This is a genomic window from Chromohalobacter sp. 48-RD10 (assembly GCF_029889785.1).
In the GTDB taxonomy this organism is placed as follows: Bacteria; Pseudomonadota; Gammaproteobacteria; order Pseudomonadales; family Halomonadaceae; genus Chromohalobacter.
The window spans coordinates 1-113,612 of the sequence record NZ_JARANX010000008.1 but is presented as its reverse complement, the minus strand read 5'-3'; the positions used below and the strand labels follow the sequence as shown (position 1 = coordinate 113,612).

The window sequence follows — 113,612 nt, the reverse complement described above, 5'->3', positions numbered from 1 at the left end:
AGCAGTCCCTTGGACGCACCTGGCTCAGGCGACCGGACCTTCTTGAAGGTCGCGCTCTGGATCGCGAGCAGCAACAATTGCTTGACGAGTTCATCGCGGAACATGCCACGAGTCAGCACGTCGGTAGGACGGAGGAGCGATGGTTGCTCGATGAATGAGCGCCGCGCGTCACCCACAACGTCGATTCCTGCGTTTCGCGACGCCGGGATCACGATCGGCTCTCGACACAGGAAGAGTCGATCATCCAAATATCAAGGAGTTTAGTCATGAGCAGCAAGAACAAAGTGATCCAGGCGCTCGAAACCGAGCAGATGAGCAAGAACGTTCCGGAATTCTCGCCGGGCGATACCGTGACCGTTCAGGTCAAGGTCGTGGAAGGTAACCGCGAGCGTCTGCAGGCCTTCGAAGGCGTTGTGATCGGCAAGCGCAATCGTGGGCTCAACTCCGCCTTCACTGTGCGCAAGGTTTCCCATGGTGTTGGCGTCGAGCGTACCTTCCAGACATATAGCCCGTTGGTCGATTCCATTGCGGTCAAGCGTCGCGGTGACGTGCGTCAGGCCAAGCTGTACTACCTCCGTGAGCGTAGCGGCAAGTCCGCTCGCATCAAGGAAAAGCTGACTCGTTAAGCGGCTTGCGGCGTCGTCGAGACGTCATGAGCGCTCTCTTTGGAGTGCGCTCGACGAGAACCCCGCGGGCCCTTGGCTTGCGGGGTTTTTGCATATGGGGCGGGCACAGACGACGCGGGGAGGGCAGAATCAGTGGATGATTTCAAGTGGCGTGATGCTTTTCTCGATGGGCTCTGGCTGGAGCGCGGGCTGAGTCGGCATACGCTGGATGCCTATCGTCGCGATCTGGACGCCTGGCTGGCGCACCTCGCGTCGCGCAGCGAGCGTCTACTGGCTCCCGGGGAAGACGCCTTGGAGACATTTCTGACGGCGCGTCGCGATCACTACCATCCCCGCTCGGTAGCGCGTCTGTTATCTTGTCTGCGGCGCTTTTACCGTTGGGCGCTGGCCGAAGGGCATATCGCCCATGCCCCCCTGGCCGAAGCGCGTGCTCCCAAAGCCGTCGCCAAATTGCCCAACACTCTGGATGAAGCTGAGGTCGAGCGTCTGCTTGAGGCGCCTGACTCGGATACGCCGCTAGGACTGCGCGATCGCACCATGCTCGAAGTGTTATATGGCTGCGGCCTGCGTATCTCTGAACTGATCGGTTTGACGGTGGATGCGGTCAACTTGCGTCAAGGTGTGTTGCGCGTGCTCGGCAAGGGCGATAAGGAGCGCCTGGTCCCGTTGGGCGAGGAAGCGGCCGCGTGGCTCGAACGCTACCTGCGTCAAGGGCGTGGGGGCTTGATGAACGATCCGACCCGACCGCCCTTGTTTCCCGGGCGCCATGATGGGTTCATGACCCGCCAGACGTTCTGGCATCGTATCAAGAGACATGCTGTGGTGGCCGGTATCGACAAGCCTCTCTCGCCGCACACGCTGCGCCATGCATTCGCGACGCACTTGTTGAATCATGGGGCCAATCTGCGTGTCGTACAGATGTTGCTGGGTCATAGTGACCTGTCGACCACGCAAATCTATACCCAGGTGGCTCAAGCGCGTCTGGAAGCGCTGCACGCCCAACATCATCCTAGAGGTTGATCATGTCTAGAGCCGTATTGTCCGTCATGGGGGGCGCCTTGGCCCTTATGGCCGCGCCGCTAAGCCTTGCTGCGCCCCCCGAGGGGCTGGCCGCCAAGCTGACCCACAACGGGCAGCCGATGCCAGTGGCATCGATCGAGGAGTCGCCGTTATCGGGGCTCTATGAGGTGCGCCTCGAGAGCGGCGAGACCCTGTATACAGACGCCGATGGGGAATACATGGTGGTCGGTGACCTGTATCGAAACCGTGACGGGCAGATGGTCAACTTGACCGAGCGTGCCGCCAACGAACGCCGCCAGTCGCGTCTCGATAACGTCCCCGAGGATGAGCGCGTCATCTACAAGCCTGCCGGCGAGGTCAAGGCGCGCATTACCGTCTTTACCGATACCTCGTGTCCTTATTGCCAAAAGTTGCATAAGGAAGTCCCCCGTCTCAATCAGATGGGAATCGAGGTAGACTATCTGGCCTTTCCGCGTGCCGGCGTCGACGCCGAGGCGGCACGCGTGCTGAGCCAGGCCTGGTGCGCCGACAATGCCACCGAAGCGCTCACCGCCGCGATGCGCGGAGGAACTCCGGAGGCTACGGCGCAGTGCGAGGCGCCGGTGGCCGAGCAGTATGCACTGGGGCGTGAACTGGGAATTCAAGGAACGCCTGCCATCGTGTTGCCGAATGGCCGCATGGTGCCGGGGTACGTGCCGGCCGAGCGGCTGGCGTCGATGCTCGGCATCAAGGAATGACCGAGCGACGATAAATATGATGACCTCCGACGCTAGGCGCAGGAGGTACGCTGGACACATACACTGAGCAAGGGGAGCGTGACGTTGAAACCGGTGAGAGTGGGTATCTGTGGGTTAGGGACCGTGGGTGGCGGTACCTTCAATGTGTTGACGCGCAATGCGGACGATATCGCCCGTCGCGCCAGTCGGCCGATTATCGTCGAGCAGGTCGGTACGCGTCGCGATAACCCGCAATGCGAAACCGCCGGGGTCAAGGTCACCCGCGATGTCTTCGAGGTGGCACGCAACCCCGATGTCGATGTGCTGGTCGAGTTGATCGGCGGCTACGATGTGGCCCGTGAGCTGGTGATGACTGCCATCGAGAACGGCAAACACGTGGTCACCGCCAACAAGGCGCTGATCGCCGTGCACGGCAACGAAATCTTCCAGGCCGCGCACGAGAAGGGCGTGATCGTGGCCTTCGAGGCAGCCGTGGCCGGCGGCATCCCGGTGATCAAGTCGCTGCGTGAAGGCCTGGGTGCCAACCGCATTCAATGGCTCGCCGGTATCATCAACGGCACCGGCAACTACATTCTGACCCACATGCGTGATGAAGGCCGCGCCTTCGATGACGTGCTCGCCGAAGCGCAGGCACTGGGTTATGCCGAAGCCGATCCGACCTTCGATGTCGAGGGTATCGACGCCGCCCACAAGCTGACCATCTTGGCTTCGATTGCCTTTGGCGTACCGCTTCAGTTCGACAAGGCCTACACGGAAGGTATTTCGCGGGTCACCGCCGAGGATGTCGAGCAGGCCGACCAGTTGGGCTACATCATCAAGCACCTGGGGCTTTCCAAGCGCACCGAGAAGGGCCTCGAGCTTCGCGTGCACCCGACCTTGATTCCCAAGGAGCGCTTGCTGGCCAGCGTGCATGGCGTGAAGAATGCCATCGCGGTGATGGGCGATGCCGTTGGGCCGACGCTTTACTATGGCGCCGGCGCGGGGGCTGAACCCACGGCCTCGGCGGTGGTCGCCGACCTGCTGGATGTGGCTCGCGACATCACCACCGAGCACCATTACCGTGTGCCGTATCTCGCCTTCAGCGGTATTGACGAGGCCGACGGCTCGTTGCCGATCCTGCCGATGGAGGACATTGTCACCGCTTATTACCTGCGTCTGCTGGCGGTGGACCGTCCGGGCGTACTGGCGCGAGTGGCGACGATCCTCTCCGAGCAGGGCATTTCCATCGAGGCGATCATCCAGAAGGAAGCCACCGAAGGTGAGCTGGTGCCCATCATCCTGATGACGCATCGCACCCGCGAGCAGAACATGAACGAGGCGATCCGTCAGCTCGAATCGCTGGCCGATATTGCCGGTCCGGTGACCCGGATTCGTGTCGAAGCCCTCGACGAGCAGGAATAACATCGGCCGCGAGCTTCGGGCTGCGAGCGGCGAGCAATCAAGAGCTCGTGGCTCGTAGCTCGTAGCTCGAGACCCACGGAGTGGAATGATGCGTTATATCAGTACGCGCGGCCAGGCGCCGGCGCTGAGTTTCGAAGAAGTGGTGCTGACCGGGATGGCTAGCGATGGCGGTCTCTACGTGCCGGAGACGATTCCTGCACTCTCGACGGAGGATCTCGAGGCAATGGCGGGGCTTTCCTATGCCGAGATCGCGTTTCGCGTGATGAAGCCCTTCGTCGGTGGCGAGATCGACGACGAGACCTTCCGAGGCCTCGTCACCGATGCCTATGCCGCCTTTAGCCACGAGGCGGTGGTGCCGCTCAACCAGCTCGCCAGCAACCATTTCCTGCTCGAGCTTTTCCACGGTCCGACGCTGGCGTTCAAGGATGTCGCTCTGCAACTGCTGGGGCGCATCCTCGATCACTTCCTGGCCAAGCGTGGCGAGCGGGCGGTAATCATGGGCGCGACGTCCGGGGATACCGGATCGGCGGCGATCGAAGGCTGTCGGCATTGCGACAACCTCGATATCTTCATCCTGCATCCGCATAATCGTGTATCCGAGGTGCAGCGTCGACAGATGACCTCGGTGCTGGCTGACAACGTCTTCAACATCGCCATCGAGGGCGACTTCGACGATGCCCAGGCGATGGTCAAGGCAAGCTTCGCCGATCAAGCGTTTCTGAACGGCACGCGTCTGGTGGCGGTCAATTCCATCAATTGGGCGCGCATCATGGCGCAGGTGGTCTATTACGTGGCCTCTGCGGTGGCGTTGGGCGCGCCGCATCGCGAGGTGAGCTTCTGCGTGCCCTCGGCCAACTTCGGCAATGTCTTCGCCGGCTACGTGGCCTATCGCATGGGATTGCCGGTCAAGCAGTTCGTCGTCGCGACCAATGCCAACGACATCCTGCATCGCACTCTGGCCGACAACGACTTCTCCAAGCAGGCGCTCAAGGAAACTCTGGCACCGTCGATGGATATCGTGGTGTCGTCGAACTTCGAACGCTTGCTGTTCGAGGCTTACGATCGCGATGGCGACGCCGTGCGCGATCTGCTCGCGCGCTTCCAGCACGAGCCGGCGGTACTCGCCGAGGCACCGCTCGCCAAGCTGCGCGAGAAGTTCGCCAGCCACAGCGTGGATGACGACACCATTCTCGAGGTGATCCGCGAGGCGCATGGGCGTACCAAGGAACTACTCGACCCGCATACCGCGACGGGCTATCGCGCTGCCGAGCGTGTTCGCGCGGATGCCGCGACGCCGATGATCACCCTGGCGACCGCGCATCCGGCCAAGTTCGCCGATGCGGTGCTCCAGGCGGGTTTCGAGGGCGTGCCGCTGCCCGTACACATGGCCGGCTTGCTCGAGCGTGAAGAGCACTACACGGTGCTGCCGGCCGAGCTCGAGGCCGTGCAAGCCTTCGTCGCCGAACAGCGCCGCTGACGTTCCATGGCGTCGTGGTGATCCGCGACGTCCCGGTTTGCCATACCGCCGTCTCCCGAGGAGTCATTCGTGTCAGTAGCTGAGCATGATCCGCAACACCTACTGAACCGTCGTATCTTGTCGCGTCCGCGTGATGAGGGTGTCTACCGCCGCGCGCAGTCGGCCGGGCTCAGCGAACTGCAGGCGCGGATACTGGCCGGGCGTCTGCATGACTACACGGATGATATCGCATCGCTGATCGACCCCAGCCTGCGCTATCTGGCGCATCCCGAGCGTCTGCAGGACGCGCGCCGTGCCGCCGAGCGGATCGCCCTGGCGGTGGCCGAGGGCGAGCATATCGGCATCTTGACCGACTACGATGTCGACGGCATTACCTCGCACGTCGTCATCCTGCGGACTCTGAACGAGCTATTCGGTGTACCGATGCACAAGCTGCACAGCTTGATCGGCCACCGTATCTTCGATGGCTACGGCATCAGTTTGCCGCTGGTGGAGCGCACCCTGGCATTGTCGCCACGACCCGGTCTGGTGATCACCGCCGACTGCGGTAGCTCCGATGAGCCGCGTATCGCGCGCCTGCGTGAGGCGGGGCTCGATGTCGTGGTCACCGACCATCATGCCTTGCCGACGGCGGGGCCACCGGCGTCGGCGTATGCCACCGTCAATCCCACGCGCAGCGATTGCGATTACCCGGATCCCACCATCGCCGGTTGCATGGTGGCGTGGCTGACCATGTCACTGACGCGCTCGGTGCTCATCGAGCAGGGTGTGGCCTCGCCCTCGACCCCGAAATTATCGCCGTGGCTGTCCTACGTCGCCTTGGGCACCGTGGCGGATTGCGTCTCGATGGGGGCGAGCCCCGCCAACCGCGCCGTGGTCAGCCATGGACTGACGCTGATCAACCGCATGGGGGCTGCCTGCTGGCGGGTCATGGCCGAGCGTCTTGGGGACGACAGCATGCCCTTCGATGCCGAGACCCTGGCCTTTCAGATGGGGCCGCGCATCAACGCACGCTCGCGCCTCGACGACCCTTATGCGGCGCTGCATTTCATGCTCGCCGCCGACGATGCCTCGGCACGGCGTCATCTCGAGGTGCTGGATACCGACAATCAGTCGCGCAAGGCGATCGAGGCGGACATGGTCGAGAGCGCCCGAACATTGGCGCTCGACGCGCTGGCCGAAGGTGCATCGGCTATCGTGGTCTTCCTCGAGGATGGGCATGCCGGCGTACAGGGTATCGTCGCTTCGCGTCTGGTGCAGTCCTTCGGGCGCCCTACGCTGGTGCTCACACCGGCCGCCGCGCCAGGCATGCTGACTGGCTCGGGACGTTCCATAGAAGGGCTGCACCTGCGCGATGCATTGCAGCGTGTGCATGAACTGGCCCCCGAGGCGTTGCCGCGTTTCGGTGGGCATAGTGGCGCGGCGGGCATCGGCGTACCCCGCGAGCGTCTGGCGGAATTTCGTGACGCCTTCCTCACGGCGGTCGAGGAACAACTCGGTGACCGCGAACTTTTTCCGTATGTACTGACCGACGGTGCCTTGACGCCCGAGCAACTGTCGCTGGCGGCGGTGGATGAACTGGCGCGCTTGGCGCCTTACGGTCGCGAGTTCGACGCCCCGCTTTTCGACGGCGAGTTTCGCATCGAGCAGCTACGCCCGGTGGGGGCCGAGGGTAACCATCTGATGCTCGAGCTCTCGTGCGGCGCGGTGAGCCTCAAGGCGATCTGGTTTCGCGCCCTGACACCCGGCGAACTGCCGCCGTTCGGGCTCGGAGATCGTCTGCGCTGTGCCTACAAGTTATCGCGCAATCGCTGGCGGGGTCGTGAATCATTGCAGCTGATGGTCGAGCACGCAGAACCTGTTTAAGAGGGAAGAGGGAAGAGGGAAGAGGGAAGAGGGAAGAGGGAAGAGGGAAGAGGCGGAAGCGATTCTGTTTCCCTGAGGTTTCTTCCAGCCGCGTAGCGGCGCTCTTCTTTCTTCAAGACGCGTAGCGTCGTACTGACTTTTTTCTCTCAGTAGTTCGGCCAGACGCCGGGTGTGGCCAGCTCCAGTAGGTGGCCGTCCGGGTCGCGGAAGTAGAGGCTTTCACCGCCTTTCGGCCAGTGGGTGCGGCCTTCGATGGGAATTTCGTGCACGGCGAGCTGGGCTTCCCAGTCATGCAATGCGTCGCGGGCGATGGCCAGTGCCAGATGCACGCGCCCGGTGCCATCGTGGGGCGGTATGGTGCCCATGCCGTGCGGCAGGTTTACGGTTTCCTCGGTGCTGCCTTGCTGAAACAGCAGCAACACGCTGCCCGGCCCGGCCTCGTACGCGGTGAAACGATGATCGGCGGTGAAGGCCGACAGCGTCATCACGTTCTCGAAGAAGGCCCGGGCGCGGGCCATGTCGGTGACGTAGAGGGCGGTTTCGAGAACGCCTTGGATGCGTGGCATATCACTCCTCGTTTACCGCGACGCGATGCCTCCCAGCATAGCCATCACACGGCAATGATCTCAACGTGGCGATAGCCAGAACCACCAGACGATGCCGGCGATCAATGCCAGCCCAATCAGATTGATGAGCAGTGTCATGCGGCCTCCTCGGATGTTCTGGCACTGTGTGCCGTGGATTTGAAAAGCCGCAACCGGTTGGCGTTGCTGACCACTGTGACCGAGGACAATGACATGGCCACGGCGGCGACGATGGGCGAGAGCAGCATTCCCGTCAGCGGATAGAACACCCCGGCGGCGATGGGAATCCCCAGGCCGTTGTAGCCGAAGGCGCCCCACAGGTTCTGTTTGATGTTGCGCAGCGTGGCGCGGCTGATCTCGATAGCATCGGCCACGCCGTGGAGCGAATTGCGCATCAGCGTGATACCCGCCGATTCGATCGCCACGTCGGTGCCTTGGCCGATGGCGAAGCCCACGTTGGCTTGCGCCAGGGCCGGGGCGTCGTTGATGCCGTCGCCGGTCATGCCGACGAGATGGCCGTCGCGTTGCAGCCGCGCGACGATCTCGCGCTTGTCCTCGGGCAATAGCTCGGCCTCGACACGCGCGATTCCCAGCGCTTGTGCCACGGCCCGGGCGGTGTGTGCGTTATCGCCGGTCAGCATGACCACTTCGATGCCGTCCGCCTGCAAGCGCGCCACGGCGTTGCGGCTATCCTCGCGCAGCGGGTCGCTGATGCCGAAGACGCCCAGCACCTGCCCGTCGGCGGCCAGATAGAGCGGTGTCTGCGCCTTGCCTTCAAGCTCAGCTCCCCATGCCTGGGCCTGGCCCAGTTCGACATCGCCTTCGTGCATCAGAGCGGCGTTGCCGAGTCGCAGCGACTGGCCTGTGTCGGTGACGGCGGTGACGCCACGCCCGCTGAGCGCTTGAAACTCGCGCAACTCGGGAAGTGCGGTCTGCGTGGCGCCCTGTTGGTCGGCGTAGTCGCCGAGTGCCTCGGCGAGGGGATGCTCGGAGCCGCGTTCGAGGGCCGCCACCCAGCTCAATGCGGTGTGGGTATCCTCGGTGGCCCACTGGGCAGCAGTCACGCGCGGGCGACCCTCGGTCAGGGTGCCGGTCTTGTCGACGACCAGCGTGGTCAGCTTGCTGGCGGTCTGCAGTGCCTCGCCGTCGCGCACCAGGATGCCGTGCTCGGCGGCCTTGCCGACGCCGATCATGGTCGACATCGGTGTCGCCAGACCCAGGGCGCATGGGCAGGCGATGATCAGTACGGTGGTGGCGGTAACCAGCATGTGGACCAACTGCGGCGCGGGGCCGAAATTGAACCAGACCAGCGCCGTGAGGACGGCGATGATCAACACGCTGGGCACGAAGACGGCGGAAATTCGGTCGGCCAGGGCGCCGATGGGAGGACGTGAGTTCTGGGCGCTGGCCACTTGCTCGACGATGCGTCCCAGGCGACTGTCGGCGCCGATACGGGTGGCACTATAGACCAGTGTGCCACGGCCGTTGACCGTACCCGCACTGACCTCGTCGCCCGGATGCTTGGCGACGGGCTGGGGCTCGCCGGTCAGCATCGATTCGTCTATATGGCTGTCGCCTTCCTCGACGCGACCATCCACGGCTAGGCGCTCGCCGGGGCGCACGCGGATTCGCTCATCGACGGCGACTTCTTCGAGCGGTATGTCGCGCTCGTCGCCTTCACGAATCACCCGGGCGGTGGGCGCCTGCAGGTCGAGCAGGCGATTGAGCGCCCGTGAGGTACGCCCCCGGGCGCGCAGTTCCATGGCATTGCCGAGGCTGATCAGGCCGATGATCATCACCGAGGCTTCGAAATAGAGCCCGCGCGCGGCGACTGGGATCGCCTCGGGGATCAGTACCACCGTCATCGAATAGAGCCAGGCTGTGCCGGTACCGACGGCGATCAGGGTATCCATGTTGGCCTGATGATGACGGAAGGTCTTCCAGGCATTGACGAAGAAGCGTCGGCCCGCCGTGGCCATGATGCCCAGCGTGACCACGCCGATCAGCAGCCAGACCCAGCGTTCCGGTCCGCTCAACTGTGGCTGATGGAACAGCATGCTGCCCATCAGCAGCACTCCGGGGATGAGCCCCAATGCGGTGTCGCGGAGCCGTTGGCGATATTCGCGCGCCTCGTTTTGCTCACGGGTGCGTGCGGCCTGGCCGAGATCCTCGATGGGCTCGGCACCGTAGCCGACCGCTTCAACGGCATCCACCAGCTGTTGGGGGCGCGTGTCACCGAAGACCTCGGCGGTATGCGAGCCGAAGTTGACGCTGGCCGAGCGCACGCCGGGCGTGGCGTTCAAGGCCTGGGTAACGGTGTTGACGCAGCCGGCGCAGGTCATGCCGGACAACGATAGGCGAACGGGCGTCCCGTCGGGTGTTGCCTCGGTGTCTTGCCGGTCGCCGCTCGAGGCCGTCGATGATGCGCTGTCGTCAGCGGCACTGGTCGTCGTTTCCGGAGGGTAGCCGGCTTGCCCGAGCAACGCGCTCAGGCGCTCTGCGTCCAGAGATGATTTGACGTCGAGAGACTTTTCATCGGGCTCGCCAGTGACCTCGGCTTGACCGTCCTCGGCCTGAACCGCCTCGCGCATGCGTTTGACGCAGCCCTGGCAGCTCATGCCGGGCACTTGGAAATGGTGCGTGCTGCTTGTAGCAGCCGAGGTTTCGGGGGGATAACCGGCTTGCTCGAGCAACGCGCTCAGGCGCTCCGCGTCCAGAGATGATCTGACGTCGAGATGCTTTTCATCGGGCTCGCCGGTGACTTCAGCTTGATCATCCTCGGCTTGGATAGCCTCGCGCATGCGTTTGACGCACCCCTGGCAGCTCATGCCGGGCACGGTGAAGGAATGGGGAGCCGTTGTGCTCATCTTGCGTTCTCCGTTCGGGGCGCTCATGGCGCCTGGCGTGAGAAATCGTCATCACTTTCCATGGGGAGGCTCTCGATCAGCCGGCACAAGCTATGGCCGTCGGGCGTGCCATCCGGCATATCCCTCCAGGCGGCCAAAGCGTGTTCCATGCGCGTCGCCAGGGCCTGCAGCTCACGGATGCGCGATTGAATTTCCGGCAATCGTTCGGCCAGCAGGTCACGCACCATGGGGCATGGAGAGTCGCCATGGTCGGCATGCTCGAGAATCTCGCGCACCTCGCGAAGACTGAACCCCAGCGTGCGTGCGCGCTGGATGAAACGCAGGCGATTGAGGTCGTTGGCATCGTAGAGCTGATAGCCGTTGTCGGGGTCGCGTTGCGGATGCAGTAGCCCCTCGCGTGTGTAATGGCGCACTGTTTCGCCGGTGACGTCGGCGGCTCGGGCCAGATCGCTGACTTTCATGGCACCCTCCTGAATGATGAGACAAGTCTAAAACCTTTGGGTGACACAAAGGTCAAGGAAGATCCAGTCTATTTCCAATGTCTTCTTTTAATGCATTGAAATAAATACATAAATACTCCGCCTGCTGTTAAAGACACTAGAAAAGAGAATCTTGGTAAGACTAAAGAATGAGCGTTTCCAGGATTAAAACAAACGTTTGCTCTTGACTTGAAAACGCCCATCGGCCAAAACGAAAAGGCACGCCATTATTCGGACAAAGGCAAAAAATCTAGAAGATTTTCTCCTCCACGTCTCCGCAGAAGAGGACGTTTTCATGTATAACAATATCAACAAGCTCACTGTCGCTGTGACCCTGGCATCTGCCGTGATGGTGTCCGGTCAGGCTGCCGCATCGGGCTTTCAGGTTCGTGAACAGAGCGCCAAGGCATTGGGTAACGCCATGGCAGGTGCGGCGGCCGGTGCCGAGGATGTCAGTTACATGACCTTTAATCCGGCAGCCATCGGTAATGTCGAGGGCACTCAAATAGCGGGCGGTATTTCCTATCTCGATGCCAACTTCGAATTGACCGATGCCTCGGCGAGCCCAGCCGGATCACCGGTGAGCTATGATCGTGGCGGCTCGCGCGAAGGCGGCGAGGAAGCCTGGGTGCCCAGCTTTGCCTTCAAGACGCGCCTGAATGAACGGTTCGATTTGGGTCTTGCGATCTCTGCGCCGTATGGCCTCTCGACGAAGTATGACAAGGAGTGGATCGGCCGCTATCACGCTGTCGAAACTGAGCTCGAGACCATCGATATCCAGCCGACACTGAACTACCGTGCCACCGATCGTCTCAACTTGGCGGTGGGGCTGCGTGCCCAGTATGCTGACGCTACTCTGTCTAATGCCATCGATCTAGGTGGGCAGGGAGCTTTGGCAAGTGTGCCTGGTGCTGCACCGGGTGCTAATGACGGCATGGCCGAGGTGACCGGCGATGATTGGGGTTACGGCTATACCCTGGGGGCGTTATTCCAGGCGACCGAGCGGACTCGCCTGGGCATCAGCTACCGCTCAGAAGTCGAGCTGACGCTGGACGGTGACGTCGATTACAGCTCTAGCGATCCGGTTGGCCAGCAAGTGCTGGCGAATTCGTCATTACAAGATGCCGGAGGCAAGGCGGATATTACCACTCCGGCCAACCTCAACCTGGGCATCTATCATCAGTTGACCGATCGGCTTGCCTTGATGGCGAACGCTGAATGGACGGAATGGAGCAGCTTCAAGGAACTGACCGTCGAGTCTGGTGGCCGCGAACTGAGCACCACGACCGAAAACTGGGACGATACCTGGGCCTTCTCGGTCGGGGCCAACTATCGGCTCAACTCGCAGTGGATGTTGAGAACGGGGCTGGGGGTCGACGAATCGCCGGTTCCGGACAGCGAGCATCGCACGCCGCGTGTACCGGATGCCGACCGCCGTTGGGCGACACTCGGTGCGACCTGGATGCCGACGTCGGAGTTTGGTGTGACGGCAGGGTACATGCGCGTGTTCGGTGATGATGGCGATATCGATCAGAACGCAACGCCGACCAACGAGAATGCGACCCGCGGAGATCTTTCCGGTACCTATGAAGTCGACGCCAACGTCTTCGCACTGTCGATGGATTATCGTTTCTGAACCGAGGCTTCAACCCGTATTGATAGCGATGAACCCCGGCGAGTTGCCGGGGTTCATCGTTTCAGGGTGACCGGCCATGCTCAAGGCCGTGTCATTGGCGAAGACAGCTCCCTACCTTCCCTGACGATGTCTCATCCGACAGGCTTCAGAGGGCCCCAGTCCTTGCGGTTGGCCAGAAACTCGGGTCGAGGGCGGTTACCGCAGTACGGGTTGTGCAGCGTGTTCTCGACACTGTTATAGACGAAGAACAGGTTGCTGCGTGGCCAGCACGACATGTTGGTATTCGAGCCATGCAGAGTGTTGCACTCGAACATCACCAGCGAGCCGACAGGCCCCTTGGGCGCTTCGATATCGCCCTTGAGCATCAATTCGCGCAGGCTGGCATCGTCCGGCACGCCGATTTCCTGGCTTTTCAGCGACTCTTTATAGTTGTTCTCCGGCGTGCGGCCCACGCAGGGAACGAAGTAATTATGCGAGCCGGGCACCAGCATCAGCGGGCCGTTGAATTCTCCGTTTTCGGTGAGAATGATCGAACAGCTCACCGAGCGCATGCGGGGCATGCCATCTTCGCTGTGCCAGGTCTCGAAATCGGAATGCCAGTCGAAACCTTTGCCTTTGAAGCCGGGCTTGTAGTTGATCCGTGACTGATGAATATAGGCATCGCCACCGAGAATTTGCTGGACCATCGCCAATAGGCGCGGGTCGCGTGTCAGGCGGCTGAAACGCTCGGATACCTCGTGGATACCGAAGATCGAACGAATTTCCTGCTTGCTGGGCTCCAGGATGGTGCCTTCGGAGAGCTTGAGGTCATCGTCGTTCTCGTAGTCGGCCAATTCATCCAGAAACGCGGCCATCTCGTCTTCGCCGAAAAATCCCTCGAAGGATAGGAAGCCCTTGCGTTCGAACTCGTCGAGCTCGGCTTCGCTGAGTGGCCCCTTGCGTTGCTCGCCTTCGCTATGCACCACCGGGTCGATGCGCTCGAACATTCCCAGTTTGCGTTCCAGGCGCGTCGGGAAAAGGTCTTGAGTCTCTTTCATCGCAAACTCCTCCATTAGTCTGCTAGGAACGGTACTGCTGCCATCCCCTGTGTAAACGTAGTCGGAGAGGTTGGCAGCGACAAACATAGCCGTGTATGTCTTTGTAGCTCGCCAAGTTTGCTAGACGAACGCGCTGTGGCTACGCCACAGTTCAAAGTGTGTATTTAGCATATGTTAAGGCCGTGCCATTCATTGCCGCCGCTGCAAACGTAAGATGTCTGCAGCGGGAATTACGAGGGGGAGGTTGAAGTCAAGCAGCGGCGTCGACTAAGGCGGCCCTCATCAGTTCCTGGGTATAGCGTTCGCGCGGGTTGGCGAAGATCTCCTCGGTGGTGCCCTGCTCGACCACCTGGCCGTCCTTCATCACCAGCACGGTATCGGCCAGAGCACGCACGACCGAGAGGTCGTGACTGATGAACAGGTAGGTCAGGTCATGCTTTTGCTGCAGGTCGCGCAGCAGGTCGATCACCGTGACCTGTACCGAGCGGTCGAGCGCCGAGGTAGGTTCGTCGAGCAACAGGAATTCCGGCTTGAGTACCAGCGCCCGGGCGATGGCGATGCGCTGACGCTGGCCGCCGGAGAACTCGTGGGGATAGCGGTTGCGCATCGCCGGGTCTAGCGCAACTTCCTCGAGCGTCTCGATTATTCGCGTCTCGCGCTGGTGGCGATTGAGCTCGGGGTAGTGAACACGCAGGCCTTCGCTGATGACCTCGCCGACGGTCATGCGCGGCGACAGCGAGCCGAAGGGGTCCTGGAAGACCACCTGCATGCGTGAACGCAGCGGTCGCATGCTGCCGGTATCGAGCGTGGCGATATCGCTGCCATCGAAGCGAATCTCGCCGCGACTCTTGAGCAGGCGCAACAGCGCCCTGCCCAGCGTCGACTTGCCCGAGCCGGACTCACCGACGATGCTCACGGTCTGCCCGCGACGAATGCTCAGGTCGATGCCGCGTACCGCCTCGAAGTACTCGTTGTCATGCAACAGGTGCTTCTTGAGCGCAAAACGTACACGCACGTCCTTCGCTTCCAGAAGCACTGGCATTGTCGTGTCGACCGGCGCCTTGCGACCACGGGGGTCGGCCTCGATCAGCATGCGTGTGTAATCGTGTCGGGGATTGCCGAATACCTCGCTAATGGTGCCGGATTCGACGTGTTCACCGTGGCGCATTACACACACACGGTCGGCGAAGTGACGCACTATCCCCAAGTCGTGGGTGATGAACAAAATCGCCATGCCGTAGCGCGCCTGAAGATCCTTGAGCAGCGCCAGAATCTGCGCCTGGACGGTGACATCGAGCGCGGTGGTGGGCTCGTCGGCGATCAAAAGCTCCGGCTCGCAGGCCAGTGCCATGGCAATCAGTACCCGCTGGCGTTGGCCGCCGGAGAGCTCATAGGGATAGCTGTCGATGCGCCGAGAAGGGTCGGGTATCCCGACCTGCTCGAGAAGTTCGATGACCTTGGGGCGCGCTTGACGCCTATTGAGACTGAGGTGCTTTTCCAGCACCTCGGCGATCTGCGCTCCAATGCGCTGTAAGGGATTGAGCGAGGTCATCGGCTCCTGGAAGATCATCGAGATGGCATTGCCGCGGATGCGGCGCATGCGTTTGGGTGTGACGCTCAGCAGGTCCTCACCCTTGAAGCGGATGGCGCCAGACGTTTGGGCTAACTCAGGCAAGAGTCGCATCGCGGCGGTCGAGGACACCGACTTGCCGGAGCCTGATTCACCGACCAGCGCCAGCGTCTCGCCGGGTTGGATGGAAAAGCTCACATCCTGGACCGCCGAGACGGTCCCGGTGGGCAGTTGGAAGTCGACGCTCAGGTTGTCGATTTCAAGCAGGTTGTCAGTCACGGTCACCTCAGCGTGTTTTCGGATCCAGAGCGTCGCGCAACCCATCGCCCAGGAAGTTGAGACAGAACAGTGTTACGGCGAGGAACAGCGACGGCACCAGCAGCAGCCACGGCGCGCTCTGCATCATGTCGGTGCCTTCGGAAATCAAGACGCCCCAACTGGTCAGCGGCTCCTGCACTCCGAGACCGAGAAAAGACAGGAAACTCTCGAGCAGGATGACCTTGGGCACGGTCAACGTGACGTAGATGATCACTGGACCGATGGCGTTGGGGATCAGGTGGCGGGTGACGATCTTGCGATCGCGGACCCCTAATGCGTGAGCGGCTTCGATGAACTCGCGCTGCTTGAGCGCCAGTGTCTGGCCGCGCACGATGCGCGCCATGTCGAGCCACTCGACCGCACCGATGGCGGCGTAGATCAGGAAGATGTTACGCCCGAACACCACCATCAACAGGATTACCAGGAACATGAACGGCAGCGAGTACATGATGTCGACGAAGCGCATCATGGCGCTGTCCAGGCGCCCGCCGACATAGCCGGAGATGGCCCCGTAGAGCACTCCGATCACCAGGCTGACGAAGGTGGCCACCAAGGCCACCGATAGCGATACGCGGCCGCCATAGAGCGTGCGGGTCAAGAGGTCGCGGCCGTTGGCATCGGTACCCAGAAAGTGGCCGCTCTCGAGGCTCGGCGCGGCGCTGAAGGCGTTCCAGTCGACCTCGGCGAGGCCCCAGGGAAGCAGGTAGGGGCCGATCACGCATACCGTGCTGATGAGGATCAGCAAGATCAGGCTGACCATCGCCGCCTTGTTCTGCTTGAGCCGTCGCCAGGCATCTTGTCCGAGGCTTTCGCCCGCCACGGGGTCGGGCTCGGCCGACGGATTGGGGCTGCCGGGAGGTAGATTGTGCCCGCTGTAGGACGTGGTTTCCGTCGTCATGGTCGTTTCTCGCCGGTCAGTCGTCATAACGGATTTGCGGATCGAGCGCGGAATAGAGCAGGTCGACGAGCAGGTTCATCAGCACGATCAGTGCGCCGTAGAACACCACCGTGCCCATTACCAGGGTGTAATCGCGGTTGAGCGCGGCCTGAACGAAGTAACGTCCGATGCCCGGGATACCGAAAATCTGCTCGATCACCACCGAACCGGTGATGATTCCGGCGATCGCCGGACCCAGGTAGGAAGTCACGGGGAGCAGTGCAGTGCGAATGGCGTGGCGCCAGATCACCTGACGCTCGGAAAGTCCTTTGGCGCGCGCCGTGCGAATGTAGTGGCTGCCCAGCACCTCGATCATGCTAGCGCGCATCATGCGTGCGATGTAGGCGATCTGCTGAATCGACAAGGCGATCACCGGCAACACCAGATTGGGTAGGGCGCCGCCGTTCCAGCCACCGGCCGGGAGCCAGGCAAGCAGGACGCCGAATACCAGCGCCAGGATCGGCGCGATCACGAAGTTGGGCACTGCGATACCCGCCAACGCCGTGCCCATTACCGTGTAATCGATCATCGAGTTGCGTTGCAAGGCAGCGATGATGCCCAGCGGGAGGCCTATCAATAGCGCGAGAAGAATTGCCAGGCCGCCGATCTCGAGACTCACCGGGAAGCCTTGAGCGATCAGCTCGGTGACCGAGAAATCCTTGTACTTGAACGACGGCCCGAAATCGCCCTGCAAGAGATTGCCCATGTAGCGCAGGTATTGCTGAGGCAATGGCTCGTCAAGGTGATACGCCGCCTTGAGGTTGGCTTCGATTTCCGGGGGTAACTGGCGCTCGCCGTCGAACGGCCCACCCGGCGCCACGCGCATCAGGAAAAACGAGATCGTGATCACGATCAGTAGGGTAGGAATCGCCATGAGCAGGCGCTTCAGGGTATAGGTCAGCATGGGGGATTCCGTACGCCGCCCCCCTATGGGACGGCGGATTCGTCATGGGGAAGAGCGATTACTCGGAGAACTTCACCCAGCGTGAGGGGTGGTCATCTTCGGCATTGTCCTGCCAACCGGTGATCTCGGGATTTACCAGGTTGCGTGTCACGTAGTAGAGCAACGGAACCAAGGCGTAGTCATCGAGGACGACGTTTTCGGCCTGCTTGAGGAGCGCCTCGCGCTTGTCCAGGTCTTGAGTGCTGGCGGCCTGGTCGAGCAGCTTGTCGTATTTGGGGTTGGAGTAAGCGCCATAGTTGTTGCCCACGCCGCTGCGCAGCAGCGTCAGGAAGTTTTCGGCATCGTTGTAGTCGGCGATCCAGCCGGCGCGTGCAACGTCGAAGTCACCTTCCTGAATGGTCTGGTAGTGCACGGTGGCTTCGGCATTGGTCATTTCGACCTCGACACCCAGCGGCTTCCACATCGCCGCCAAGGCGATGGCGATCTTCTTGTGTTCGTCGGACGTGTTATAGCGCAATTTCAGATGCAGTGGGTGATTGGGGCCGTAACCGGCCTCCTTGATCAGTTGCTTGGCTTTGGCCAAGCGTTTGGCGTAGTCGCCCTCGACACCATCCATTTGCTGAACGTCGTAGTGGCTAGTCCCCGGAGGAACTAACGCATAGGCGTCCTTGAAACTGCCGGCCATGATCTGCTCGGAGAGTACCTTACGACGTGCGACCAGGTTCAATGCCTCGCGGACGCGTTTGTCGGCGGTCGGACGGCCTTCGCGGGTATTGAGTACGTAGTAGTAGGACCCCAGCATCGGACTCAGGTGAGTGGCTTCTGGCAGGTTTTTCTCGAGCCACTGGTAACGGCTCGAGGGATATTCACGCAGTACATCCAGTTCGCCGGCACGGAAACGTGAGATCCCGGCGTTGCGATCCTCGGTATTGAAGTAATTCACGCTGTCGAGGCTGACCTCGTCGGCATCGTAGTATTCGGGATTCTTGTCGACGGTGATACGCGACTGCGAGACCCACTCTTCGGGTTTGAATGCGCCGTTGGTGACGATATTGTCCATCTTGACCCACTGCTTGCCGTATTCGTCGATAGCATGCTTGGGCAGGGGGTAGGTGGTGTAATGGGTCAGCAATTGCGGGAAGTAAGGTATCGGCGCGTTGAGGGTCACCTTGAACGTTTTGCCGCCATCGAGTGACTCCACGCCCAGGGCGTCGAGCGATTTTGCGCCGGTATTGATGGCTTCGGCATTTTTGATCGGGTAGAGCAGGTAGGCGTATTTCGAGGCGCTGGCCGGGTCGAGAAGGTGCTGCCAGCCGAAGACGAAATCCTCTGCGGTAACCGGTTCGCCATCGGACCACTTGGCGTCGTCGCGGAGGTAAAAGGTGTAGGTCTTGCCGTCTTCGGAGATGTCCCAGTCGGCCGCCATGCCGGGGATAGCTTTGCCCTCGGAATTTTTCTTGAGTAGGCCTTCGTAGACATCCATCAACACCTGAGATTCCCAGACGCCGCCGGAGACCTGCGAGGTGTCGAAGGAAGCGAGTTCGCCCATGACGCCGATATTCAGTGTCTCGGCCTGGGCCTGCGTGGCCAGAGCCAAGTAAGAAAGCGCCATGGCGCCGAGTAGGGTATGCGATTGTCGAAGCATGTTGTGGGTCCCGCTTGTTGTTGTGTCGGATGCCGTGTAAGACACCACATCTGTCGAATCACTTTCTCCCCGTCTGGTGAAACGTGTCTATTGCAAATTTCGTATATGCTTTTGCATATATTCAATAGAGTGCTTGCTGATGCCGCAAAGCGCAGCATGGGATAGCCGCTCGCGGGTGCATTGGCTACAATGTTCTCTTTTCTTCACCGTGGACCGGCAAGCATGCCGCTGCGGTGCGAATCAGCGTGCCTGAAAAGGATTCCCATGCAAGAGATCAACCCGATCAATCACCTCATCAAGGACCTGTCCGAACGGACAGACGTCCTGAGGGGGTATCTTTGACTATGCCGCAAAGCAAGAACGGCTAGAGGAAGTCACCCGCGAACTGGAAAACCCGGATGTCTGGAGCGATCCAGACTACGCACAGAATCTGGGCAAGGAGCGTGCTACTCTGGTGGCGGTCGTCGAAACCTTCGATGCGCTGGACCGAGGCCTGACGGATCATCAAGAACTGCTCGATCTGGCGGTGATGGAGGAAGACGACGCCACCGTCGATGAAGTGCGAGGCGAACTCGAAAAGCTCGAGTCACAGCTCGCCAAGCTCGAGTTCCAGCGTATGTTTTCCGGCGAGATGGACACCAACAACGCCTATCTCGATATCCAGGCCGGGTCTGGCGGCACCGAGGCGCAGGACTGGGCCAACATATTGCTGCGCATGTACTTGCGCTGGTGCGAGCACCACGGCTTCAAGACCGATATCATCGAGTTGTCCAGCGGTGATGTGGCGGGCATCAAGTCGGCGACATTGCACATTCAAGGCGATTACGCCTTCGGTTGGCTACGCACCGAGACCGGCGTGCATCGCCTGGTGCGCAAGAGCCCGTTCGACTCGGGTGGGCGTCGTCATACCTCGTTCGCCTCGGTGTTTCTATCGCCGGAAATCGACGACAACTTCGAGATCGAGATCAATTCATCCGATCTGCGTGTCGATACTTATCGCTCCAGCGGTGCGGGCGGCCAGCACGTCAACACGACCGACTCGGCGGTGCGTATCACCCACGAACCCACGGGGATCGTGGTGGCGTGCCAGGGTCAGCGCAGCCAGCACGCCAACCGCGACTTCGCCATGAAGCAGCTCAGGGCGAAGTTGTGGGAGAGGGAAATGGACAAGCGCAACGCCGCCAAGCAGGAAGCCGAAGACAACAAATCGGATATCGGCTGGGGCAGTCAGATCCGCTCCTATGTGCTCGATGACCAGCGCATCAAGGACTTGCGTACCAGTGTGCAGTCCAGCAACTGCGAGAAAGTGCTCGACGGCGACCTGGATCAGTTCATCGAGGCGAGCCTGAAACAAGGGTTATAGCCTCGCGCTTCTAGCCACGGGCGGTGAGCGATGGTGCCCGTGGCCGCCGTTCGCATCCCGTAGCCAATTCTTCATAGGTAACGACATGGCCAACCAAGACTCCTCTCAACACGACGAGAATCACCTGATTGCGGAACGTCGTGCCAAGTTGGCGGCACGCCGTGCCCAAGCTGCAGAAGAGGGCGGTAGTGCCTTCCCTAATGATTTTCGTCGCGATAGCCTTGCCGCCGAATTACAGGCTGAATTGGGCGACAAGGAAAAGGCCGAGTTGGAAACGCTCGACCGTCAGGCTTCGGTTGCCGGGCGCATCATGCGCCAGCGCGGGCCGTTCATCGTCATTCAGGACGTTTCCGACCAGATTCAGCTGTATGTCGACAAGAAAGGTCTGCCCGCCGAGGTGCTGGAAGACGTCAAGAGCTGGGACATCGGCGATATCGTCGCGGCGCGCGGGCCGGTGCATAAATCAGGCAAGGGCGATCTGTACGTGAAGATGGGCGAGGCGCGCTTGCTGACCAAGAGCCTGCGGCCCCTGCCCGACAAGTTCCACGGCCTGACCGACACCGAGGCACGCTATCGCCAGCGCTACGTCGACTTGATCATGAATCCCGAGTCGCGGCGCGTCTTCGAGGTACGTTCTCGAGTGATCGCTGGCATTCGGCGCTTCCTGGTCGAACGCGGCTTCATGGAAGTCGAAACGCCGATGCTGCAGCAGATTCCCGGTGGCGCCACGGCGCGGCCGTTCGTCACGCATCACAATGCGCTGGACATCGACATGTACCTGCGTGTCGCGCCGGAACTGTACCTCAAACGGCTGGTGGTCGGTGGCTTCGAGCGTGTGTTCGAGATCAACCGCAATTTCCGTAACGAGGGATTGTCGACGCGCCACAATCCCGAGTTCACCATGCTCGAGTTCTATTGGGCCTATGCCGATTATCGAGACCTGCTCGACCTGACCGAAGCGATGATTCGTGAGGTTGCGCGCGACGTGCTGGGCACGACGACGATCGACTACCAGGGAGCACGCTACGACCTTGGCGAGTCCTTCCAGCGCCTCACTCTGCGTCAGTCGATTCTGGAATACGGCGACGGTCTCGGCGAAGGCGACATCGATACCTTCGAAGGTGCTCAGGCGACCTGCGAGCGTTTGAGGGTTCCGGTCAAGCCGAACTGGGGTCTGGGCAAGCTGCAGACCGAAATATTCGAGCACGTCGCCGAGGAAAAGCTCGAACAGCCGACGTTCATCACTGAATATCCGGCCGAGGTCAGTCCGCTGGCGCGGCGCAACGATACCAATCCTCACGTCACCGACCGCTTCGAGTTCTTCGTGGGTGGCCGCGAGCTCGCCAATGGCTTCTCCGAGCTCAACGATGCCGAGGATCAGGCCGAGCGCTTCGCCGAGCAGGCGGTCGAGAAAGACGCCGGCGATCTGGAAGCGATGTATTACGATGCCGATTACGTCCGCGCGCTGGAATACGGTCTGCCGCCGACGGCGGGCGAGGGCATCGGTATCGATCGCTTGATCATGCTGTTGACCGATAGCCCATCGATTCGGGATGTGTTGTTGTTCCCGGCGATGCGCCCGGAATAAGGCTGGGCTTCGCCCAGAGCTGTCAGTTAGAAGTTATAAGCTGGAAGAAAGGTCAACATCCATGGCTACGAGCTACGAGCTACGAGCTACGAGCTACGAGCTACGAGAATGGGTTGTGAGCTTTCGGCATGACTCGATACTGACTTTCGCGGCTCGCGGCTCGCGGCTCGCGGCTCGCGGCTCGCGGCGAAGCCGCGCAAGAGTTATTGGTAAGGGGCGCGGTGAGCGCCCATAATGGCTGCGGTTCGAATTCCGCCGACCCCGAGCGGTTCCCAAAAGAGGTGACACCGATGAAGCTGCTCAATCGCTCTGCGCTGAGCGTCAAGCCGACTCAGGCGTTCGTTGACTGGATCAACTCGCTGGAGCCCACCGTCGGTGAGGACGACCTGACCCTCGACGATGTCGAACGTGAAAGTACCGTTTACCTGATTCCGGAAATGGACTCGCCCGAGGTGCTGGCTGCCTACGTGCGCGAGCGCCACCTCGATCTGCTCGAGAACGAGTTGAGCGCTTGGGAAGAAGATGAGCGCCAGTGGCCGGAACCGCTCGACTGGGCGCTGTTCGAACGGTTCCTCATCGTCGAGCATAGTTATCTGGCGTTGGATCTCGATGATGAAGTGCCGCTCGAGATTTCCGAGATCGACGATGGACTGCTGCTGGAAACCGACGAGGATTGACGCCTTCGGTGAGTGGTGTAGAGAACCGGTACGCGGTGGCTTTTAAGCCTCCGGTGTGTCGCGAGACAAGGGCGTTGGTGGTGGTCAAAGGCGTGGCGACGTGCTGATGCGGCGTCTTTTCGTGACACGTCCTGGCGATGAAGGTTTGCCTGGCCCCGAACGCCGCTTGGCGATGCTGGTGATGGTGCTGGGGACGTTGATGTCGGTACTCGATAACGGCATCGTCAACATCGCGTTACCCACCCTGGCGCAAGAGTTGTCGGTGAGCGAGTCGCGTGCGGTGTGGATCGCCAACGTCTATCAACTGGTGTGCGCAGCCCTGTTGCTGGGGTTTGCCGCCTTGAGTCGGCTCATCGGGCGGCGACGCCTGTACTTGGGCGGTCTGGCGTTGTTCGTGCTGGCCTCGTTGTGCTGTGCGTTGTCGCGCAGTTTCGAGTGGCTGGTAGCATCGCGCATGTTGCAAGGCATCGGCGCTGCGGCGATGTTGAGCATCGGCCCGTCCATGTACCGCTTGATTTTCCCCTCGCGCCTGCTGGGCTCGGCAATCGGTATGGGGGCCCTGGTGGTGGCCTTTGGCATCGCCTTCGGTCCATCGCTGGGTGGCATTATCCTGCATTTCGCGAGTTGGCCGTGGCTGTTCGCCATCAATCTGCCATTGGGGCTGCTGGCCTTGATCCTGGGGATGCGCGCGCTACCCGGCGAGACCATCGAGTCGCGGGGATTCGATTGGCTGGGAGCTCTGTTGTCGGCTTCGATGCTCAGCGGTTTCGTGTTTTCACTCGATCATATCGGCCGCGGTGCGCACGGTACGAGTGCCTGGTTGCCGTTGCTGGGAAGCGTGTTGTGCCTGGTGCTGTTCGTATGGCGCCAACGTCGCGCGGATGCGCCTTTGGTACCGTTGCCCATGTTTCGTGCCACGCGTTTTAGCATCGCTGCGATGATCTCGTTGATGGCCTTCGTTGCCCAGGGAATCACCTTCGTGGGGCTGCCGTTCATGTTTCAGACGGTGATGGGCGCGGCGCCACTCGAAGCTGCCCTGCTATTCACCCCCTGGCCGCTGGCGTTGATGCTGGTGGGGCCACTCTCGGGGCGGCTCGCCGACCGCTTCAATCCGACGCTGATCTCGTCGCTCGGCCTGGCGATCTTCCTGCTCGGGATGCTGAGTCTGGTGACGTTGACGGCGGAGTCCGGCGCCGTGTCGATCGCTTGGCGCGCGGTGTTGTGCGGGGTCGGCTATGGTCTGTTCCAGGCGCCCAACAATCGCGAAATGATCGGCAGCGTCGCGCTGACATACAGCGCCAATGCCTCGGGTGTGCTGGCCTCGGTGCGGACCTTCGGCCAGGCCTTGGGGACCGCCTCAGTGGGATTGATGCTGGCGCTTTCCTGGGGATCGCTGTCGTATGCGCTGTGGTTAGGCTGCGCCAGTGTGGTGGTGGCGTTAGCACTCAGCGTGTGGCGGATTCCGCTGGCGCGCGCCGAGGCGTGAGCGATGCTTATTCCCCACCGCGGGAAACGTTACAATGACGCGTATCCGACAGAGGAGGCAGGTGTCATGAGTGTTCAGGCACGTATCGAAGAGAAGCTGCAGTCACTCGACCCCGAGCATGCGGCGGTCGAGAACGAAAGCTACATGCACAATGTGCCATCGGACTCCGAAACGCACTTCAAAGTGACGTTGGTCGCCGAGCGCTTCGCGGGCCTGATGCCGGTCAAGCGCCATCAGCAGGTCTACGCGCTGCTCGCTGACGAGCTTTCCGGCCCGGTGCACGCCTTGGCTTTGCACCTTTATACGCCTGAGGAATGGCACCAGCGTGCTGCGGCGCGCCCGGATTCTCCCAATTGTCGAGGCGGCGGCGCACGCTGACATGGTAGGCGACGCCCAGCGGTTGCAATATCTCGAGGCTATGGGGCTCGGCGCGTGGACTAGCCGTTATCGGTTGCCCAATGCGTTGCCTACGCCTGTATGCGAATGGGAGGCGCCGCCGGTTGAAGCGCCGACGAGTCATGGTGAGCGCTTGCAAGCGCTGCTCGACGATGCAGCGAAGGCGCCGTCGATGTCACCTTCGGGAGAAATGTCGCCGGGGGCGACGCTATCGCGAGATACCGATAAGCCGGCTGCTAGTGGGTCTGCACGGGCATTATTGCTAGGCGATGCGCCCACTGAGTCGTCGCCCTCGGTGCCGGAACCTGCCGCTGAGCCGGCAGCGCCGACCGCTGATGTCGGCGAGACCGAGACGCACGCGGCACTACGCTATGACCTGCAAGTCGCGGCCTTGGAGGGGCGCTGGTTGCTGCTGGTGCCTGAGGTGAATGCACCTGACCGTACGGCGTGTGAGCTGCTTGGCAACCTGCTGCGTGCGGCCGGCATCAGCGTGGATGCGGCGCTCGAGTTCCGCAGTTTTCAATGGCCGCTCGTCGATAACGCATCGGTTACGGCGCCTCTGGACGAGGCACGCGATGGTCTGCGTGCCTATCTCGCTGGTCAGGCGCGGCGAGGCTGGCGTCCCGAGCGGCTATTGGTGTTCGGCCAGGATACGACCCTGAACGCGGTACTGGCCCTCGAGGACGCGCGCAGCGAGACCTTGAGCTTGCCTTGCTGGACGCTGCCTTCGCTGGCAGCGCTTAAGTCATCCGCTGCCGCCAAGCGCGCGCTCTGGCCGCAGCTTGCGGCGTGGCGTGAGGCCTGGGCGGGACACGACGATGCGCCTTGAGCGTCTCGCTGCGGCACATCTGAATGCCGTCGAGGCGCTCGAGGAAGCGGGGCAGGCACATCCCTGGAGGCGGGCGATCCTCGCGCGGGCACTCGACGATGACACGCTGGACGTCTGGGGCGCATGGCAGGGCGCGACCCTGCTGGGGCATGCGGTGCTTGCCTGGTTGCCCTTCGAGGCCGAGCTGCAAGCGATCACCGTGGCGCCACACGCGCGCCGCCAGGGCGTAGCTGGCATGTTGCTCGCGCACCTCGTGACGCGCGCCCGACAAGGCGGTGCCGAGCGCTTACTGCTGGAAGTGCGCGAAAACAACGCGCCGGCCCTGGCGCTGTACCGTCAATACGGTTTTGGCGAGGATGGGCGTCGGCGCGGTTACTATCCACTCCTCGGTACCAGAGGGGGGGAGCGTGAAGCGGCGGTTCTGATGTCGAGGCCGCTTGAGGCGCGAGCGGCCGACTGACCGCGCTTCCCGGTCTGGAGTATCGAGTCTGAGTTACTGGTTTTGCGCGTTATCGCTGGCGTCGTCTTCGAGATCCTGGAACTTGCCTAGCAGTCCGTTAAGGCGACGTTCCCATTCGTCACGCTCCTGCTTGAGGCGCGTGTTCTCCTCGCGCAGCTCTTCTGCTTCCATTTTCAGCATCTCGATGGTCTCGACAGCATTCTGCACCTTCTGCTCGAGCTGGTTGAAGAGTTCGAGGCTCATGGACTTCTCCTACACGTTGGATGGGGCGATGCGAGTGGCACGGGCGAATCTTGCCGAGCCGTTGGTGGTTAGCGTACGCGCGCGCGGCGCGCGCGACAAGCGTCTCCGAGCCCCGACAGGGCGTCAGATATCGTGTCCGTGACGGCGATAAAGACGCCCGATGCCATCGCCCGCGCGTACCTCGCGATGTAGTTGCCAGTTAGCGGGTACCCGAGGCTCGCACTCGTGCTCTATTTCCAGATAGATCAACGCCTCCTCACTCAGCCAACCGTGTGCCTCCAGCGCTTGGCAGGCGTCGACGGCGTGGCCCTGGCGAAAGGGGGGGTCAAGGAACACGATATCGAAGGGTGTGATGGGGCCTGCGAGAAATTCCAGGGCGGCTTGGCGACGCACATGGCCGTTGGCGTCCAGCGTGGCGATATTGGTGCTCAGGCTGGCGGCGACATCGCGGTCGGTCTCCACGAAAAGGGCTTGAACGGCGCCGCGCGAGAGTGCCTCCAGTCCTAGTGCGCCGGTGCCGGCGTACAAGTCTAGAACGTGTGCGCCGGCGAGCTCGAAGGCCAGCCAGTTGAACAGTGTCTCCCGGATGCGATCCGGCGTGGGGCGTAAGCCGGGCCGCTCGAGCACGGGCAGCTGACGGCGACGGTAGTCGCCGCCGATGAGGCGCAAGCGCCCGCTCGCGCGTGACGGCGAGACGCGGTGCGTGCCACGGGCGGCACGCTTGGCTGAGGAAGAGCGGCGTCGATTCATGATCGGCGGATTGTACCGCCACCCGTTGCACAGTGATAGGATGTGGCGATTCAGACACTTCAGGATGCCGAGCGTCATTGCCGCCGTGTCGCGGGAAGCGTGGCGCGCGTCGTCCGCGTAGACGTAGATCACGCCCATGTTCGGTTTTTTAAAGCGCAAGAAGAAGCAAGATTCTCCCGCCCAAGACGTCGATGAGTCGCAAGAGGATGCGGCGGCGCTCGACACTGAAGAGGGCAGTGCCGGTCACGAGGACTCGGCAGACGATGAGGCACCGCCGGCGTCTTCCCCATCGGCTGCTGAAGAGGCGACGCCAACGTCTTCTCAGACTGCGGCCGAGCCGACGACGATTGCCGATCCCGATCCCGATCCCGATCCCGATCCCGATCCCGATCCCGACGAAGCAGATGAAGCGCGTACCGACGAGGCTGTGACAGCGCCAAAGGTCGACGAGCCGGCCAGCGTGACGCAACCCCGGGAGCGCCCCAAGAAGAGTTGGTTCGCACGCATCAAGTCGGGCCTCGGCAAGACGCGCGCCAATTTCACCGAGGGTCTGGCGGGGCTGTTTCTGGGCAAGAAACAGATCGACGATGAGTTGATGGAGGATCTCGAGACCCAGCTGCTGATGGCGGATGTGGGGATCGAGGCAACCACCGAGATCATCGACCGCCTGACCGAGCGTGTCTCGCGCAAGGAACTCAAGGATCCGCAGGCGCTCTACTCAGCCTTGCAGGAAGAACTCCAGGATATGCTCGACCCGGTCGCCCAGCCGTTGGCGTTGCCGCCCAAGGGGGAGGGGCCGTTCGTGATCCTGATGGTGGGCGTCAATGGCGTTGGCAAGACCACCACCATCGGCAAGCTGACACAGCGTTTCCAGAACGAGGGGCGCAGTGTGATGCTGGCGGCGGGTGACACCTTCCGTGCGGCAGCGGTGGAGCAGCTCAAGGTATGGGGCGATCGCAATCAGGTGCCGGTGGTAGCGCAGCACACCGGTTCCGATAGCGCGTCGGTCATCTATGATGCGTTCTCTGCCGCCAAGGCACGCGATATTGACGTGCTGATCGCCGATACAGCCGGGCGCCTGCATAACAAGAACCATCTGATGGAAGAGCTCAAGAAGGTGCGCCGCGTCATGGCCAAACTCGATGAGCAGGCCCCGCATGAGGTGATGCTGGTGCTGGATGCTGGAACGGGCCAGAACGCGCTTTCACAGGCTTCCACCTTCAACGAGGCGGTACCGGTGACGGGCATCACCTTGACCAAGCTCGATGGCACCGCCAAGGGCGGCATCATCTTCGCCCTGGCCAAGCAACTGGGTACGCCGATTCGTTTCATCGGTGTGGGTGAGACCCTCGATGATTTGCGACCGTTCGCCGCCGAGGATTTTGTCTCCGCGCTTTTCGAGCGCGACACGGGCGGAGACGCGTAGCGGTATGATCGTCTTCGAGCATGTCGGCAAACGTTACGGCGGGCGCTCCGAGGCCCTCGCCGATATCAACTTTCGGGTAGAGCGGGGGGAAATGTTGTTCCTCACCGGGCACTCGGGAGCCGGCAAGAGCTCGTTGCTGCGCTTGATCATGCGCCTGGACAAGCCTTCGCGCGGTCGCGTATTGGTGGCCGGCCACGACCTTGATCGCTTTCATCTCAGTCAGATTCCTTATTACCGCCGCCAGATCGGCGTGGTCTTCCAGGACCACCAGCTGCTGTTCGATCGCAGCGTTTTCGCCAACGTGGTGCTGCCGTTGGAAATTCAGGGCGTGGAGCCCCGCGAATCGGCGCGTCGTGTGCGGGCTGCATTGGACAAGGTCGGTTTGCTGTATCGGGAAACGGCGCTGCCCATCGAACTTTCGAGCGGTGAGCGCCAACGTATCGGCATTGCGCGGGCGGTGGTCAACAAGCCGTCGTTGCTGCTCGCCGACGAGCCCACTGGCAACCTCGATCCACAGCTCTCGGCCGATATCATGCGCTTGTTCGAGGACTTCAATCGCATCGGTACCACGGTGATGGTCGCCAGTCACGACCTGGCCCTGATCACGCGTCTGCGGCACCGGGTCTTGCGCCTGCGCGAAGGCCGACTGGTCGGCGATGAGGAGGCGGCATGACACGGCGCACGACGTCCCCGGAAAGTCAGCGCTCCACGCGGCGTGGCGCTAGAGCCTCGCAGGTAGGGCTGGAAAGTCGCACGCGGGCGTGGCTGCGTCATCATCGCGCGATGTGGCTCGATAGCGCTAAGCGGCTCGCCAAACGCCCGCTGAGCAGCCTGTTGACCATGCTGGCGATCGCCATCGCCCTGGTACTGCCCAGCGGGTTATGGCTGGCCCTGGATAGCGCCCGACTGCTGGATGCCGAGCTCGACGAAAGCGCTACCGTGACCGTCTATCTCGATACACGCCTCGATGAGCGTGCGGCGATGGATGTCGCTGCGCGACTGCGTGATCGGGCACCTGTGGCGGGGGCACGACTGGTGACTGCCGCCGAAGGTCTGGCCGAATTCCAGCAAGGCGTGGGGCTCGAGGATGCACTGGCCTCGCTGGAAGATAACCCGCTGCCCGCAGCGGTGGTGGTCACCCCGGCCGACACTGACCCCGATTCGGTGCGTGTGCTGGCGAGCAATCTCGAGGCGGTTGATGGCGTCGATGAGGCGCGTGTCGACCTCGCTTGGCTGGAGCGCCTGCGGCGTTTGGCTGAGTTGGGGCAGCGTTTGACGCTGGCGCTGGCGGGGCTGTTCGGGTTGGGCGTGCTGCTGGTGGTTGGCAATACCATCCGCTTGGCAGTGGAGAGCCGGCGTCAGGAGATCGAAGTGGTGACGTTGATCGGGGCCACCCATGCGTTTGTGCGCCGCCCATTCCTTTATAGCGGTGCCTGGTACGGCCTGGGCGGCGGCGTTCTGGCGATCGTATTGCTGGTCCTGGGTGGCCATTGGTTATCGGCCCCGGTCACTGCCTTGGCCGAGAGTTACGGGGCCCACTTCACGCTGCCGCGACTCGGCTTCGGGGGATCGGTTTTGCTATGTGTGTGTAGTACAATATTGGGCTGGCTGGGTGCTTGGTTAGCCGTCGGCCGTCATCTTGCCGACATCAAACCCCGCTAGGCTTGACAAGCCTGATGGCATGTATTGAACTTTCGTTCAAGTTAGCCTTCTAATGGGTCATGCGTGCTATCAGGCACATGATTCCTTCGCCGTGCAGCCGTGGATGTTGGATACGCCACGCACGCAGGGTGAACAACCGATGGAGACATCTGCATGAGCAACAGTCTTCAGCCCGTGGGTCATCTTTCTCCCGGTCATGACCTGAATGGTTACATTCAGGCCGTCAACCGCATTGCTGTGCTGTCCTCCGACGAGGAGCGAGAACTGGGCTTCCGCCTGTACGAACAGGGGGATCTCGAAGCGGCGCGGCGCTTGGTCATGTCGCACCTGCGTTTCGTGGTACACATCGCACGCAGCTACTCCGGCTACGGCCTGCCTCAGGCCGACTTGATTCAGGAAGGCAACGTCGGCTTGATGAAGGCCGTCAAGCGTTTCGACCCGAATCAGGGAGTGCGTTTGGTATCGTTCGCCGTGCACTGGATCAAGGCCGAGATTCACGAATACGTGCTGCGCAACTGGCGCATCGTGAAGATCGCGACCACCAAGGCCCAACGTAAATTGTTCTTCAATCTACGTGGTGCCAAGAAGCGTTTGGCGTGGCTCAACAACGATGAGGTCGATGCCATTGCCAAGGACCTCGACGTCAAGCCGCAGGTCGTGCGCGAGATGGAAGGCCGTCTCTCGTCGTTCGATGCCGGCTACGATGCCTCGCCCTCCGAGGATGAAGATCAGGGCTATCAGGCGCCGGTCCATTATCTCGACGACGAGCGTTACGATCCTGCCGCGCAGCTCGAAGCCGCGGACTGGGAAGAAGACTCCTCGCATCGCTTGCAGTCGGCGCTGGGTGAACTCGATGAGCGTTCACAGGATATTCTGAAGCGTCGCTGGCTTTCCGAATCCAAGTCCACGCTGCATGAGCTGGCCGATGTGTACGGCGTTTCCGCCGAGCGTATTCGTCAGCTTGAAAAGAACGCCATGAAGAAGATCAAGCAGCAGCTCGGTGACGCCTTCGCCGCCTGAGTTCGAGCGCTGCCGCGAAAAGATAGAGCGAAAAAATCCGTACGCGTAAGCAACAATGAACAAATGCCCGGCCATGCGCCGGGCATTGTTGTATGCAGCGTCTATACGTGGGCAGGGTGTGGCGTGGCGACCAGCAGACGAGCGGAGAGCATCTGCCACTGATCTTCCCAGTGCTCGGTGGGAAGACGCCGGAAGTCGCTGCGCACATATTGCGTAATGCGCCCATCGGCGGTGGCCAGCAGCAGGTTGGCGGCGGCCGAGACTTTTAGCGTGGTGCGCAATCCTTCGTGAATCTCGGCTTCGCGCAGTATCTGCTTGAGCTGGGTCTCCAGTCGGTCGAAGAGCTGCGTCATGCGCACGCGCAAGCGTGCGGTTTCTCCGGTCAAGGCATCGCCACCGAGTAGCCGGCACAGACCGGGGTTCTTTTCTGCAAAGCCCAACAGCAGTGTCAGAATATGATGACAGCGCGCCTGTGCCTGCGGCTCTTCATCGAGAATGCGACGGATGCGCTCGAACAGCGTCTCCTCTATGAATTCGATCAGCCCTTCGAACATCCGCGCCTTGCTGGGGAAATGCCGGTAGAGGGCGGCTTCGCTGACGCCGACCTGGCGGGCCAGCGCGGCGGTCGTGATCCGCTTGCCGCTGTCCTCCTGCAACATCAGCGCCAGCGCCTGGAGGATCTGCTCCCGGCGAGTTTGCTTGGGTGTTTCCTGCGTCATCGATTTTCTTCTATTGGAATCGTGTTAGCCCATCCTAATGGGCTGCCGAGATGCCGACAAATCGTCGCGCATCGCGGCGCACCGTCCCGGGTGCGAGGGGAATTGTCAGTCTGCGGCGCCTTCGTCGGTGTCGGTGATCAGTGTGCCGACCCCGGCATTGGTGAAGATCTCCAGTAGCGTGGCGTGCGGTACGCGACCGTCGATGATATGCGAACTGGCCACGCCGCCTTTGACGGCATCCAACGCACAGCGAATCTTGGGCAGCATGCCGCCATGGATGGTGCCATCGCTGATCAGTGCGTCCACCTGCGCGGTGGAAAGGCCCGTCATGACTTCATCCTCGGCATTCATCAGCCCGGCGACGTTGGTCAACAGCATCAGCTTCTCGGCACTCAGTGCTTCGGCGACCTTGCCGGCGACCAGATCGGCGTTGATATTGTAGCTATGGCCTTCGGCGTCGACGCCGATCGGCGCGATCACGGGGATGAAATCGCGCGCGGTGAGCATCTCGATGAGGTCGGTGGCGATGTGCTCGACCTCGCCGACATGGCCGATATCGATGATCTCCGGTGCGGTCATCTCCGGGCTTTGATGCTCGACGCGCAACTGGCGTGCGGTGATCTGCGCGCCGTCCTTGCCGGTCAGGCCGATGGCCTTGCCGCCGCTGCGGTTGATCAGGTTGACGATGCTCTTGTTGACCAACCCTCCGAGTACCATCTCGACCACGTCCATGGTTTCGGCATCGGTGACGCGCATGCCGCCGACGAAGCGGGACTCGATGTTGAGACGCTCGAGCAGGTCACCGATCTGCGGCCCGCCGCCATGCACCACCACTGGATTGATGCCGACTTCTTTCATCAACACCATGTCGCGGGCGAAGGAGTCGATCAGGGGGTCCTCGGTCATGGCGTTGCCGCCGTACTTCACTACCACGGTCTTGCCGGAGAAGCGCTGGATGTAAGGCAGCGCCTCCGACAGGATCTCGACCACTAGACGCGGGTCGCGTGCGTGTTCATTCATGAATGTTGTCTCCTTGAAAGCGGCCGGTGCTCAGGCACCGGCCGCCGAACGTCAGAAGGGGAGATCGGCCTCGGGGGCGACCTGCTTGAGGGCGTCACGGAATTGGCCCTGAATGCGTGCCAGAGCTTCCTCGCTCTTGCCCTCGAAGCGCAGTACCAACATCGGCGTGGTGTTGGACGCGCGGCACAAGCCCCAGCCGTCGGCATAGTCGACCCGGATGCCGTCGAGGGTAGTTTTCACCCCATCCTCGCCGAAGTCGCCTTCCCGAGCCAGCTTGTCGACGATGGCGAACTTGTTCTCGTCGCTGACCTTGGCGTTGAGCTCCGGCGTGCTGAGGTCCTGCGGGAAGCGCCCAAAGAAGGCGTCGGCGTCCAGCCCTTGCGTAGAACGTTGCCGCGAGAGGATTTCCAGCAACCGGGCGGCGCCATAGAGGCCGTCGTCGAAGCCGTACCAGCGTTCCTTGAAGAAGATATGGCCACTCATCTCGCCGGCCAGCGCCGCGCCGGTTTCCTTCATGCGCGCCTTGATCAGCGAGTGCCCGGTGCGCCACATTTCCGGTGTGCCGCCGGCGTTTTCCACCACCTGGGCCAGGTTGCCGGTGCATTTGACGTCGAAAATGATGCGTGCGCCGGGGCTACGCTCGAGTAGGTCCTCGGCGAAGGCCATCATCAGACGGTCAGGATAGATCACCTCGCCCTTGGGCGTGATCACGCCGAGACGGTCGCCATCACCATCGAAGGCCAGGCCGATATCCGCGCCGGTTTCCTTGACGGTGCGGATGACGTCCTCGAGGTTTTCCAGCTTGCCGGGATCGGGGTGGTGATTGGGGAAATCGCCGTCGATATCGGCGAACAGCGGTATCATTTCCGCCCCCAGGCGTTCGATCAGTTGCGGGCCAAGTTCGCCGGCCACGCCATTACCGCAATCGACGACGGCCTTGATCTTCCCACTCAGGCTGACATCGCCGAAGATGCGGTCCAGGTAGGCATCGCGCACATCCATTTCACGCAGGCTGCCTTCACCCTCGCCAAGCGCATTGTCCTGGATGCGCTGATAAAGCGCGGTGATGGCGTCGCCGGAGAGCGTTTCGCCACCCAGTATGATCTTGAAGCCGTTGTAGTCGGGCGGGTTGTGGCTGCCCGTGACCATGACGCCGGAACTCGTGCCTTCCAGCGTGTGGGTGGCGAAGTAGAGCACCGGCGTGGGCACCATGCCGATATCGATCACGTCGCGTCCTGCGCTGCGCAGGCCACGAATCAGAGCCGCCTGTAGGCGCTTGCCCGAGTGACGGCCGTCGCGGGCGACGACCACGGTGGTTTCGTCGCGGCTGGCGGCTTCGGCACCGATGGCGCGACCGATCAACTCGACGCCTTCCTCGGTCAGGCTGTCGTCGACGATGCCGCGAATGTCATAGGCGCGGAAGATGGACGCGCTGATGGACGTATTGGGAGCTTGTTGGCTCATGGTGAATCCCTTCAAGTCGATGGCCGTGTGGCCGTGAACATCGGGGCGACCGTCAGCGTCGCCCGCCCGAACTCAATGACGGCCGGAGTGACCGAAGCCACCTCCGGCGCGCTCGCTGGCGGCGAAGTCCTCGACGATATCGAGCTTGGCCTGTACCACGGGCACAAGCACATATTGTGCCAAGCGCTCGCCCGGTTCTAGAACGAACGTCTGGTTGCCGCGGTTCCAGACCGAGATCATCAGTTCGCCTTGATAGTCGGAGTCGATCAGGCCGACGAGGTTGCCCAGCACGATGCCATGCTTATGCCCCAGGCCGGAGCGCGGCAGAATCATGCCGGCAAGGCCCGGGTCGCCGATGTGCACGGCGAGGCCGGTGCGCACCAGCTCGCAGTCGCCCGGCGCCAGCGTCAGCGGGCCATCGAGCAGGGCACGAAGGTCCAGGCCGGCGCTGCCGGTGGTGGCGTAACCGGGAAGAGGAAAGTCGTGAACGCGTTCGTCCAGAATCTTCACCGACAAGGTAGTGTCGGAAGACAACGAGGCATCTGACATGGGAATGGGTCCGTCAGTCGTGCGCCGTGGGGGCGCGTTGGGCGTAAAGCGTCAATACCCGGTCGACGATGGCGTCGGCCAGGGTGGTCTTGGGCTGTGGCGGCAGCGCTTGGCTATCGGTGTCATCGCCGTCTCGCCACAGCAACAGGGCGGCGTTGTCGTCGGCGCCGAAGCCGAGCCCGGCCTGGGAGACATCGTTGGCGACGATCATGTCCATGCCCTTGCGTGTCAGTTTGTCGCGTGCATAGCGTTCCACGTCACGGGTCTCGGCGGCGAAGCCTACCACCAGCGGGTGCGGTGAACGCGCGGCGATCTCGGCCACGATATCGGGGTTCTTGACGAGGGTGAGCGTCATCGTCTCGCTGGCGTCGGTCTTCTTGAGCTTGTGTTCGGCGACGTGTTCGGCGCGATAGTCGGCGACCGCCGCGCAGCCGATGAAAATATCGCTTTCGGTGGCGGCGTGCTCGGCGGCGGCAAGCATCTCGCTGGCCGATGTCACATCGATGTGCTCGACCTCCGGGGGCGTTGCCAGGACGACAGGGCCGCTGATCAAGCGCACGTGAGCGCCACGTTGGGCCCAGGCCTCGGCCAGGGCGTAGCCCATCTTGCCAGAGCTATGGTTGGAAAGGTAACGCACCGGATCGAGCGCTTCATGCGTCGGCCCGGCGGTGATCGTGACTATCAATCCTTCGGCATCGCGCACTGCCGGTGCGACGTCGGGCGCCGTGGAGCTAGGCGCATCCTCGGGCGCCATCGAAAGTTCGGCGATCAGCGTTTCCGGCTCACGCATGCGGCCGGGCCCGACATCGCCACATGCCTGCTCGCCGCCATCGGGGCCCAGCAGGCGCCAGCCCAGGGTACGTAGCGTCGCGACATTGGCCTGGGTCGCCGGATGGCGCCACATGGCCTGGTTCATCGCCGGGGCCATGACGCATTCCGCGTCGCTGGCCAGGCACAGCGTGGTGAGCAGGTCGTCGGCATGGCCATGCGCCAAGCGTGCCATGAGATCGGCGGTAGCCGGCGCGACGAGAATGACTTCCGCCCAGCGCGCCAGCTCGATATGCCCCATGCCGGCTTCCGCCTCGGGGTCGAGCAGCGACGTGCGCACCGCTTCACCGGTGAGTGCCTGAAGCGTCAGCGGGGTAATGAAGGCCTGCGCGCCCTCGGTCATGACCACGCGCACGTCACAGCCCGCCTTTTTCAACAGGCGAGCGAGCTGAGCGCTTTTGTAAGCGGCGATACCGGCGCTGATGCCGAGTAACACGCGCTTGCCGAAGAGTGTTGGCATGACGGGAATCCTGGCCGTTGTGCAGGACTTCCACCTTACCATCGTGCCCCGGCTTTGCGTAGCCGGCGCCGCTTCAAGTGCACAGCTGCTTGATGGCGGTCTCCATTCCCCGCAACTCGGCCAGCCCCTTGAGACGCCCGATCAGTGGATAACCGGGGCGCGACTCGCGATTGAGATCGTCGAGCAGGTGATGACCATGATCGGGGCGTAGCGGCAGACGCGGACCGCCGTCGCGTTCGCGGCGACGCTCCTCGTCGATCAGGACCTGCATGACGCCGACCATGTCCACGTCACCATCGAGATGTGCCGCCTCATGGAAAGTCCGTGGGTCTTCCTCGCGCCGAGTGGCACGCAGATGAGTGAAGTGGATGCGCTCGGCGAATCGCTGGCCCATCGCCACCAGATCGATCGCCTCGCTGACCCCCAAAGAGCCGGTGCAGAAGGTCAGGCCGTTGGCCGGGCTGGGGGCGGCATCGAGGATCCATTGAACGTCATCGGGCGTCGAGATCACTCGTGGTAGGCCGAACAGCGAGCGGGGCGGATCATCGGGGTGGATCGCCAGGCGAATGCCGACCTCCTCGGCCACCGGAACGATAGCGCTCAGGAAGTGGCCGAGATTGTCGCGCAGGCGGGTGGCATCGATCTCGGCATACTCGGCGATCACCTGCCGAAAACGTGCCAGGGTGTAGTGCTCCTCGGCGCCGGGGAGCCCGGCGATGATGGTGTCGATCAGCCGCTGGCGCGCCGTGTCATCGAGCGTCTCGAGGTAGCGAAGAGCGGCGTCGCGTTCGGCGGCGGCGTAGTCGCGTTCGGCGCCGGGACGCTCGAGCAGATACAGATCGAAGGCGGCGAAGGCGGTCTGGTCGAAGCGCAGTGCCGTGCCGCCGGTGGGTAGTGGCCAGGCCAGATCGGTGCGCGTCCAGTCGAGCACCGGCATGAAGTTGTAGCACACCACGTCGATACCGCAGGCAGCCAGGTTACGCAGCGTCTGCTGGTAGTTGGCGATGTAGGCATCGCAGTCACCGCTGGCCTTCTTGATGTCCTCGTGGACCGGCACGCTTTCGACCACCGACCAGTTGAGTCCGGCGGCCTCGATCAAGCGCTTGCGCTCGGCAATCGCCTCGCAAGGCCAGGTTTCCCCGTTGGGGATCTCGTGCAGGGCGGTGACGGTGCCGGTAGCCCCGGTCTGGCGGATATCGTCGAGAGTGATCGGATCGTTGGGCCCGAACCAGCGCCAGGTGTGTTCCATGGTCTTATCCTATCCTATCGGAGCGTCGAGATCGGCCAGGGCTGTGTCGACGCCGCGGTCGTTCAGTGTGCGGTAGGCATCGAGTACTGCGCCTCTAAAACGGGTATCCTCGGCCAGCGCGCGTGGGAAGATAGCGTCGAGAGCGAAAAAGGCGGCGATCAGTGGCTCGGGCTTGTCATGTTCGGCATGCAATGCGGCGAAGGTCTCGGCCATCGGGTCGTCGACCGGGTGGCGCGCGCCAGCCAGGTCGCGACCGGCGGTATAGCGGATCCAGGCTGCCACGCCGAGTGCCGTGCAGCGGATATCCGCGTCGTCGGCGAGACGCTGCCGGGTCCCGCTCAGCCAGCGCTGGGGAAGCTTCTGCGAGCCGTCCATGGCGATCTGTTGCAGGCGATGGTGCAGGCTGTCGTTGGCGAAGCGGGCCAGCAGGCTATCGGCATAAGCGTCGAGGTCGGTGCCTTCGGGCATGTTCAGCGTCGGCGCGGCCTCGTCACGCATGTAGCGGCGCAGCAGGCCAACGAATTTCTCGCGGTCGATGGCGTCGGCCACCGTCTCGATCCCCGCCAGCACGCCGAGGTAGGCGAGCAGCGAATGGCTGCCGTTGAGCATGCGCAATTTCATGGATTCGAAGGGTGCGACATCGGCGACCATTTGCACGCCGTCGTGTTCCCAGTCAGGACGTCCCTGGGGAAAGTCGTCCTCGATCACCCATTGGCTGAAAGTCTCGCAGGTTACCGCCGCCGGGTCGTCGATGCCCTGCGCGCGCAGGCGCTCGAAATCGGCCTCGCTCATTGCCGGAACGATGCGGTCGACCATACTGCAGGGGAAGGCGACGTGTTCGGTGATCCATGCGGCGAGCTCCTCGTCGCGTTGGCGTGCCAGCTCGATCACCGCGCGGCGAGTGCGCTTGCCATTATCGGGCATGTTGTCGCAGCACAGCACCGTGAATGCCGGAGTATCGGCCGTGAATCGCCTAGCCAGCGCTTCTACCAGCATGCCCGGTGCGGTCTGCGGCTGCGTGGGGGCGGCGATGTCGTGACGAATCGGCTCGGCTTCGAGCAGTAGCCGGCCGTCCGCCGGGTCGAGGTGATAGCCCTTCTCGGTCACGGTCAGTGTGACGATGCGTACGTCGGGTTCGCTCATGCGGGCCAGCAGGGCGTCGAGGTCCTCGCCGCCGGGACCGGCATAGAGTGTCTCGCGAATCGCCGTGACCTCGCGCAGAGTCAGGGTTTCGCTGTCGGTGTACTCGGCGACGTGATAGCGCTGATTGCGTTCGCGCATCAGCTCGACGAGCTGGCGATTGGAACGCAGGTTGGCGCTGACGATGCCCCATGAGCCGCCATCATGGCGGGCCAGGTTACGCTCCAGGTAGACCGCTTGGTGGGCGCGGTGAAAGGCACCCAGGCCGAGATGGACGATGCCCACCGTGGCCGGCGCGTGCGTGCTGAGTATTGATGTCGGAGTCATGATCGATCAGTCTCCCATCAGCAGGTTGGGTAGCCACAGCGAAAGAGCCGGCACGTAGGACACCAGTAGCAGCACTACCAGGTTGCAGATCAGAAACGGCACGATGGCCCGAGCCACACGCAGCATCGGTAGCTTGCCGATACCCGAGACAACGAAAAGGCAGACCCCGAGAGGTGGGGTGGTCAGTCCGATCATCAGGTTAAGCACTGCCATTAGAGCGAAATGGACCGGGTCCATGCCCACGCCGGTAGCCACTCCCAGTAGCGCCGGGAACAGGATGATCAGTGCGGCGATGGTTTCCATGAAGGTGCCGACCACCAACAGGATCAGGTTGAGTATCAGGATCACCACGATGGGATTCGCGCTGAAGCCCAGGATCTGGTCGGCGATCATCTGCGGGATCTGCTGGCTGGTGAGGATCCAGCCGAACAGGTTGGCCAAGCCCACCAGCAGCATCAGCGAGCCAGAGGTAAGTACCGTGTCGACGATGATCTGCGGCAGGTTGCGCCAGGTGATGCCCTTGTAGACGAACATGCCGATTATCAAGGCGTATAGGCTGGCGACGATAGACGCCTCGGTGGGTGTGAAGACGCCGCCGATGATGCCGTAGAGAATGATGAAGGTCATCATCAGCGCCCAGAAAGCGCTACGGCCTTCCTTGATCAGTTCCCTGAAGGTCGCCCGCCGCTCCTTGGGATAACCGCGCTTCACCGCCAGGATGTACACGGTGATCATCATCGCCAGGCCCAGCAACAGGCCGGGAATGGCGCCGGCCAGGAACATCCTGCCGACCGAGACGCCGGATAGCGAGCCGGCGATGATCATTGGCACGCTGGGCGGGATGATCGGACCCACCGTCGATGAGGCGGCGGTGACCGCGGCGGCGAAGGGTTTGTCGTAGCCGGCACGGGACATGCCGGGGATCATCACCGAGCCGATGCTTGCCGCATCGGCCACGGCGGTGCCGGAGATACCGCCGAAGATCATCGAGCCGCCCACGTTGGCCAGCCCCAGGCCACCGCGGATATGACCCATCAGGGCGTTCGCGAAACGCACGATGTGATCGGTGATGTTGCCGACATTCATCAGGTTGCCGGCAAGCACGAAACCGGGAATGCACAGCAGAACGAAGGTATCGATACCACCGTACATGCGCTGCGGGACGATGGTCAGCGAGATGTCCGATAGTAGCAGGTAAGAAAGTGAAGCGATGCCCAGCGAAAAGGCGATGGGAATACCCACCAGCAGCAGAACGATGAATACGCAGAACAGGACGGTGACTTCCATTACAGCGTCTCCCCGGCATGAGCCGATCCGCCGCGAGCAATGGCCACCCCGGCCTCGATCAAGCCGATCACCGCATACAGGGCGGACAGGCCGAATAGGGCGACGATCGAGAAGAAGATGTAGTGCATGTGGACCTCGAGCGTCGGTGAGGTCTGGAAGGCGCCTACCTGGGCGAATTGCATGGCATAGGGGGTCATCCACGCCGAGAAGACACCCACGACCAAACAACAGAGCGCTCGGTAGACCAACTGGCTGCGTCGGCCCAACAAATGCTGGAAAAGTTCTACGTTGACGTGGCGGTTGCGGCGAAGGACGAGTCCGGACGACAGCGCCACCATGTAGATGAACAGATAACGCGACAGCTCCTCGGTCCAGGCCGGGGAACTAGGCAGCGCCACTCGGGAGACGATTTGCAGGATAACCACCGCAGCGATGGCTATCAGTGCCAGCGATGCGAGTAGGGCGAAAAGGCGGTCGAGTCCGCTGACCAGCCGCCCCCAGATACCGCCGAGAGGTGGAATTTCGGCAATGTCGTGCAGTGGATCGCTCGATATGGAATCGGAATCGCTCATCAGGGATATTCCTCGGCGAGTCGGCAGAGTGCCGGGGCTGTCATGCCCAGCCCCGGCGTTGGGGGATGCGCCCGATCAGAGGTCCTGAATCGCCTCATAGAGCTTTTGCTGCTCATCGTTGAGCGATGCCTTGACGGCCGGTTCGGCTGCCTCGGCGAAGGCTTTTTGATCGACCTCGACGAACTCCATGCCTGCCTCTTCGAGCGCATTGCGCAGACGTTTCTGGTCCTCGGTGAAGAGTTTCGCTTCATAGGATTGCATCTGCTGAGCCGCATCGAGGACCACCTCTTGCAGATCTTTCGGCATTGACTCGAGCTTTTTCTTGCCGATCACCACGTAGATCCAGCTACGCACGTGGTCGGTCACGTTTACGTAGTCCTGAACCTCATTGAAGCTGGCGCTTTCGATCAGCGACAGTGGGTTTTCCTGGCCATCGATGGTGCCCTGCTGCAGCGATGTGAAGACCTCGCTGAAGGCCATCGGCGTGGGCTTGGCGCCAAGCGCCTGCCAGGTATCGACGAACAGCGGCACGTTAGGTACGCGCAAGCGCAAACCGTCAAGGTCAGAGGGTTTCTTGATCGGCCGGTTGGACGTCAGCTCACGCGGGCCGCGTTCGAACCAGGCGATCGGTACCAGGCCGGCTTTCTCCTCGATCTGTTGTTCGATCTGCTTGCCGATATCGCCCTCGACTGCCTTGTGCAGGTGCTCGGAATCGCGGAAGGCGTAGGGCACGGCCATCATCGCCGCCTTGGGGGCCCAGTTCTGCAAGCTTTCCCCGGTGATGGTCATATCAGCGGTGCCGAGTTGAATGCTGTTGATGACTTCCATCTCGGTGCCCAACTGCTCGTTGGGAAATATCTGTACGTCGATGCGGCCGTCGGACTCCTCTTCGACGACTTGTTTGAAGCGCTCGGCGGCTTTGTTCCAGATGTTGTCTTCGTTGGCCAGGTGGCCGAATTTGAGGGTGTAATCCGCGGCGGTGGCGAACGGGGCGGCGAGTATGCTTGAGCCGATAACGGCGCTGGCGAGTAGCTGTTTGAGCATGACGTTCACTCCTGACTCTGATTGATGGCTGTTGTTGTTGAGCGTTGAGTAGTGGTTTGTTGAGTAGTGGTTTGCAGTCGATCGTTGGCGAGTGCGAGGGGGCGAAGCGCTTGGCGCTTCAGGCATCGAGCTCGATGAGTACCTTGCACACGCGTTCCGGGTAATGGTCGATCATGTGGATCGCCTCACCCATCTCAGCGAAGGGCAGCCGGTGGCTGACCAGCGCCGTGGCATCGAGCCGCCCGCTAGCGAGCATCTCGATGACTTCGGGGAACTTGCGGTTGTTGAGTCGTGAGCCGACGATGCTCAGCTCCTTCTTGATCACCTCGAGCTGAACCAGGTCGCTGGGCGTAGTGTTGAAACCCAGCAAGCCAATACGTCCGGCCGGCGAGGCGATCCGCGCGAGCTGAGGGAATAGCGCCGGCACGCAGGCGGCGTCGGCGATCAATGGCACGCCCTCGCCGCTAGTGCGCTCGGCCATCACGGCCTCGAGATCTTCCCGCTGACCGTTGACGGTGTGACGGGCGCCAAGCGAGCGGGCGACATTCAACCGGTCGTCGATGACGTCGCAGACGGTTATGTCGGTGAGCCCTTTGGCTCGGGCGACCTGGAGGATCGTCAGGCCGATCACGCCGGCGCCGAGGATCAGCAGAGGATCGCCGTCATACGGCTGCATCCGGTCGAGGACGTTACAGGCGATGGTGTAGGGCTCGACCAGTGCGGCCTGATCGAGAGCGATGGACTCGGGCAGCCGATGGGCGTTGGCGGCGGGAACGCTGACCTGGTTGGCAAAGCCACCGTTGCGGTGCACGCCGATCACCTGCATGGCGCTGCAGACGTTGGGCCGCCCGATACGGCATGGGTAGCACTCGCCGCAGTTGATCACCGGGTCGATGCATACGCGATCACCCACCGAGAGGCCCTCTACGCCGTCGCCCACCGCTTCGACGACGCCGGCGAACTCGTGGCCGGTGACCCGTGGGAAGCGTACGAAGGCGTTGTCGCCGTGAATGATATGCATGTCCGAGCCGCAAATACCGGCGAAGGCGACGCCGACGCTCACCTCGCCAGCGGCAACTCGAGGGGCATCGCTATCAACGATGCTGAAATCGTGGGGGGCGCGAACCTCAAAGGCTTTCATGACAGACTCCGCTCTATGAAAGGGAAACGGGATTACCAGTGCCAGAGCGTACCGTCTTCCAGACGGTTGACCGGCAGGCTGGCGCGTTTGTAGGGGTACTTCGCGGCGAGCTCTTCATCGATATCGACACCGTGTCCCGGGGACTCGCCCACCAGGAAGTGGCCGTCCTCGAAGCGATAGTCGTGGGGGAATACCGCGTCGGTCTCGTCGGCGTGCGGCATGTGTTCCTGGATGCCGAAGTTGGGTACCCAGGTGTCGAAGTGGATCGCGGCGCCGAGACATACCGGCGACAGGTCGGTGGGGCCGTGAAAGCCGGTGCGCACGTGGTACAGCGACGCCAGGTCGGCGACGCGGCGCATCGCGGTGATGCCGCCGCCGTGGGTGAGCGGCATACGGATGTAGTCGATCCACTGGTTCTGGATCATCTCGCGGCAGTCGTGGATCGAGTTGAATACCTCGCCGATTGCCAGCGGTGTGGTGGTATGCTCGCGTATCAGGCGGAGGCTTTCCTGATTCTCGGCCGGCACGCAGTCTTCCAGCCAGAACAGGTGATAGGGCTCGACGGCCTTGCCCAATCGCGCTGCCTCGATCGGCGTCAGGCGATGATGGACGTCGTGCAAGACGTGCAGCTCGTCGCCGAAGCGCTCGCGTACGGCGGCAAACAGCTTGGGCGCATGGTTAAGGTACTTTTCGGTGCTCCAGACGTGCTCGGCAGGCAGTGAGGAGTCGGCCGGCTCGTAACGCTCGCCAGGGTTCTTGGCCACGCCGTAGGTGGTCTTGATCCCCGGCACCCCAGCCTGGACGCGTACCGCCCGGTAGCCCATCTCGACGTGGCGGGCCACTTCCTCGAGGCAGTCATCGATCTCCTGGCCGGTGCAGTGGGCGTAAGTCATTACGCGCTCACGGCTTTTACCGCCGAGCAACTGATAAAGTGGCATGCCGGCGGCCTTGGCCTTGATGTCCCATAGTGCCATGTCGACGGCGGCAATGGCGGTCATGGTCACTGGCCCACGCCGCCAGTAGGCGCCGCGATAAAGATACTGCCAGGTATCTTCGATGCGGCTGGCGTCGCGGCCTATCAGCGCTGGAACGACGTGTTCGTCGAGATAAGCCGCCACTGCCATCTCACGGCCATTGAGGGTAGCATCGCCTATCCCGTGAATACCCGCGTCAGTGATGATCTTGAGCGTCACGAAGTTGCGGCCGGGGCAGGTGACGATGGTATAGGCGTCGTGAATCTTCATGCACTGACTCCAGAATGCAGCGAGGTTCGACGACCACCGGCCGGGGTGGACGCGAACAGTTCGGGGAAGCGCTCGACCAAGTTTGGCAGTGAGCTGAGTATTTCGCGCAGGTGTTCCCTCACGGCTTTTTCTGCCGCCTCGGGGTTACGCGCAATGATGCTTTCGAGAATGTGGGTGTGCTGATCGATCAGCTTCGTAATCGGTGTGGCGTCCGGCACGCTCAGGTAGCGAACCCGGTCGAGTTGTGCCTTGACCTCCTGTGTCACGCGCCAGGCGGCGTCGTGCCCAGTCTCTAGCGCGAGCGTGCGGTGGAATGCTTCGTCGAGACGGTAGAAGCGGTCATGGTCCTGGGTCTCGATGCAGCGTTGCTGGCGGGCGATGAGTTCGTGAAGCTCATCACGTACCACTGGGGCGAGTCCCTGTTCGGCGGCGTCTCGTGCGACTGCGATCTCGATGGCTTCGCGGACGAAACGTGCCTCCATGACATCGGCTTGAGAAATGTGCACGACGTAGGTGCCGCGCTGGGGACGTACCTCGATCAGGCCGGCCTCCGAGAGTCGAATAAAAGCTTCGCGTACGGGTTGCCGGCTGACCGCGAAGGTGTCCGCGATCTCTTTCTCCGATAGAGCTTGGCCGGGCGCCAACGTCATGCGAATGATCGATTGGCGCAGGACCGCATAGAGGCGTTGACGGACATTATCGTCGGGCTGTTCGTCCCAGAGCGCGAGCAGCGATGGCGTCATGTAAAGATCCTGAATCGATACGTTGTATGACTAGTATGGTAGTCAGGTTAGATAATCATGCGATGCAACTTTGGTTGGAGGTGATCGGTGTGCGACGTTGTTATTTAATAAGATATTTCTGATATTATGTCTGAGTATGCCGTGACATCCGAAATCTGAGGGAAGCTGGCGATGGGAATACGCGATTGGCCGGAAGGCGAGCGCCCGCGTGAAAAGTTGCTCACCCTGGGGGCGCCGGTACTGTCGGATGCCGAGTTATTGGCGATTTTTCTGCGTGTCGGCGTGAAGGGGCGTTCGGCGGTGGACCTCGCACGTGACCTGCTGGTCGCTTTCGGAGGCCTGCGGCCGTTGCTGGAGGCCGATCAGGCGCGCTTTTGCGCGGAGCATGGCCTGGGAAAAGCCAAGTATGTGCAGCTTCAGGCCTCCCTGGAGCTGTCGCGGCGACACCTGGGGAGCTTGTTGGAGCGTGGCGGCGCCCTGACCTCGCCGGCCTTGGTGCGCCAGTTCTTGACCTCGCAGTTGCGTCACTTGCCCCATGAGGCGTTTGCGGCATTGTTCCTGGATACGCAGCACCGTGTGATCCGTTTCGAGACGCTGTCGGAAGGCACGCTCGATAGTGCCTCCGTCTACCCACGTGAGGTGTCGCGTCGGGCGCTGGCACTCAACGCAGGGGCCTTGATCTTTGCTCACAATCATCCCTCGGGCGTGGCCGAGCCGAGCGACGCCGACCGTCGGATCACCCGGCGGCTCAAGGAGGCGCTGGGACTTTTCGAGATCCGTGTGCTGGATCATTTCGTCGTCGGCGATGGTGAGGTAACATCGTTTGCCGAACGCGGATGGCTTTGAGGCCGTGCCCGCGATGCCAGGGGTTGGCCGTCCGTCGAGCCTCCACAAGCTTGCGGCAAGGCTTGACGTCTGGTATAAAGTACGCCCTTTGAATCAGGGCAGAAGGCGGTAGCCTGCCATTCCCGGTTTGCCCGACAGGTTTTGACAACTCGCCAGTGGTTGGAGGCTTCCATGTCCCAAGTATGTCAGGTTACCGGCAAGCGCCCGGTGACTGGTAACAATGTTTCTCACTCCCAGCGGAGAACACGTCGTCGCTTCTTGCCGAACTTGCACTCCCATCGTTTCTGGGTAGAAGCCGAAAAGCGCTTCGTCAGGCTGCGCGTTTCCTCCAAGGGCATGCGCATCATCGACAAGAAGGGCATTGAAGAAGTGCTCAGCGATATTCGCAAGCGTGGTGACCGCGTCTAAACACGCGTCCAAACAGGGAGTAATGATTCATGCGTGACAAGATCAAGATGGTGTCCAGCGCCGGAACCGGCCATTTTTACACCACCGACAAGAACAAGCGGAACACGCCGGACAAGCTCGAAATGAAAAAATTCGACCCGGTCGTCCGCAAGCACGTGATGTACAAGGAAGCCAAGATCAAGTGATCTTGGCCCTCCTTTGCCTCAGGTGACGTTCACCTGTCAGAAAAACCCGGGTCGCTCCGGGTTTTTTTATGTCAGCAAGAAAGATGGCGGGAAGCCAGCATGCCTGAACTCCCTGAAGTCGAGACGACGCGCCGCGGGATTGCGCCCTATATAGAGGGGCGCGAGATTCGTGAAGTCATCGTGCGCCAGCCACGCCTGCGCACGCCGGTGCCGGATGACCTGGCGGATATGCTCGTCGGTCAGCGAATCGGTACGCTAGGGCGGCGCGCCAAGTATCTGCTCATGCCCGTTGGTGAACGTACCCTGCTATGGCATCTGGGAATGTCCGGGAGCCTGCGTGTGGCGCGGCTTGGCGATATGCCCAGAAAGCACGATCATGTCGACTTGGTCGTGGAGGATGGCGCGATTTTGCGTTATCACGACCCTCGTCGTTTCGGCATCGTCGATTGGCTGCAGGGCTCGCCGGTCGACGATCCGCGTCTGGTGCGTCTGGGGCCCGAGCCGTTGTCGCCGGATTTCGACGGCGAGCGTCTCTATCGGCTTTCACGCAAGCGACGCATTGCCGTCAAGCCGTTTTTGATGGACAACGCCGTGGTGGTGGGGGTTGGCAATATCTACGCCAGCGAAGCGTTGTTTCTGGCGGGGATCGACCCCCGGCGTGCGGCGAGACGTATCTCTCGCGAGCGCTATGAGCGCCTGGCCGAGGCGGCACGCGAGGTGCTGGCGGCGGCGATCACGCAGGGCGGCACGACGCTTCGCGACTTTGTCAGCGGCACCGGCGAGCCCGGTTATTTCGCTCAGCGCCTCAACGTCTATGGGCGGCAAGAAGCGCCTTGCCGGCGTTGCGGTGAGCCTTTACGCTTGGCTACGCTGGGGCAGCGTGCCAGCGTTTTTTGTCCCCACTGTCAGCGCTGAGCGCTTCGCGCCGCGCGATATCTTTGCCAAGAGGTTTTCCGTGACTGAACGTCTACGCCTCAAGAAAAACGCCGATCGTCGTCTCAAGGCGGGCCATTTGTGGCTCTATTCCAACGAGATCGATATCGCGACCACGCCGCTGAAGGATTTCGAACCGGGCGCCCAGGCAGTCATCGAGGCCGCTAATGGCAAGCCGATGGGCATCGCCTACGTCAATCCGCATTCGCTGATCTGCGCGCGTATCGTGTCGCGGGATATGGATGTGCGTCTCGACCGTTCGCTGTTGGTCCACCGTTTCAAGCAGGCGTTGGGCCTACGCGCGCGGATGTTCGCCAAGCCTTTCTATCGCCTTATACATGGCGAGGGCGATCTGTTGCCGGGGCTCGTCGTCGATCGTTTCGATGACGTGCTGGTGGTGCAGCTCAATACCGTGGGCATGGACCGGCTGCGCGACGAGATCGTTGCCGCGCTCGAGAAAGTACTGGCGCCGCGCGCCATCGTATTCAAGAACGATTCGTCCGGGCGTCGTCAGGAACGGCTCGGCGACGAGGTCGAGGTCGCCTACGGTGAGCTGCCTGATCAAGTGCTGCTCGAGGAAAACGGTGTGCGCTTCGCGGTACCGGTGCTGGATGGCCAGAAAACCGGTTGGTTCTTCGATCACCGCGCCAACCGGGCATGGCTCAATGGCCTGGTCGCCGGCAAGCGCGTGCTGGATGTGTTCAGCTATGTGGGCGGTTGGGGTGTTCAGGCGGCCGCACATGGCGCTAGCGAGGTGCTGTGCGTGGATAGTTCCGCTCAGGCCCTGGAGCGTGTGGCCGATAACGCTGCGCTTAACGGCTTGGCCGAGCAAGTGGCCGTCGGTGAGGGCGAGGCCTTCGAGGCATTGGCAGCCCTCAAGGCGGAAGGCGAGCAATTCGATGTGATCGTGCTCGACCCGCCGGCCTTCATAAAGAAGCGCAAGGACATTTCCAACGGCGAGCGTGCCTATTCGCGGCTCAACCGTGAGGCGATTCGGCTACTGGGGCGCGACGGCATGCTGCTCTCGGCGTCGTGCTCTATGCACCTGACGCCGGAGCGCTTGATGGAGTGCGTGCGCGGCGCGGTCCGCCATCAGGACCGCCATGGGCAGGTCATCTATCAGGGCCACCAAGGGCTGGATCATCCCGTGCATCCCGCGATTCCCGAAACCGCCTACCTCAAGGCAATGGGTGTGCGGGTTTTCCGCAACTGATCATGACGTTGGATAGCGTTCGCGTCTTTCGGCATCCCAACGCGTTGCTGGTCAACCACGTGCACAACGTGTTGGCCAGCGCCGGGTTGGTGCCCGTGCTGCGCAACATGACGCTCGGCGGTGGCGCCGGCGAACTGCCGCCCGGTGAATGCGAGCCGGAGGTCTGGGTGCCGGCGGGGCATCGCCAGCGCGCTGAAGCGTTGGTCGATGATGCCCTCAACGGTCCCACTGAGGATTGCCCTGCCTGGCGTTGCCCTGCCTGTGGTGAATGGCTGGAAGGTGTCTTCGATACCTGCTGGCAGTGTGGCGAGGCACGTCCCGTTTAAGGTGAGCAGGGTATGCACGACCTGGCCGGCGTAAATCGTCCGGCCATGGACGTTGTCAGCGTAAAGTTTTCTATTAAAACGTGTTTTTATAGCGCGTCCTCCCGTTTTTTCTTCGCCTTCCCACCGATTCCTGTGCGTGTGCTGTAATGAATAGTCGTTGAGCCTATGTTGATCACGTCGTAAAGGAAGCGTCATGAAAATTGCCATACCCAAGGAAATCAAGAACCATGAGTATCGTGTCGCCTTGACGCCAAGCGTGGTGCGCGAACTGGTGGCACGCGGGCATCGCGTGGCAGTGCAGGCCTCGGCGGGCGAGGGAGCCGGCTTCCCTGACGCTGAGTATGAAGCGGCGGGAGCGCGTATCGAGCAAGATCTCGACGCGCTATGGGATAACGCCGAGTTGATCGTCAAGGTGAAGGAGCCTCAGCCGGAGGAGGTCAAGCGTCTCAAGCCGAGCCATACGCTTTTTACCTACCTGCATTTGGCCGCCGAAGAGTCGCTGACACGAGGGCTGATGGACAGCGAAGCGACCTGCATCGCCTACGAGACGATCACCGACGAAGAAGGCGGTTTGCCGCTTTTGGCACCGATGAGTCGTGTCGCCGGCCGCATGGCCATCCAAGCCGGCGCGCATAGCCTGGAAAAGGCCCAGGGCGGTGCGGGTATTCTGATTCCCGGAGTGCCCGGCGTGGCGCCGGCCAAGGTCACCGTGATTGGCGGTGGCGTGGTCGGGGAGAACGCTGCGCGCATGGCGCTGGGGCTGGGCGCGGATGTCACCGTGCTCGACAAGTCGCTGGAGCGGCTGGAAGTGCTCGACCATCGCTATCAAGGTCGTTTGAATACCGTGTACTCGACGGCGGACGCCCTGGAAACCGCGGCCCGCGAGTCGGATATCGTCGTCGGTGCGGTGCTGGTACCGGGCGCGCAGGCGCCAAAGCTAATCACTCGCCAGATGCTCGGCGACATGCGTCCGGGCAGTGTGCTGGTAGACGTGGCCATCGATCAGGGCGGCTGCTTCGAGACGAGCCGCGCGACGACCCACGCCGATCCCACCTATGTCGTGGATGGTGTGGTGCATTACTGCGTCGCCAACATGCCGGGCGCCGTGGCGCGTACCTCCACCCAGGCGTTGACCAATGCTACCTTGCCGTTCGTACTGGCACTGGCCGACAAAGGATGGCAAGGCGCCCTGGCGGAGGATCCTCACTTCCTCGAGGGCCTCAACGTCCATGCCGGACACATCACGCACTCGGCGGTGGCCCAGGCATTCGGTCTGGACGCGGTCGATCCCAAGAACCTGATGGTGTAGTGGCGGACGACGACGTTCCGGCTGGGCCCGGTCGCCTTGGCCGGGACGTCGTTGTACACTGGGCAGATTCTCACATTTCGTTGCGATCAGCCCAATTTCATGACCAAGACACGCGTTCTGACCGGCATCACCACCACCGGTACCCCGCATCTCGGCAATTATGTCGGGGCCATCAAACCGGCCATCGAGGCCAGCCAACGTCCCGATGTGGATTCCTTCTATTTCCTCGCGGATCTGCATGCGTTGATCAAGTGTCAGGATCCCAAGCGCGTGCAGCAATCGCGTCTGGAAATCGCCGCCACCTGGCTGGCGTTGGGCCTGGATACCGACAATGCTGTCTTCTACCGCCAGTCGGACATTCCCGAGATTCCCGAGCTTACCTGGATGCTGTCCTGCGTCTGTGCCAAGGGGCTGATGAACCGCGCCCATGCCTACAAGGCGGCGGTGGACGAGAACGAAGAGCTCGGCCATCAGGATATGGATAAGGGCGTGAGCATGGGGCTGTTCGGTTATCCGGTGCTGATGGCGGCGGATATCCTGATGTTCAATGCCACTAAAGTCCCGGTGGGGCGCGACCAGATCCAGCATATCGAGATGGCGCGCGATATGGGCGGGCGCTTCAACCATCTCTACAAGGGACAGTATTTCACGCTGCCCGAGGCGGTAGTCGACGACAAGGTAGAAGTATTGAACGGACTCGATGGCCGCAAGATGTCCAAGAGTTACAACAATACCATCCCGCTGTTCGTCTCGGAGAAGAAGCTCCAGAAGCTGGTGCGCAAGATCAAGACCAACTCCCTGGAGCCCGGCGAGCCCAAGGACCCCGATGGCTGCACGCTGTTTCAGATCTTCTCGTCGTTTGCCTCCGCCGAAGAGACCGCCACCATGCGGGCCGACTACGAGAACGGCATCGGCTGGGGCGAGGCCAAGGATCGGGTCTTCGAATATCTCAACGCGCACTTGCGCGAACCTCGCGAGCGGTATAATGCTCTGCTCGAAGACCCCGGGCATATCGAGAACGTGCTCAAGCAGGGCGCCGAAAAGGCCCGTGCCGAGGCGCAACCTCTCATGGAGCGTGTGCGCGAAGTCGCTGGCCTGGGGCGTTTCGTGTGACGCCTCATTGACGCTTCTTATCGGTGCGTCTTGCGCACTGCCAAAGCCCGTGTCACGAGACACGGGCTTTTTATATTGCCAAACGCTATAGCGTGAATGCGTTTTATGAATTTTTAAAAGGTCTGGGCAGGCGCTAAGATAGGCAACAATTTCCATTCAAACGATAACAGGAGGTTGCGATGCCTGACGCATCCAGTGTTTCGTCCGCTGCGCAGACGCCGCGTCGCGGCGTACCGCCGTTGGCATTGGCGGCGACAATCGTCTTGCTCCTGGGCGCCCTGGCCGTGGGCACGGCCTTCGGGGCGGCCACGGGGTTGCTCATGATCGTGGGGGGCGCCCTGGGCATGGTGCTCTATCATGCCGCCTTCGGCTTCACCTCCGCGTGGCGGGTGTTCATTACCGAGCGTCGTGGGCGAGGCTTGCGCGCGCAGATGGTCATGCTGGCCCTGGCGGTGGTGCTGTTCTTCCCGGCTCTGGGCGCGGGTACTCTGTTTGGCACGCCGGTTTCCGGCTATATCGCACCCATCGGGGTATCGGTCCTGGTCGGTGCATTCCTGTTCGGTCTGGGCATGCAGCTCGGCGGCGGCTGTGCCTCGGGAACCTTGTTCACGGTGGGCGGCGGCAATGCGCGCATGGTGATCACCCTGGTGTTTTTCATCATCGGCTCCTTGGTCGGTACGGCGCATTTTGCCTGGTGGCAGACGTGGCCGGCGTTCCAGCCGACGTCACTGCATGGCCTGTTCGGCGTGGGCGGCGGCATCGTCGTGAGCCTGGCGTTGTTCGCCGCGATCGCGGCGGTGACGGTGGCCATGGAAAGACGCCGGCACGGTCAGCTCGAACGGGCGCCACAGGTCGAGGCCGGCCGCTCGCGTTGGCTGCAAGGCCCTTGGCCGCTATTGGCCGGCGCAGTGGGTTTGGCGGTGCTCAATTTCATCACGCTGGCGCTCGCCGGACGCCCATGGGGCATTACCTCGGCGTTGGCGCTGTGGGGTGCCAAGGGCTTCGAGGCGTTAGGCGGCGACGTCAGCGGCTGGGGCTATTGGCAGGCGGCCGGCAATCAAGCGGCCTTGAACGCCAATGTCTGGAGCGATGTCACTACGGTCATGAACGTGGGGATTATTCTGGGGGCGATGGCCGCTGCAGCACTGGCGGGCCGTTTCGCGCCGAAATTCAACATCCCGCTACGTTCCGTGGTGGCGGCGGCCATCGGTGGATTCCTGCTGGGTTATGGGGCGCGCCTGGCGTTCGGGTGCAACATCGGCGCCTATTTCGGCGGCATTTCATCGGGTAGCTTGCACGGCTGGCTGTGGTTGGTCGCGGCGTTTGCCGGCAACATGCTGGGCGTGCGGCTACGCCCGTGGTTCTTCTCGGGCTCGGCACGCCCCGTGGCGCGCAGTGGCTGATGCGTATAATCGACACGCGCAAATGATGCACGGCGTCCCTTGAGGCGCCGTGCATCGTTGTGGCGTGCGCGGGTGGCAAGGCGGCGTGATATAGTGAAGCTCGAGCCGTGCGGAGCCCCAGGGCTCCGAGTTCCGTCACCTGCGTGAGGCAAACGATGAGCGAAACATCCAAGCGTCCCCTTTATATTCCTTATGCCGGCCCCTCACTGCTGGAGATGCCGCTACTCAACAAGGGCAGCGCCTTTACCAGCGAAGAGCGTGTCGAGTTCAACCTGGTGGGGTTGTTGCCGCAGAATGTCGAGAGCATCGAAGAGCAACTCGAGCGCGCTTATCACCAGTACACTTTGTGTCAGAACAACCTCGACAAGCACATTTATCTGCGGTCGATTCAGGACGATAACGAGACGCTGTTCTTCCGCCTGCTGGAAGAGCATCTCGAGGAAATGCTGCCGATCATCTATACCCCTACGGTAGGTGAGGCATGCGAAGAGTTCTCCAATATTTACCGTAATCACCGCGGGCTCTTCATCTCGTATCCCGACCGTCACCGCATGGACGATATCCTGCGTAGCGCTACCAAGGACAAGGTGCGCGTGATCGTGGCCACCGACGGTGAACGTATCCTGGGGCTAGGCGACCAGGGCATCGGGGGTATGGGCATCCCCATCGGCAAGCTGTCGCTGTATACCGCCTGCGGCGGCATCAGCCCGGCCTACACGCTGCCTATCGTGCTCGACGTGGGCACCAACAATCAGAAGCTGCTCGACGACCCCATGTACATGGGCTGGCGCCACCCACGGGTCAGTCAGGAAGAGTACGACGAGTTCATCGGTATGTTCATGGAGGCGCTGCAACGGCGCTGGCCCAACGTACTGTTGCAGTTCGAGGACTTCGCCCAGACCAACGCCATGCCGCTGCTCGAGCGTTATCGCGACCAGCTGTGCTGCTTCAACGACGATATCCAGGGTACGGCGTCGGTGTGCGTGGGCACGCTGCTGGCGGCCTGCAAGACCAAGGGCGAGGCGCTCAAGGATCAGACCATCGCGTTTCTCGGGGCCGGCTCTGCGGGCTGCGGTATCGCCGAGCAGATCGTCGTGGCGATGACGATGGAAGGTCTGAGCGAGGCCGAGGCGCGTCAGCGCATCTACATGATCGACCGTTTCGGGTTGTTGACCAGTGACATGGAGGGGCTCTACGACTTCCAGCAGCGTCTCGCGCACGAGACCGCCACCTTGAGCGACTGGGAGACCCAGGACCGCGACCTGCTCGACGTGGTGCGCAATGCCAAGCCTAGCGTATTGATCGGGGTTTCCGGGCAAAGCGGCCTGTTCACCGAGGAGGTGATCAAGACGCTGCACGCCGGCTGCGCTCAGCCGCTGGTGATGCCGCTTTCCAACCCGACGTCCAAGGTCGAGGCTGTTCCCCAGGACATTCTCGACTGGACTCGGGGCGAAGCGCTGGTAGCCACGGGCAGCCCCTTCCCGCCGGTGCGCGTCGGCGAGCGCGACGTGGCGATCGCCCAGTGCAACAACGCTTATATCTTCCCTGGCATCGGCCTGGGAGTCGTGGCGACCAACGCGTCCCGCGTCACCGACAAGATGCTGATGGCGGCTTCCAATGCGTTGGCCCAGCACGCGCCCATCGTCAAGACCGGAAAAGGCGCGCTGTTGCCTTCACTGAGCGACATCCGCGAGATCAGCAAGTACATCGCCTTCGCCGTTGCCAAGCAGGCCCAAGAGGAAAATGTCGCGCTGTCCTCTAGCGACGAAGCGCTGTGGAACGCCATCGAGCGTCACTTCTGGTATCCGCGTTACCGCACCTATCGTCGCCGCGCCTTCTAAACGCACGCCTTTCGACCCATCGACAAAAAACACCCCGCCGGCGATGCCGACGGGGTGTTGCTTTTTTATGGTACTAGATAGCGCTAGCTCAGCGCGCTATTGCTTACTGCAACATGCTGCGCAGCACATAGTGCAGAATGCCGCCGTGGCGATAGTAGGCCATCTCGTTGGCGGTATCGATGCGGCACAGCGCTTCGATCTTCTTCTCGCCTTTACTCGATGCGATGGTCACCTTGACCTTGGCGCCAGGCTCGATATCGGCGATGCCTTCGATGGACACCGTTTCGTCGCCGGTCATGCCCAGTGACTTACGGTCCTCGCCCTCGGGGAACTGCAGCGGCAATACGCCCATACCGATCAGGTTGGAGCGGTGGATGCGCTCGTAGGATTCGGCAAGCACGGCACGCACGCCGAGCAGCCGCGTACCCTTGGCCGCCCAGTCGCGGCTGGAGCCAGTACCGTATTCCTTGCCGGCGACCACCACCAGCGGCGTGTCCTTCTCGACGTATTTCATCGCCGCGTCGTAGATCGCCATCTGTTCGCCGCTGGGCACGTGGCGGGTATAGCCGCCCACGACGTCATCGAGCATCTCGTTTTTGATGCGTACGTTGGCGAAGGTGCCGCGCATCATCACTTCGTGGTTGCCGCGCCGTGAGCCGTAGGAATTGAAATCCGCAGGCTTGACGCCGTTTTCCTGCAGATAACGGCCGGCAGGGCTGTCGGGCTTGATCGCGCCGGCGGGCGAGATATGGTCGGTGGTCACCGAGTCGCCGAACATGGCCAGCACGTTGGCACTCTTGACGTCCTCCAGCGGCGCGGGTTCCTTACCCATGCCTTCGAAGAACGGCGGATGCTGGATGTAGGTGGACTTGTTGTTCCACGCGTAGACATCACTTTCCGGTACATCGAGCGACTTCCAGATCTCGTCACCCTCGAAGACCTCGCTGTATTCCTTGCGATACATCTCGGTTCTGACCTGTTCGACGGCTTCGGCGATCTCCGCCTGGCTGGGCCAGACATCCTTCAGATACACTGGATTGCCGTCTTGATCCTTGCCTAACGGATCCTTGGAAAGATCGATGCGCATGTTGCCGGCCAGGGCATAAGCCACGACTAGGGGCGGTGACGCCAGCCAGTTGGTGGGTACCAGCGGATGGATGCGGCCTTCGAAGTTACGGTTGCCGGAGAGCACTGAGGCTACCGTCAGATCGCCATCTTCGATGGCTTTCTCGATCGGCTCGTGCAAGGGGCCGGAGTTACCGATGCAGGTGGTGCAGCCATAGCCGACCAGGTTGAAGCCCAGTTCGTTGAGATCGCTCTGAGTGCCGCTGGCGTCGAGGTAGTCGGTAACCACCTTGGAGCCAGGTGCCAGTGATGTCTTGACCCACGGCTTGGTGGTGAGGCCCTTCTCGACGGCCTTGCGTGCCAACAATCCGGCGGCCAGCATCACGCTGGGGTTGGAGGTGTTGGTGCACGAGGTAATGGCGGCGATGACCACGGCGCCCGGGTTGAGCTTGAACTTCTCGCCATCGACCTCGCAAGCCTGGCTGTCTTCGTGCTCCAGACTCTCGTCGGTACCCACGGCGGTCTGCCCGCCTTCGGAGAGCCACTTGCCTTGCTCGGTGGACGCGACGTCCGGCTTGCGATCGCTGAGGATCTTCTCGAAGGTGGACTTCATGTCGGTCAGGGCGACACGGTCCTGCGGACGCTTGGGCCCGGCCAGACTGGACTCGACTTCGTTCATGTCGAGGTGCAGGGCATCGCTGAAGATCGGCTCGGCACCGGGTTCGCGCCACAGCCCCTGCGCCTTGGTATAGGCTTCGACGAGCTCGATCTGATGTTCGTCACGGCCGGTGAGGCGCATGTAGTTGAGCGTTTCTTCGTCGACCGGGAAGAACCCGCAGGTGGCACCGTATTCGGGCGCCATGTTGCCGATGGTGGCGCGGTCCGCCAGCGGTAGGTCCTTGAGGCCATCGCCGTAGAATTCGACGAATTTACCCACCACGCCTTTCTGGCGCAGCATCTGAGTGACCGTCAGCACCAGGTCGGTAGCGGTGATGCCTTCGCGCAGTTTGCCGGTGAGCTTGAAGCCGATGACCTCGGGGATCAGCATCGAGACCGGCTGGCCAAGCATCGCGGCCTCGGCTTCGATGCCGCCCACGCCCCAACCAAGGACGCCCAGGCCGTTGATCATGGTGGTGTGGGAATCGGTACCCACGAGTGTGTCCGGATAGGCGAACGTCTTGCCGTTTTCTTCCTTCGTCCACACCGTCTTGCCGAGATACTCCAGGTTGACTTGGTGGCAGATACCGGTACCCGGTGGCACGACGCGGAAATTATCGAACGCCTGCTGGCCCCAGCGCAGGAATTCGTAACGTTCGCGGTTGCGCTCCATTTCGATGGCGACGTTGTCCTTGAACGACGAAGGATCACCGTAGTGATCGACCATCACCGAGTGGTCGATGACCAGGTCCACGGGGGAGAGCGGGTTGATGCGGTCGGCAGATTCGCCGAGACGCTTGACGGCGTCGCGCATGGCGGCCAGGTCCACGACCCCGGGAACGCCGGTGAAGTCTTGCATCAGTACGCGTGCCGGACGATAGCCGATTTCGCGAGTGGAGCGTCCTTCCTTCTGCCAGTCGACGAGGGCCTGCATGTCGTCGGGGGAGACGCTTTCATCGTCGCCGTAGCGCAGCTGGTTCTCGAGCAATACCTTGAGTGTCATGGGCAGGCGCGAAGCGTCGCCGAACGCTTGGGCGGCCTTGTCAAGACTATAATAGTGGTAGGTATGATCGCCGACATCGAGTGTCGATAACGTATTCTGTGGAGCTTCGGACATGGGCCCCCCTCCTCATCAAAGCTGGACGATTTTTCATGGCGAACGCCGAACCACGTTGCCCTTGATATGCTGGAAAGGTCTGGAGACCATCCGATGGCTCGGTTCGCCGCGAGTCAGGTTCCTTCGACAATGTCTACAATATCATCGATACCGGAGATATTGTCATGATAAGCCTTTATTTCAAGCGCGCCCATGTTACCAAGGTGGCAAGTAGGCAATGCCTGAAGCGTGTCACACCAGTCTTGTGCGCGGATCTCGACGCATTGGCTTGAAAGAAGGCAAGAGTGGCCCGATATTCCTTCGGTAATGCGCCGTACTCGAGGACGCCAGGAGTCGGTATGAATGAAGAAATGTTGTTGTCATGGCCGGCGACGTGCCCTTATTGCGACGCCTCTTTCGAGATGTTGATCGATAGCAGTGTGGGTAGTCACGCTACTTGGGAAGATTGCCCTCAGTGCTGTGCGCCGATTCAGGTGCGTGTGACAGTATCGCCGTTCAGCGGCGAACTCGAGGACGTCATGCTAGGGCAAGACGACGACGTATTTTGAGTGCTGCCCTACGGGAATACCGCTATGGCAAGCACGGTATATCGGCCCGATAGGGAGTGCCTATATTGCCCATTGGGCCAATCAAATTGGCATAAGAGAATCCCGCCGGTAGTCTTGGCGGGGTTTAATCATAGTCATCCACCCAACTTTTCAGGAGAAACGAATGAGCGTATTGGTTGGACGTCAGGTACCCGATTTTGAAGCGGCAGCGGTTCTGGGCGATGGCACCATCGTCGACGACTTCAAGCTGTCTGAAACCAACGGCAAAATGCGTGTCGTCTTCTTCTGGCCGCTGGACTTTACCTTCGTTTGCCCGTCCGAGATCATCGCGCATGACAACCGTCTGGCGCAGTTCCGTGATCTCGGCGTTGAAGTGATCGGTGTATCCATCGACTCTCAGTTCACTCACCACGCATGGCGCAAGACTTCTCCCGAGAAGGGCGGCATTGGTGAAGTCGGCTTCCCGATGGTGGCTGACGTCAAGCACGAGATCACGCAAGCCTTCGGTATCGAGCATCCGGAAGCCGGCGTCGCCCTGCGCGCGTCCTTCCTGATCGACGAAGACGGTGTCGTCCAGCACCAGACCATCAACAACCTGCCGCTGGGCCGCAACGTCGACGAGATGCTGCGCATGGTCAAGGCGCTCCAGTTCCACCAGAAAAACGGTGAAGTCTGCCCCGCTGGCTGGGACGAAGGTCAGGAAGGTATGAAAGACACCGCCGAAGGCGTTGCCAAGTACCTGGGCACGCACTCCGACGAACTGTAAGCGTTGACACGTTTGCAACAAAGGGCGGCCAACAGGCCGCCTTTTGTGTCGACAAGCGTTTGCAGCGAATGGTGTGTGGCCTGCACGTAACGCGTGCATGCCACACAGCATTCTTTGGTCCAGTTGCCGGCCAGCGTATCCCGTAAGCGAGGTTTCCCCATGAGCGACGTGCGTCACGAACGACTGATCATTCTCGGTTCCGGCCCGGCCGGTTACACGGCGGCCGTCTATGCGGCACGTGCCAATCTCAAGCCGCTGCTGATTACCGGTATGCAGGCTGGCGGTCAGTTGACGACTACCACCGACGTGGACAACTGGCCGGGCGACACCGAAGGCGTTCAGGGACCGGAATTGATGGAGCGCATGCGTAGCCATGCCGAGCGTTTCGATACCGAGGTGCTATTCGATCATATCAACGAGGTCGAGCTGCGTGAGCGTCCGTTCGTGCTCAAGGGCGAAAACGGCACCTATACCTGCGATTCCTTGATCATTTCCACCGGTGCCAGCGCGCGTTACCTGGGGCTGCCATCGGAAGAGAAGTTCATGGGGCAGGGCGTATCTGCCTGCGCGACCTGCGATGGCTTCTTCTATCGCGGTCAGGAAGTCGTGGTTATCGGCGGGGGCAACACCGCCGTCGAGGAAGCGCTGTATCTGTCCAATATCGCGACCAAGGTCACGCTGGTGCATCGCCGCGATAGTCTGCGTGCCGAGAAGATCCTGCAGGATAAGCTGTTCGACAAAGTCGAGAATGGCAATATGGAAATCGTCTGGAACCACACCCTCGAGGAAGTGCTGGGTGACAACACCGGCGTCACCGGCGTGCGTTTGATCTCCACCGTCGATGGCGCTTCGCGCGAGATTCAGGCGCCGGGGCTGTTCGTCGCCATTGGCCATTCGCCGAATACGGGCATCTTCGAAGGCCAGCTGGACATGAACAGCGGCTATATTCGGGTCAAGTCGGGCCTCGACGGCAATGCCACCATGACCAGCGTGCCGGGTGTCTTTGCCTCCGGCGACGTGATGGACCACGTCTACCGTCAAGCGGTAACCTCTGCGGGTACCGGGTGCATGGCGGCGCTCGATGCTGAGCGCTACCTCGACGGCCTGGAGTGAGACCGCTTAGCCGCGCCGCGCGGTGACAGCCTGACGCCGACGACCTCGCCCGCGAATCGCTTCGCGGGCGTGCGTAGTTGTGAGAGTCTGTGAACGTTCGTGAGAGGCTGTCGAGGGCGGATACTGCAAGGGAGATGACGCATGAATGCCCCCTCGGATGACATGACGTCCTCCATCGCATGGCTGGATGCCTTGATCGACGCCTGCCGTGAACGTCGCCATCGCGGCATCATCTGGATACCTGCGTCTTCCGAGAAGGCACGTGCGCGTGCAATTTCTCTATGGCGAGCACGCACGTGGCAAGCACCCTTGTGGGTCGGTTCGGTCGCCCCCCAAGAAAGCATCGACGCGCTTGCTCCGCGTCAGGCACGCACCCGCCTGGGACGCGAGCATGATCTGATCATCATCGATGCCGGCGACGAACCGGGCTTCGATCCGGATGCCTTCGGGGCGTTGAGCGGTACGCTGCGTGCCGGTGGGCTGCTGGTCGTGCTGACGCCTGCGGAGTGGGCCGGCGGCCAGGCCCATCCGGATGCCGACTATGTGCGTCTGGCACATTGGCCTCATTCGCCGACGACTCTGAGCGCCCATTACCTGACGCGTCTGGCACGCGGCTTGCTCCGTGAGCCCAGCCTCTGGCGCTGGGCTGATGAGCACGCCACGCCGTGTTCCGGTCGCCTGCCCGAGGCGAGCGCGCCCACAGAGCCTTCTCTCGATGACGTCTGTATGACGCATGATCAGCAAGAGGCCGTGCATCGGCTGACGCGGCTGCGCCGTCGGCGCCCCGTGGTCCTGAGTGCCGATCGGGGACGTGGCAAGTCGGCCGCGCTGGGCATCGCTGCCGCGCGACGGCTGGCGGCAGGCGAAACAACGCTGTGGGTTACTGCACCACGTCGGGCAGCGATCGAGCCGTTGTTCGAGCGCTTGGCTGCTTTGTATCCCCATGGGCACCGCGCCGAGGCGCGCTTTCACGTCACACTGGAGGCGGGCGAGTGCGAGGTGCGCTTTCTCGCCCCGGACGCCATCATGGCGGCCCTGAGTGAGCCGGGCGTGGAGTGTCACGCGCCGCCGACGCTGTTCGTCGATGAGGCGGCGGCCATCCCCACGCCACTGTTGGCACGTTGGCTGGACGCTTTCCCACGTCTTGCTTTCGCCACCACCGTGCATGGTTACGAAGGCACCGGACGTGGCTTCCAGGTGCGTTTTTACGCGCGCCTATCGCGCCGTACGCCCGATTGGCGCGAGATCCATCTGCGCGAGCCGGTCCGCTGGGCCGATGGCGATCCTCTCGAGCGTCTGACCCGTGACATGCTGCTGCTCGATGCCGCGCCGGACGACGATGGCCAGGCCGAAGCGGCGCTGGCTGCCGCGCCACTGCGCATTCGCTGGCTCGACCGGGAGGCACTGGCCCATGACGAGCACGCCCTCGAGGCGCTGTTCGGTCTGCTGGTGCAGGCGCATTACCGCACCTCCCCGAGTGATTTGCGCCAACTGCTCGACGGCCCGGACGTGCAACTCGCGGCGGCTTATGTCGGCGATACCTGTCTCGGGGTATGCCAGGTGCAGGCGGAGGGCGGTTTTCCCGACGATCTGGCCGAGCGCGTCGTACTCGGCGAGCGTCGTCCCCGCGGTCATCTGCTGGCGCAGTCGTTGGCGGCACACGGTGGCTGGCAGACGGCGCTGACATCGCGCTGGTGGCGCATCATGCGCATCGCCGTGCATCCTGCCGTGCGGCGGCGTGGCGTGGGGCGGGCACTGGTCGAGGCCGTGGCCACTGCGGCTCGCATGCACGACGTCGCGCATCTGGGCGTGAGTTTCGGCGCCGAGGCGACACTGATCGCCTTCTGGCGGCGTTTGGGATTCATCTCGCTGCGTTTGGGGCTGACCCGCGAAGCGGCGAGCGGTGAACACGCGCTGATGATGGGGCAGGCGCTGACGATCCAGGCGGAAGCGTCGTTGTCGGCCTGGTCGGATGACTTCCAGCACCTGCTGCCGAGCCTGCTGGCCTTCGAGCTGGCGCATCTGGAGACCGATGTCGTCATGACGCTGCTGTACGAGGGAGCGGCGCCCGAGGTGAATGCCGATCTATGCGCACGCCTGGAGCGCTTCGCGCAGGGCGGCGGTGAGCTGGCCCTCGCACGGCCCTGGCTGTGTCGGGTCTGGCTGGCCTGGTGGCGCCGCCAGCCGCAGGAAGCTGCCGACGAGATGCCGGACGAGGACACAAGAGCACTGCACGATTGGGCCGCGACGTTGTTCCAGGGGCGTGATGTCGAGGCGACGCGTGCGATGGGACGCCAGGCCCGGCTCGCCCACTGGCGCCGCCTGTCGGGCATCTTGCAGTGTCGCTTGCATCCGACGCCATGACTGTCGCTGTCGGTGGGCTTGCGTTGCGCGATTCAGCGCGTAAGGTGTCATGACGCCCGACACGTGCTGCGTCGTCATTCCTTGATCGTTTGTCGTTACCGGGAGACGTGGCGCGCGATGTCGGCGGCTCCCAACAGGAACGATTTCCCATGAACGATCATCTTCTGCAACTCTCTCCCGAACCGCTGTGGCGCCATTTCCGCACGTTGTGCAATACGCCGCGTCCCTCCGGTCATGAACAGCGTCTGGTAGAGACGCTCACCGCCTGGGCCGACGAACGCGGATTGACGCATGAACGCGACGCCGCCGGTAACCTCAAGATTCGCAAGCCAGCCTCTAAGGGATGCGAGGCGTTTCCCGGCGTCATCCTGCAGGGGCATCTGGATATGGTCGCCCAGGCCAATGCCGATCACCCGCATGATTTTACCCGCGATGCGCTCGACACCTACGTCGAAGACGGATGGCTGCATGCCCATGAGACCACCCTGGGCGCGGACAACGGCATGGGGGTGGCCGCTGCGCTGGCGATCCTCGAGGACGATACCTTGCGCCATGGCCCGCTCGAGGTGTTGTTCACGCTGGAAGAAGAAGCCTCCATGCGCGGTGCGCTGGGACTCGACGAGGGCTGGCTGCAGGGGCGTTATCTGCTCAATCTCGACTCCGAGGATCGTGGGCAGGTGTATATCGGATGTGCCGGCGGGGCCGATGTGGTCGTCGGTGCGCGGCTGCCCACGCGGGATCTCGGCGAGGGCGAAATCGTGCGACGCGTTGCTTTGACCGGGCTAGTGGGCGGCCACTCGGGTATCGACATCCACAAAGGGCGCGGCAACGCCAATCGCTTGCTGGTGCGGGTTCTGCGCGCCCTGGAACCGTTCGGTGCCTGCCTCGTCGCCTATCACGGCGGCACGCTGCGCAATGCGCTGCCGCGCGAGGCCTTCGCCAGCATCGCGCTACCCGCCGACGAAGAAGACGCGGTCACGCAGCGGCTGGCCGAACTGCAGGCCGAACTTGCCAGCGAACTGGCGGGAATCGACGAAGACGTGCAACTCGCCCTTGAGCCCGGCGAGCCCGAGGCGCCACTCACTGAGGCTGCCAGTCGCCTGCTGATCGCGGCGCTGCATGTGGCGCCGTGCGGCGTCGAGCGCATGAGCGTTGAAGTGCCGGGCGTGGTGGAAACGTCCAACAATCTGGGCGTGGTCAAGCTCGAGGCCGGGCGTTTCCATCTATGCGCTCTGGTACGCTCGTTGCGTGATAGCGCCACACAAGATCTCGCTGACCGCTTCCGGGCACTGTTCTCGCTGATCGGCGCCGAAACGCGGGTCGAGAACGCCTATCCCGGCTGGACGCCGGACCCCGAGAGCACGCTGTTGGCGCGCTTTCGTCGTCTGCACCTCGAGCAGACTGGAGTCGACCCGGACGTGAAGGTCATCCACGCCGGGCTTGAATGCGGCATTCTCGGTGGCAAGTACCCGCAGTTGGAGATGATCTCCTTCGGTCCCTTGATCCGCGGCGCCCACTCACCAGCGGAGCGGGTCGAACTCGATTCCGTGGATGAGTTCTGGCAAGTCCTGCGTGCCGTGATCGAAGACTTGGCCACGGCGCGAGCGGCGTGAATCAGCGCGACGCTTGACGTACCGCTTCCAGCCCCGTCTCGGAGATATAACCTCGGTCGCGCGCATGCGCGGCCATGGCGGCACTGTCATCGCTCAGCAGCAGCTCACAATCGGTATGTTCGATCTCCTCGCGCAGTCGGGCGATGGCCGCTTCGCGGTCGGGCTTGCGGTCGACGCGGCGGATGTAGATCGTCTTCACGCGGTCCGGGTTCTCCTTGACGATACGCGTGTAGATTTCGGGATCGTGCTGACCGCTATCCCCGATCAGCACGCAGGGCAACGTGTCGAACAACGTGAGCATCTGCGTGATCAAGTCGTACTTATGATCCTCGGCGCGGCGTGGCCAGGGATGGCGCCAGGAAATCCCCCATTCGCGCAGGAAAAGGATCGGCCCGACGGGAATGTGGTTGAGCTGGAAGAACGCCTCGAGCACCTCGTAGATGCTCCAAGGGCCTCGCGAGACGTAGAGTATCGGTCGCCGTGAGTCGCCCGCCGTGCCCGCATGCAAGGCCTGATAGAGTTCGGCAACGCCGGGAAAGGCGGTGCGTCGATGCGCCTTCTCGACGAATAGGCGATACAGCATACGCAGCTTGTCGGCGACGCCGGTGTACATCACCGTGTCGTCGATGTCGCTGATCACCATTAGATCGGTATTTGGTGGTGGAATATAGACATCGGCGCGCGAGCGGACGTTGTCGCGGTCGGCCGTCATGACCTCGAGCTCGGCACGATGCCATGAAACGTGCTCGTCGAGCGGAATGTCGAGCGGCAGGCGGACATCGAAATAGCCGTCGTGGTCGGTGGTGACGGTGGCGCTATTGTCGCCCAGACGAATACGCACCTCGGCATCCGGAAAACCGCGCCGTGCCAGGCGTCGAGTCACGTCTGCGGCGTCGCGTAGCGCCCCGCGTCTAGGGATGACGCGCGCCAGCCCTACCTGACGGAAGACCCGCCCCATCAGGAACGCCTCGCGATGCGTGCCGTAACCACGATAGGGATGGACGACCGGCCCGCCTTGACCGCGATCCGATTTCATCGGCCTCGCGAAGATCCGTAACAGGCTCTTGACGGCGAAATGCAGGCGTCGTGAAGGCATTCGAATGCCGCGTCGCGGGCCGCCGCTCTCGGCGGTACGCAAAACGTCCGCCTCATGCGAGGCGGACGTCGATTGTGGTCGGTGGGGAGCCATCAGGCGTGCTGTCCGCTATGGCGACCTTCGGCTAGCTCCTCGATCAGTTTGGCATTGAAAGCGTCCATGTCTTGGGGCGTGCGACTGGTAACCAAGCCGTTATCGACGACGACCGGCTCATCGACCCATTGGGCGCCAGCGTTCTTGAGGTCTTGTCCCACGGAGGCGACCGAGGTCATCTTGCGCCCGTCGACGACATCGGCGTTGATCAGGATCCACGGTGCATGGCAGATCGCAGCCACTGGCTTGCCCGCTTCGAAGAAGCCATGCACGAAGGCGAGCGCTTTTTCGTTGAGGCGCAGTTCATCGGGATTGAAGAGCCCGCCGGGCAGCACCAGCGCGTGATAAGTGGTGGCGTTGACATCGCTCAAGGCCTTGTCGGCCTCGTAGGTGTCGCCCCAGTCGGTTTCGGCCCAGGCACGAATGCCTTTGCCTTCGGGGGTGACCACTTGCACCTCGACGCCCTGACTCTTCAAGGCGGCACGCGGTGCGGAAAGTTCGGATTCCTCGAAACCGTCGGTGGCGAGGATGGCGACACGTTTACCTGACTGCGATTGACTCATCGTGACCTCCTGGTCGTGATGCTTCATGGATGACAGCAGCCACCACCGGGCGATCCTAGTCCGGTATCAGGCAGCTTCACTGATTGAGTTTGGGCCATCAAGGCGGGACTTCAAGCCCCGGGCCGCTTGCGTCATGCGGCGGAGTGGGGGAAGGTGGCGCGCGCGAAGTGTTTAATCGAGTATCTAGTCGAGAGTTTTCACTGAACGTTTCAATCGAAAGTTTTCATTGCCGGTATCACGCCCATGTCCAGCATGTTCCCTGTCGCTTATCTTCTCCTTCTTGCGGCTGTCCTGGTGCTCGCCGCGCTGACGCTCGGTATAGCATGGCGACGTGAACGCACGCGTCGCGAAACGGCCGAGCACGAGGCCGAGCGTGCCCAGCGTCACTATGCCGAAACCGAGGAAACACGTGCTCGGTTGGAGCGCGAACTGGCCCAGAGCGATGCCCAACTAGACGCCGTGCGCGAGCAGAGCCTCGAGACCCAGCGCCTGTTGGGGCAACGCGAACGCGATCTAGATGACCGCCAGGAGCAACTCGCGGCGCTACGCGAACGGCATGGTCGCTTGGAAACGCAGCTCGAACAGGAGCGCTCCCATCATGCCGAGAAGCTCGCCCTGCTCGAGGAGGCGCGGACACGTCTCACCAAGGACTTCGAGGCGTTGGCGGGGCGGATCTTCGAGGAACGCCAGCAAACGTTCAATACCCAGAGTCGCGAGAATCTCGAGGCCATGCTGGCGCCTTTTCGCGAGCAGGTAGGCGACTTCCGGGCGCGCCTGGAGGAAATCCATGGCCAATCGCTGCGCGAGCGCTCGACCCTCAAGACGCAGATCGAGCATCTCTCCTCGCTGAATCGCCAGATCACCGAGGAAGCCGCCAACTTGACGCGCGCGCTCAAGGGCGATAAGAAGATGCAGGGCGATTGGGGCGAGGTGATACTCGAATCGGTGCTCGAGCGCTCGGGGCTGCGCCGTGATATCGAATACAAGCGCGAGGTCTCGGTGGAGGGAGAGTCGGGGCGTCAGCGTCCCGACGCGGTTATCTACCTGCCCGACAATCGCCACCTGATCGTCGATGCCAAGGTCTCGCTCAACGCCTATGTGCGCTACGTCAACGCCGAGGATGACGCGACGCGTACACAGGCATTGAAGGACCATGTCCAGGCGGTGCGTGCGCATATCGACACGCTCTCCGGGCGCGACTATCCGCACTTGCCGGGGCTGAACTCACCGGATTTCGTGTTCCTGTTCATGCCCGTCGAACCGGCGTTCGCGGTGGCCTTCCAGCATGATGAAACGCTCTTCCAGGACGCCTTCTCGCGCGACATCGTGGTGGTCACGCCGACCACGCTGCTGGCGAGCTTGAGAACCGTGGCCAGTCTCTGGACGCTGGAGCGCCAGAACGACAACGCCCGCGTCATCGCCGCACGGGCGGGCAAGTTGCTCGACAAGTTTCGTGGCTTCGTGGATAGCCTCGAGGACGTTGGCCGACATCTGGAGCGCGCCGACAGTAGCTACCGGCAAGCGATGGGGCGCCTTTCAACAGGGCAGGGGAGCCTGGTCAGCCAGGCGCTGATGCTCAAGCGTCTCGGCGTGCGCATGAAGCGCGACCTGCCAACGCATCTGACTGAGCAGGTGGACGCTGAAGAACTGGACGACATGGCGGACGACGAGCCCGACGCTGAAGATAGCTCTTCCGGCGACGAGACACGTGGGGAGTCCTAATGACACCGCCCGGCACAAGGCCGGGCGGTGTCTTGAACGGAATGACCTAGCGCGAATCAGCCTAGGTAGGCGCTGAGCATCCACACGGTCTTTTCCTGCTCGCGGATGTAGTCGCTCATCTGCGAAGCGGTGCCTTCGTCGTCGGCATCGGCGGCCATGGAATTGAGCTCGCGCTCCAGTTCGAGCAGTGCCTGATAACCCTGCACTAGCCCACGCACGCATTCGGTGCCTTCATGCACGTGGGTATCTTCCTGAATGCGCGAAATCTTGGCGTAGTCGCTGTAGGCATGCAGCGGCTCGTGTCCCAGCGTGAGAATGCGCTCGGCGACTTCGTCGACCTTGGCGAGCAGGTCGGTATAGATTTCCTCGAATTTGACATGCAGCTCGAAGAAATTCGGGCCTTTCACGTTCCAGTGGTAGCCGCGCGCGTTCATGTAGAAGATCTGGTAGTTGGCCAGCAGCTCGTTGAGCTTTTCGGCCAGCTGGTTGGCGCTGCTGGTATGCAAGCCGATGGAATTGATATCGGACATGAAAGCACTCCTTGGTAAACAATGGACGAACGTCGTCAGTAGTCAAAAGCGTCTATGGGCTCACTCTAGAATGTCGTCTGGGGATTGGGTAACGAATCTTTTCCATCGACGATATAGCGTTTACATATGAAATGCCCATGACGCTTTGGTTTTTCAAGGTCGGAGGGGGCGGCATTGTGTCATGAACGTGACGTGTGCCGGCTGGCGGTTTGCCACACACGCAGGAGGCTCTCGGCACGGTCGGCAAGCAGCTCGGCAGTACGTTCTAGGGCCTCCGGTAGGGCCAGGGGGCCATCGGCCAGCGCGAAGGCGGCCTCGATACCCTCGTCGTGAACGGCCTGCCAGCCATCGCCAAGGCGCCCGGCGAGTGCGAGTGTGGGCACGCCATGTCGTCGCGCACGCTGGGCGATGCCTACCGGCGTCTTGCCGGCCAGGCTCTGGCCATCGAGCTGGCCTTCCCCGGTGATCACCAGATCGGCGTCTTCCAGTAGACGGTCGAAGTCGACCTGATCCATGACCAGTTCGATGCCGGGTTGCAGCCTTGCGCCCAGAAAAGCGGCGGCCGCGAAGCCCATGCCGCCCGCCGCGCCGGCACCTGGTAGAGCGCGGTGATCCTTGCCGAGTACGCTGGCGACGTGGTCGGCAAAATGGGCCAAGGCCGCGTCGAGCTGTGCGACATCCGCCGGCGTAGCGCCTTTCTGCGGTCCGAAGGTCGCGCTGGCGCCGCGCTCACCGAGCAAGGGGTTGTCGACGTCCACGGCGGTATCCACCTTGAGCGTTGCCAGGCGCGGGTCCAGGCCACTCAGGTCGAGTTTGGCCAGCCGCGCCAGTGCCGCGCCGCCTGGCGGCAGTGGCTGGCCCTCGGCATCGAGCAGTCGCGCGCCTAGTGCCAAAAGCATTCCTGTACCGCCATCGTTGGTGGCGCTGCCGCCCAGGGTGAGGACCAAACGCTCGGCCCCGGCATCGAGCGCATCGCGTATCAACTCGCCGACGCCGAGGGTGGTGCTGTGAAGCGCGGTGCGCTCAGTGTCGGCGAGCGCTTGCAAGCCACTGGCCTCGGCGAGTTCGACATAGGCGGTGGCACTCGCGGCGTGCCATCCCCAACTGGCGTTGATGGGTCGCTCCAGGGCGTCGTGGATCGCAGTGACACGGCGTTCGGCCTGTGTTGCGGCCAGCAGGGCGTCGAGAGTACCTTCGCCGCCGTCCCCCATCGGACATTGCACGAACTGTGCTTGAGGCAGGACGCGGGCGCAGCCCGTGGCGATGGCAACAGTGGCCTCGCGAGCCGAGAGGGCATCCTTGTAGCTATCCGGGGCGATGACGATCTTCATGAGCGAGCCTCTTGCATGATCCAAGCCCGAGAGCGGGGCATCGTGGTCGAGTTGCCAGCCTAACGCATGCCGGCGCCGGACGGGAGCCGCCCAGCATGCCACACTGACGGAACCGTGGCGCTCGACTACGCTCTCAACGAGGTGAACGTGCGACGGTAACGGTGAGGTGAGACGCGCTATTGCGCTCCCCGCTGACGGGTGGCCTTTTCCTTACAGGCGAGAACGCGATGATGAAACCTCTTTTGCTGGTAGTGGCATTGGGGCTCGGCGGTTGTCAGAGCCTGGCTTCTTACGATCCATTGAGCCGCGATGTGGCTTCGCCGTTGCCCGAGGCATGTCACTGGCCGGCTGAGGGCGACGCCAATGCACGGGTAAGAGCCATGGCCGCTGCCTTGGAAGCGCAAGGCTATCGTATCGAACAGACCGAGGTCGCCCTAGGGTTGGTGAGTGCCGAGCGGGCCAAGGCGCAACCGGGGCTGGGTGCTGTGGATCGACCGCCCTGGGGGCGCAGTGGCTTCTGGGGACGCTATGGCTTAGGCGGGCGCCATGGCTATTCGCTGGGCTATTTCCAACGCTTCGGCGGTGATCCGGTGCGCCTGCAACGGGTCTCGGTGGTCGCCGCCGAGGATGTCGTACGGGTGACGCGCGATTCGCGCGTGGTCGATGTCGACGGTTATCTGATCGATGCGCGTCCGGACAACAGCGCGGCGTTCTGCGCCGCTTTACACGATGACATCGACGCACGCATGCGCGAGGGGAGCACATCATGAGGCGGCTGCTGAGCGTATTGTTCGTGGTATCGTGCGTGGTATTGAGCGTGAGCGGATGCGCGACCACGTCGGCACCGCCGCAAACCCGGGCATTGGTCGTGGAAGCCGAGCCATCGACCGCGTTGGAAGCGGGGGTGGCGATGCTGACGGCACGCGGCTTCGTGATTCGTCGCGCCGATGTCGACCTGGGCGATGTCGAGGCCGTGCTGGCCGTGCGTCCCACGCTCGACGTGCGCTATCGGCTCGAGGCGATCGAACAGGGCACGCGCATCACGCTGTCGGGACAGCGTGGCGGTCAGCCGGTACCGCCCTATGTGTTCGATACGCTGCTGATTGATATACAGGAGCGGCTCGGCGAACTGCCCTGAGTCCTACGAAAACTGCCTGCGCGCATCACTCATGGTGTGAGGAGATCACGCAGTGTCGCCAAGTAGGTGCTCAGCGTCGTGTCGTCATACGGCGGCGGCGTGCCTTGTCCCCATACTGGCCCCGGCCAGGCCGCGTCGCCCTGGTGGCGGACGATGACATGCAGGTGCAACTGCGCAACCTGATTGCCGAGCGTCGCCAGATTGAGCTTGTCGCCGTCATGATGCGCCATCAAGCGGCGCCCTATCTCGGTGGCTTCCTGCCACATCGTGGCCTGATCGTCAGCGGAGAGTTCGTAGACTTCGCGGATATCGTCGCGACGGGGGATCAGCACTAGCCAGGAATAGCGCGCGTCGTCGTTCAGGCGTACCTGGCACAGGGACAGGTTGGCGACGTAGTGCGAGTCGGCCGCCAAGCGTGGATGCAGGGTGAAATCGGTCATGTGCGGCGCTCCTGAAAATCGTCGTAAAGTGTCTGGCTATGCTAACGTTAGGTTACACGGCATGGGGCCGTGCCTCTCGCTGAGTGAGCGGTGCTTTCCGGAGAAAACGCATGAAGCGTACATCGATTGCGATCTTGGGGCTTTTGTTGTTGGCGGTGCTGAGTGGCTGTAACACCATCCACGGCGCGGGCGAGGATATCGAGCGTGGCGGTGAAGCGATGCAGGATGCCGCAACCAACTGAATCCTGGAAAGGATGCACAGTGCTGCTAGCTTTGCTAAGTTGTGGTCGTCCCGCCTGTATGGCGGATAAGATTACCCAAGAAATGGGTCTGGACCCGCGGGATTTTTCCCGCTTGATACCGTGAAGGAGACACGACTATGAAACGGATGCTGGCTTTTTCCCTGCTGCTGATGTTCACCGCTGGTGCTATCAGTGGCTGCAATACGTTTGAAGGTGCAGGTGAAGACATCGAGCAAGGTGGCGAAGAAGTGCAAGACGCCGCCAATTAAGGTATTTAGACCGCCGCCTTCGAAGGCGGCGGTCTTGTCGTTTCCCCTCCCCGCGATGCCGCTTACCTTGGTTCGCTGGATATCCTGTTCATGACGCCGCCCTGCTATCGCCGAACGAGAAGCGTTGCTCCAGCCGTTCGAACGCCAGGTCGGTGACGATAGCCAGCAGGCCCACCAGTACCGCCCCTTGAATCACGTACGGTAGATTGTTGCCGACCAGACCGGCGATGATCGGTGTGCCCAGCGTTTTGGCACCGACCGTGGAGCCGATCGTCGCTGTGCCGATATTGATGATCACCGAGACGCGCACGCCGGCGATGATGACCCGCATTGCCAGGGGCAGCTCGATGTGCCACAGGATCTGCCAGGCGTTCATGCCGTTGCCGCGCGCGGCCTCGAGCATTTGCGAGGGCACCGTACCCAGACCGGCGACAGTGTTTTGCACCACGGGCAAGAGGCCATAGAGCACCAGCGCCACCAAGGTGGGGACAAAGCCGAACCCGGCGACTGGCACGACGATTGCCAGCACCGCTGCCGGGGGAAAGGTCTGGCCGATGGCGGCCAGCGTCGACACCAAGGGCTCGAACTCGCGCCCTGCCGGCCGCGTGACGAATAGCCCCGCTGCAACCCCGACACTCACCGAGATGAGCGAGGACACCAGCACCAGGGCGAGGTGGGCGAGCGTCAGATCGAGAAAGCTCTCGCGCTGATACGTCGCCGGATCCTGATCGGGAAACAACGCCCGAAACAGTGGCGCCAACTGCTCCATGCCCACCACCAGCGCGATCAACAAGGCGCTGAGCGAGATCAGCAAAGCACGGCGCGAGGAAGGTGGACGAGACAGTGCACCTACGTTCATGAGCGATGCCCCATGACGCCCGACATCGTCACCTCGCCCAGCAGGCGCCCCTCGCCATCGAGCACCGGCAAGGCCGTCACGCGAAACCACACCATGCGTGACAAGGCCTCCTTCATCGACATCTCCGGCGTGGCGGTCCACTCGGGGTTGACCACCGTGCGAGCTATGTCGGATTCGCCCAGGCGGCCGCCCAGCAGCGCCATGGGGCGGTCATCGGCATCCACCTGCCAGGTGATGGGCGCGCTGGCGATGGCATTGTTGCGCGTGCGCTGGGCGGGCCGGCAATACGCCTCGACCCGGCGCCGCGAGAGCAGTTTGAGCCCTAAGTCGGCGCGCCCGATGAAGTCGCGCACGAAATCGTTGGCGGGCGCGACGAGAAGCTCTGCCGGACGGTCGTATTGCACCAACTGGCCGGCATTGAGCAGTGCCACGCGGGAGGCCAGGCGCAAGGCTTCGTCCATGTCATGGGTGACGAAGACGATGGTCTTGCCGGTTTGGCGGTGCACGCGTGCCAACTCGGCCTGCAGGGTATCGCGCGTCAGGGGGTCGACGGCACCGAAGGGCTCGTCCATCAGGAGCACGTCAGGATCGGCGGCCAGGGCTCGGGCTACACCGACACGCTGCGCCTGACCGCCAGAGAGTTGATGCGGATACTTGTCGTGCAACCCTTCATCATCGAGCTTAAAAAGTGCCAGCAATTCGTCGACGCGCTCGGCAATGCGTGACGCCGGCCACTTGAGGAGCCTGGGCACGGTGGCGATGTTGTCCGCGACACGCCAGTGCGGGAACAGCCCGATCGACTGGATGGCGTAGCCAATACGGCGACGCAGGCGTTCCGGCGGCAGGGTGGCGATATCCTCGCCACCCAACAGGATTTTTCCCTCGCTGTGCGCGATCAGGCGATTGATCATCTTCAGCGTGGTCGATTTGCCGCACCCCGATGGGCCAATGAGGACACAGAATTCGCCCTGTTCCACGGTCAGCGAGATGTCATCGACGACGCGTGTTTCGCCATACCGTTTGGTCAGTCCCTGAAGTTCGATCATCGGTGTTACCTATCGGCGGGTGCCGGCCGGCTTGCTGAGCACGACCAGCATCTGCAGCGTGAAATCGGCGATCACTGCCAGCACGATGGTGGGTATCGCGCCGAGCAGGACCAGGTCGATGGCATATTGGCCGAGGCCCTGGAAAATAAAGGCGCCCAGGCCCCCGGCACCGATCAGCGCCGCCACTACGGTCAGGCCGATGGCCTGTACGGTGACGATGCGTAGCCCCGAGAGCATGACCGGCAATGCCAAGGGGATTTCCACGCGCCACAGCACCTGACGCGTGGTCATGCCCATACCGCGTGCAGCTTCCACGGTGGCGGGCGGAACGCCCTTGAGCCCGGCGTAGGTATTGCGCACCACGGGCAGCAGTGCGTACATCACCAGCGCGATGATGGCTGGCGCCGCGCCGATGCCTTTGACGCCCCATTCGCCGAGCAATGGGAAGGCGTTGCCGAGCGCCGAAAGCGGCGCGACCAGCAGGGCGAACAGGGCGATCGAGGGAATCGTCTGGAAGAAATTGAGTACACTGAACAGCGTTCCCCGCAGGCGTACGCGGCGATGGGCCAGCAGGCCCAGTGGAACGCCGATGAGTAACGCCGGCCCCAGTGCGGAGCCCACCAGCACCAAGTGCGTGATGAACTGATCAGCGAAGTTATCGCGGATGTTGGCGTATTCGCGCATGATCGACAGATCGTCGAAATGGCCGCTTGCGAACAGCAACGCCACGCTTCCCCCAGCGATCAGCATGTAACCCAGGCGCAGCAGCCAGTCGCTGGAGGCGCGCTGAAAGGCGTCGATGGCCGCCAGGGCGCAGCAGAATACCATCACCCAGAAGGCTGCCCCCTGAGAGACCCGCGCCGACGGCGATTTTTCGACCAGAGTGCGTTGCGCGTAGTCGCCCAGGCTATACAGCGTGATCAGCAACAGCCCGAGGCTGGCCAGCAAGACTATGCCATGGGCGAGCCCGCGCGGTAGCGGGCGTCTTAGCGCCGCCACGGCCAGCGCCGCGCTCAGGATCAGAAGAGCGACTACTTGCCAGGCTGATAACGCTTCACTCAGGCCGACGGTTTGCCCGGAGGCCAAGCGGTTGGGCGACATCGTGGCGAAGGGCAATAACCAGGCCGCCAGGAGCCCTGCACATAGCAGCGTGACCAGGACGCGATTGGCCACCAGGCGAGCGCTGTCCGCGTCGCTCGTGGGAACGTGAGAAACAGACACCGGCAGCTGTCAGTCGAGCAGGTCGTGTGATTCCAGATAGTCCCCGGCGACCTCGCTGGCCGGTTCACCATCGACCTGAATGCGACGGTTGAGCGACTGCAAGGTTTCCCGGTCGAGTCCTTCGAAAAGCGGTTCGAGCAACTCGGGGATTTGCGGATAGGCCTCGAGCGTGGCTTGACGGATCACCGGTGCCGGCTCGTAGACCATCTGGACGCCTTGGGTGTCGTCCATGACTTTGAGGTCGGCGGCGGGGATCGCACCATCGGTGGCATAGACCATGGCGGCATTGGTACCGCTGGTGTTCTCGGCGGCGGCGCGAATGGTTGCCGCCGTGTTGCCACCGGAGAGTACCAGCAATTGGTCCTGGTCGAGCTTGAAATCGTAGGCACGCTGGAAGCTGGGCAAAGCGGCATCGCTTTCCACGAATTCGGCGGAGCCGGCCAGCTTGATCTCACCGCCATCGCGTATCCAGGCGGCGAAATCCTCCATGGTGGAAAGATCGTGCTCGTCGGCGACGTCACGGCGCAATGCGATGGCCCAGGTGTTGTTGGCTGGCGCCGGAGTGAGCCATACCACGTCGTTGTGTTCCTTGTCGTAGGCACGAATCTTTTCGTAACCCTCGCCCGAGCGTTTCCACGCATCGTCATCGGTGGTTTGCGTGAAAAACGCCCCGTTGCCAGTATATTCGGGATACAGGTCGATCTCATCTTCGAGCAAGGCACTGCGCACGATATTGGTCGGGCCGAGCTGCAGTTGGTCTTCGACGGGAATGTCGGCCTGCTCCAGGCGCTGGACGATCATGTTGCCGAGCAAGGCGCCCTCGGTATCGATCTTCGACGAGACGCGCACCGGCTCGTCGGCGAACGCCGGCGTCAACGACAACGCCGCTCCGGTGGCCAGGCCGAGCACGGCGGTAGAGAAATACTTGAAGGTTCCTTGCATGATTCCTGGCTCCTTGGAAATGACGGGCGTCGCGACGGCTCAAACCTTGAGTCTAGCATTCTCGGCTCGCGCAGCGAGAGGGAATGCGTCTGGCCTCTAGCGCAACGCTTGTATACGCTGTTCAACGAAGCCATCGAACGAAGAGGAAACGACATGCGTAAACGCGCTCTTGGTGGTGCAATGGCAGCGTTCCTGCTGGCGGGATGTGCCGGCAGCCCGGCACCGGACGAGGCACCACCGCCGCCGTCGATGTCGCAAGACGACGCCTGTGGCGCCGACACGTTGCAAGACTACATCGGTCAGCATGCCGACGAGGCGACAGTGGCACAGTTGGAAACCGACAGTGATGCCGATCGCGTCCGCGTCATTCGTCCCGACCAGGCGGTGACGATGGATTACCGTGCGGATCGCCTCAACGTCAAACTCGACGATCAGGACACGATCGACGAGTTGACCTGTGGCTGAGCATGTCGATTTCCTTAGCGGAGAATGAAAAATACGCAGACGGCCAGGTTGCCGACCGTCTGCCGCGACCGCAAGCTATCACGTTGCGTTGCGACCATACGTGGCTTTCGCGTTACGCTGGAAGTGTCACGTACAACGCGATCAAGGAGATGTCATGGCCAATGCCGAGGTGCTACAAGAAGGAACGTTGCATTGTTTCCCCAGCGGCCTGCGTGATGAGAAGGGCAAGCTGGTCAACATTGAAGTATCCGCCGTGGTCTATGATGGCCAGCGTCTGATCCTGGCCAGCGACAAGCCGATTCCCGGTGACGCACGTTCGGCTGTCTTCTCTGTTCCGATCACGGCTGCCGGTCCCGATGATCGCGGCCTGGAGTACTTCACGGCGGATGCCATCAAGCGGGCAGTCAAGTACGAGGACTTCGCATTGACTGCCGACGGTCGCTACGTGTTGGCGACCACCGGATTCGATCGCATCGACATGGAAAGCCATGCGCTCAATGCCTACAACCATTTATTGATCTGGCCGCTGGGCGAGACCGAGCGGGTGCAAGTGGTCGACCCCGACCCGCGCGACGGTGTCGAGGGCTCGTTGGAGCTGCGTAACAAGCTGGACGGCGCCATCGGTTATCCGTATTACAAGATAGAAGGACTGGCGGCGATTCCGGGGGAGCGTGGTGATGGGCTACTGCTTTTCGGCGTGCGCGAACAAGGCTATTCGCATGAAGACTTCGACTATGTGTGTCGTGTCGTGGGGGCGCACTACACCCTCAATGCCCAAGGTAATCTGGTGTTCGTCGACAGGCTACGCGAGTTCTACCGCTTCTTTCCCCAGCAGCAGCCCGAGGTGCGCTATGACTGCGGCCTGTCGAGCCTGGAGTACGATCCCCATCACCAGCGCCTGTTTCTGTTGACGAGCTTCGAAGTCGAGGACGCGGAAGAAGAGCGCATAGGCGGTTACCTCTGGGTGGTGTCACTAGAGGACTTCGCGGCGGGTAAAGCGCCGACGCTGGTTCGCACGATGGCTGGAGACGCCCTGGAATTCGAACACAAGGCAGAAGGTTTGGCGATTCTGGATAGCGAGCGCTTGTTCGTGGCCTACGACAACGATCGCGACATGTCGTTGGGCAGCATCGATGAACGTGACGAGCGCCACGCCTGTGAGGCACCGTACACTACCTTGCGGCTTACCTGATCACCTGAGGTCGAGTTCGTCTCTCCAGCGCTGTACGGCGATCTCGTCCTTGAGCATTTCCAGCGTTTCGATCAATACTTGCTCGGTGACGCGGTCGGTGCGCTGGTCGACGTATAGCCAAGCATCGATGCCGCTGCCGGCCAGATCACCGATAAGACTCTTGAAACGCGGCGAACGTAGTCCATCGATCGCCTCGTGGACCACGCGGCTGGCGATGTCGCTTAGGCTGCGTTCCATGGCATGGGCCACGTGCTCGCCCATAGGCAGGCGTCTCAGCCGGGCGAGTTCCTGGTTCTCATCGAGCGTGCGGGTGACCAGGGCCGCCACGTAGCGATGTACTTCCTGATGGTTCTCGGCATAGCTTTTGTCGACGGTGGTTTCGAGACGCCGGGCGATCTCGTCGACAAGCGCCTCCTTGCGTGGCTGGATTACCTTTTCCGAGAGTCGTTTGGTGAAGTCGTCACTACGTTGGACTTCCTCTTGCAGGCTGCTCAGCAGGCGTGTCGCCACGCGGTCGGAAAGCTCCTCCATGAGCACGCGGTAGTAGCGTTCGAAGAAGGCATAGAGACGCCAGCGGCGGATGTCGATCGCCCCCAGGCGCTGCAATCGAATCAGCAGCGAGATGAGACGCAGTACACGCAGGATGCGGAAGCCGCTGACCGGAATGCACCCCAGCACGTCGTACCAGTGCACGAATGGATAGAAGAACCAGCGTGCGTAGCGGCGTTCGGCGATGGCCACCGTCCAGCCAGCCAGAACATCGAGCAGGAAGATGCTCACGAAGGCCAGGTCGATTGTCATGAAACGCTGGTGAATGGCGCTGTCGTAGGCCTGATGGAGGCCCGGCGCTAGTGCTTCGAACCCGGCATTCAGAGGTGGCAAGAGAAACAGGCTATCGACGAGCAGCAGCAACAGATTAGCCGAGACCAGCACCACGATGGCGATGTCCCAGGCGAGATAAAGGCGATCACGCCGGCGTGAGCCAGCGGTGGAAGGTGCGCTCATCAAGTTCTCCGTCGGTAGCGCCATGCGTCCTGCGCATGGTCACGCTATCAGTTTCCCGGCGTCGCGTCAGGGTGCCTCACGGGTCGCGTTGAGATGCGCCTGGGTGCGCTGTTCCTCCTGTTCCTCTTGCTTGCGCATGTTCTTGCGTAATTTGGCTTTCTCGAAGCGCAGCTTCTGCAATGGCGTATCGAGTTGTAGCTGTGGCACGGGGTTGGGATGACCTTCGCCATCTACCGCGACCATGGTCAGGTAGCAGCTGTTGGTGTGGCGAATCACGCGATCCTGGATCGACTCGGCGATGATCTTGATGCCGATCTCCATCGAGGAATGCCCGACATAGTTGACCGAGGCCAGAAAGGTGACCAGCTCACCCACGTGGATGGGTTGCTTGAAACGTACCTGGTCCACCGACAGCGTCACGACATAGGAACCGGCGTAGCGACTGGCGCAGGCGTAGGCGACCTCGTCGAGCTTCTTGAGAATCGCGCCGCCATGCACCTTGCCGCTGAAGTTGGCCATGTCGGGCGTCATCAGCACCGTCATGGTGAGTTCGTGTTGGCGGGGGAGGTCGTCGGTCATGCGGGCTCCATTGATCGATGCGTGACTGGCAAATGTGTACCACGTTTCATGCGTGATTGTCCGCGCGTCCAGAGACCTGGGGCTCAGCCCAGCGTGTGCGCCGGTAGTGCAGGTAGACGGCGGCGAGACTTGCCGAGCGCACCAGGGTGAATACGGTGAAGGCGAGCCATAGGCCATGATTGCCCAACGGTTGCGTTAACCACCACACCGGCAGGTAGACGGCGAGCGCCAGCAGAATGGTATCGCGCATTTCGCGGGTTGCGGTGGCACCGATGAAGACGCCATCGAGCAGGTAGCTCCACACCGCGATGGCCGGCATGGCGATCATCCAGGGTAGATAGTCTCCCGCCGTGGCGCGCACGTCGGGAAGATCGGTGAGCATGGCAATCACATAGTCGCCGCCAAAGAAAAACGCCGCCATGGCGACGCCGGCGGTCATCAGCGAGAAGCGCGCCGCAGCGCGCACCGAGGCGCCGAACAGCGGCCAGTCACGGCGCCCTACGGCGCGGCCGGTCAAGGCCTCGGCAGCGTGGGCGAAGCCATCCAGCGCGTAGGACGTGATCATGATGAATTGCATCAGCACGGCGTTGGCGGCGAGCACCGTATCGCCCTGACTGGCGCCCTGAGCGGTGAAAAAGGCCATGGCGAACAGCAGCCCCAATGTCCGCACGAACAGATGCCGATTGACCTGGAAAAGCTCGGAGTAGGCGGCAAGGCGTAGCAGTCGCTGGCGCAAAAAGTGTCCCTGAAGCAGCTTCAGTTGACGTGCCACCAGCCACAGGCCGACGGCCAGCGCAGTATAATCGGCGATCACCGTGGCCCAGGCGACGCCGTCGCTGGTCATTCCCAGGCCGACCACGAATACGAGGTCCAGCACGATGTTGACGCTGTTGGTCAGTACCATGATCGCCAGCGTGACTCGCGAATTCTGCTGGCCGAGGAACCAGCCGAGAATCGCGTAATTGGCCATCACCGCCGGAGCCGAGAGGATGCGGATATGCGCGTAACTCGCCGCCAGTGACATGGCGGCCTCGCTACCGTCGAGCAGGTAGAGGCCGAAGGCGATGAGCGGTTCGGCGAGCAGGATCAGTATGACGCCGATGCTCAGCGCCAACAGCAACGATTGCCCCAACAGGTTGCGTATGTCGCTTTCGTCCTCGCGTCCCATGGCCTGGGAGGTGAGGCCGGTAGTGCCCATACGCAGGAAACCGAATCCCCAGTAGAGAAAGCCGAACAGCGTGGCGCCAAGGGTGACGGCGGCCATGTAGCGCGAATCCGGCAGGTGCCCGACCACGGCGGTATCCACCAGGCCTAGCAATGGCACAGTGATGTTGGAAAGAATGATCGGCCAGGCGAGTGGCCAGATGCGTGTCGGGGAGCGTGAAGTGGACACGGGATTCCGTTGTTTGCGTTGGACGTTTACGCCTGGCGAGCCGTCCGCGAGACATGAAAAGAGCGCAGGGGCACGCAGACTGCCCTTGCGGGCTGTCGATGTTCGACGCCGTGTATCGTGCCTGGCCGCGCTCAGGCGGCGGTAATCAACCGGTACTTGTGCATGAGCTGGTCGTGGGTTTCGCTGCGTTCGGGATCGAGGGGAATGCAGTCGACCGGGCACACCTGCTGGCACTGGGGCTCGTCGAAATGACCGACGCACTCGGTGCACAAGTTGGGGTCGATGACATAAATCTCCTCACCCTGGGAAATGGCGCCATTGGGGCACTCGGGTTCGCAGACATCGCAGTTGATGCACTCATCGGTGATCATCAGGGCCATGGTAGTGTCCTCTACTGCGTCTCGGGCGACGAGGAGTCCGGGGCGAAATGCCGGCTCAGAGCATCGACCACGCAGGGATGCACGAGCTTGGAGACATCTCCCCCGAGACGCGCGATCTCGCGCACGATGGTGGAAGAAATATACGAGTTCTCGATCGCAGGCGTCAGGAACAAACTCTCGATATGAGGTGCCTGGGCCCGATTCATATTGGCCAATTGTAACTCATATTCAAAATCGGATACCGCTCTCAATCCGCGCAGGATAATGCGTGCGTTTTGCTGATCCAGCAACTGCGTCAGCAGTCCGCTGAAGCCGAGGACAGTGACGTTGTCGAGCTCGGCGGTGATCTCTTCGATCAGGGCGACGCGGGTCTCCAGCGACAATGCGGGCTGCTTGCGCGGACTCGCAGCCACCGCCACCACGACCTTGTCGAACATGCGCGCGGCGCGTTCGATCAGATCGTAATGACCATGGGTGACGGGGTCGAAGGTACCGGGATAGACCACGATATTCATGGGTGCATCCTGTGTCGAGATACCAACAGGGTAGTGGTTGCCCATGGTCGGCAGCAATCATGCCGCCGACCAGGCATGATTATTGCAGTTGGCCGTAGGGGTTATCGACCGCCAACGAGACCGGCTGATCGAAGCCGGGGATATGCAGCGAGTCGCGCGTCATCGAGAGTTCCGATCCTTCGAGAACGCCTTCGCCGAAGCGGTAGGTGACCTCGAAATGGCCGCTGTCGGATGTCGCCAGGTACGCCTTGGAAGCGGCCAGGGTCGTTTCGCGACGTTGCTTCCAGTCGTCGATGGCGCGTTGGCCGTGGCGCTGGGCCAGCAGGCGTTCGGTGGCGGCCGGCGAGATGACCAGGCCGGTGGCGTTGTTGCCGCCGAACCCCTTGGCATTGATGAACGCCGCATCGGCCTCGAAGGGAACCGAGTCGCGGAAGAAGCGCAGGCGCTCGGTAAAGACGTCATCGGCCACTGCATCGAGGGTGAAGATACCGGGAATGATACCGTGGGCGAAGGTACCCAGTGCGCTGGCCATCTGATCGCCCGCCGCACCGCCTTGCGAATGGCCGACGAATGCCTTGACGGCGGTCACTGGCCACGACTCGATGCCATGCGCGCGCGCCACCATGTCGAATACATGTGACTCGGTAGTGCGGTTCTTCGGCGTGCTGGTGCCGTGCGCGTGTAGATAGCTGCGATGGCGTACTGCCTCCTCGCCGAGCATATCGCTGGCAAGACTGACCGCCTTGGCCAAAGTGATGTAATTGCCGATGCCCGGCGCGGAGATCGAGCGCTTCCAGCCATCGGCGTTGACGAAGACGCCTGGCACGGCGCCGAGAATCTGCGCGCCGGTTTCCAGCGCCAACGCGTCATCCATCAGCAACAGGAACTGGGTCGACTCGGAGATGGTGAAGCCGCAGTTGCGCGCGAAGGGGCGACACGCACGCTGATAGTCACTGTCGGTGAGCAGCGTCAGGGCGTCGAGCGCCTTGAGGCTTTCGTCGTCGGCCAGCGCCCCCATGGCACGGAAGCCCTCGACGATCTCCGGGGTGATCGGTGCATCGCTGGTGCCCACCATGACCACCCGGCGCCGGCCACTGCGAATGTCCTCGAGGCCCAGGCGCAGGTTGTACAGAAAGCTGGCGCAGGCGCCTAGCGCTGCGCCAGTAGCGCCGACGCTGCCCAGCACATAGGCGTTGAGGAAGTCGGCGGGCATTTGCCCATAGCCCAGCGGCATCTGCTTGGAGGTGGCGCGCGCGCCGCTGACGAAGCTTTGCAGCAGACCGCCCCAGCCTTCGGTGTCGAGCTGGCCGATGGAGTTGCCGGCATACACGGCGATGGCGTCCGGATCGAGACGGTTGCGCAGCGCCGCCCAGTCGAGGCCGCTCTGGCCGAGGCAGTCGGAGGCGCCGAAGATAGTCATCGCCAAGCCGCGCGGGTGGTGCACGCTGCGATACAGCGTGTCCGGCGAAAAGCCGCTGGGCAGTTGTCCGGCCGAGCGTACCTGGGCGCTGCGACGTTCAGGAAGCAGCACGTCCAGCGCTCCCGGCGGGACCACGACTTCGACCATGCGTTTGTCGATCTCGCGCACCTGCCAGGTGGCCGGCACGTCGTTGGGAAGCTGGCGGCGGCGCACGCGAAAGGTCAGCTCGGCATCGAGGTTGAGTTGTGCGGCGCGATTGGCGGGGAGGCCTTCGCTGCCGAAGCGCTCGTCCTCGATGCGGCGAATCAGGGTATGATCGAGCACATGTTGGCGATAGCGTTCGACGACGTCGGCGTCGTCGAGAATCTCGCCCTGAGGGTCCTGCCAGCCGCCGCTTTCGACGCGCGAAACGAGCTGCATCATGGCGGCCAGGGCGAGAATGGTTTGTGCCTGAAGGGTATCGGGCAAAGCGTCGAGAATCGTTCGGCGATAAGCTTGGTGGCCCGAGGTTCTGCCGGCGGCGTTAACACCGCCCATGCCGACGATCACCGGTAACTGTGACAAGCCGCGTTCCTCGTAATGCTGTGGATGACGATGCGTCCTGATGTGTGACCGGCACGCGTCGGCCGGGTGTGTTGCGTCCTCCCGCGCCATAGGGCGCATGGAGTCTTTATGAGTCTGGGCAAGGATGATAGCACCCGGGTGCGAGCGGCGTCATGCGAACACTGTCCGATAAAGGGGAAATGCCACCGATGACGTATCAGCCTTATAGGGCTTTTTCAGCGGCAGGTCTTTATGAGGGCGCTAATGCGCCGCTTGGGATACTTCTACGGGGCGAGGTCTACGGGGCGATATCGTGACGCTCGGTCAGGCTCGGGAGTCTGCTAGGATAGTATGTCGTTCAGTCGTTTAAAGAGCCGTCCATGCATGCCAATTCCCGCGCCATTGTCACCCAGCAGACCGCGCCGCATGAGGAACTCTCCCGGCGTGTGTCGCGGGCGCTGACGCATCCCTGGCGAAAGCCGTTGGCATCGCACACGCGCATCGCGTTCGGCGCGGCGCGGGCATGGTTGCAGGAGCAGTACAAGCCGCTGATTCTCGACGCAGGCTGTGGCGTGGGACTTTCCACCCGACGTCTGGCTGCGCGTTTTCCCGATCATGCGGTGATCGGCATCGACCGTAGCGCCGATCGCCTTTCACGCGAGCATGGCGAGTTGCCCGACAACGCCTTGCTGGTACGTGCCGATCTGGTGGATTTCTGGCGTTTGGCGCTACAAGAAGGGTGGCAGCCGGCACGTCATTATCTGCTCTACCCCAATCCGTATCCCAAGGCAGGGCATCTCAAGATGCGCTGGCATGGGCACCCGGTGTTCCCGGCACTGGCGGGTCTCGGCGGCGAACTGGAAGCGCGCTCCAACTGGCGGCTCTATCTCGAGGAATTGGCCCTGGCGCTGGCACAGGCCACGGGACGCGAGCCGCATCTCGAGCCCTGCGAGCCGTCGGGCGAGTATCTCACGCCCTTCGAACATAAGTACCATGCCAGCGGCCAACCACTCTGGCGTCTCAAGGTGACGCTGGCGTATCGTCCCGAGTTGCTACCCACCTAGGGGAAAGCTGGCACAGACCTTCAGGAGACCGAGTATGGTGTACGTGTTTCTGGCCCTCGCGATCATCGCCGAGGTCGTGGCGACCAGTGCGCTCAAGGCGTCTCAGGAGTTCACGCGGCTATGGCCGAGCGTGACCGTTGTCGTGGGCTATGCATTGGCGTTTTACATGCTCACGCTGGCGCTTCGCGATTTGCCGGTGGGCATCGCCTATGCGTTCTGGGCCGGACTTGGCATCGTGCTGGTCACGCTGATCGGGGTGGTCGTGTATGGCGAGAAACCCGATTTACCCGCGATTCTCGGTCTAGGAATGATCATCGCCGGGGTTGCCATCATTCAGGTGTTTTCGCGTATGTCCTCGCATTAGGCGCTACCTGAAATGTGCCCACGCACGGTCGGGCGTCGCCATCGCACTCGATGAGGTGTCCTGCTAGCCTGGCGTACGATGTACGTTCGTCCAGGGAAGGAAAAATCTCATGCTGAGTAGGCTGCTCCATTGCCGACGTCTGCGCTCCTCGCAGCGTGTAGGACGTCGTGTGCTCGTGCTTCTTGTCGTGATGGGTTTGCCGTTGGTCGCGCAGGCCGATGGCTTCGATAATCTCGCCACACTGGCCGATAAAGGCTTCGTGATCGGCGCGCAGGCGCAGTTGTTGGGGAGTGGCGAAAGCCTGGGGGCGATCCATCCCACGCGGCGGCTGTCGCCGGCCTCGGTGACCAAGCTCTATACCGCCGCCGCAAGCCTCGACCGCTGGGGGCCTCAGCATCGTTTCACCACGCAGTTGATGGCCACCGGCAACGTCGATGCTCAGGGCGTTTTGCATGGCGACCTGGTGCTCGATGGTGGCGGTGACCCGGCGCTGACCAGCGAAAACCTATGGCGTCTGGTACAGCGCTTGCGCGAACGCGGCGTGCGCGCCGTCGAGGGCCAATTGGTGGTCAGTCAGTGGCGCTTTGGTCCGGTGACCTGCGTGACTACCGACCGTTGCGAGGCGCGCTCGCGCTCCGACAACGCCTATAGCGCCTTGTTGTCTTCGGCGGCAGTGAATTACGGCAGCTGGTGCAATCGGGTCAAGCCCGGCACGTCAGTGGGCGACGCGGCTTCCATCAGCGATTGCGCGACGGTAGCACCTCTCACACGCCTCGATAATGAGGTCAAGACCGTGGCGCACGGCGAGGACACACGCCTGAGTGCTGAGCGCATCAGTAGCGAGCGCGGCGACACGTTACGTATCAGTGGGCAGATCGCGCGCGATAGCTACTCGCGCGAAATCTATCGCGGCAGTTCCGATCCCGCCGAACAAACCGCCAAGACCTTGATGGCATTGCTCAAGCAGGCAGGAGTCGAGGTCGAAAGCTACGCCACCAGCACGACACCGCCGCCGACCACGGCCAAGCGCTTGGCGGCGGTGGATGGCAAGCCGCTGCAGGAATTGCTGCTGCGCATGCTCAACTATTCCAATAATTTCATGGCCGATACTCTGGCACTTGACCTCGTCGCCAAGCCGCGCGCCGAGCTTCAGGACGGCGCCGATGAGCTGATGCGCTTCGCCCAGGAGCTTCCGGGCCAAGGCGTGCCGACGCTCGCCAGTGGCAGTGGCTTGACTCCCGAGAATCGTGTCTCGGCCCGTGATCTCAACGCTTTGTTGGAGGCGATGTACCACCGCTCGGCGCTGTTTCCGACTTTCGTGGCCGGTCTTCAACTGCCGACCAACGGCCCCATGCATTTCATCCGTCGAGGCAGCGATATTTTCCAGCAGCACGTCATGCTCAAGACCGGCACGCTCAACGAGCCGGTCACGGTGCGCGCGGTGGCTGGCTACTTCCGTACCCAAGCCGGGCGTTGGGGTAGTTTCGCCGTACTGGTCAACGGCACCGAGCAAACGCCGTATCTCGCCTGGCGGCAGACTCTACCGCTGGTGGCGGCGGATTTGACGGAAATGATCAATTCACACTGACACCGCGCTGCATTAATCAATTCGTTTAGCGACGCGGGTCGATGAGCACGCGCCCGTGGGTGCGGCCTTCGAGCATGGCCTGGGCCCGATCGGTCACGTCGTCGAGGCCAATTTCCTCGACCTGCATGTGCGAAAGCAAGGCGTTGGGCAGGGCGGCGATGCGTTGCCATGCCGCGCGGCGCCGCTCGAACGAGATATACACGCTGTCCACGCCGAGCAACGACACGCCGCGCAGTATGAAAGGCATCACCGTGGTCGGTAGTGCGGCATCGCCCGCCAGTCCCACGGCGGCGACCTTACCTGAGTAGCGCATTTGTGCCAGGAGACTGGCCAGGACCTGGCCACCGACGGTATCCACGGCGCCTGCCCACTGCGTCGATTCCAGCGGCCGGCCGCGGGCTTCGAAGTCGGCGCGGGGCAGAATGGCGTGGGCACCAAGCGCCTCGAGCCAGTCATTCTGCTCGGGTTTGCCGGTGATGGCGTGAACCTCGAAACCTTCATGGACGAGGATCGACACGGCCCAACTGCCCACGCCACCGCTGGCGCCGGTCACCACGACCGGTCCGTCGCCTGGGCCGAGGCCCGCTTCTTTCAGTCGCATGACACTGAGCATGGCGGTGAGTCCGGCGGTGCCGAAGAGCATTGCCTGGCGCGTGCTCAGCGGTTGCGGGCAGGGCACTAGCCAGTCGGCATCGACGCGCATGGCCTCGGCGAAACCGCCCCAATGACGCTCGCCGACGCCCCAGCCGGTGAGGATTACGCGGTCATCGGCGGCGAAGCGCGTATCCGTGGAATCCGTTACCGTGCCGGCGAAATCGATCCCCGGCACCAATGGATAGTCGCGCACGATCTTGCCCTGGCCGGTGACCGCCATGGCGTCCTTGTAATTGAGGTCGGAATCATCGATCGCGACGCGTACCGCGCGTTGCGGCAACTGGTCTTCATCGAGGGTTTCGAGGCGAGCGCGGGGAGTGTCGTCATGGAGCATGAGTGCACGGGGCATGGAGGACTCCTGCGAATTCGGGTGAGGGCGCTGTGGTGAGCGCGAGAACATTAGCCTAGCGTTGAGTCGTGAGTGTCGACAACGCGACTTTTGCGGGATACCGTCCGTCATTCGCGTGGCGTTGCCTGGAGCTGCCCCTTTGTTACCATTTCAAGTCGCCGTGTGCGTTGCCGTCCTGGCCGTTGCGTGATCGGCCATCGAGAACTCCTTCACTGAGGAAAAAGCGCGATGAAATCCCGCCAGACCGGCTTGCACCATTTGATCAATTCCACGTGCTATTCACTCAAGGGACTGCGAGCCGCGTTTCGCAATGAAACGGCGTTTCGTCAGGAGGTCGGCATCTGCGTGGTACTCTTGCCATTGGCGTGGTGGATCGGTGCCACGCCAGTGGAATGGCTGCTGCTCGTGGGCAGTGGTGCGCTGGTACTGATCGTGGAATTGCTCAACAGCGCCGTGGAAACCGTCGTCGACCGCATCGGTCCCGAGCATCACGAGCTGTCCGGCCGGGCCAAGGACATCGGCTCGGCGGCGGTTATGATCTCGCTGATCATGGCGAGCCTGACTTGGGGGTTGCTGGCCTGGCAGAAGTTCTTCGGCTGAGCCGCAGAGGGTGTTTACAAAAGGGCTGCACTTGACAATACGGCGTTAAAATCGGCTTCAAAATACTCATTTACCCCATGTAAACTCCGTTTTTTCGGCCAATTTTGCCTTGTCTTGCCTTCGTTCGCCTGTTTTGTAAACACCCTCTCACGTGGCGATGCCATATTGGTTACCTTCAACGTCCATATGAGGTTTCCCATGTTGCGACGCGTCGGTTTTGGATTGCTTGGCGTACTGGTGGTGGCTGCCGTGCTTGTCCCCTATACGCTGCTGCGTGATGTTCAGGCCTGGTACGGCAGTATGCTCTTTTGGGGACTGACCGGTCTCGCCGTGCTCGTTCTCAATCTGCTCGTTACCGCCGATTTCAAGGAGAAGTGAGGATGTCGTCGACGCTCGTGTGGACGTCGGTGCTGGTGTATGTCGTCGTCGCCCTGGGCGTGGCATGGCGCTCACGCGAGCGCGGTCCCGGCGGGACGCCCGACATGGCGCACTATTTCCTCGGCGGGCGGCGCATGGGCGGGTTGGTGTCGGCGCTCAGCTACAGCGCGACGACCTACAGCGCTTTCATGATGGTGGGGTTGGCCGGGCTGACCTATGCCGGCGGTGTCGGGGCGCTGGGCTTTGAAACCGTCTACTTCGCTGGTGTCTCGTTGGTGGCAATCTTCGGGCCGCGCTTCTGGGCGGTGGGCAAGGCATTCGGTTTCGTCACCCCCAGTGAGATGCTGGGACACCGCTACGGGAATCGTGGCGTGGCCTTGGCCACGGCGCTGGTCAGCAGCCTGTTCCTGGTCCCTTATGCGGCGGTGCAACTGGCGGGCGTGGGGTATCTGCTGAGCGGGATGACCGACGGTGCCATCGACTTTACCACCGGCGTGGCGGTCGCCACCGTGCTGGCGCTGGTGTTCACCTTCATCGCCGGGATTCGCTCGGTGATGTGGACCGACGCCCTGCAGGCATTGTTGATGATCGTTGCCTCGACGGCCGTGGCGCTGCTGGTAGTGGTCTCGTTGGGCGGCTTCGAGACGCTGTTCGCGACCCTCGCCGATGAGCATCCCGAGGCGCTTACCGTGCCGGGATCGGGCCTGTTCACGCCGGCGACTTTCCTCGGCCTGACGATTCCCTGGTTCTTCTTCAGTCTTTCCAATCCCCAGGTCAGTCAGCGTCTCTTCATGCCGGCCTCGCTCAAGGCCATGCGCCGCATGCTGCTGGGCTTTCTGTGCTTCGGCCTGATCTATACCGCTGTCTCGGTACTGTGGGGCTTTTCGGCGCTGATCGCATTCCCCGACCTGGAGAATTCGGATCTTGCCACGCCGACCCTGCTGGCCTCCACGCACGTACCGCCGTTACTCGGCGTGCTGGTGATGGTCGGCATCCTGGCGGCGGCGGTCTCGACCATCGACTCGATCATGCTGACGCTCTCGTCGATGCTGTCGCGGGACGTCTATGCGGTGGCACGCAAAGGCAGCGACGAACGCCGCCAGCTATGGGTCGGCAAGGCCGTATTGCCGTTGATCGCGCTGTTGGCGCTGGCCTTTGCCGAGTTGCGCCTGGATCTGATTGCGGTGCTTTCGGTTGCCGCCTCGACCGGCCTGGTCGTCACCGTACCGGCGCTTGTCGGCGCCTTTTTCTGGCGTGGCGGCAGTGCGGCGGGCGCCCTGACCAGCATTCTCGGCGGCGGTGTCTGCGTCGTGACGCTGTATATCAGCGGCGCTAAGCCACTGGGCTGGCCGCCGGGCATCTGGGCGCTACCGGTGGCGTGCGTACTGTTCGTGGGCATCAGTTTGCTCAGCACAGCGCCGCGTCAAACTGCCGAGGCGTTCATCGCCGCCGCCGAGCGTGGCTTGCCATGGCGGCGCTGAGGGTCGCCTGCCTGTAGCTTCCAAGCGAGTGGCTCCGCTAAGCTGGGAGATATCACGCTTGCCCCGGCGTTAGGTGCCGGGATGTTCCAGGAGAGTGCATCATGGCCCTGCCCGAAGGATTCCTGCCCGACGCCGATATTCCCGCACCGTTGAATGAGGCGCTGGGCGAGGCCACCGAGCGGCTCGACGATGCGTTGTGCCTGGCCGACCGCGCTGCCCAGGCGAAGCGCTCGACGAGCGATGCGGACGCGGATGCGAATGTTGATGCCGAAGAGACGCCGAGTGCCACCTGGCTGGCGCTCTCGGATGTGCGTCGTGCCGAGCTGGCGCGGGTCGTGGCGCTCTCCGACTTCGCCACTGAGACGCTGGCTCGCGACCCCGACTGGCTACCGGTGCTGGATGCCGAGGGCGAACTGGATGAGTCGCCGCCGCGCGAGGCCTGGGAAGCGGAGCTCGCCGAGCGCCTGGAGGCCGCCGAAGATGAAGCGACCATGCAGGCCGCAGTACGCCGCTTCCGGCGGCTGCGCATGCTGGGCATCGTATGGCGTGACCTATGCCGCGCGCCGCGTGGCCAGGGCGACGAAGCTGGCATGTGGGTCACGGCGCGTGATGTCAGCAGCCTGGCGGAAATCTGCCTCGACGGCGTACTGGGCTGGCTCGAACACTACTATGCGCCGCGCTGGGGACAACCGGCTCTGCGCGCCGACGGTACACCGCAACGCTTGGTGGTGCTGGGCATGGGCAAGCTCGGTGCGGGCGAGCTCAATCTGTCCTCGGACATCGACCTGATCTTCGCCTTCGCCGAGGGGGGTGAGACTGAGGGCGGCCGTCGGACGCTCTCGCATCAGGAATATTTCACCAAGCTGGGCCAGAAGCTCATCGGCGCGTTGGACGCGGTGACCGACGAAGGCATGGCGTTTCGTGTCGACATGCGTTTGCGCCCGCTCGGCGACGGCGGGCCGTTGGTCGGCAACTTCGCCACGCTGGCCAGCTACTATCAGGATCAGGGGCGTGAGTGGGAACGCTACGCCATGCTCAAGGCGCGCCCGGTGGCCGGCGATCTCGAAGCGGGCGCTGAGCTGCTGGCCTCGCTGCGGCCGTTCGTGTATCGCAAGTACCTGGACTTCGGCGCCATCGAATCGTTGCGCGAGATGAAGCGGCTCATCAACCGCGAGGTCAAGCGCAAGGGCATGGCCGACAATATCAAGCTCGGCCCTGGGGGTATCCGCGAGGTGGAGTTCGTGGTCCAGGCGTTCCAGTTGATTCGTGGTGGGCTCGATACCGAGCTTCAACTGACCTCGCTGGCGGCAGCACTACGTTGCCTGACGGATCTGGAGCTTCTGCCGGGTGAGGTGACCGATGCCCTGCGCACCGATTACGCTTTTCTACGCGATCTCGAGCATGCCTTGCAGGCCCAGAAGGACCGCCAGACTCAGACCTTGCCGGACGATAGCCTGGGACGCGAGCGCTTGGCGCTGGCGCTCGATATGGCCGACTGGCCGGCGCTCGTGGCGCGTCTTGACGAGGCGCGAGGGAGGGTGCGTGAGCATTTCGATGCCGTTATCGCGCCGCCCGAGGAGGAAGACGATGAGGAGAACGTCTCCGAGGACGCCTCACACGAGGAATTGGGCGCGCTCTGGCGTGAGGAGCTGACTCTGTCGGAGGCCCGCGAGACGCTGACGACGCTGGGGTTCGAGACGCCCGAGGCTACCTTCAAGCGGCTTGCCGGTTTGCATCGTTCGCGCGCCGTGGCGGCCATGCAACGCATCGGTTTCGAGCGTCTCGATGCCTTGATGCCGCTGCTGCTCGAAGCCGTCGGCGAGAGCCACGCGCCAGATGTCGCGCTCGAACGCGTCTTGCCACTGATCGAGGCGGTGCTGCGGCGCACTGCGTACCTGGCATTGCTGCGCGAGAATCCCGATGCGCTGCGTCATTTAATTCGTCTGTGCGCCGCGAGCCCGTGGATCGCCGAGCAATTGGCGCGCCATCCCGTTCTGCTCGATGAATTGCTGCACCCCGCCACGCTGTATTCGCCCGCCGACAAGGACGAGCTCGCCGATGAGCTGCGCCAGGCCCTGGCGCGCATACCCGAAGACGACGAGGAGGGGCAGCTCGACGCGCTGCGTATCTTCAAGCACGCCCAGGTGCTGCACGTTGCGGCCTCGGATATCGTCGGCGCGCGGCCGCTGATGAAGGTCAGCGATTATCTCACCTTCATCGCCGAAGTGATCCTCGAGCAGGTACTGGCGATGGCCTGGAAGCAGGTGACGCGCAAGTACGGCCGACCCTCGCGCCGCCCCGGTGAGTGCGAGAGCGACGAGGCCAACTTCGCGATCATCGGTTACGGCAAGTTGGGTGGCATCGAATTGGGCTATGGATCGGACCTGGACCTGGTGTTTTTGCACGACGCCGATCCCAAGGGCGCCACCGACGGTGCCAAGGCCCTCGACAATGCGGTCTTCTTCACGCGCCTCGGGCAGCGCGTCATCCATTTGCTGACGGCCATGACGCCCAGCGGCGCGCTGTACGAAGTGGACATGCGCTTGCGTCCCTCGGGCAATGCAGGGCTATTGGTGACGACGCTCGACGCCTTCGCCGACTATCAGCACCAACAAGCCTGGACCTGGGAGCACCAGGCGCTGGTGCGCTCGCGTGCCATTGCCGGCAATGCGGCGTTATGCGAGCGCTTCGAGGCGGTGCGACGTGAGGTGCTGGGTCAGGCGCGCAACCCCGACACACTGCGCGGTGAGGTCGTCGCGATGCGCCGCAAGATGCGTACCCACCTGGGGAGCAGCGATCAGGCCGGACGCCGGGGCACGTTTCATCTCAAGCAGGATCCCGGCGGCATGGTGGATATTGAGTTCCTCTGTCAGTACGCGGTGCTGCGGCTGGGCGATGAAGCGCCGGAAATGCTTGCCTTCAGCGATAACATGCGCATTCTCGAAACGCTGGAGGAAAGTGGCCGGCTTCCCGCCGAGCAGGCCCGCGAGCTGCGCGAGGCGTATCTCACGTATCGCGGCATCAGCCATCGTGCCTCGCTGGCCAAGGCCGGGAGCCAGGTCGAGATCGCCGATATCGACGCTCATCGCCGCCGGGTCCGCGCCATTTGGGCGCAGTGGATGGAGGAAGAGGACGCGTCTCGGTAAGTACCACGAGAAACAAACGGTTACTTTTCGTGCTCATGATAACTCGGTAAATGGTTAGTACGACAAAAGTTGGGGATTGATCATTCGTGTAGAGGTTTTATAGTCCGCCTCCGGCGATGGCCTACGTGCCATCGCCGTTTTGTTTCGCTACCCGCCCACAAGGCGCGGCGAATGTCAGGCACAACCTGAAAGTTCTCAACGAGGCAGATAGTCAATGCGCTCTACCACGGATATAGCATCGCCCCGCTCCCAAGAGGACCGGGGTTTCGCCGGTCACCCGCGTGCGTTGGGGCCGTTATTTTTCACCGAAATGTGGGAGCGTTTTTCCTACTACGGTATTCGCCCGCTGCTCGTGCTGTTCATGGCCGCCACGGTCTTCGAGGGCGGACTGGGCTTCACGCGTGAAACGGCCTCGGCCATCGTCGGTATCTACGCTGGTGCCGTCTATCTGTCGGCCTTGCCCGGCGGCTGGCTGGCGGACAACTGGCTGGGCCAGCGACGCGCGGTCTGGTACGGCTCGGTCCTCATTGCCTTGGGCCATCTTTCGATCGCGTTTTCTGCCGTCTGGGGCGCGACCTGGTTTTTTATCGGGCTGGTATTGATCGTGATCGGCTCGGGACTCTTCAAGTCCTGCATCTCGGTGATGGTGGGCAGCCTTTACGATCAAGGCGACGTACGCCGTGACGGCGGTTTCGCGGTCTTCTATATGGGAATCAACATCGGTGCCTTGCTCGCCCCGCTGTTCACCGGCCTGCTGATGCGCGAATACGGTTGGCACTGGGGATTCGGCATCGGCGGACTAGGTATGTTGGTGGCTTTGCTGATCTTTCGTTTGGCAGCCATTCCCTCCATGCGTCGCGCCGACAGCCTGCGGGGACGCGCCGCCAGTTGGGATGCGCCGTCAGTGCATCGTCGCGGCGTGGGTTATTACGTTGCCGGCTTGGCGATAGCGCTGGCGGGCTTCATCGCCCTGGTGGCAAACGGCGTGATCACCTTGAACGCGGTAGCGATCGCCGAGGCCATGACCACGATCATCATCGTCTGTGCGCTGGGCTACTTCGTCTTTCTGTTCGGCTTTAATGGGCTCGACAAGCAGGAGCGGGCGCGTATTGTCGTATGTTTTATCCTGATCATGGCGGCGGCCTTTTTCTGGGCGTCCTTCGAGCAGCAGCCAACGTCCTATAATCTGTTCGCCCACGACTATACTGACCGCATGTTGTTCGGCTGGGAAGTGCCGGCGGTGTGGTTTCAGTCGTTCAACCCGGTCTTCATCATTCTGCTGGGGCCGGTATTCGGCTGGTTGTGGCCGGCACTCGGCCGCCGTCGCCTGGAGCCAGGCAGCCCGGTGAAGTTCATCCTCGGCCTCTTGTTCGCGGCCGGTGGCTTTGCCTTGATGATGTTCGCGGCGATGCGTGTGGCAGGTGGGATCGATCAGGTCTCGCCGCTGTGGATTACCGCCAGTTTGCTGCTATTGACGATCGGCGAGCTGTGCCTGAGCCCGGTCGGGCTTTCAACCATGAGCGCACTGGCGCCGACCAAGCTGCGCGGTCAATTGATGGGGTTGTGGTTCACGGCCTCGGCGCTGGGGAATCTGGTCGCCGGGTTGATCGGCGGGCATGTGAATGCCGAAGAGTTGGAACAGTTACCAGAGCTATTCGGTCGCTGCGCGGTGGCGCTGGTGCTGTGTGCCATCGTGTTGGCGCTGCTGACACCGTTCATCAAGCGTATGCTGAAGGGCAATCCCACCGTCGATCCCGCCGGTGCTTCGTCTTCTTCCAACGCCACCACCGGAGCCTGAGTCATGTCGCTGAGTGAATCTCCCCAAACGCCCGCCGCCCGTCTGGCCGCACTGCGCGAGATCATGCGTGAACAAGGCATCGATGCTTGGTGGCTGCCATCGTCCGATCCGCATAGCTCCGAATATCTGCCGCATCATTGGCAGGGCCGCGCCTGGTTGTCGGGCTTCGATGGTTCCGTGGGCACGCTGGTGATTACCCAACAGGCGGCTGGGCTGTGGGTGGACAGCCGCTACTGGGTGCAAGCCGAGCAGCAACTGGCTGGTAGCGGCATCGAGTTGATGAAGCTCCAGCCCGGTCAGGCGCAGCGGCCCATGCAGTGGCTCGCCGAACAGCTTCCACAGGGTGCCACGGTGGGCTTCGATGGTGCCGTAGTGGCGGCGGCCAGCGTGCGTCAGATGGAAGCGCATCTGGCGCCGAAAGGAGTTCGCTGGGAAGGCCATCAGGATCTGCTCGATGCCATCTGGCCGGACCGCCCCGCACTGCCAGAGGCGCTGGTGCGTTCTCACCCGAGCGCTTACGTGGATACCTCGCGGCGCGACAAGCTGGCGACCTTGCGCCAGGAAATGGAGGCCCAAGGGACCGATACGCATCTGGTCTCGACCCTCGACGACATCGCCTGGCTGACCAATCTGCGCGGTTCGGATGTCGACTTCAATCCGGTATTCCTGTCGCATCTGATCGTCGAGGCGACGCGTACCACCTTGTTCGTCGCCCCGGGCAAGCTGGATGACGCCGTGATCGGCGAGCTTGCCGACGATGGCATCGATGTCGCCGATTATGCGTTGGTAGCGGAGCGTCTCGCAGGGTTGTCCGACGATACGCGCTTGTTGGTCGATCCGGCGCGGGTCAGCCGGGCGCTGATGGAGGCTGTGCCGGAAGACGTGCACGTCGTCGAGGCCTTTCAGCCGAGCACGCTGGCCAAGAGTCGCAAGAGCGACCGCGACATCGAGCATGTGCGTCACGCCATGGAGGAAGATGGCGCCGCGTTGTGCGCGTTCTTTGCCTGGCTGGAAGACGCGTTGGCCCGCGACGAGACGGTGACCGAGCTGAACGTCGACGAGCGGATCACCGCCGCGCGAGCCGAGCGCGACGGCTTCGTCTCGCGGAGCTTCGCGACCATCGCCGCCTTCAACGCCAACGGCGCGCTGCCGCATTATCACGCCACGTCGGCGGCGCATTCCGTGATCGAGGGCAATGGGTTGCTGCTGATCGACTCGGGCGCTCAGTACCTGGGCGGCACCACCGACATCACCCGTGTGGTGCCGGTGGGTGAGATCGACGCGGCGCACCGGCGCGATTTCACCCAGGTGCTCAAAGGCACCATCGCGCTATCGCGCGCTCAGTTCCCGCGTGGCATTCCGTCGCCGCAGTTGGACGCCATTGCCCGCGCGCCGCTGTGGGCCGCAGGGATCGACTACGGACATGGCACCGGGCACGGTGTGGGCTATTTCCTGAATGTCCACGAGGGACCGCAGGTGATCGCGTGGTACGCGTCGCCGACGCCGCAGTCCGCCATGCAGCCCGGCATGATCACCTCGATCGAGCCCGGCGTCTATCGGCCGGAGCAATGGGGCGTGCGCATCGAGAATCTGGTGGTCAATCGTCCGGCCCAGCCCAGTGATTTTGGCGAGTTCCTGCACTTCGAGACGCTTACCCTGTGCCCCATCGATACCCGCGCCATCGATATTGCGATGCTCGATGACGCGGAAATCGCCTGGCTCAACGCCTACCACGAGGAGGTCCGCCACCGCCTGACGCCCAAGGTCGATGGCGAAGCCCGCGACTGGCTTGAGCAGCGTACGGCGCCCATCGCCCGCTGAATGCTCGCCGCACGTTGAGAAATGCCGGGCCCGTGGCTCGGCATTTCTCTGGCAATAGCCACTGGCGGCCGATACCCGAAAATGGATGCGAGGGGCGTAGCGCAAGTATTGTGCAGGACTATCGCTATCATGCTAACAATTTATTGGTGGCATGAGGCGCATAGTAATAGAGTAATCGCATCTGGTGCTCATCAGATGTTTCATTCTTGCATCGTTTCGCGATGCACCCCTAGTAGTACCCTGCTTCCACCCGCGCTGCCCCCTGGCGCGGGTTTTTTATGTCCGGTCAGCAGGCGGCGACCAAAGGGTGTCATGTCGCTTGGCCATGCGTTTCCCTGACCTGTTGTCCTGACATGAAAACGCCCATGCGGCGTTAACCGCATGGGCGTAATGGCATGTGCCAGCGTTGTGCCGACGTTTCGACAGCGGGGCTTACAGCGCGGCGATCTTGTCGTGTTGCTCGCTGAGATGCTGGCGGCTGGCCTGGGCGTCGGCGAGCTTGCCACGCTCTTTCTCTACGACCTCGGCGGGCGCCTTACTGATGAAGCTTTCGTTGCCGAGCTTCTTCTCGATGCCGCCGATAACCTTGTCCTGCTTGTCGATTTCCTTGGCCAGGCGGGCAAGCTCCACGTCCTTGTCGATCAGCCCCGCCATGGGTACCAGCACTTCCATGTCGCCGACCAGTTGGGTGGCGGCGAGCGGGGTCTGGTCGGGGTCATCGAGCCAGGTGATGCTGTCGAGCTTGGCCAGCTTGGAGAGGAATAGCCGATAGGCTTCCAGGCGCTCGCGGTCAGTTTCTCCGCCCTTGGTGAGCAGTGCTTCCAGCGGCTTGCCGGGGGCGATGTTCATCTCGGCGCGGATATTGCGCACAGCGATGATCACGCCCTTGAGCCACTCGATATCGCGCGTGGCGTTCTCGTCGATGCGGCTCTGTTCGGCCTGCGGCCAGGGTTGGGCCATGATCGAGTCGTCGCCACCGGCATGCGTGCCGGCCAGGGGCGCGACGCGCTGCCAGATCTCCTCGCTGATGAACGGCATCATGGGGTGTGCGAGGCGCATGATGGTTTCCAGCACCCGCACCAGCGTGCGTCGGGTACCACGTTTGGCGGCGGTAGTGGCGTTGTCGTCCCAAAGCACCGGCTTGGAGAGTTCCAGGTACCAGTCGCAGTATTCGTTCCAGACGAAGTCGTAGAGCGCTTGCGAGGCATGGTCTAAACGGAATTCTTCCATCGCACGGGTGACCTGGGCCTCGGTCTGCTGCAGGCGCGAGACGATCCAGCGGTCAGCCAGCGAGAGTTCGACCTCGCCGTTCTGGCCGTCGGCAGAGGCGCCGCAGTCCTCGCCTTCAGCATTCATCAGCACGTAGCGCGACGCGTTCCACAGCTTGTTGCAGAAGTTGCGATAGCCGTCCAGGCGGCCCATGTCGAACTTGATGTCGCGCCCGGTGGTGGCCTGCGAGAGGAAGGTGAAACGTAGCGCATCGGTGCCGTGGGGCTCGATACCTTCGGGGAATTCGTCACGGGTGGCCTTGGCGATGGCCTTGGCTTTCTGCGGCTGCATCATGTTGCCGGTGCGCTTGTCGATCAGCGCATCCAGGTCGATGCCGTCGATCAGGTCGATGGGGTCGAGCACGTTGCCCTTCGACTTGGACATCTTCTGGCCTTGGGCGTCGCGCACCAGGCCATGCACGTAGATCTTCTTGAAGGGCACCTCGTCGGTGAACTTCAGTGTCATCATGATCATCCGCGCGACCCAGAAGAAGATGATGTCGAAGCCAGTGACCAGCACGCTGGAGGGATGGAAGGTCTCGAGCTCCGGGGTCTGTTCCGGCCAGCCCTGGGTAACGAAGGTCCACAGGCCTGCACTGAACCAGGTATCGAGGACGTCTTCGTCCTGAGTCAGCGCCACGTCGGCGGCGAGGCCGTACTTGTCGCGGGCTTCCTCGGCGCTACGTGCGACGAGGACGTTGCCCTCAACGTCGTACCAGGCCGGAATGCGGTGTCCCCACCATAGCTGGCGCGAAATGCACCAATCTTGCAGGTCGCGCATCCAGGCGAAGTACATGTTCTCGTAGTTCTTGGGCACGAACTCGATGTCGCCGTTCTCCACCGCGGCGATGGCCGGCTTGGCCAACTGCTCGACCGCCACGAACCACTGATCGGTCAATAGCGGCTCGATGACGTCGCCGGAGCGGTCGCCATAGGGCAGGGTGTTGTTGACGGTTTCGATCTGCGCCAGCAGCTCGGCGGCCTGTATGTCGTCGATAATGGCCTGGCGCGCCGCGAAACGGTCGAGCCCGACGTAGGCAGACGGCAAGGCGGTGTCGATGTCGGCGAGCGGGCGGCCCTGGATATCGAAGGCCTCGGCACTGGGCAGGATGCTGGCATCCGGGGTGAAGACGTTGATCAGCGGTAGATCCTGGCGCCGGCCGACTTCGTAGTCGTTGAAGTCGTGCGCGGGAGTGATCTTCACGCAGCCCGAGCCCTTGTCCATGTCGGCATGCTCGTCGGCGACGATGGGGATGCGGCGCCCGACCAGCGGAAGCTCGACGAACTTGCCGATCAGCGAGGCATAGCGCGGATCCTCGGGATTGACGGCCACGCCGGTGTCGCCGAGCAGCGTCTCGGGGCGTGTAGTGGCGACGACGAGATGGTCCTGGCCATCATCGGTGGTCACGCCATCGGCGAGAGGATAGCGGAAATGCCAGAACTGGCCTTGTTGATCCTTGTTCTCGACTTCCAGGTCGGAGATCGCGGTGTGCAGCGTGGGATCCCAGTTGACCAGGCGTTTGCCGCGATAGATCAGCCCCTCGTCGAAGAGCCGCACGAAGACTTCCTGCACCGCCTTGTAGAAGCCGTCGTCCATGGTGAAGCGCTCGCGCGACCAGTCGACGCTGGCGCCCATGCGGCGCAGCTGCCGGGTGATATGGCCGCCGGATTCCTGCTTCCATTCCCAGATTTTGTCGGTGAAGGCCTCACGCCCCAGTTCGTGGCGGCTCTTGCCGTCTTCTGCCGCGACCTTGCGTTCCACCAGCATCTGCGTGGCGATGCCGGCGTGGTCGGTGCCTACCTGCCAGAGCGTGTTGTATTGCTGCATGCGCCGCCAGCGGATCAGGGTATCCATGATGGTGTCCTGAAAGGCGTGGCCCATGTGCAGGCTGCCAGTCACGTTGGGCGGCGGAATCATGATCGAGTAGGGCTCGCCCTGGCCGGCAGGCGCGAAACGGTTGGCGTCTTCCCAGCGCTGGTACCAGCGGGTTTCGATCTGATCGGGTTGGTAGGTCTTGTCCATGGGCGTCGGTCGGCTCTTGAAATACGGTCAGCACGGCGCATGGCCGTGGCGAAAATGCCGACAAGTATAACCCCGCAAGCGGGGTGACGTCATGGCGCGGCTTAGCTCGCAGCGTTGTGTGAGGTGCCGGTGAGGTCGTTGGCTTTGACGGGGTAGCCGCGCTTCTTGTAGGTCTGCCAGCAGGCGCGCTTGGCGGTTAGTACATCCTGATGCTGATTGATGATCTCGGCGACGCGCTCGAAACGCGAGAACCACTCGGGGATCTCGGGATGCAGGTTGAGCATCGCTTCGACGCCGGGCGCCGGAGGCGTGTCCCAGCCCAACGTGACGGGCGGCTGCGGCTCGACCTCGTCGGCCAGCACCGCATGGGGCAGGTAGCTTTCGGGCTTGAAGGTCCACAGCCGATCATCGAGATCTCGCGCCATGGCTTCATCCTCGGTGTGGATATGCAGCCGATAGCCCTTGCGATGAATGGTCTCCGCCAGCCGGCACGCGAAGTCCAACCGCGCGCCGAGCGTGGTATCGGGCAAGATGTAGAAATCGACTTGGGTCATGGGCCCCGCCCCGGATGCGCCGGGAGAAGTAAGAAGTAAGAGAGAAGAGGGAAGATACGTGCGTCTTCTTGCTTCAAGGAGCGTAGCGACGCACTTCCCTCTTCAAGCTGCGTAGCAGCGTACTGATTTACACCCCGCCGTCGATATCGATCAACGCCCCCGTGGTAAAGCCGGCGTCGGCCAGCCATAGCACGCCGTTGGCGATTTCCTCGGGTTCGCCGATGCGGCCCATGGGGATCACCGAGTCGGCGACCTCGGGTTTGTCGGGGTTACCGCCACTGGCATGTATGCTGGTGCGGATGACGCCGGGACGTACGCCGTTGACGCGAATGCCTTCGCCGGCGACTTCCTTGGCCAGGCCTTCGGTCATGGTGTCGATGGCGCCCTTGGAGGCAGCGTAGTCGATGTATTCGCTGGCGCCCCCCAGGTGCGAGGCTGCCGAGCCGACATTGACGATGGCGCCGCCTTGTCCGCCGTGCTGGGTGGACATGCGCTTGATGGCTTCACGCGCGCAGATGAACGGTGCGGTCACGTTGATGCGCATCATGCGATCGACGCGCTCGAAACTCATCTCGTCGACGCGACTGATCTGGTCGACGATGCCGGCGTTGTTGACCAGCACGTCGAGACGTCCCAGTTCGCGGTCGACGGTGTCGAACATGGCGACGATATCGGCCTCGTTGGCGATATCGGCCTGGATGGCGATGGCGCGTCCACCTGCGGCTTCGATATCACTCACGATACCCTCGGCCGAAGCCTTGTCGCTGCGATAGTTGACCGCAACGGCGTAGCCCTTTTGTGCGCCAAGCTTGGCGATGGCGGCACCGATCCCGCGTCCGGCGCCGGTAATCAGCATCACTGTCGACATGGGGCCTCCTGACAAGAGAAGAGTCTGAAAAGAGAGAAATGACGCGGCGCGCGTTATGCCGCCGTGTCGTTCGACGGGACATCAGGCCAGACGCGTCAGCCAGTTGCGGGTATCTTCGCTGCGTCCGTATTGCAAATCGAGCAGTTCCTTGCGCAGGCGTTTGCCGACTTCACCGCCACTATCCGCCTTGAGACGAATGCTCTCGTCTTCGCTGCGCAGCTCGCCGACCGGGGTGATGACGGCGGCGGTGCCGCAGGCGAAGACCTCGGTAATCTCACCGGAGGCCGCACCGGCACGCCATTCGTCGATACTGATGTGGCGCTCCTCGGGTGTCAGGCCCTGGTCTCGGGCGAGCTCGAGGATGGAGTCACGGGTGACGCCTTCGAGGATGGTGCCGGTCAACTTGGGCGTGACGATGCGCCCGTCCTTGTAGATGAAGAACAGGTTCATGCCGCCGAGTTCCTCGATCCACTTGTTCTCGGCGGCGTCGAGGAAGGCGACCTGGGCGCAGTCGTGCGCTTCGGCTTCCTTCTGGGCTGCCAGCGAGGCAGCGTAGTTGCCACCGCACTTGGCAAAGCCGGTGCCGCCGGACGCAGCCCGCTTGTAATGCGAGGACAGCCAGATGGAGACCGGATTGACGCCGCCCTTGAAGTACGCCGCCGCCGGCGAGGCGATGACGTAGTAATCGACCTCTTTCGAGGGCCGCACGCCGAGGAAGGTCTCGCTGGCGATCATGAATGGACGCAGATAAAGGCTCGATTCCTCGGCGGCACTGGCCGGCGTCGGCACCCAGACATTGTCTTGGGAAAGCAGTGCCTTGAGCGAGCCGATGAAGTCCTCGTCGGAGAGCTCGGGCAGTGCCAGACGCCGCGCGGAGGCGCGGAAACGTTCGGCGTTCTTCTCGGGGCGGAAGGTCCATACCGAGCCATCGGCATGGCGATAGGCTTTGATGCCCTCGAAGATTTCCTGAGCGTAATGCAACACCGCTGATGCCGGGTCCAACGTCAACGGCCCGTATGGACGGACTTCGTGGCCATGCCAGCCGACATCGCTCGTCCAGCGGATATGAGCCATGTGATCGCTGAAATGACGACCGAAACCGGGGTTCTCGAGAATCGTCTCGCGTAGGGCGGCATCCTTGGGATGCGCGTTAGGCCGTATATCGAAGCCTGAAGAGGTCACTGAAGTTCTCCGTCAAATCTGGCGCTCGGCTGGATGCCGAGAATGGCATAGGCGCGTCGGACGAGGAAAGGCCGGCACGCCTGCTACTTACGTTAGCATGCAAATTTTTTGCTGCGAAGGGTCACTCGACGCTGGGGCGCGTCTCGTTGGCCTCGGTTTCGCGGTCGAGCAAGTATTGGGTCAACAGGCCTACGGGGCGGCCACTGGCACCTTTCTTGTCACCCGAAGCCCAGGCGGTACCGGCGATATCCAGGTGCGCCCAGGGATACGCATCGGCGAACCGCGACAGGAAGCAGGCCGCCGTGATGGTGCCGGCGGGGCGACCGCCGATATGGGCCAAGTCGGCGAAGTTGGAATCGAGCTGGCTCTGATACTCATCCCACAATGGCAGGTGCCAGGCGCGGTCCCAGGCGTTCTCGCCGGCGTCGAGCAAGTCCAGCGCCAGATCGTCGTCGTTGGATAAAAGCCCCGAGGCATGATGGCCCAGGGCGATGATCGCAGCACCGGTCAGGGTCGCGATATCCACGACGCTGGCGGGCTTGAAGCGCTCGATGTAGCTCAGCGCGTCGCACAGTGCCATACGTCCCTCAGCGTCGGTGTTGAGAATCTCGACGTTGAGCCCCTTGAGAGTCTTGACGATGTCGCCGGGTTTGATGGCGCGACCATCGGGCATGTTCTCGGCGCTTGCCACCACGCCAATGATATTGATCTTGGGCTGGAGCGCGAGCACCGTCTTCATGGTGCCGAAGACGCTGGCGGCGCCGCACATGTCGAACTTCATCTCGTCCATGCCGGCCCCTCCTTTGAGCGAGATGCCGCCGGAATCGAAGGTGATGCCCTTGCCGACGATGACGTGCGGGGCTTCGTCCGGGTCCTCGGCGCCGCGATACTGCATGACGATCAGGCGTGAGGGTTCCTCGCTGCCCTGGCCGACAGAGAGCAGGGCGTTGGCGCCCAGCGCTTGCAGGGCGTCCTCGTCGAGGATCTCGACATTCAATGCGCCCTCGGCATCCGCTGCCAGTGTTTGCGCCTGCTCGGCGAGGTAACGTGGTGTGCAGACATTGCTGGGCAAGTTGCCCAAAGTACGCGTCAACGCGACGCCTTCGCCGACGGCGGCACCGATGCGCGCCCCTAGTTCGGCCTGGGGCGTCTCATCCTGGTCACTGAGCAGCAGCGTCAGGCTCTTGAGGCGCGGTGCGGGCGCCGGCTGTGACTTGAAGTCGTCGAAGCGATAGCAGGCGCGATGCGCGGCTTCCAGCGTGACGCGCGCCTTCCAGGCGGTGTCGCGCTCGCCGACCGGTACGTCGGTGAAAGCGGCGGCCACGTCGTCGAGCGGCAATTTGATGACAGTGGCGAAGGCGGCATCAAGGGCCTTGATGAGTTGGCCTTCGCCGCACTTGGTGCGCTCGCCGAGGCCGACGAGCAGAAGACGCTCGGCACCGAGCCCTGGCGCGAAGGGAATCAATTGCACATTGCCGAGGCTGGGGTCGAAGTCGCCCCGGTCGAGAAGCTGGCCGATCAGGCGTTCACTGGCGTCGTCGAGCTTGTCCGCCGCCGGCAGCAGGTCCCCATCCTTGAAGACGGGGACGATCAGGCATGCCGTTTCGACCTTGGCCGGGTTGACGTTGATTACGGGGGATTCCATGAAGTCTCCACACGACTGAGCTGACATGACTTGTCTCGTGGCGAGACAAGTGTCCGGGTATTCTGGATAATGCCGACAAGGATGCCGGCGCTGAACGTACTCCAGTGTACGCAAAGCCGGAACGCAATGCATGGGGAGGGTGGTCGAAGGCTGCATTGGGCCCCGCAAGGGGTCGTCGTGGACCAGGGAACCGACCCGGGAGAAGACGCTTGATCGTATTCCGCTATTTGACGCGCGAGATCCTCGCCACCATGGCTGCCGTGGCCGGTGTGCTATTGCTGGTGATCATGGGCAGTCGCTTCATTCGCTATTTCGGCGATGCCGCGCAAGGGGATATTCCTGCCAACATTCTCGGCACCCTGATGCTTTTTCACCTGCCTGGGTTCATGGAGTTGGTGCTGCCGCTGTCGTTTTTTCTCGGCATCCTGCTGGCGTTCGGGCAGCTTTATCTGAATAGCGAGATAACGGTGCTGGTGGCCTGTGGTGTCAGCCCCAACCGGCTATTGCGGGTGACGCTGTGCTCGGCAGTACTGGTGGCGATACTGGTGGCAGTGTGCAGCCTGTGGCTGACCCCTAACGGTGCCCGTCACAACGAGATGGTGCTCGAGGAACAGAAAAGCCGGCTCGATTTCTCGGTGCTGCAGCCGGGGCGTTTTCAGGAGTTCGGCAGTGGACGCACCGCCTATACCGAGAGCCTCAACGATGATCGCTCGCGTATGGAAAACGTCTTCATCAGTCAGCGTCAGCCGCGTAACGACGGCATGCCGGAGACGATGATCACGCGGGCCGAAGGCGGCTATCAGACGGTCGACGAGGAGACCGGCAGCCGCTTTCTGGTGTTGACCGATGGCCAGCGTTACAGCGTCGAACCAGGCAAGAAAGTCGCCGAACGGTTGCAGTTCGATACCTATGCGGTGCGCCTATCGCGCGCGCGCGATCGGGTCGATCTCGACGCCGCCGAGCTGACCTCGACCCCACAGCTCATCGAGCGCGGCGATGACGAAGCCTGGGCCAATCTGCAGTGGCGGCTTTCCATGCCGCTGATGGTACCGATCCTCACCCTGCTGGCGCTGCCGTTGTCGCGGGTCAATCCGCGCCAGGGGCGTTTCGCCAAGCTGTTGCCGGCGATCTTCCTGCACATCAGTTACTTGAGTTTATTGCTAGCGGCTCAGGATGCCATATCGCGTGGTTCGCTGGCGTCGTCCATCGGCATGTGGCCGATCCACCTGGGGTATTTGTTGTTGGGGATCTGGATGACGCACCGTGATCAGCGCCGAGGGAGCCGCACATGATTTTCGACCGTTTCGATCGCTACATCGCGCGCAATGTGCTGGCGGCCATGCTGGTCGTGCAGGTCATGATCCTGGGGCTGGATCTGGTCATCTCCTACATCAACGATCTCGATGACGTCGAGGGCAACTACGGCGCTCTGGACGTCTTTGTGTATCTGTTGATGCGCCTACCGTGGCGGTTTTATCAGTATGCGCCGGTAGGCGTGTTGATCGGTGCCTTGATCGGTCTAGGCAGTATGGCGTCAAGTAACGAGTTGACGGTGATGCGTGCCTCCGGGCGTTCGCTGGCCCGCATTCTATGGGGCGCCATGAAGCCGCTGGGCCTGGTGATCATCCTGACCATGGCGATCAGCGAGTGGGTAAGCCCCGTGACTGAGCAACATGCCGAGGCCTGGCGGCTCGAGCAACTCGAGGGCGAGGGCGCGATTCTCTCCGAGCGTGGCGGCTGGCAGCGCGAGGGCAATGACTACTATCGCTTCGGCACCATTCGCGCGGACGACGTGGTCATCGATATCACGCGTTATCACTTCGAGGGCACGCAAATGGTGAGTGCCGAGCATGCTGACCGTGCGGTCTGGGAAAACGGTAGCTGGCAATGGCAAAACATCGAGGAAACGCGTTTCGAAGACGGGCGAACTGTCGTCGATACCACTGACAAGCGCACTTGGGACACCTCGTTCACCCCGGCCCAACTCAACCGCTTGTTGCGTCCGTTGGATAGCCAGTCGCCCAGCGACTTGTGGCGTTATGCCAGTTACCTGGACAACCAGGGACTCGAGGCCACTCAGCCGCTGTTGTACTTCTGGCAGAAAATGCTGCTGCCTTTCACTCTGGCAGGCCTGATGCTGGTGGCCGCATCGTTCGTGTTCGGGCCGCTGCGCACCGTGGCCGCCGGCACGCGCGTGTTCTACGGCATCATCGTCGGTGTCTCGTTCAAGTACCTGCAGGACCTCCTGGCCCCGGCGTCGATGCTGTTCGGCTTCTCGCCGGTGTTCGCGGTACTGGTGCCTACCGTAGCCTGCTATGTGCTGGGCATCGTATTGCTCAGGCGGACCGGCTGAGGGCAACGACACGCGGGCTACAACGCAGTGCCCCCTGTGCCATCTAGGCACAGGGGGCATTTTCGTTCATTGACGCGTGTCGTACAGGCAGCTTGCGTAAAAGCCTAGTCTGCCAGCGCGCGGTCGAGACGTGTGAGGATGCCGTCGACCTGGCGTACAGGCACCACCAAGGCATCGTCCAATGACGCCAGCGCGTCGAGTCGGTGTGGTAGTTGAGTGATCGCCAGCCCCATGCCTTCGTGGCATTCCCCGTGGTGATAACGCACGAAAGAGAGTTCCCCCAGTGCATCGCGGTCGCCGAGGTCGAGGCGCGCCAGCTTGCTGAACGCATCGACGCTATCGAGCACCGGCGAACGCGTCAGCGGTAGATGCGTCAAGTGCCAGGCCAGCCAGCCATCGCCGAGGCGCTCGGCATCGTTGCGTACGGCGCGAAACCAGAGCTGAACCTGTTCGAGGCGATAGCGTGCCCACGCAGGCTTGTCCATCCACAGCACGTCGGTGCTTTGAGTCGTGGCGGCATCGAGCTGTCCGGGCATGTAGACCCATGACTCGGTGAGCTGTGCCAGGCCGGAGGGTAGCGGCTCCTCGAGCATGCGTTCGCCGAGTGAGTCCAGCGCAGAGTCGAGCTGGCTGGGTGCCTCCGAGTAACCGACGCTATAGCGCCATACGCGTCCGGAAATCTCTTGAGTGACGATATGGTCTTCATCGAGTGCCATATGGCTCATCAGGTCGCGAGTCCCGAGCGAAGCATCCGCCAGGCCGGCGCGGCGCGCTTCAATGCACAGGCGCTTGAGCATCGGGTTGAGTGGCAGGCGGTGGTAGTCGCCGTAGCACTGGCCGTCTTCCTGAAAGGGAGTGAGGTCGAGGTGCAATCGCGGCGCGTCGCCGCTTTCGGCGTGACGTAATGTCATGGTGTCTCTCTTGTGAACACAAGGCATTGTCTGAAAACTGTCTGCGCTCGGCCATACTGCGTTAAAAATCAGCTCGGGCGCGAGTCCGATCAAAATGCGCATTTACACCCCGTAAATTCCGCCTTTTCGCTGATTTTTGCCTTGTCTGACCTTCGCTCGTCGACTTTTCAGACAGTGCCTAGATGCATCGCGGCGCGATGCAGGAAATGCCTACCCCAGTATGAATTCCGCGTGACACCCGGCTTGTTTTGTATCATGAGGCGTATCACGAGGAATTCTTTTCTTGCGCGGGTAGAATAAAATTTCGTTATATATTTTATCGGATTGACGCTGAAATGCAAGCACGCTCCTTGAGGAGATGCTGATGGAAAATGCATTTTAGGCGCATGCGTGGCGCCACGTGCTCGTGTGCAGGCGATGAGTTCTTGGGCGGTGGGTGAGTTCTTGGACAGTGAGTTCTCAGGCAATGAGAAGACGGCGATAGTCGCCGGGGGTGAGGCCATAGGCCGCCTTGAAGCGCCGGGTGAAGTGGCTGAGGCTACGATAGCCCAGCGAGTAGCAGATCTCGGTAATCGGAGCATCGGCCTCGCGAAGCCATTGACGCGCGCGTACCAGTCGTAGGCGTTGCTGATACTCGCCGGGCGTGTAACCGACCTCGCGCTGGAATAACCGGTACAGGCGCGCCTTGCTCATGCAGGCCTCGCGGGCCAATTGCGCCCCGTCCAGCGGCTGCTCGGGGTGGCGTTCCAGCCACGCCAGTGCGGCCGCAAGACCATGACGTGGCGGTGCCTGGCGGGTGTCGGCGAGCAGCAACTCACGCGACTGGGTACGCAGCAGGCGCACGATCAACTCGTCGATGTTGAGCCCAACCAGCGCATCGCGATCGGGATGATTCTCGCGGAAGAGGCCCATCAGGCGTTCGATCAGCGCCTGGGTGGTTGGGCCGTGCGGCACGTGCAGGGCATGCGGGTGATAGTGCCACTCGCCGAGTTCTCGCTCGCGTGGCTGGGCCTGGTTGAGGCGCTCGCTAAGGGCGTGAATGCGCGCGGGCTCGAGATCGATGGTCAGGCAGGTAGTGGGCGCGTCAGGGCGCGCGTCGGGAAAGTCGATGCGCACTTCCTGGTGCGGTGCCAGCACGAAGCTCTCGCCCGGCAAGAAGGTTTCCGGCGCGTCGGTGGCGCCACGCATCACCTTGCGCCCTTGCAGCATGCCGCAGTAGAGCACCCGCTCGGCGCTCAAGGCGACATCCTGCGCGGGCCACCAGGTATCGTAGATCGACAGCTCCGCATGCGGACCCGCGTAACAGATGCGATTCTCGATCAAGCGTCGTGTGCGGGGCGTGTCTGCCAGTTGCTCGAGCGCGCGGGTATTGTCCACTTGGGATGCCCGGGAGCGCGCATCGGGAGGCGTGACGGCGTGCATGGCGTACTCCTCAGCGGTACCGACGGTGTGGGCGTGGATGTCGCCCGTTACCTTGCAGTGTAGGCAAATTCGCTATCTGAGACTGGCAGACAAACGTCGGAGACTGGCAGGCAAACCGACGCTTGGCCGACACGTCATGCTGAGGACGATGCGCACTCATTTTCCAAGGGGCAGGGTCGCACACCAGATGATTCGCCCCGGCGCATTCGCCCAAGGAGACACGCCATGATCTACACACGCCCCGGCACCCCGGGTGCCGTCGTCGACTTCAAGTCGCGTTACGAGAATTTCATCGGCGGCGATTGGGTGGCGCCTGCCGACGGTCGCTATCTGGACAACATCACCCCGATCACCGGTGAGGTCTTCTGTCAGGTACCGCGCTCATCGGTTGCAGATATCGACCGTGCGGTGAAGGCGGCACAGCAAGCCGCCCCGGCCTGGGGCAAGATGCCGCCCGCCGAGCGCGCCAATATACTGCTCAAGATCGCCGATCGCGTCGAGCAGAACATCGACAAGCTCGCCGTAGCCGAGACCTGGGACAACGGCAAGCCGGTCCGCGAAACCAGCGGCGCCGACATCCCGCTGGTAGCGGATCATTTCCGCTATTTCGCCGGTTGCCTGCGCTCTCAGGAAGGCACCATCAGCGAAGTCGATGAAAACACCGTGGCCTATCACTACCATGAGCCCTACGGCGTGGTAGGGCAGATCATCCCCTGGAACTTTCCCATCCTGATGGCGACCTGGAAGCTGGCCCCCGCGCTCGCCGCCGGTAACTGCCCGGTGCTCAAGCCAGCCGAGCAGACCCCGGCCTCGATCAATATCTTCCTCGAGCTGATCGGCGATCTACTACCGCCGGGCGTGCTCAACGTGGTGCACGGGCTCGGTGAGGAAGCCGGCGAGGCGCTGACCACGCATGAAGGTGTCGCCAAGATCGCCTTCACTGGCTCCACCCCGGTGGGCAGCAAGATCATGGGCAATGCCGCCAAGCGCATCGTGCCGGCCACACTGGAATTGGGCGGTAAGTCGCCCAACGTGTATTTCGAAGACGTGCTCTCGCATGGCGAGGCCTTCGCCGAGAAATGCATCGAAGGCTTGCTGATGACCTTCTTCAACCAGGGCGAGGTGTGTACCTGCCCGTCTCGCGCGCTGGTGCACGAGTCGATCTATGATGAATTCATGGCACGTGCCATCGAACGCGCCAAGACCATTCGCCAGGGCGATCCGCTGGATACCGAAACGCAGATCGGTGCCCAAGTCTCCAAAGAGCAGTTCGACAAGATCCTCTCGTACATGGATATCGGCCGCGAGGAGGGCGCCGAATGCCTGCTTGGCGGCGCCAAGGCCAATCTCGAGGGCGAACTGGCGGGTGGCTTCTACGTGCAGCCCACCATTCTCAAGGGCCGCAACGACATGCGCGTCTTCCAGGAGGAAATCTTCGGCCCCACGCTCGCCATCACCACCTTCCGTGATGAAGAGGAAGCGCTGGCTATCGCCAACGACACCGAGTACGGGCTGGGCGCCGGGGTCTGGACCCAAGACATGAATCGCGCCTATCGCATGGGCCGGGGCATCCAGGCCGGGCGCGTGTGGACCAACTGCTACCATCAATATCCCGCGCACGCCGCCTTTGGGGGCTACAAGAAGTCCGGCATCGGCCGCGAGACCCACAAACTGATGCTCGATCACTACCAGCAGGTGAAATGCGTACTGGTCTCCTACAGCGACGACCCGATGGGGCTTTATTGAGAGAGGGCTGTATTGAGTAACCGCCATCCACGAAACTGAGTCGCGTCCGACTCATGCTTTGCCGCTTCCTCGGGAAGCGGCATTTTTGTAGGCGATCAGTACTCTTAAACCTTGCTGACGATCAGGGCGGCGTTCACCCCACCGAAGCCGAAGCCGTTGCACAGTACGTGCTGGCTGCGGTGCTCGCGTGCCTCGCCCGAGACGAAGTCCAAGTCGCTTAGATCCTCGTCGGCATTTTCCAGATTCAGGGTCGGGGGAAGCTGATCGTAAATGGCCGCCAGGGCGGAGAAGATGCTTTCCACGCCGCCGGCGGCGCCGAGCAGATGGCCAGTATTCGACTTGGTGGCGGAGATCGGAATACCGGCCAGGGCGTCACCGAACGCATTGCGTAATGAGGCGACCTCGGCCCGGTCGCCGACCGGCGTCGAGGTCGCGTGGGCGTTGATGTGACCGATGTCATCAGGCGTGAGTCCCGCCATCCGCAGCGCGGACCGAATGGCGGCTGCGGCACCGGCGCCATCCTCCGGCCCGGCCGTGATGTGGTGAGCATCCGCGCTGGTGCCATAACCGCTGAGGTAGGCCAACGGCGTTGCTCCGCGCGCCTCGGCGTGGGCCAGGGTTTCGATCACCAAGAGCCCCGCGCCTTCGCCCATAACGAAGCCGTTGCGGGCCTGATCGAAAGGACGCGATGCCTTGGCGGGCGCGTCCTGCTCGGGGGAGAGCGCCTTCATGGCATGAAAGCTGGCCAGCGAGAGCGGGTCGATACAGGCCTCGGCGCCGCCCACCAGAGCCACCTCGGCCTCACCGCTGCGGATCATGCGCATGCCATCACCGATGGCCTGCACGCCTGCCGCGCAGGCCGTAACCGGGCAGCCCAACGGCCCATTAAAGCCATAGCGAATCGACACATTGCCCGCCGCGAGGTTAGCCAGGAAGGCCGGCACGGTGAAAGGGGAGAGCCGACGATGCCCGCGCGTCGAGAGCGTATTCTGCGACTGGGTGATGGTCGGGAAGCCGCCGATGCCGGAGCCCACAATGGTCGCGGTGGCCAGTCGGTCCTCCTCGCTTTCCGGGAACCAGTTAGCCTGGGCCAGCGCCTCGTCGGCAGCGGCCATGGCATATAGGCTGAACAGCTCCATCTTGCGACGTTCCTTGGCATCGGCCACGCGATCAGGGTCGAAGCCTGCTTCCGGGTCGCTCTCGATGCCGGGCACCGAGCCCGCGATCTTGATCGGCAGCTCGCCGGTATCGAAGCGCGTGATCGAAGAAATGCCGGAGCGACCGGCCAGCAGGCGCTCCCAGTTGGCGTTGACGCCGCAACCGAGGGGGCTGACCATGCCCATGCCAGTGATGACGAGCGGTGAAGACATGCTAGTGTCCTGAACAGCGTTAGTTTCGTGCCACGCTAGCACCGAGCTTGATATGATCAAGATAATATTCAGCGTCTATTCAGCCCCTATTCTGAGCAGCAACGTGAGGTCGCCATGTCCGACTCGACGAATCGCAAAGCCAAATCGCGCGAGCGCATTCTCAAATCGGCCGTCGAACTGTTCAGCCGCCAAGGCTTCGAAAAGGTCTCCATCGGCCAGATCATGAAACTGGCCAAGATGACCCACGGCGCCTTCTATGCCCACTTCGCCTCCAAGGAAGCGCTCTACCACGCCTCGGTGCGCGAAACCCTGGAAAGCAGCCGCGCGGCAAGATTGGTCAAAGGGCCCCTTTCGATGCAGCACCTCACGGAACTGGTCTCCAACTGCTGGAATCTCCAAGAGCTGGAACGCAAGCACAAACCGGGGCCCGAGACGGTGCTGTTCAACGAGATCGGCAACGAGAACGCCGAGATCCGCACGCTCTTCGAAGCCTCCTACCTGCGCATGAAGAAGATGCTGGAAACCCGCCTCATCGCCCTCAGCCGTCTCAAGAAACTCCCCTTCGAACCCGACCGCGACGTTATCGCCGACAAATCCCGCGTCATCCTCTCCTCGCTGGTCGGCGCCGTCGCCATCGCCAAAAGCCTACCCGACGACCAGGAACGCCAGCACATCCTCGAAGCCGCCCAACGCAACATCCTGCAGATGCTCGGCGTCGACGAAAACGAACTGGAAAACATGCTGGGTGAAGCCAGACAGTAGTCCCTGCGTGAACCAACTTCTTCTCATGCTTTCGTGGGCATTGCTCTCCATGTAACGGCTAGTTACGGTACAGCAAAGGCTACTTAAGAAGACTAATGACCAGGCACTACGCAGAGACTATCGCTTGGATGGTAGCCGCTCATCGCCGCATGCACAGGTAGGGGCGGTAGCGTGGCTGAAGGCCCAAGTCCATGCTTCAGCCCAATGGGCTACGTACGCTGGTAAAGCTTCTCTCAGTACAGCCGATAGAAGAAAAAGAGCTTCCGAGGCCTGATTCTGCGTGGCCGCTGCCACATGGCGCTGTACCGCAAGATGCTCCAAAAAAGCTTTCACTTCGGAGCCACCCATGCTGGCGAGGTGACGCAAGCCATTGAAGCGAATGAGATAATGTATCCAGTAGCAGTAAGTCTTCACGGTGCGAGGGCTGTAGCGCTTCACCCTCAACCCCAATAAAGCTTGCAAGTACGCAAATCCTACATAACGTGCCGTATTATTATGAATACTTTTTAAAATCAATGGGTAAGATGCGAAATGGCGAGCTGAATAATATTATTGAACGCGCGCGCTCGTTCAAGTGGCAAAACGAGCGTGCTATATAATACCTGTTACGTATGAAGGAGAGCAAAGTGCCGAATGTAATAGTCGTGCCGGAAACAGAAGAATTCACAAATCATGTATCACATGAAAACGTGATTTGGATTACATCGAAACTAGGCATTCCTAAACTTAAGGAGAATAACGCCACCTATATAGCTCCATACTGGCTGCATGGAACTAAGGGCGTTAATCGAATTTATCACATCGCCGAGTCCAAGCCGGGCAAAGAAGCAGCAACATTCGTCTTGGGCAATTCATTTGTAGTCCCGGATCACTGGACTGGCATGGGCCAGCATCGGAGGTTTGAGTATCACGCTCTGTCTACATTTGGCTACGTGGAAATCTGCCCCGGCTTATTGACGCGCGAGAATTAATCTATGTGCGTCGATATACGTAACAAAGTGCATCAATTCGCTACGGCCTTCGGCCTTCGCCGGACGCCCTCCTGCGTCGGGCGCCGTTGTGCACGGCGTTATGCATGTATCCGCAACATCCAATATTGGAAGTGTTTATGGAAATTTTAAAAATAGTCGCAATAGTGGCAGGGTTTATTTCAGCGGCTTGCTGGCTGAGAGCAAGCATAGTAAAAGTTACCCGTGAACAAGAGGTCGAGAGACGCAAAGAAAAATCTGAGAAGAAAGGAGAAACACCAAATTTAGCTGGAGTCTCACTAGATGGTTGGGATATGTCAGGTACATTTCGTGCTCAATCATGTTGGAACTCGATTGCAGCGGTAATGGCAGCCCTTTCAATCTCAGCGCAAGCGTTATCGCAATTAATGCAAAATGCATAACCAAGCAATCAAGTGCGCTCCCTGCGGTCGCCGGACGCTCGTTCCTCGCGCTGCTTATTGCGAGCGTTATGCAACAATTTAGAGACTAGAAGGAGTTTTATGGAAGATGCGAAAACACAAGTCAGCGTGATCGGTCTTGGTGCCATGGGACGCGAGATCGCGCGCAATCTGTTGGCGGCGGACTATGACGTAACGGTGTGGAACCGTTCGCCGGAACCAGTGAACGAACTGATCGAGGAAGGGGCAACCGCTGCACAAAGTCCGGAACAGGCGTTTTCTT

Annotated in this window: 106 protein-coding genes (1 of these 106 running past the window's edge); 57 read left to right on the top strand and 49 right to left on the bottom strand. The window is 62.2% G+C overall.

The genetic code is table 11. The features are described 5' to 3' along the window. The 7 genes from trmD to OP496_RS10790 all read left to right on the top strand — a co-directional run. Window positions 1–158, top strand: the final stretch of a protein-coding gene (trmD, locus tag OP496_RS10820) for a tRNA (guanosine(37)-N1)-methyltransferase TrmD (protein WP_280563637.1). The gene continues 646 nt to the left of window position 1, outside the view; the window shows 158 of its 804 coding nt (coding positions 647–804); the start codon falls outside the window, past its left edge; the stop codon is at window positions 156–158. Between the two features lie 108 nt (window positions 159–266). After that, window positions 267–626 (top strand): 50S ribosomal protein L19, encoded by a 360-nt coding sequence (gene rplS / locus OP496_RS10815; RefSeq protein ID WP_280563636.1) that lies wholly within the window; start codon window positions 267–269, stop codon window positions 624–626. A gap of 132 nt (window positions 627–758) precedes the next feature. Beyond that, window positions 759–1,646, top strand: a complete 888-nt coding sequence (gene xerD / locus OP496_RS10810) for a site-specific tyrosine recombinase XerD (RefSeq protein WP_280563635.1) — start codon at window positions 759–761, stop codon at window positions 1,644–1,646. Window positions 1,647–1,648: 2 nt separating this feature from the next. Further along, a complete protein-coding gene (locus tag OP496_RS10805) occupies window positions 1,649–2,383 on the top strand; it encodes a DsbC family protein (protein WP_280563634.1) in 735 nt (244 codons plus the stop codon). Between the two features lie 84 nt (window positions 2,384–2,467). Further along, on the top strand, window positions 2,468–3,784 hold the full coding sequence (locus tag OP496_RS10800) for a homoserine dehydrogenase (RefSeq protein WP_280563633.1): 1,317 nt from the start codon (window positions 2,468–2,470) through the stop codon (window positions 3,782–3,784). An 88-nt stretch (window positions 3,785–3,872) separates the two neighbouring features. Then, complete coding sequence (thrC, locus tag OP496_RS10795) at window positions 3,873–5,261, top strand: threonine synthase (RefSeq protein WP_280563632.1); 1,389 nt, start codon at window positions 3,873–3,875, stop codon at window positions 5,259–5,261. A 69-nt stretch (window positions 5,262–5,330) separates the two neighbouring features. Next, a complete protein-coding gene (locus OP496_RS10790; RefSeq protein ID WP_280563631.1) occupies window positions 5,331–7,127 on the top strand; it encodes a DHHA1 domain-containing protein in 1,797 nt (598 codons plus the stop codon). 146 nt (window positions 7,128–7,273) lie between these two features. Here the strand turns inward: OP496_RS10790 and OP496_RS10785 are convergent, their stop codons facing one another. The 3 genes from OP496_RS10785 to OP496_RS10775 form a co-directional block, all read right to left on the bottom strand. After that, window positions 7,274–7,693: a VOC family protein gene (locus tag OP496_RS10785; RefSeq protein WP_280563630.1), complete on the bottom strand. Its 420-nt coding sequence runs from the start codon at window positions 7,691–7,693 to the stop codon at window positions 7,274–7,276. Between the two features lie 134 nt (window positions 7,694–7,827). Next, entirely contained in the window at window positions 7,828–10,578 is a 2,751-nt protein-coding gene (locus OP496_RS10780) for a heavy metal translocating P-type ATPase (protein ID WP_280563629.1), read from the bottom strand. A 23-nt stretch (window positions 10,579–10,601) separates the two neighbouring features. Then, entirely contained in the window at window positions 10,602–11,039 is a 438-nt protein-coding gene (locus tag OP496_RS10775; RefSeq protein ID WP_280563628.1) for a MerR family DNA-binding protein, read from the bottom strand. A gap of 313 nt (window positions 11,040–11,352) precedes the next feature. Here OP496_RS10775 and OP496_RS10770 point away from each other — a divergent pair, with 313 nt between their 5' ends. Further along, window positions 11,353–12,693: an outer membrane protein transport protein gene (locus tag OP496_RS10770; RefSeq protein ID WP_280563627.1), complete on the top strand. Its 1,341-nt coding sequence runs from the start codon at window positions 11,353–11,355 to the stop codon at window positions 12,691–12,693. A 131-nt stretch (window positions 12,694–12,824) separates the two neighbouring features. Here the strand turns inward: OP496_RS10770 and thpD are convergent, their stop codons facing one another. From thpD to OP496_RS10745, 5 genes are all read right to left on the bottom strand, one after another. Continuing rightward, entirely contained in the window at window positions 12,825–13,730 is a 906-nt protein-coding gene (gene thpD, locus OP496_RS10765; protein WP_280563626.1) for an ectoine hydroxylase, read from the bottom strand. A gap of 250 nt (window positions 13,731–13,980) precedes the next feature. After that, window positions 13,981–15,579: an ABC transporter ATP-binding protein gene (locus tag OP496_RS10760; RefSeq protein ID WP_280563625.1), complete on the bottom strand. Its 1,599-nt coding sequence runs from the start codon at window positions 15,577–15,579 to the stop codon at window positions 13,981–13,983. 7 nt (window positions 15,580–15,586) lie between these two features. Further along, window positions 15,587–16,516, bottom strand: coding sequence for an ABC transporter permease subunit (locus OP496_RS10755; RefSeq protein ID WP_280563624.1), 930 nt, complete (start codon window positions 16,514–16,516; stop codon window positions 15,587–15,589). A gap of 16 nt (window positions 16,517–16,532) precedes the next feature. Beyond that, a complete protein-coding gene (gene oppB, locus OP496_RS10750; protein WP_280563623.1) occupies window positions 16,533–17,459 on the bottom strand; it encodes an oligopeptide ABC transporter permease OppB in 927 nt (308 codons plus the stop codon). Window positions 17,460–17,517: 58 nt separating this feature from the next. Further along, complete coding sequence (locus tag OP496_RS10745; protein ID WP_280563622.1) at window positions 17,518–19,104, bottom strand: peptide ABC transporter substrate-binding protein; 1,587 nt, start codon at window positions 19,102–19,104, stop codon at window positions 17,518–17,520. Window positions 19,105–19,368: 264 nt separating this feature from the next. On the opposite strand from OP496_RS10745, the gene prfB reads away from it, so the two are divergent. The 7 genes from prfB to rimI all read left to right on the top strand — a co-directional run bounded on the left by prfB (window position 19,369) and on the right by rimI (window position 25,903). After that, window positions 19,369–20,467 (top strand): peptide chain release factor 2 gene (gene prfB, locus OP496_RS10740; RefSeq protein ID WP_280563621.1). Its coding sequence is split into 2 segments (ribosomal slippage): window positions 19,369–19,443 and window positions 19,445–20,467, totalling 1,098 coding nucleotides; the frame shifts between segments, so codons are not numbered across the junction. An 85-nt stretch (window positions 20,468–20,552) separates the two neighbouring features. Further along, entirely contained in the window at window positions 20,553–22,055 is a 1,503-nt protein-coding gene (gene lysS / locus OP496_RS10735) for a lysine--tRNA ligase (protein ID WP_280563620.1), read from the top strand. A gap of 290 nt (window positions 22,056–22,345) precedes the next feature. Next, window positions 22,346–22,732: a hypothetical protein gene (locus OP496_RS10730; RefSeq protein WP_280563619.1), complete on the top strand. Its 387-nt coding sequence runs from the start codon at window positions 22,346–22,348 to the stop codon at window positions 22,730–22,732. Window positions 22,733–22,838: 106 nt separating this feature from the next. After that, complete coding sequence (locus OP496_RS10725) at window positions 22,839–24,218, top strand: MFS transporter (protein WP_280563665.1); 1,380 nt, start codon at window positions 22,839–22,841, stop codon at window positions 24,216–24,218. Between the two features lie 66 nt (window positions 24,219–24,284). Further along, window positions 24,285–24,596, top strand: coding sequence for a BolA/IbaG family iron-sulfur metabolism protein (locus tag OP496_RS10720; RefSeq protein WP_280563618.1), 312 nt, complete (start codon window positions 24,285–24,287; stop codon window positions 24,594–24,596). Next, window positions 24,544–25,443, top strand: a complete 900-nt coding sequence (locus OP496_RS10715) for a hypothetical protein (protein ID WP_280563617.1) — start codon at window positions 24,544–24,546, stop codon at window positions 25,441–25,443. The genes OP496_RS10720 and OP496_RS10715 overlap by 53 nt, the downstream gene beginning before the upstream one ends. Next, a complete protein-coding gene (gene rimI / locus OP496_RS10710; RefSeq protein ID WP_280563616.1) occupies window positions 25,433–25,903 on the top strand; it encodes a ribosomal protein S18-alanine N-acetyltransferase in 471 nt (156 codons plus the stop codon). Before OP496_RS10715 ends, rimI begins: the two co-directional genes overlap by 11 nt. 33 nt (window positions 25,904–25,936) lie before the next feature. Here rimI and OP496_RS10705 read toward each other — a convergent pair whose 3' ends face one another. Together OP496_RS10705 and rsmD are read right to left on the bottom strand one after the other, a co-directional pair. Further along, complete coding sequence (locus tag OP496_RS10705) at window positions 25,937–26,146, bottom strand: cell division protein ZapB (RefSeq protein WP_280563615.1); 210 nt, start codon at window positions 26,144–26,146, stop codon at window positions 25,937–25,939. 123 nt (window positions 26,147–26,269) lie between these two features. After that, entirely contained in the window at window positions 26,270–27,055 is a 786-nt protein-coding gene (rsmD, locus tag OP496_RS10700; RefSeq protein ID WP_348521298.1) for a 16S rRNA (guanine(966)-N(2))-methyltransferase RsmD, read from the bottom strand. Between rsmD and ftsY the strand changes: the two genes are divergently transcribed. The 4 genes from ftsY (at window position 27,033) to rpoH (ending at window position 31,004) form a co-directional block, all read left to right on the top strand. Then, window positions 27,033–28,322 carry a signal recognition particle-docking protein FtsY gene (ftsY, locus tag OP496_RS10695; protein ID WP_280563614.1) on the top strand — a complete coding sequence of 430 codons (1,290 nt, stop codon included), beginning with the start codon at window positions 27,033–27,035 and terminating at the stop codon, window positions 28,320–28,322. The two genes, rsmD and ftsY, sit on opposite strands and share 23 nt — an antisense overlap. A 4-nt stretch (window positions 28,323–28,326) precedes the next feature. Next, complete coding sequence (ftsE, locus tag OP496_RS10690; RefSeq protein WP_280563613.1) at window positions 28,327–28,995, top strand: cell division ATP-binding protein FtsE; 669 nt, start codon at window positions 28,327–28,329, stop codon at window positions 28,993–28,995. Continuing rightward, window positions 28,992–29,984, top strand: a complete 993-nt coding sequence (gene ftsX / locus OP496_RS10685; protein WP_280563612.1) for a permease-like cell division protein FtsX — start codon at window positions 28,992–28,994, stop codon at window positions 29,982–29,984. The genes ftsE and ftsX overlap by 4 nt, the downstream gene beginning before the upstream one ends. A 153-nt stretch (window positions 29,985–30,137) precedes the next feature. Continuing rightward, window positions 30,138–31,004, top strand: coding sequence for an RNA polymerase sigma factor RpoH (gene rpoH / locus OP496_RS10680; protein WP_280563611.1), 867 nt, complete (start codon window positions 30,138–30,140; stop codon window positions 31,002–31,004). 101 nt (window positions 31,005–31,105) lie between these two features. Here the strand turns inward: rpoH and slmA are convergent, their stop codons facing one another. The 13 genes from slmA to OP496_RS10615 all read right to left on the bottom strand — a co-directional run bounded on the left by slmA (window position 31,106) and on the right by OP496_RS10615 (window position 44,791). Continuing rightward, entirely contained in the window at window positions 31,106–31,723 is a 618-nt protein-coding gene (slmA, locus tag OP496_RS10675; RefSeq protein ID WP_280563610.1) for a nucleoid occlusion factor SlmA, read from the bottom strand. Window positions 31,724–31,828: 105 nt separating this feature from the next. Next, complete coding sequence (gene argB / locus OP496_RS10670) at window positions 31,829–32,743, bottom strand: acetylglutamate kinase (RefSeq protein ID WP_280563609.1); 915 nt, start codon at window positions 32,741–32,743, stop codon at window positions 31,829–31,831. A gap of 51 nt (window positions 32,744–32,794) precedes the next feature. Continuing rightward, complete coding sequence (locus OP496_RS10665) at window positions 32,795–34,207, bottom strand: phosphomannomutase/phosphoglucomutase (RefSeq protein WP_280563608.1); 1,413 nt, start codon at window positions 34,205–34,207, stop codon at window positions 32,795–32,797. A 72-nt stretch (window positions 34,208–34,279) separates the two neighbouring features. Continuing rightward, window positions 34,280–34,756 (bottom strand): dUTP diphosphatase, encoded by a 477-nt coding sequence (gene dut / locus OP496_RS10660; protein WP_280563607.1) that lies wholly within the window; start codon window positions 34,754–34,756, stop codon window positions 34,280–34,282. Between the two features lie 13 nt (window positions 34,757–34,769). After that, the gene (coaBC, locus tag OP496_RS10655; RefSeq protein ID WP_280563606.1) at window positions 34,770–36,044 is read right to left on the bottom strand and encodes a bifunctional phosphopantothenoylcysteine decarboxylase/phosphopantothenate--cysteine ligase CoaBC; all 1,275 of its coding nucleotides are present in this window, start codon (window positions 36,042–36,044) and stop codon (window positions 34,770–34,772) included. Between the two features lie 73 nt (window positions 36,045–36,117). Beyond that, window positions 36,118–37,293 carry a mannonate dehydratase gene (gene uxuA / locus OP496_RS10650; RefSeq protein ID WP_280563605.1) on the bottom strand — a complete coding sequence of 392 codons (1,176 nt, stop codon included), beginning with the start codon at window positions 37,291–37,293 and terminating at the stop codon, window positions 36,118–36,120. 9 nt (window positions 37,294–37,302) lie between these two features. Beyond that, window positions 37,303–38,760, bottom strand: a complete 1,458-nt coding sequence (locus OP496_RS10645) for a mannitol dehydrogenase family protein (protein ID WP_280563604.1) — start codon at window positions 38,758–38,760, stop codon at window positions 37,303–37,305. Window positions 38,761–38,766: 6 nt separating this feature from the next. Next, window positions 38,767–40,047, bottom strand: a complete 1,281-nt coding sequence (locus tag OP496_RS10640) for a TRAP transporter large permease (RefSeq protein ID WP_280563603.1) — start codon at window positions 40,045–40,047, stop codon at window positions 38,767–38,769. Then, entirely contained in the window at window positions 40,047–40,619 is a 573-nt protein-coding gene (locus OP496_RS10635; RefSeq protein ID WP_280563602.1) for a TRAP transporter small permease, read from the bottom strand. The genes OP496_RS10640 and OP496_RS10635 overlap by 1 nt, the downstream gene beginning before the upstream one ends. Before the next feature lie 75 nt (window positions 40,620–40,694). Continuing rightward, a complete protein-coding gene (locus tag OP496_RS10630) occupies window positions 40,695–41,663 on the bottom strand; it encodes a TRAP transporter substrate-binding protein (protein ID WP_280563601.1) in 969 nt (322 codons plus the stop codon). Between the two features lie 118 nt (window positions 41,664–41,781). Next, complete coding sequence (locus OP496_RS10625; RefSeq protein ID WP_280563600.1) at window positions 41,782–42,804, bottom strand: Zn-dependent oxidoreductase; 1,023 nt, start codon at window positions 42,802–42,804, stop codon at window positions 41,782–41,784. Window positions 42,805–42,836: 32 nt separating this feature from the next. Then, window positions 42,837–44,048 (bottom strand): D-mannonate dehydratase ManD, encoded by a 1,212-nt coding sequence (gene manD / locus OP496_RS10620; RefSeq protein ID WP_280563599.1) that lies wholly within the window; start codon window positions 44,046–44,048, stop codon window positions 42,837–42,839. Beyond that, window positions 44,045–44,791, bottom strand: coding sequence for a GntR family transcriptional regulator (locus OP496_RS10615; RefSeq protein ID WP_280563598.1), 747 nt, complete (start codon window positions 44,789–44,791; stop codon window positions 44,045–44,047). Before OP496_RS10615 ends, manD begins: the two co-directional genes overlap by 4 nt. A gap of 171 nt (window positions 44,792–44,962) precedes the next feature. Here OP496_RS10615 and radC point away from each other — a divergent pair, with 171 nt between their 5' ends. From radC to OP496_RS10565, 10 genes are all read left to right on the top strand, one after another. After that, the gene (radC, locus tag OP496_RS10610; RefSeq protein WP_280563597.1) at window positions 44,963–45,637 is read left to right on the top strand and encodes a DNA repair protein RadC; all 675 of its coding nucleotides are present in this window, start codon (window positions 44,963–44,965) and stop codon (window positions 45,635–45,637) included. 171 nt (window positions 45,638–45,808) lie between these two features. Continuing rightward, the gene (rpmB, locus tag OP496_RS10605) at window positions 45,809–46,045 is read left to right on the top strand and encodes a 50S ribosomal protein L28 (protein ID WP_280563596.1); all 237 of its coding nucleotides are present in this window, start codon (window positions 45,809–45,811) and stop codon (window positions 46,043–46,045) included. Between the two features lie 29 nt (window positions 46,046–46,074). Continuing rightward, window positions 46,075–46,230: a 50S ribosomal protein L33 gene (gene rpmG / locus OP496_RS10600; RefSeq protein WP_011508261.1), complete on the top strand. Its 156-nt coding sequence runs from the start codon at window positions 46,075–46,077 to the stop codon at window positions 46,228–46,230. 99 nt (window positions 46,231–46,329) lie between these two features. After that, on the top strand, window positions 46,330–47,145 hold the full coding sequence (mutM, locus tag OP496_RS10595; protein WP_280563595.1) for a bifunctional DNA-formamidopyrimidine glycosylase/DNA-(apurinic or apyrimidinic site) lyase: 816 nt from the start codon (window positions 46,330–46,332) through the stop codon (window positions 47,143–47,145). A 40-nt stretch (window positions 47,146–47,185) separates the two neighbouring features. After that, entirely contained in the window at window positions 47,186–48,376 is a 1,191-nt protein-coding gene (locus OP496_RS10590; RefSeq protein WP_280563594.1) for a class I SAM-dependent rRNA methyltransferase, read from the top strand. Between the two features lie 2 nt (window positions 48,377–48,378). After that, window positions 48,379–48,702, top strand: a complete 324-nt coding sequence (locus tag OP496_RS10585) for a DUF2007 domain-containing protein (protein WP_280563593.1) — start codon at window positions 48,379–48,381, stop codon at window positions 48,700–48,702. 193 nt (window positions 48,703–48,895) lie between these two features. After that, on the top strand, window positions 48,896–50,011 hold the full coding sequence (gene ald / locus OP496_RS10580) for an alanine dehydrogenase (RefSeq protein ID WP_280563592.1): 1,116 nt from the start codon (window positions 48,896–48,898) through the stop codon (window positions 50,009–50,011). 99 nt (window positions 50,012–50,110) lie between these two features. Continuing rightward, complete coding sequence (locus OP496_RS10575) at window positions 50,111–51,124, top strand: tryptophan--tRNA ligase (RefSeq protein ID WP_280563591.1); 1,014 nt, start codon at window positions 50,111–50,113, stop codon at window positions 51,122–51,124. A 179-nt stretch (window positions 51,125–51,303) separates the two neighbouring features. Beyond that, window positions 51,304–52,527 (top strand): YeeE/YedE family protein, encoded by a 1,224-nt coding sequence (locus tag OP496_RS10570; RefSeq protein WP_280563590.1) that lies wholly within the window; start codon window positions 51,304–51,306, stop codon window positions 52,525–52,527. Between the two features lie 155 nt (window positions 52,528–52,682). Beyond that, entirely contained in the window at window positions 52,683–54,368 is a 1,686-nt protein-coding gene (locus OP496_RS10565) for an NAD-dependent malic enzyme (RefSeq protein ID WP_280563589.1), read from the top strand. Between the two features lie 103 nt (window positions 54,369–54,471). Here the strand turns inward: OP496_RS10565 and acnA are convergent, their stop codons facing one another. After that, on the bottom strand, window positions 54,472–57,207 hold the full coding sequence (gene acnA / locus OP496_RS10560; protein WP_280563588.1) for an aconitate hydratase AcnA: 2,736 nt from the start codon (window positions 57,205–57,207) through the stop codon (window positions 54,472–54,474). Window positions 57,208–57,545: 338 nt separating this feature from the next. Here acnA and OP496_RS10555 point away from each other — a divergent pair, with 338 nt between their 5' ends. The 5 genes from OP496_RS10555 to OP496_RS10535 all read left to right on the top strand — a co-directional run bounded on the left by OP496_RS10555 (window position 57,546) and on the right by OP496_RS10535 (window position 63,611). Next, on the top strand, window positions 57,546–57,755 hold the full coding sequence (locus OP496_RS10555; RefSeq protein WP_246919207.1) for a CPXCG motif-containing cysteine-rich protein: 210 nt from the start codon (window positions 57,546–57,548) through the stop codon (window positions 57,753–57,755). A gap of 163 nt (window positions 57,756–57,918) precedes the next feature. Then, window positions 57,919–58,521: a peroxiredoxin gene (locus OP496_RS10550; protein ID WP_280563587.1), complete on the top strand. Its 603-nt coding sequence runs from the start codon at window positions 57,919–57,921 to the stop codon at window positions 58,519–58,521. A 159-nt stretch (window positions 58,522–58,680) separates the two neighbouring features. Next, window positions 58,681–59,634, top strand: coding sequence for a thioredoxin-disulfide reductase (gene trxB / locus OP496_RS10545; protein WP_280563586.1), 954 nt, complete (start codon window positions 58,681–58,683; stop codon window positions 59,632–59,634). A gap of 141 nt (window positions 59,635–59,775) precedes the next feature. Further along, the gene (locus OP496_RS10540) at window positions 59,776–61,998 is read left to right on the top strand and encodes a GNAT family N-acetyltransferase (protein WP_280563585.1); all 2,223 of its coding nucleotides are present in this window, start codon (window positions 59,776–59,778) and stop codon (window positions 61,996–61,998) included. Between the two features lie 149 nt (window positions 61,999–62,147). After that, window positions 62,148–63,611 carry an aminoacyl-histidine dipeptidase gene (locus OP496_RS10535; RefSeq protein WP_280563584.1) on the top strand — a complete coding sequence of 488 codons (1,464 nt, stop codon included), beginning with the start codon at window positions 62,148–62,150 and terminating at the stop codon, window positions 63,609–63,611. Between the two features lies 1 nt (window position 63,612). Here the strand turns inward: OP496_RS10535 and OP496_RS10530 are convergent, their stop codons facing one another. Continuing rightward, the gene (locus tag OP496_RS10530) at window positions 63,613–64,707 is read right to left on the bottom strand and encodes a phosphatase domain-containing protein (RefSeq protein WP_280563583.1); all 1,095 of its coding nucleotides are present in this window, start codon (window positions 64,705–64,707) and stop codon (window positions 63,613–63,615) included. A gap of 92 nt (window positions 64,708–64,799) precedes the next feature. Beyond that, entirely contained in the window at window positions 64,800–65,363 is a 564-nt protein-coding gene (locus OP496_RS10525) for a type 1 glutamine amidotransferase domain-containing protein (protein WP_280563582.1), read from the bottom strand. A gap of 243 nt (window positions 65,364–65,606) precedes the next feature. On the opposite strand from OP496_RS10525, the gene rmuC reads away from it, so the two are divergent. Next, a complete protein-coding gene (gene rmuC, locus OP496_RS10520) occupies window positions 65,607–67,085 on the top strand; it encodes a DNA recombination protein RmuC (protein WP_280563581.1) in 1,479 nt (492 codons plus the stop codon). Between the two features lie 56 nt (window positions 67,086–67,141). Here the strand turns inward: rmuC and OP496_RS10515 are convergent, their stop codons facing one another. Then, window positions 67,142–67,615, bottom strand: a complete 474-nt coding sequence (locus tag OP496_RS10515; protein ID WP_280563580.1) for a Dps family protein — start codon at window positions 67,613–67,615, stop codon at window positions 67,142–67,144. Window positions 67,616–67,794: 179 nt separating this feature from the next. After that, on the bottom strand, window positions 67,795–68,946 hold the full coding sequence (locus tag OP496_RS10510; protein WP_280563579.1) for a glycerate kinase: 1,152 nt from the start codon (window positions 68,944–68,946) through the stop codon (window positions 67,795–67,797). Window positions 68,947–69,173: 227 nt separating this feature from the next. Between OP496_RS10510 and OP496_RS10505 the strand changes: the two genes are divergently transcribed. Together OP496_RS10505 and OP496_RS10500 are read left to right on the top strand one after the other, a co-directional pair. After that, window positions 69,174–69,716 (top strand): hypothetical protein, encoded by a 543-nt coding sequence (locus OP496_RS10505; protein ID WP_280563578.1) that lies wholly within the window; start codon window positions 69,174–69,176, stop codon window positions 69,714–69,716. Further along, window positions 69,713–70,084 (top strand): hypothetical protein, encoded by a 372-nt coding sequence (locus OP496_RS10500; protein ID WP_280563577.1) that lies wholly within the window; start codon window positions 69,713–69,715, stop codon window positions 70,082–70,084. The genes OP496_RS10505 and OP496_RS10500 overlap by 4 nt, the downstream gene beginning before the upstream one ends. 29 nt (window positions 70,085–70,113) lie before the next feature. Here the strand turns inward: OP496_RS10500 and OP496_RS10495 are convergent, their stop codons facing one another. Next, window positions 70,114–70,524: an HIT family protein gene (locus OP496_RS10495; RefSeq protein ID WP_280563576.1), complete on the bottom strand. Its 411-nt coding sequence runs from the start codon at window positions 70,522–70,524 to the stop codon at window positions 70,114–70,116. A 110-nt stretch (window positions 70,525–70,634) separates the two neighbouring features. Here OP496_RS10495 and OP496_RS10490 point away from each other — a divergent pair, with 110 nt between their 5' ends. Both OP496_RS10490 and OP496_RS10485 read left to right on the top strand, forming a co-directional pair. Further along, window positions 70,635–70,766 carry an entericidin A/B family lipoprotein gene (locus OP496_RS10490; protein WP_247639881.1) on the top strand — a complete coding sequence of 44 codons (132 nt, stop codon included), beginning with the start codon at window positions 70,635–70,637 and terminating at the stop codon, window positions 70,764–70,766. A 137-nt stretch (window positions 70,767–70,903) separates the two neighbouring features. Then, window positions 70,904–71,035 carry an entericidin A/B family lipoprotein gene (locus OP496_RS10485; RefSeq protein WP_280563575.1) on the top strand — a complete coding sequence of 44 codons (132 nt, stop codon included), beginning with the start codon at window positions 70,904–70,906 and terminating at the stop codon, window positions 71,033–71,035. A gap of 88 nt (window positions 71,036–71,123) precedes the next feature. Here the strand turns inward: OP496_RS10485 and OP496_RS10480 are convergent, their stop codons facing one another. The 4 genes from OP496_RS10480 to OP496_RS10465 are packed head-to-tail and all read right to left on the bottom strand — an operon-like array spanning window position 71,124 to window position 75,103. Then, window positions 71,124–71,894, bottom strand: a complete 771-nt coding sequence (locus OP496_RS10480; protein ID WP_280563574.1) for an ABC transporter permease — start codon at window positions 71,892–71,894, stop codon at window positions 71,124–71,126. After that, on the bottom strand, window positions 71,891–72,940 hold the full coding sequence (locus OP496_RS10475; RefSeq protein WP_280563573.1) for an ABC transporter ATP-binding protein: 1,050 nt from the start codon (window positions 72,938–72,940) through the stop codon (window positions 71,891–71,893). The genes OP496_RS10480 and OP496_RS10475 overlap by 4 nt, the downstream gene beginning before the upstream one ends. Before the next feature lie 9 nt (window positions 72,941–72,949). Then, the gene (locus OP496_RS10470) at window positions 72,950–74,161 is read right to left on the bottom strand and encodes an ABC transporter permease (protein ID WP_280563572.1); all 1,212 of its coding nucleotides are present in this window, start codon (window positions 74,159–74,161) and stop codon (window positions 72,950–72,952) included. A 9-nt stretch (window positions 74,162–74,170) separates the two neighbouring features. Next, window positions 74,171–75,103, bottom strand: a complete 933-nt coding sequence (locus tag OP496_RS10465; protein WP_280563571.1) for an ABC transporter substrate-binding protein — start codon at window positions 75,101–75,103, stop codon at window positions 74,171–74,173. Between the two features lie 153 nt (window positions 75,104–75,256). On the opposite strand from OP496_RS10465, the gene OP496_RS10460 reads away from it, so the two are divergent. Together OP496_RS10460 and OP496_RS10455 are read left to right on the top strand one after the other, a co-directional pair. Further along, window positions 75,257–75,568, top strand: coding sequence for an I78 family peptidase inhibitor (locus OP496_RS10460; protein ID WP_280563570.1), 312 nt, complete (start codon window positions 75,257–75,259; stop codon window positions 75,566–75,568). Window positions 75,569–75,722: 154 nt separating this feature from the next. Beyond that, window positions 75,723–76,760, top strand: a complete 1,038-nt coding sequence (locus OP496_RS10455; RefSeq protein WP_280563569.1) for a hypothetical protein — start codon at window positions 75,723–75,725, stop codon at window positions 76,758–76,760. Here OP496_RS10455 and OP496_RS10450 read toward each other — a convergent pair whose 3' ends face one another. From OP496_RS10450 to OP496_RS10425, 6 genes are all read right to left on the bottom strand, one after another. After that, window positions 76,761–77,765, bottom strand: coding sequence for an ion transporter (locus tag OP496_RS10450; RefSeq protein WP_280563568.1), 1,005 nt, complete (start codon window positions 77,763–77,765; stop codon window positions 76,761–76,763). A 66-nt stretch (window positions 77,766–77,831) separates the two neighbouring features. Continuing rightward, window positions 77,832–78,344, bottom strand: coding sequence for an acyl-CoA thioesterase (locus OP496_RS10445; protein ID WP_280563567.1), 513 nt, complete (start codon window positions 78,342–78,344; stop codon window positions 77,832–77,834). Window positions 78,345–78,390: 46 nt separating this feature from the next. Beyond that, window positions 78,391–79,737, bottom strand: coding sequence for an MATE family efflux transporter (locus OP496_RS10440; protein WP_280563566.1), 1,347 nt, complete (start codon window positions 79,735–79,737; stop codon window positions 78,391–78,393). Window positions 79,738–79,868: 131 nt separating this feature from the next. Beyond that, window positions 79,869–80,117 (bottom strand): YfhL family 4Fe-4S dicluster ferredoxin, encoded by a 249-nt coding sequence (locus tag OP496_RS10435; protein ID WP_280563565.1) that lies wholly within the window; start codon window positions 80,115–80,117, stop codon window positions 79,869–79,871. Between the two features lie 11 nt (window positions 80,118–80,128). Next, window positions 80,129–80,632, bottom strand: a complete 504-nt coding sequence (coaD, locus tag OP496_RS10430) for a pantetheine-phosphate adenylyltransferase (RefSeq protein ID WP_280563564.1) — start codon at window positions 80,630–80,632, stop codon at window positions 80,129–80,131. Between the two features lie 79 nt (window positions 80,633–80,711). Beyond that, window positions 80,712–82,589 (bottom strand): beta-ketoacyl synthase N-terminal-like domain-containing protein, encoded by a 1,878-nt coding sequence (locus OP496_RS10425; protein WP_280563663.1) that lies wholly within the window; start codon window positions 82,587–82,589, stop codon window positions 80,712–80,714. A gap of 386 nt (window positions 82,590–82,975) precedes the next feature. Here OP496_RS10425 and OP496_RS10420 point away from each other — a divergent pair, with 386 nt between their 5' ends. From OP496_RS10420 to dacB, 3 genes are all read left to right on the top strand, one after another. Continuing rightward, window positions 82,976–83,659 carry a methyltransferase domain-containing protein gene (locus tag OP496_RS10420; protein WP_280563563.1) on the top strand — a complete coding sequence of 228 codons (684 nt, stop codon included), beginning with the start codon at window positions 82,976–82,978 and terminating at the stop codon, window positions 83,657–83,659. A 34-nt stretch (window positions 83,660–83,693) separates the two neighbouring features. Next, window positions 83,694–84,023, top strand: coding sequence for an SMR family transporter (locus OP496_RS10415; protein WP_097022158.1), 330 nt, complete (start codon window positions 83,694–83,696; stop codon window positions 84,021–84,023). Window positions 84,024–84,132: 109 nt separating this feature from the next. Beyond that, complete coding sequence (gene dacB / locus OP496_RS10410) at window positions 84,133–85,611, top strand: D-alanyl-D-alanine carboxypeptidase/D-alanyl-D-alanine-endopeptidase (RefSeq protein ID WP_280563562.1); 1,479 nt, start codon at window positions 84,133–84,135, stop codon at window positions 85,609–85,611. A gap of 25 nt (window positions 85,612–85,636) precedes the next feature. Here dacB and OP496_RS10405 read toward each other — a convergent pair whose 3' ends face one another. Continuing rightward, entirely contained in the window at window positions 85,637–86,614 is a 978-nt protein-coding gene (locus OP496_RS10405) for an MDR family oxidoreductase (RefSeq protein WP_280563561.1), read from the bottom strand. Between the two features lie 228 nt (window positions 86,615–86,842). On the opposite strand from OP496_RS10405, the gene OP496_RS10400 reads away from it, so the two are divergent. The 6 genes from OP496_RS10400 to OP496_RS10375 all read left to right on the top strand — a co-directional run bounded on the left by OP496_RS10400 (window position 86,843) and on the right by OP496_RS10375 (window position 95,838). Beyond that, window positions 86,843–87,214: a diacylglycerol kinase gene (locus tag OP496_RS10400; protein WP_280563560.1), complete on the top strand. Its 372-nt coding sequence runs from the start codon at window positions 86,843–86,845 to the stop codon at window positions 87,212–87,214. A 198-nt stretch (window positions 87,215–87,412) separates the two neighbouring features. Beyond that, a complete protein-coding gene (locus OP496_RS10395) occupies window positions 87,413–87,592 on the top strand; it encodes a hypothetical protein (protein ID WP_280563559.1) in 180 nt (59 codons plus the stop codon). Window positions 87,593–87,594: 2 nt separating this feature from the next. Then, a complete protein-coding gene (locus tag OP496_RS10390) occupies window positions 87,595–89,073 on the top strand; it encodes a sodium:solute symporter family protein (protein ID WP_280563558.1) in 1,479 nt (492 codons plus the stop codon). A 101-nt stretch (window positions 89,074–89,174) separates the two neighbouring features. Next, entirely contained in the window at window positions 89,175–92,219 is a 3,045-nt protein-coding gene (glnE, locus tag OP496_RS10385) for a bifunctional [glutamate--ammonia ligase]-adenylyl-L-tyrosine phosphorylase/[glutamate--ammonia-ligase] adenylyltransferase (protein WP_280563557.1), read from the top strand. A 214-nt stretch (window positions 92,220–92,433) separates the two neighbouring features. Beyond that, entirely contained in the window at window positions 92,434–94,017 is a 1,584-nt protein-coding gene (locus tag OP496_RS10380; RefSeq protein WP_280563556.1) for a peptide MFS transporter, read from the top strand. 3 nt (window positions 94,018–94,020) lie between these two features. Next, window positions 94,021–95,838: an aminopeptidase P family protein gene (locus OP496_RS10375; protein ID WP_280563555.1), complete on the top strand. Its 1,818-nt coding sequence runs from the start codon at window positions 94,021–94,023 to the stop codon at window positions 95,836–95,838. A gap of 432 nt (window positions 95,839–96,270) precedes the next feature. Here the strand turns inward: OP496_RS10375 and OP496_RS10370 are convergent, their stop codons facing one another. The 5 genes from OP496_RS10370 to OP496_RS10350 form a co-directional block, all read right to left on the bottom strand. Next, window positions 96,271–99,129, bottom strand: a complete 2,859-nt coding sequence (locus OP496_RS10370; RefSeq protein ID WP_280563554.1) for a valine--tRNA ligase — start codon at window positions 99,127–99,129, stop codon at window positions 96,271–96,273. Window positions 99,130–99,230: 101 nt separating this feature from the next. Then, entirely contained in the window at window positions 99,231–99,683 is a 453-nt protein-coding gene (locus OP496_RS10365; protein WP_280563553.1) for a DNA polymerase III subunit chi, read from the bottom strand. A 127-nt stretch (window positions 99,684–99,810) separates the two neighbouring features. Next, window positions 99,811–100,551, bottom strand: coding sequence for an SDR family oxidoreductase (locus tag OP496_RS10360; protein ID WP_280563552.1), 741 nt, complete (start codon window positions 100,549–100,551; stop codon window positions 99,811–99,813). Window positions 100,552–100,632: 81 nt separating this feature from the next. After that, the gene (locus tag OP496_RS10355) at window positions 100,633–101,733 is read right to left on the bottom strand and encodes a branched-chain amino acid aminotransferase (protein WP_280563551.1); all 1,101 of its coding nucleotides are present in this window, start codon (window positions 101,731–101,733) and stop codon (window positions 100,633–100,635) included. Window positions 101,734–101,854: 121 nt separating this feature from the next. Next, entirely contained in the window at window positions 101,855–103,378 is a 1,524-nt protein-coding gene (locus OP496_RS10350) for a leucyl aminopeptidase (protein ID WP_280563550.1), read from the bottom strand. A 209-nt stretch (window positions 103,379–103,587) separates the two neighbouring features. Here OP496_RS10350 and lptF point away from each other — a divergent pair, with 209 nt between their 5' ends. Both lptF and lptG read left to right on the top strand, forming a co-directional pair. Next, the gene (lptF, locus tag OP496_RS10345; protein ID WP_280563549.1) at window positions 103,588–104,670 is read left to right on the top strand and encodes an LPS export ABC transporter permease LptF; all 1,083 of its coding nucleotides are present in this window, start codon (window positions 103,588–103,590) and stop codon (window positions 104,668–104,670) included. Then, window positions 104,667–105,731, top strand: a complete 1,065-nt coding sequence (gene lptG, locus OP496_RS10340) for an LPS export ABC transporter permease LptG (RefSeq protein WP_280563548.1) — start codon at window positions 104,667–104,669, stop codon at window positions 105,729–105,731. The genes lptF and lptG overlap by 4 nt, the downstream gene beginning before the upstream one ends. Before the next feature lie 104 nt (window positions 105,732–105,835). On the opposite strand, the gene OP496_RS10335 is transcribed toward lptG, so the two are convergent. Beyond that, entirely contained in the window at window positions 105,836–106,642 is an 807-nt protein-coding gene (locus tag OP496_RS10335) for a hypothetical protein (RefSeq protein WP_280563547.1), read from the bottom strand. Between the two features lie 459 nt (window positions 106,643–107,101). Further along, window positions 107,102–108,064, bottom strand: coding sequence for an AraC family transcriptional regulator (locus tag OP496_RS10330; protein WP_280563546.1), 963 nt, complete (start codon window positions 108,062–108,064; stop codon window positions 107,102–107,104). Window positions 108,065–108,289: 225 nt separating this feature from the next. Here OP496_RS10330 and OP496_RS10325 point away from each other — a divergent pair, with 225 nt between their 5' ends. Then, window positions 108,290–109,810, top strand: a complete 1,521-nt coding sequence (locus OP496_RS10325; RefSeq protein ID WP_280563545.1) for an aldehyde dehydrogenase family protein — start codon at window positions 108,290–108,292, stop codon at window positions 109,808–109,810. A 104-nt stretch (window positions 109,811–109,914) separates the two neighbouring features. Here the strand turns inward: OP496_RS10325 and fabF are convergent, their stop codons facing one another. Next, window positions 109,915–111,180, bottom strand: coding sequence for a beta-ketoacyl-ACP synthase II (fabF, locus tag OP496_RS10320; RefSeq protein ID WP_280563544.1), 1,266 nt, complete (start codon window positions 111,178–111,180; stop codon window positions 109,915–109,917). A 114-nt stretch (window positions 111,181–111,294) separates the two neighbouring features. Here fabF and OP496_RS10315 point away from each other — a divergent pair, with 114 nt between their 5' ends. Next, window positions 111,295–111,942, top strand: a complete 648-nt coding sequence (locus tag OP496_RS10315) for a TetR/AcrR family transcriptional regulator (RefSeq protein ID WP_280563543.1) — start codon at window positions 111,295–111,297, stop codon at window positions 111,940–111,942. 117 nt (window positions 111,943–112,059) lie between these two features. Here the strand turns inward: OP496_RS10315 and OP496_RS10310 are convergent, their stop codons facing one another. Beyond that, window positions 112,060–112,380: a site-specific integrase gene (locus OP496_RS10310; RefSeq protein ID WP_280563662.1), complete on the bottom strand. Its 321-nt coding sequence runs from the start codon at window positions 112,378–112,380 to the stop codon at window positions 112,060–112,062. A 188-nt stretch (window positions 112,381–112,568) separates the two neighbouring features. Between OP496_RS10310 and OP496_RS10305 the strand changes: the two genes are divergently transcribed. From OP496_RS10305 to OP496_RS10295, 3 genes are all read left to right on the top strand, one after another. After that, window positions 112,569–112,913 carry a hypothetical protein gene (locus OP496_RS10305; protein WP_280563542.1) on the top strand — a complete coding sequence of 115 codons (345 nt, stop codon included), beginning with the start codon at window positions 112,569–112,571 and terminating at the stop codon, window positions 112,911–112,913. Window positions 112,914–113,017: 104 nt separating this feature from the next. Continuing rightward, window positions 113,018–113,332, top strand: coding sequence for a hypothetical protein (locus OP496_RS10300; protein WP_280563541.1), 315 nt, complete (start codon window positions 113,018–113,020; stop codon window positions 113,330–113,332). A gap of 99 nt (window positions 113,333–113,431) precedes the next feature. Continuing rightward, window positions 113,432–113,612: NAD(P)-binding domain-containing protein (locus OP496_RS10295; protein WP_280563540.1), on the top strand; the 181-nt coding region annotated here is incomplete at its 3' end.

What these genes read in the sequence shown, in the direction of transcription:
- OP496_RS10780 (WP_280563629.1), bottom strand. Translation starts at nt 10,578, where the DNA reads ATGAGCACAACGGCTCCCCATTCCTTCACCGTGCCCGGCATGAGCTGC.
- lysS (WP_280563620.1), top strand. Translation starts at nt 20,553, where the DNA reads ATGGCCAACCAAGACTCCTCTCAACACGACGAGAATCACCTGATTGCG.
- OP496_RS10570 (WP_280563590.1), top strand. Translation starts at nt 51,304, where the DNA reads ATGCCTGACGCATCCAGTGTTTCGTCCGCTGCGCAGACGCCGCGTCGC.
- OP496_RS10770 (WP_280563627.1), top strand. Translation starts at nt 11,353, where the DNA reads ATGTATAACAATATCAACAAGCTCACTGTCGCTGTGACCCTGGCATCT.
- radC (WP_280563597.1), top strand. Translation starts at nt 44,963, where the DNA reads ATGGGAATACGCGATTGGCCGGAAGGCGAGCGCCCGCGTGAAAAGTTG.
- OP496_RS10540 (WP_280563585.1), top strand. Translation starts at nt 59,776, where the DNA reads ATGAATGCCCCCTCGGATGACATGACGTCCTCCATCGCATGGCTGGAT.
- OP496_RS10335 (WP_280563547.1), bottom strand. Translation starts at nt 106,642, where the DNA reads ATGACATTACGTCACGCCGAAAGCGGCGACGCGCCGCGATTGCACCTC.
- mutM (WP_280563595.1), top strand. Translation starts at nt 46,330, where the DNA reads ATGCCTGAACTCCCTGAAGTCGAGACGACGCGCCGCGGGATTGCGCCC.
- slmA (WP_280563610.1), bottom strand. Translation starts at nt 31,723, where the DNA reads ATGACGCAGGAAACACCCAAGCAAACTCGCCGGGAGCAGATCCTCCAG.
- OP496_RS10450 (WP_280563568.1), bottom strand. Translation starts at nt 77,765, where the DNA reads ATGAGCGCACCTTCCACCGCTGGCTCACGCCGGCGTGATCGCCTTTAT.
- argB (WP_280563609.1), bottom strand. Translation starts at nt 32,743, where the DNA reads ATGAATGAACACGCACGCGACCCGCGTCTAGTGGTCGAGATCCTGTCG.
- ftsY (WP_280563614.1), top strand. Translation starts at nt 27,033, where the DNA reads ATGTTCGGTTTTTTAAAGCGCAAGAAGAAGCAAGATTCTCCCGCCCAA.
- uxuA (WP_280563605.1), bottom strand. Translation starts at nt 37,293, where the DNA reads ATGGAACACACCTGGCGCTGGTTCGGGCCCAACGATCCGATCACTCTC.
- OP496_RS10510 (WP_280563579.1), bottom strand. Translation starts at nt 68,946, where the DNA reads ATGAAGATCGTCATCGCCCCGGATAGCTACAAGGATGCCCTCTCGGCT.
- OP496_RS10480 (WP_280563574.1), bottom strand. Translation starts at nt 71,894, where the DNA reads ATGAACGTAGGTGCACTGTCTCGTCCACCTTCCTCGCGCCGTGCTTTG.
- dacB (WP_280563562.1), top strand. Translation starts at nt 84,133, where the DNA reads ATGCTGAGTAGGCTGCTCCATTGCCGACGTCTGCGCTCCTCGCAGCGT.
- OP496_RS10515 (WP_280563580.1), bottom strand. Translation starts at nt 67,615, where the DNA reads ATGTCCGATATCAATTCCATCGGCTTGCATACCAGCAGCGCCAACCAG.
- OP496_RS10645 (WP_280563604.1), bottom strand. Translation starts at nt 38,760, where the DNA reads ATGACTCCGACATCAATACTCAGCACGCACGCGCCGGCCACGGTGGGC.
- OP496_RS10375 (WP_280563555.1), top strand. Translation starts at nt 94,021, where the DNA reads ATGTCGCTGAGTGAATCTCCCCAAACGCCCGCCGCCCGTCTGGCCGCA.
- OP496_RS10640 (WP_280563603.1), bottom strand. Translation starts at nt 40,047, where the DNA reads ATGGAAGTCACCGTCCTGTTCTGCGTATTCATCGTTCTGCTGCTGGTG.
- OP496_RS10745 (WP_280563622.1), bottom strand. Translation starts at nt 19,104, where the DNA reads ATGCTTCGACAATCGCATACCCTACTCGGCGCCATGGCGCTTTCTTAC.
- OP496_RS10425 (WP_280563663.1), bottom strand. Translation starts at nt 82,589, where the DNA reads ATGGGCGGTGTTAACGCCGCCGGCAGAACCTCGGGCCACCAAGCTTAT.
- OP496_RS10665 (WP_280563608.1), bottom strand. Translation starts at nt 34,207, where the DNA reads ATGAGCCAACAAGCTCCCAATACGTCCATCAGCGCGTCCATCTTCCGC.
- OP496_RS10705 (WP_280563615.1), bottom strand. Translation starts at nt 26,146, where the DNA reads ATGAGCCTCGAACTCTTCAACCAGCTCGAGCAGAAGGTGCAGAATGCT.
- OP496_RS10805 (WP_280563634.1), top strand. Translation starts at nt 1,649, where the DNA reads ATGTCTAGAGCCGTATTGTCCGTCATGGGGGGCGCCTTGGCCCTTATG.
- OP496_RS10370 (WP_280563554.1), bottom strand. Translation starts at nt 99,129, where the DNA reads ATGGACAAGACCTACCAACCCGATCAGATCGAAACCCGCTGGTACCAG.
- coaBC (WP_280563606.1), bottom strand. Translation starts at nt 36,044, where the DNA reads ATGCCAACACTCTTCGGCAAGCGCGTGTTACTCGGCATCAGCGCCGGT.
- thpD (WP_280563626.1), bottom strand. Translation starts at nt 13,730, where the DNA reads ATGAAAGAGACTCAAGACCTTTTCCCGACGCGCCTGGAACGCAAACTG.
- OP496_RS10720 (WP_280563618.1), top strand. Translation starts at nt 24,285, where the DNA reads ATGAGTGTTCAGGCACGTATCGAAGAGAAGCTGCAGTCACTCGACCCC.
- rpmG (WP_011508261.1), top strand. Translation starts at nt 46,075, where the DNA reads ATGCGTGACAAGATCAAGATGGTGTCCAGCGCCGGAACCGGCCATTTT.
- OP496_RS10405 (WP_280563561.1), bottom strand. Translation starts at nt 86,614, where the DNA reads ATGCCCCGTGCACTCATGCTCCATGACGACACTCCCCGCGCTCGCCTC.
- OP496_RS10625 (WP_280563600.1), bottom strand. Translation starts at nt 42,804, where the DNA reads ATGAAAGCCTTTGAGGTTCGCGCCCCCCACGATTTCAGCATCGTTGAT.
- OP496_RS10445 (WP_280563567.1), bottom strand. Translation starts at nt 78,344, where the DNA reads ATGACCGACGACCTCCCCCGCCAACACGAACTCACCATGACGGTGCTG.
- OP496_RS10300 (WP_280563541.1), top strand. Translation starts at nt 113,018, where the DNA reads ATGTATCCGCAACATCCAATATTGGAAGTGTTTATGGAAATTTTAAAA.
- OP496_RS10505 (WP_280563578.1), top strand. Translation starts at nt 69,174, where the DNA reads ATGATGAAACCTCTTTTGCTGGTAGTGGCATTGGGGCTCGGCGGTTGT.
- lptG (WP_280563548.1), top strand. Translation starts at nt 104,667, where the DNA reads ATGATTTTCGACCGTTTCGATCGCTACATCGCGCGCAATGTGCTGGCG.
- OP496_RS10455 (WP_280563569.1), top strand. Translation starts at nt 75,723, where the DNA reads ATGGCCAATGCCGAGGTGCTACAAGAAGGAACGTTGCATTGTTTCCCC.
- OP496_RS10360 (WP_280563552.1), bottom strand. Translation starts at nt 100,551, where the DNA reads ATGTCGACAGTGATGCTGATTACCGGCGCCGGACGCGGGATCGGTGCC.
- OP496_RS10350 (WP_280563550.1), bottom strand. Translation starts at nt 103,378, where the DNA reads ATGGAATCCCCCGTAATCAACGTCAACCCGGCCAAGGTCGAAACGGCA.
- glnE (WP_280563557.1), top strand. Translation starts at nt 89,175, where the DNA reads ATGGCCCTGCCCGAAGGATTCCTGCCCGACGCCGATATTCCCGCACCG.
- oppB (WP_280563623.1), bottom strand. Translation starts at nt 17,459, where the DNA reads ATGCTGACCTATACCCTGAAGCGCCTGCTCATGGCGATTCCTACCCTA.
- OP496_RS10380 (WP_280563556.1), top strand. Translation starts at nt 92,434, where the DNA reads ATGCGCTCTACCACGGATATAGCATCGCCCCGCTCCCAAGAGGACCGG.
- OP496_RS10485 (WP_280563575.1), top strand. Translation starts at nt 70,904, where the DNA reads ATGAAACGGATGCTGGCTTTTTCCCTGCTGCTGATGTTCACCGCTGGT.
- coaD (WP_280563564.1), bottom strand. Translation starts at nt 80,632, where the DNA reads ATGAATATCGTGGTCTATCCCGGTACCTTCGACCCCGTCACCCATGGT.
- OP496_RS10615 (WP_280563598.1), bottom strand. Translation starts at nt 44,791, where the DNA reads ATGACGCCATCGCTGCTCGCGCTCTGGGACGAACAGCCCGACGATAAT.
- OP496_RS10395 (WP_280563559.1), top strand. Translation starts at nt 87,413, where the DNA reads ATGTTGCGACGCGTCGGTTTTGGATTGCTTGGCGTACTGGTGGTGGCT.
- OP496_RS10465 (WP_280563571.1), bottom strand. Translation starts at nt 75,103, where the DNA reads ATGCAAGGAACCTTCAAGTATTTCTCTACCGCCGTGCTCGGCCTGGCC.
- OP496_RS10530 (WP_280563583.1), bottom strand. Translation starts at nt 64,707, where the DNA reads ATGCCTTCACGACGCCTGCATTTCGCCGTCAAGAGCCTGTTACGGATC.
- OP496_RS10325 (WP_280563545.1), top strand. Translation starts at nt 108,290, where the DNA reads ATGATCTACACACGCCCCGGCACCCCGGGTGCCGTCGTCGACTTCAAG.
- manD (WP_280563599.1), bottom strand. Translation starts at nt 44,048, where the DNA reads ATGAAGATTCACGACGCCTATACCATCGTCACCTGCCCCGGCCGCAAC.
- rimI (WP_280563616.1), top strand. Translation starts at nt 25,433, where the DNA reads ATGCGCCTTGAGCGTCTCGCTGCGGCACATCTGAATGCCGTCGAGGCG.
- OP496_RS10730 (WP_280563619.1), top strand. Translation starts at nt 22,346, where the DNA reads ATGAAGCTGCTCAATCGCTCTGCGCTGAGCGTCAAGCCGACTCAGGCG.
- OP496_RS10495 (WP_280563576.1), bottom strand. Translation starts at nt 70,524, where the DNA reads ATGACCGATTTCACCCTGCATCCACGCTTGGCGGCCGACTCGCACTAC.
- OP496_RS10755 (WP_280563624.1), bottom strand. Translation starts at nt 16,516, where the DNA reads ATGACGACGGAAACCACGTCCTACAGCGGGCACAATCTACCTCCCGGC.
- OP496_RS10565 (WP_280563589.1), top strand. Translation starts at nt 52,683, where the DNA reads ATGAGCGAAACATCCAAGCGTCCCCTTTATATTCCTTATGCCGGCCCC.
- acnA (WP_280563588.1), bottom strand. Translation starts at nt 57,207, where the DNA reads ATGTCCGAAGCTCCACAGAATACGTTATCGACACTCGATGTCGGCGAT.
- rpoH (WP_280563611.1), top strand. Translation starts at nt 30,138, where the DNA reads ATGAGCAACAGTCTTCAGCCCGTGGGTCATCTTTCTCCCGGTCATGAC.
- OP496_RS10635 (WP_280563602.1), bottom strand. Translation starts at nt 40,619, where the DNA reads ATGAGCGATTCCGATTCCATATCGAGCGATCCACTGCACGACATTGCC.
- OP496_RS10420 (WP_280563563.1), top strand. Translation starts at nt 82,976, where the DNA reads ATGCATGCCAATTCCCGCGCCATTGTCACCCAGCAGACCGCGCCGCAT.
- OP496_RS10550 (WP_280563587.1), top strand. Translation starts at nt 57,919, where the DNA reads ATGAGCGTATTGGTTGGACGTCAGGTACCCGATTTTGAAGCGGCAGCG.
- thrC (WP_280563632.1), top strand. Translation starts at nt 3,873, where the DNA reads ATGCGTTATATCAGTACGCGCGGCCAGGCGCCGGCGCTGAGTTTCGAA.
- OP496_RS10365 (WP_280563553.1), bottom strand. Translation starts at nt 99,683, where the DNA reads ATGACCCAAGTCGATTTCTACATCTTGCCCGATACCACGCTCGGCGCG.
- OP496_RS10575 (WP_280563591.1), top strand. Translation starts at nt 50,111, where the DNA reads ATGACCAAGACACGCGTTCTGACCGGCATCACCACCACCGGTACCCCG.
- OP496_RS10435 (WP_280563565.1), bottom strand. Translation starts at nt 80,117, where the DNA reads ATGGCCCTGATGATCACCGATGAGTGCATCAACTGCGATGTCTGCGAA.
- ftsE (WP_280563613.1), top strand. Translation starts at nt 28,327, where the DNA reads ATGATCGTCTTCGAGCATGTCGGCAAACGTTACGGCGGGCGCTCCGAG.
- OP496_RS10460 (WP_280563570.1), top strand. Translation starts at nt 75,257, where the DNA reads ATGCGTAAACGCGCTCTTGGTGGTGCAATGGCAGCGTTCCTGCTGGCG.
- OP496_RS10725 (WP_280563665.1), top strand. Translation starts at nt 22,839, where the DNA reads ATGCGGCGTCTTTTCGTGACACGTCCTGGCGATGAAGGTTTGCCTGGC.
- OP496_RS10785 (WP_280563630.1), bottom strand. Translation starts at nt 7,693, where the DNA reads ATGCCACGCATCCAAGGCGTTCTCGAAACCGCCCTCTACGTCACCGAC.
- OP496_RS10330 (WP_280563546.1), bottom strand. Translation starts at nt 108,064, where the DNA reads ATGCACGCCGTCACGCCTCCCGATGCGCGCTCCCGGGCATCCCAAGTG.
- trxB (WP_280563586.1), top strand. Translation starts at nt 58,681, where the DNA reads ATGAGCGACGTGCGTCACGAACGACTGATCATTCTCGGTTCCGGCCCG.
- rpmB (WP_280563596.1), top strand. Translation starts at nt 45,809, where the DNA reads ATGTCCCAAGTATGTCAGGTTACCGGCAAGCGCCCGGTGACTGGTAAC.
- rplS (WP_280563636.1), top strand. Translation starts at nt 267, where the DNA reads ATGAGCAGCAAGAACAAAGTGATCCAGGCGCTCGAAACCGAGCAGATG.
- OP496_RS10500 (WP_280563577.1), top strand. Translation starts at nt 69,713, where the DNA reads ATGAGGCGGCTGCTGAGCGTATTGTTCGTGGTATCGTGCGTGGTATTG.
- OP496_RS10555 (WP_246919207.1), top strand. Translation starts at nt 57,546, where the DNA reads ATGAATGAAGAAATGTTGTTGTCATGGCCGGCGACGTGCCCTTATTGC.
- OP496_RS10400 (WP_280563560.1), top strand. Translation starts at nt 86,843, where the DNA reads ATGAAATCCCGCCAGACCGGCTTGCACCATTTGATCAATTCCACGTGC.
- ftsX (WP_280563612.1), top strand. Translation starts at nt 28,992, where the DNA reads ATGACACGGCGCACGACGTCCCCGGAAAGTCAGCGCTCCACGCGGCGT.
- rmuC (WP_280563581.1), top strand. Translation starts at nt 65,607, where the DNA reads ATGTCCAGCATGTTCCCTGTCGCTTATCTTCTCCTTCTTGCGGCTGTC.
- fabF (WP_280563544.1), bottom strand. Translation starts at nt 111,180, where the DNA reads ATGTCTTCACCGCTCGTCATCACTGGCATGGGCATGGTCAGCCCCCTC.
- OP496_RS10775 (WP_280563628.1), bottom strand. Translation starts at nt 11,039, where the DNA reads ATGAAAGTCAGCGATCTGGCCCGAGCCGCCGACGTCACCGGCGAAACA.
- OP496_RS10630 (WP_280563601.1), bottom strand. Translation starts at nt 41,663, where the DNA reads ATGCTCAAACAGCTACTCGCCAGCGCCGTTATCGGCTCAAGCATACTC.
- OP496_RS10585 (WP_280563593.1), top strand. Translation starts at nt 48,379, where the DNA reads ATGACGTTGGATAGCGTTCGCGTCTTTCGGCATCCCAACGCGTTGCTG.
- OP496_RS10475 (WP_280563573.1), bottom strand. Translation starts at nt 72,940, where the DNA reads ATGATCGAACTTCAGGGACTGACCAAACGGTATGGCGAAACACGCGTC.
- OP496_RS10535 (WP_280563584.1), top strand. Translation starts at nt 62,148, where the DNA reads ATGAACGATCATCTTCTGCAACTCTCTCCCGAACCGCTGTGGCGCCAT.
- OP496_RS10490 (WP_247639881.1), top strand. Translation starts at nt 70,635, where the DNA reads ATGAAGCGTACATCGATTGCGATCTTGGGGCTTTTGTTGTTGGCGGTG.
- OP496_RS10415 (WP_097022158.1), top strand. Translation starts at nt 83,694, where the DNA reads ATGGTGTACGTGTTTCTGGCCCTCGCGATCATCGCCGAGGTCGTGGCG.
- ald (WP_280563592.1), top strand. Translation starts at nt 48,896, where the DNA reads ATGAAAATTGCCATACCCAAGGAAATCAAGAACCATGAGTATCGTGTC.
- OP496_RS10315 (WP_280563543.1), top strand. Translation starts at nt 111,295, where the DNA reads ATGTCCGACTCGACGAATCGCAAAGCCAAATCGCGCGAGCGCATTCTC.
- OP496_RS10390 (WP_280563558.1), top strand. Translation starts at nt 87,595, where the DNA reads ATGTCGTCGACGCTCGTGTGGACGTCGGTGCTGGTGTATGTCGTCGTC.
- dut (WP_280563607.1), bottom strand. Translation starts at nt 34,756, where the DNA reads ATGTCAGATGCCTCGTTGTCTTCCGACACTACCTTGTCGGTGAAGATT.
- OP496_RS10525 (WP_280563582.1), bottom strand. Translation starts at nt 65,363, where the DNA reads ATGAGTCAATCGCAGTCAGGTAAACGTGTCGCCATCCTCGCCACCGAC.